Below are 113,588 nucleotides of genomic sequence, written 5' to 3' on the forward strand. Positions count from 1 at the left end.
GTCCTGAGCGACCTCGGCGAGGACGCCATGGACGCCACCTCGAGCAGTTGCAGTTGCTCGAGCTGCTGTAGCTGCAGCACGTCAAGCACCACCAGCACCAGTTGCAGTTGCGGAAGCACCAGTGGATAGCCGAACAGGACCGGCCGAACAGCACAAGGAGGTTTTGCGCACATGACAGTAAAAGACCTGGCGCGCGAGCTCGTGGCGCTCGAAGGCGAGACCTTCGAGATCCACGTCCTGAGCGACCTCGGCGAGGACGCCATGGACGCCACCTCGAGCAGTTGCAGTTGCTCGAGCTGCTGTAGCTGCAGCACGTCAAGCACCACCAGCTCCAGTTGCAGTTGTGGCAGCACGTGCGCCAGCACCAGCGGCTGAGGCTCACGAATCAAGGGAGACACGTGAAAACAACGCTTCTGGCGAACGAGCTCCTCGCTCTGGAGGGGGAGACGTTCGAAATCAGGGACATGGCGGAGGTCGCGGAGGACCTGGGCGCATGGTGCAGCAGCAGTTGCTGCAGTTGCAGCACGTCCAGCACCTGCGCCACCAGCAGCTCGAGCTGTGGCAGCACATGTGCCTGCAGCACCTCGGCTTCGTCGTCGTCCAGCTGATCCTGACCTCCGGTCAGCCGTGACCCGGTGAGGGCCGCGCGTTGGCCCCGCGCCATGCGATGAGCGATCGAAACAAGGGTCTGTGGGTCGATGGACCCGAAGGGCCATCGACCTGCGGCCACCATCAGTACACGTGGAGATGCGGTATGACTGTCGAATCGGTCAGCGATACTCCCCTCGAGGACAGTTGCCTGGAGATCGAACGAATTCTGAGGGCTCGGTCGCCGGCCGACATCCGAGTCCGCCCCTTGGGCGTACGAGACGCGCTCGGCGACGATCTCGGCGAGCCTAAAGCGGCGCAGGCAGAGCTCCCGATCCATCTGGCCGGACGCTGGGCGCTGGTGGGACCGCGCACCGCGGCGAGTGGGCAGCCGTGCGGCCGCTGCCTCGGGCGACGCTGGCAGGCGCTGCGGCCTAATGAAGAGCGCCACATCCTCGAACGCAGGCACGGCCCGATGCGGATGATCGGGCCCCTTCCCTACCTCACGGACTTCGCCGTGGACGTGCTCACCGAGCTGTGCGAGCAGGCCACGAACGACGTCACGCCGATCCGGCCGGGCAGGGGAAAGGTCTATCAGCTCGCGCTCGACACCCTAGAGATCCGGACATACACCCTCATAGCGGATCCAACCTGCCCCGTCTGCTGTACTCCCCGCGCCGACACCGCACCGGGCGCCGTCCCCACACTGGCCACCCAGCCGAAGCCGTCACCCGGCGCGTACCGCCTTCGCTCGCCACTAAACTACGACATCGATATCGACGCCTACGCGAACCCGGTGTGCGGTGCGTTGGGCTTCGGTGCCTTCCCCGCCTACGAGAGCTCTACGACGGCGCCGGTCACCGGCGCGCTGCGCATGCGTGGCCCCTTCGACTTTCATGAGTTCTTCTGGAGCGGTCACGCCAATCGCTTCGACGCGAGCGGTGTACTGGGTGTCATGGAGGGGCTGGAGAGATACGCAGGGCTGTGGCCGCGCGACCTCCGAGATCAGGAGATCGGGACGTATGCCGACTTCAAGGACATGGCGCTGGACCCGCGGGCGTGCGGACTGTACTCCGACGAGTATTACGCCACCTCGACCGTTCATGTGCCTTTCCGTGAAGATGCGATGCTGCGCTGGATCTGGGGTTACTCACTACGCGACGAACGCCCCATCCTGGTGGCCGAGCAGCAGGCCTACTACGGCAGAGGGATCCTCGGGGGCGAGCGCGACTTCGTCATGGAGTGCTCCAACGGCTGCGCGGGCGGCGGCAGCGTGGAGGAGGCGACCCTGCACGGCATGCTGGAGCTGATCGAGCGCGACGCTTTCCTGCTGTGCTGGTACGGCAAGCAGCCCCTGCCCGAGATAGACCCGTACACCTGCGCCGACCCGGAAATAAAGATCATGGTCGATCGCCTGGCGGCGGACGGGTACGAGATGCGTTTCTTCGACAATCGCATCGACCTCCCGATCCCCGTGGTCACAGGAGTGGCCGTGAAGAAGGACGGCGGTCTCGGCACGCTGTGCTACGCGGCGGGAGCCGGTTTGGACCCCGAGGACGCGGTCCGGGCGGCTCTGTGCGAGATCGCGTCGTACGTGCCGGGCTTCGATGAGCGTGTGGAGGACAAACTGGCGGAGGCCAAGGCACTGTCCGCCGACTACCACATGGTCAAGGAGTTGCGTCACCACGCGCTTCTGCACGGCCTGCCGGAGATGGTCCGGCACTCGGACTTCCTGCTCGCTGGCGAGCGGACGAAGCAGTCCATGGACACCGTCTACGGAGACTGGCAGCGCGCCCGTCCGCGCAACCGCGACCTGCTCCAGGACCTCGTCTTCGTCAAGGACATCCTGGTGGACAACGGCTTCGACGTGATCATCGTCGACCAGACCAGCCCCGAGCAACGGGCCGAGAGCCTGCACACGATCTGCGTGATCGCGCCCGGACTGCTGCCCATCGACTTCGGCTGGACCCGCCAGCGGGCGCTGCACCTGCCCAGGACCCGCACCGCCCTGCGGCGTGCCGGCCTGCGGCCACGCGTTCTGGACCGGGCTGACCTGCATGCGGTCCCGCATCCCTTCCCCTGACAGGCCGGCGAGAGGACATCAGAGCGATGAGCGCGGTGGCGCAGGAGTACGTGGAGGCCGTGCTGCGACGCGGCCGCGAGCCCATGGAACCGATCGGCTTCTCACCGGACTGGGAGGACCGGCCGGCCCGCCACAAGTTCTACCCGGGGGTGTGGCGCCTGCCGCTGCCCGAGGAAGGCACGCCGCGAACGGGCATGATGGGCGACCTGCTCGTAGCCGACAGCGGCGAGCAGGGCCTGTTCGACCTCTCGGGATTGTCCACGATGTTGCAACATTCGTACGGGCTGCTCGCCAGGCGCATGCGGCCAAACGGCAACGACGACAGCCACCTGCTGCCCTGGCACGGCTACGCGTCGTGGGGGCGCGGCACCGCCTCGGGCGGCGGACTCTACCCTGTGGAGATCTACCTGGCGGCCGGGTCCAGCGGGCAGATCCAGCCGGGCATCTACCACTACTCGCCGCCGCATCACGCCCTCGACCGCCTGCTCGCAGGGGACATGACGGCCCGGATCAGAGCCGCCGCGCAGCACCATGCTCCGGCCAGGGACGCCGACCAGTTCCTGCTGCTGTCGGTGCAGTTCTGGAAGAACTCCTTCAAGTACAGCTCCTTCTGCTACCACGTGGTCACCATGGACATCGGCACGGTCCTGGGCACGTGGGACCTGTGGTGCCGCTCGCGCGGAATGAGGCTGGAGCCGGCGTTCTGGTTCGACGAAGTCGCGCTGAACGACCTGCTCGGTCTCGACACCATAGGCGAGAGCGTCTTCGCGGTCGTACCGCTGCGTTGGGAGACCGACGGTGCTGGCCCTATCACCACCGGCCTGCTGCCTGGCGGGGTAGGCAAGGCAGAGCGCGAACGCTCCCGCGAGGTCGTGCGGTTCCCGCAGATCGAGGCGGTCCACGCGGCCATCGTGGCGGAAGGCGCCCGGCCGCCGGACTTCTCGCGGCTGACGGGGGACAGAAGGGCCGGTGATGCCTGCCTGCCGCTGCCGACGGCGCCCGCGGAACTGCGGAAGATGCGAGTGAGCGATGCCCTCAGGGCACGCCGGTCAAGCTTCGGATGCTTCAGCGGCAGCCCGCCACTGGACCTGGAGAACCTGGGAGGCGTGCTGTCGCTGACCGCCACGACTCGGCTGATCTCCGAGCTGCCGCATCCCCTCACGAGGCTGGCGCTGTTCGTCAACCACGTCGAAGGGCTGGAGCAGGGCGCCTACGACTACGACCGGAACACGCACACGCTCACCGCCGTGGAGCACGGTCCGGTCGGCCGGTTCCTGCAGTGGAACTACTTCCTGCGCAACTACAACCTGGAGCAGGCCGCTGCCGTCATCGCCGTGCTGGCGAGTCCCCGCGAGGTCATGAGCACGCTCGGCGACCGTGCCTACCGGCTGGTCAACGCTGAGGTGGGGGCGATCACCCAGTCCGTTTACGTCGCCTGCGCCGCGGCGGGGCTCGGCTGCGGAGCGGTTCTCGGCTTCGACAACGTGTCCGTGCGGGAGCGCCTGCGGTCTGCCGAGGGCGAGTGGCCGCTCATCCTCGTCATGCTCGGCCACGAGCGCGCGCAGGCTCCGGATATCGACTACCGCCTGACCATCTGAGCTGGGAGCCGTTGAGCATGTCCACAGACGTAGAATCGCGGCGGCACACAACCACCTGGGTCTCTCCGCCCTTCTTCATGCTCCGTTTCGCGGGGCTGGAGGTCGAGGCCGCGCTCGCACTGCGTAGCAGCCATGCCGTGGCCTGGGCGGAGGAGGTCATCGAGCGGGACCGCCGGCTGCAGCTGGGCAAGGATGCCCTGGCCGATGCGCTGGGCCTGGCCGTCGGCTACGTGGCCGACAACGCCGTCCGGAGGGCGCTCCTGGAACTCCGCAGGGACGTGTTCAACCTCCGCCTACCCCGCGTCGGCCTCGCTGGGACGGCGGCGTCCGTGCTCTCCGCGGAAACCGCCATGGAGCTGGCGGAGTGGCTGGAACTGCGCCGGGCCCAGGAGGAGTTGCTGCCGGTCGGAGAGGAGATCCTGGAGGCCGATCTGGCGGCGGGCCGGGCCCATCTGCGTACGCTGGCGGCGCGGCCCGAGCTCCGGCACGGCATCCTGCTGTCGTCTCCGTCACTCGACACGTACATGGATTCCTACCTCAGCAGGTCCGGCACGCCGGGCAAGCGGGCCAGGAAGGTGGAGCGGTCGCTGCTCGAGTACGTCTATCGGGCCGCGTGCAAGACCAGCCCGTTCAGCACCCTGACCGCCGTGGCGCTCGGACGGTTCCAGGCGTCGGCGACCGGGTTGCTCCAGTTGGACAGGCCCCCGGCCGGGCAGGCCGGCCACACCCGGCTCAACCTCGCCGTGCTGGCACGGGTCGCAGAAGCCGTCTCGGCCGACACCGGCGCGCTCGCTGACCTGCCGGTCCGCCTCACCACCGGGTGGAGCACGGAGCGGGACCGGGTCAGGTACGTGCGCCGTGAGCAGACCCTGGGCGACAACGACGCGCCGGTCACGCTGGACGCCCTGCACGAGAGCCTGTTCTACCTGCCCGACCACGGCATGCTCGCCGACGTACTCGAGTCCCTGAGCCCGGATGCGAGCCTGCGCCTCGGCGAGCTGGCCGACCGGCTGACGGGAGCCGGCAGGCCCAGGGAGGATGTCGAGGCATACCTGACGCGTCTTATGCGGCTCGGCCTGCTGGTGGCACCGGTACTCCACCTGGATATCCACGAGCCGGATCCGGTCGGCGGGTTCGCGGCGCGCCTGCGCACGGTTGACCGTCCCTGGGCCAACGAACTGGCCGGCCGGATCGAAAAGGTCGCCGACGCGACCAGCTGCTACCGCTCCGCGACGCTGGCCGAGCGGCGGGCGCTGCTCTCCTCGATCCGCTCGACGATGGCGGACGGCGATCATCGGATCACCGCTCCCAGAACGCTGCTGTACGAGGACGTCACCCTGGGCGGCACGCAGGCAGAGGCCGATCCCGCAGCGTGGGAGGCGATGCTCGCGCCGGACCTGCAGGGGCTGTCACGCATCCTGCCGGTCTTCGACATGGTGTTGCCCCAACGCCTCATGACCAGGGGTTTCTTCCTTGCGCGACACGGCAGGGGCGGCCGATGCGACGACGTGGTGCAGTTTGTGCACGACTTCCACCGAGACTTCTACGACCAGCACCTGCGCACCTCGATGCGCTGGCGCGAGTTCGACGAGGACAACGAATACCTCGGCCGGCCGAATCCGCTGTACCTCGCCGAGATCGACGCGCTCGACGACGCGCGTAGAGAGGTCATCCGGCAGATGCGCGCCCGCCTCCAAGAGCTGCCGCAGGGGATGACGGAACTGGTTCTTGACGACGACTTCATCGACGCCGTGTCGGACCGGCTGCCGTCCGCGACCGAGCCGCTGGATCCACGGTGCTTCTTCATGCAACTCGGCAGAGGGCCGGGCGGCGGGCACATCGCCGTGCTCAATCGCGTCTACGGCGGGCTGACCCTGCAGTTCTCCCGGTTCGGCCACTGTTTCGACGAAGACCTGCTGGTAGGGCTGCGCGACCACCTGGCCGCGATCTGCCCGGAAGACGCCCTCTTCGCCGAGCTCAAGGGCGGCTACGAGAGCACGAACCTGAACCTGCACGGACGCGTGACACCGTACGAGCTCGTTTGCCCGGGCGACGTCAGCTTCCGCCCGCAGGCCGAACAGGTGCCGCTCGAGGACCTGTTCATCGAGGACGGGGCGGACGGCCGGCTGCGGCTGCGATCCGGCAGGCTCGGCCGGGAGGTCATCCCGGTCTACCTCGGCTTCCTGATGCCGCTGGCTCTGCCGGAGATCCAGCGGCTGCTGCTCAACTTCTCCTACAGCACCCTGGCCAGGATCGACCTGTGGAGCGGAACCGACCAGCCGCTGGAAGACGACGCGATCGGTGGGCATCCCCGTGTCCGTTACGGCAGTCTCGTCATCCAGCGGCGACTGTGGAAGGCCCATCCCAGCCGGCTGCCGCGACCGCTTCCCGGGCAGAGCCGATCCGCCCACTTCCTGGCCTGGAGGCGATGGCGCCGGGAGCACGATCTTCCTTGCCGGGTCTTCGTCACTCCCGACACATCATCCGGGCAGGAGGACGACCAGCCGATCGCGGGTCCCGCCAAACCTCAGTTCATCGACTTCGACAGCCACTTCTCCCTGATGCTGCTGGACGATCTGGTCAAGTCCGCCGACCGGCGTCTGGTCTTCGTGGAAATGCTGCCCGATGTGGGTGACCTCTGGTTGCGGCCGGACGGCCGCGAGTACGTCAGCGAACTGACCGTAGAGATCGACGGCGTACGAGGGAGGACGTCGTGACCGAGACCCTCGACGGGGCCGCCTGGCTCCCCATGCACATCTTCTACGCCAGCAACCCCAACCCCCTGCTCACCGAGTGCCTGGCGCCCCTGACCAAGGATCTGCGGGAGCGGCGACTCATCCAACGTTACTTCTTCATCCGCTATTGGCAGGAGGGCACCCACGTCCGCCTGCGCATGCTGCCGTCCACCCCGGCCGTCGCCACAGAGGTGCGCGCCGTCGCCGAATCGGCCGTCGATGCCTTCTTCGGCCGGCGTCCGGCTCTCTTCCGCCTCGATGCCGGGGAGATGGCCGCCTATCACAAGGACATGTTCATCACCGAGTACGGCGAGCGGCAGTGGGAGGAGCAGTACGGCGAGACGGGCATGCCAATCCGGGAGAACAACAGTTACGCGTACATCCCTTATCAGCCCGAATACGACAGGTACGGCGGCCCGGATGGTGTGCGGCTGGCGGAGTGGCATTTCGAGCGCTCCAGCGATCTGGTCCTGGAACTGCTGGCCGCGGCCAACGTACACGTACGGAGCGTGATGTTCGGGCTGTCGGCGCAGATCGGCCTCATCCTGTGCCACGCCTTCAGACCGACCCCGCCGGCCCTGGTCAGGTTCCTGCACTACTACCAGGAGTACTGGACCGCCACCTACCCGAATCCGCTCGGCGACCAGACGTCGAACTGGGAGAAGGCCTACGACAAGACGGCCGCCACGCTCGTCCCCAGGGTGGCCGAGATCCTGGACGCCCTGCAGCCGGGCCGGCGCAACCAGATGGCCACCTTCCTGCAGGACTGGGCCGACCACGGAGTCGAATTGCGCGAGCGGGTCACCGAGCTGAGTCATGAAGGACGGCTTGTCTTCCAGAGCCGCGGGAACAGCGAGGTCAGGGAGCCCATCACGGAACCGGACCTGGCGATGGGCATTCTGCTCAGCGGTTATCTCCACATGACCAACAACCGGCTCGGCGTGAGTGTTCACGAGGAGGCATACCTCGCCCATCTCCTGGGCCGGGCGGTCCGCGAGGTCACGGGGACAGGACCGGTCTCGTGACCACTGCACCGGCCGTGGCGCCGAGGCTCCGGCCGGACGTGACGGTCGGGCCGCCGCTCCTGCAGGGGCCCCGAGTGGTGCACTTCGTCAAGGACCGTCGCACCGGCTGGTATTTCTCCATGGGGGCCAAGGAGGTGTTCGTGCTGTCCAGACTGGACGGGCAGCACACCTTCGAGGATATCGAGGCCGCCTACGCCGAACGGTTCAAGCGCCGGCTCGGCCCCGACCACTGGACGCACCTCCTCGCTCTGCTCACAGCCCGGCGGCTCCTGGCAGGCACGGATGACGAGCAAGCCATGCGGGAACTGGCCACCCGGGCGCGGGCCGAGTCCCGAGGCAACAACTCACTGCTCCGCGCCCGCCTGCCCCTGTTCGACCCCGACCGCCTGCTCTCCCGGATCGAGCCATCGCTGCGCTGGTGCTTTCGGCCGTGGGTGGTCATTCCCTCGCTGATCGCGGTAGTGGCCCTGGAGGCGTGGCTCGCCTTCCACCTGCCCGTCCTGTACGCGGAAGCAACGCGCGTCTGGACCAACCCGGCCGCGGCGGCGACCGTGGCCGTCCTTGGCTGGGCCATGCTCGCCCTGCACGAGCTGGCCCACGGCCTCACCTGTAAACACTACGGAGGGCAGGTGCCGGAGATCGGCCTGCTCTGGCGCTTTCCCCTGCTGGCTCCATACTGCAAGGCCGACGACGCGGTGCTCTTCCACCGGAGCAGGCACGGGGTGTACACCGCCTTCGCGGGAGTGTTCGCGAGCCTGGTCGTCCTCCTGCCGTTCTGGGCCCTGTACGGCCTGCCGGTCGGAACGCAGGCGCGGGAGGCAGTCGCCGGGGTGCTGCTGTTCGGCAGTATGTCGGCGCTGGTCAACCTGGTGCCGTTCCTCCAGCTCGACGGGTACTACATGCTCACGCACGCGCTCGGTGTGGTGAACCTGCGGGCGGAGAGCGCACGCTATCTGCGCCGGCTGGCCCGGCGGCTGCTTCCCGGCGGCTCAGGCGAGGCATACCCGCGGCGGGCACGGCTCATCTACCTGACATACGGGCTGGTCTCCGCAACCTTCGGTCTCTGTCTGGCGACCCTGCTGATCACCATGTGGTTCACCACGCTGAGCGAGCGATTCGGGCCGCCGGCTGCCGCGATCATTCTCACCGGGGAAGCTGTCGTCCTGTTGCTGGCTGTGAGATATTTCGCCCGACGGCGCAAACGTTCAGCCGAGGGGACCGCGTAATGGCCGCCGAACCGACGAAACCAATCGCCGAACCCACTGTGAGCAGGCTGGACGAGCCGGTGAGGCTCGCCGCCACCGGACTGGGCCCGGGAGCCGAGGCGGTTCTGCGGGTACATACCACAGACGGCGAATGCCGGGCTTGGGAGTCATGGGCGCGTTTCCGGGCCGACGCCCAAGGCGGCGTGGACGCGACGGTCATGGCGCCGTTGGAGGGTACGTACGAAGGGGTCGACCCGGCCGGTCTGTTGTGGTCGATGCGGCCGGTCGAGCCGCCCCAGGAGGCGTTCTTCGCCCGCCGCAAGCCCATCCCGCTGCGCATGTCGCTCGTCGTGGAGAGCGACGGGACCGAACCGGCCGAGACGCAGTTCGAGCGCACCTTCACCGACCCGGACGTGGAAGAGCGGACCGTCTCTTACCACAGCGGCTTATCGGGCACGGTGTACTCGCGGCGCGGCGCGGCGCCGGGAGTGATCGTGGTCGGTGGTTCCGACGGCGGACAGCAGGATCATGCCGCGGCGTTGCTGGCGGCACGCGGGTATACGGTGCTCTCACTGGGCTACTTCGGAGTCGAGGATCGGCCCGCCCACCTGCACCGGATCGACCTCGGCTACTTCCTCAAAGCGATCACTTGGCTCATCGAGCAGCCAGACGTGACCGGGGAGCGCGTGGCGGTCGTCGGGCTGTCCCGCGGTGGAGAACTCGCACTCCAGCTCGGCTCCATGGACGAGCGAGTGGCCGCGGTCGTGGCAGGAGCGCCGAGCAGCGTACGACAGTGCGGCCTCACCACCAACTACACCGACTACACGCAACCGGCCTGGCAGCTGGACGGAGAGGCGTTGCCGTTCGTGCCCGGCAAGATGACCGCGAGCTCCTTCTTCGGATTCATGCGCGGGTGGCTGCTGCGCAGGCCCATCGCGCAGCGCCCGATCTTCGAGCGGGCGCTGCGCGACAGCGCCGTCATGGACAGCGCCGCCATCGAGGTGGAGCGGATCGCGGGGCCGGTGCTACTGCTGTCAGGAACCGACGACCGGCTCTGGCCCTCCGAGCGGTACGGCGAGCTGGTCATGGACCGCCTGGCCCGGCACGACCACCCCTACACCTCGAAGCACCGCGTCTACCCGGGCGCCGGCCACTTCGTCGCCTTCCCCTACGCCCTGCCCTCCCTCCCGCCGTCGCTCCGGCTCTCTCCAGCCGCGAGGATGGTCCTCGACTTCGGCGGCGCACCCGCTCCCGGCGCCGCCGCGGCCGAGCAGAGCTGGCAGGAGATCAACGCTTTCCTGGCCGCGGCTCTGTGAGCGGCCAGCTACCGCGATGCGCCAGGAGATGCCTGTAGCGGCTCAAGGCGGAGGGCAGGAAGTCGCACTCCTTGGCGATGATGTCCAGCTCATCCCCCGGCAGGTCCGTACGGGTACCGGCCAGCAGCATGCGTGCCTCTTCTCCGCTCATGCCCGCAAGCCTGAGACGGCGCGCGCCCGGCAGATCGTGCAGGCTGACGCGGCTAGTGACCAGGACGAGGGCGGAATCTCCCGGAGGGAGGAGCTTTACCACCTGACCGGCGCTCGCACAGTCGTCGAGGAGGATGAGCAGCCGCTTTCCGCGTCCGGCCGTCCGCCAGGCCGAGAGCGGATCGGCTGCGGTTCCGTGCCCGCAGACCCGCAGCAGGTGAGCGGCGGCACGGAACGTGGCGGTTTCCACCGGGACACCCGCGCCGGCGCGCAGGTCCACGAAGTGCTGCCCGTCGGGGTAGTGCTCGCGTGACCGATGGGCGGCATAGATGGCGAGTGTGGTCTTGCCGGCGCCCGTGGGGCCGTGGATGACAGTGACACCCTCCGGCGATCGAGCCAGCCAGTCGAGCTCCACCGAGCGGCCGACGAACCGGGAGATCCGGCGGGGAAGGGTGCACGGGGTCGCCGCCTCTCGTCTCGGACGGGTGAGGAGCGGGTCGGACTGGAGTATCCGGTGGTGCAGCTCGCGCAGGTGCCTGCTCGGCTCGATGCCGGCTCCTTGCTGTTTCAGTTCGTAACGTGTCCGCTGGAACGCGGCCAGTGCGTCACCCCTGCGGCCGCACCTATACAGGGCCACCATCAGCAGTCCGGCAATGCGTTCATGGAGCGGGTAGGACGCCGCGAGCCCGGTCAGGTCCGCGACGACCGCCGCGTGCCGTCCGCAGTCGAGTTCGGCTGTCAGGCAGTCCACCAGCACCTCCGTACGGTACTCCCGCAGGCGCACCTGCTGGAGGGCGATGAAGGGCCCGGGCAGGCCGCTCAACGGGTCGCCGCGCCACAGCGACAGCGCCTGCCGCAGGGTGGCGACGGCCCTTCGCTCGTCTCCAGCCGCATACTCACGGCGGCCGGTCGCCGTCAAGCGGTCGAACTCGGTGAGGTCGAGCGCGTTCTCACCGACCGACAGTTGGTAGGCGCCGGGCACCGACTGAATCAGGGCTGTTCCGGCTTCGCCGGTCATGGCGGTCAGCGCCTTACGCAGTCGGTGCACATAACAGGCGATCACGCGATGGCCCCCTTCCGGAGGTTGCTCGCCCCATACGCATGAGAGCAGGCGTGCGATGCTCACCGCCTGATTGAGATGGAGAAGAAGGATCGCCAGGACGGCCTGCTGCCGTCTGGCGCCCAAAGGAACGGCGCGCTCACCAAGGTATGCCCCGAGCGGCCCGAGCACGGAATATTGAAGCCCGCTCATGCCTGCTCCGCTTCCCGAAAACATCCTGAGGATCATGGCCATCTCAGTCAATAGAGGCATGAACGTCCGTACCAGAGAGATGGAATGCCGCAAGGTGGCACCTTCGCGCCCTATATTTGCGCTACATTGCCAACCGGAACCCCTACATTCCCGCGCCGACCGGCGACCATATCCAACGGTCGGCGGCGACTCAACGCCAATCCATTATTGATTCATATTCCATGTCGGCAACCTAGGATCGGGTCATCCAATAGGCCCGTGCCGACTCCCGCAGGAGAGGTTTCCATGCGTGTCGCAATCGTGGACCCGCTCCCCGCCTATCGGGCGGGGGTCGCATCGTCGCTGCGTAACGCGGGTTACCTGCCGGAAGAGGTCGCAGGCGATCCGGCGGCCTGGGCCCAGCGCGACGACATCCACGGCGCCCTGGTCACGGTGGAGGGACCGTCGGAGGTGGGGCTGGTCCGCGAGGTGCGCGACGCCAACGATGCTTTGATCATCGTGGCGCTGTCGTCACAGCTCGTTTCCGCCCACCTGAACGAGCTCCTCGACCTGGGCTGCCACGCCGTGGTCGACCGCGGCGCTCATCCGGATCTGGCCTCCATCGCCCTGACGGCCGCCGTGCACGGCCATATGGTGGTGCCGTCGCACGTCCCGGTGGCGTTGGCGCGCTGTGTCGTGGAAAAGATGAAGATGGACCTGAGCTCGCAGCATGTGGAGTGGCTCGCCGCGCTGGCGGCGGGTCACACGATCAGCGACCTGGCCCGCCAGGCGGGTTATTCACCCCGGGCGATGCACCGCAAGCTGCAGACGGTCTATCGCGCCCTGGGCACGCGTGATCGCGTTTCGGCGCTGATGGCGGCAGCCCGGCTCGGCGTCATCTGACGGGCGGGCCGATCCCCGGATGGATGGGTCAGATGATCCCGGACCTCGCCGCCAGGGCAATGGCCTCGAACCGGCCGCTGACGCCGAGGGTTCGGTAGAGCTGGCCGAGCAGCCGGTGCATTTCCCTGATGGAATAGCCGGAAGCTTGCGCGATGTCCGAGATCCGCGCCCCTCTCCCGAGCGCTTCGAGCCACGCCACATGTTGCTCGGACAGGTCGATGTCGGATGCCTTGAGCAGCTTCTCGGCAATGGACTCGAAAATCGCCATGGGTACGACGGCGTGCGAGGCCATGGTGAGCTCCACCGTCCGGACGATGACCTGGGGGCGGGTCATCCGGTCCACGACGGAGTGCACTCCCATGCCCCAGAAATGGCGTAGCCCGCTCAACCTCGGGTGGGTCACCAGAACGGTGATCCACAGCTCCGGATCGCTCTTCACCAGACGTTGCAGCAGCTCTTCGTCGCACGGAGGATCCATGGTGATGACGACGGCCGAGCGATCGTGCCGCTCTGTCCAGCGGGGCGGGTCGGTGGGACACTCGGCGGAGAAACCAGCCTCGGCGAAGGCACTCACAAGGCCGACCGCGTAAGCCGGGAGTGGGTCGATGATCGCGACCGGGAATAGATGGGGATCATGGTGATCGCTGATCATAGAGACCTTCCATCCTGGGTGATAGTTTCGCAAGCCCCAGTCGAACATCGACCATCCAGCGCCGACCCTACAGAATTTCTCGGAGGGTCGCCAGTCGTGACCGCACCGAGCGGGACTCCGGGGCAGAAAGCATTTTCCCGGCCATTCCTAAAGTGGCAGGATCCCGGCCGCAGAAACGCCTTCATGTGGAAATGAAATTTCAGCTCAGCGAACCCAACGCCCGTCACGGCGCAGGCGTACCCTGTGGGTGCCGAATATCGTGTCGCCTCATGCGACCTGGGCGTATTCATGGAGGAGACCGCCGAGCCGGTCCCGCCGGGAGACCTCGATGTCGGCGTCGACCGGATCGGGCAGCGCCCGCAGCGGACTGGCCTGCTGCAAGGCCCGGTGCGGACGATGCCCATTGAAGTGGGTCTCGTACTCGGCGAGAACCTTGCACAGGTGGCGTTCGTTCATGATGAGGATCCGGTCGAGTAACTCGCGGCGTACGCTGCCCACCCACCGCTCCATGACCGCGTTCATCCGAGGAGCCTGAGGTGCTGTGAGCACCACGCGGATGCCCTCGGTCGTGAACACCTCATCGAACAGAGCGGTGAACTTACTGTCCCGGTCTCTGATCAGAAATCGGAAGTCGCCGATCCGATCCCCCAGGTCGAGTATCAGGTTGCGGGCTTGCTGGGCGACCCAGCCAGCGGTCGGCCGCGCCGTGACCCCCAGCACGTGCACGCGACGGGTAGCGTGCTCGACCACGGCGAAACAGTACAGACGCGCGAGCATGACCGTCTCCACACTAAAGAAGTCACAAGCAAGAATCCCGGACGCCTGGGCCTTGAGGAACTGAGCCCAGGTCGAATCACCGCGCCGGGGAGCTGGATCAAGGCCGGCCCTCTTCAAGATCGCCCACACCGTGGCCGGGGACACCTTCCGGCCCAGGCCGGCGATCTGACCGGCGATGCGCCGATATCCCCAGCCCGGGTTCTCGGCGGCCAGGCGCAGCACCAGGGCACGAAGGGTGGGTCGGATCGGTGGCCGTCCCGGCCCGTGCCTGGGGTAGGTCCAGCGTCGCTTCACCAGGGCGGCGTGCCAGCGCAGGAGCGTGCGCGGTGTGACGAACAGGTGACATCGGCGTCGTCGGGACAGAAGTCGCGCGAGGGCGGAGAGAATCGCCCGGTCCGCCCACGACGGCCGGGGCACGGCCACCTGGCGGCGGAGAACAGCCAGTTGATGCCGCAACACCAGGATCTCTGCGTCCTTGGACGCCTGTGATCGGGCGAGCAGCGCGATCCAGCCGAATACCCGCAGGACGACCAAGTACAGCAGCCGCAGAGCCATCCTGCGATCCTGCCAGAGCCGAGCCATCGAACACAGCAAAACCCCAGGTCAAACCCTGTGAACCCATATTCGGCACCCACAGGCTGTACTGCGTCGCCGTGGTCGAGCATGCCACCCGGCGGGTCCACGTGCTGGGGGTCACGGCGAACCCAACCGTCGGCTGGGTCGCCCAGCAAGCCCGCAACCTGATGCTCGACCCGAGCGATCGGATCCGGATCCACAGGTCGGAGCTCGCGCAGGCCGCGCGAAGGCCTATATGACCTGAATGAATGTAATTATCGGCAGCCGCATAGCTCGCAGTTAGTTCATGGTGTCCGGAATAAGCCCATCTTGTGGCCGAACCATTGGCAATTGAAAGCCGTGAATACGAAGACGCGCCAGGACTGTCTGCATCCCTTCTCGAAGATATGGGTATACCTCGCGCCAAGCGACGTAATCTCCAAATGCCTTCAGTGACTCCGCATCGTCTGGAACGGCTACTTCGGGGCTGGCTGACCTTGGAACGTATGTGATGACCATGGAAATTGCGAACGTTGCAACGTCCACATCGTCATCGTCTTGTATCGTTCCCGAAAGGTCGAATTTGTAGGAAAGTGATTGTTCCGTTGGTGCCGCAGCAGCGCTTACCCCAAGTTGCAGTTGTGATCCGCTTCCAGGCTTGAGTCGTTCGGCTGAAAATGCGACCGGAGCAATGTCTTGGATGTCAACCAGATCCGTCATTTTGTCTAGCTGACGAAGTACGCTCTGGTTGATCTCGGTGGTGCTCATGTCGTGGTCCATTTCATGCCTCCGAGATGCATATAGCGCTCGGCTGACGGTACGGGTGGAGGTAGCGGATGTACCTCGGCTTCAAGTCGAATCGAATCAGTTGTGCCGATTGGAGTACTTGTCCAGGAAATCAAGACATGCGATTGGTGACCCTCGCCTGTAAGGAATATTCCGGAAGACGTAGCTTGGGGTCGGCGGATTCGCCAGTCCCCGCTGACATACTTTATTGGTCGTTGCTCAAGCGCGGCGCGGCGGGGCTCTCCAGAACGCACCAATCGTATATCGGCTTCGAAGCCCATTGCGTGCAAGTAGTCAGCTAAAGTGTTGATGCGGACGTTCCCGTCTCCGCGGAACACCTGATTGGCTGCGGATCTGCGAACACCTACGGCCTGAGCAACATCGCTCTGAGACATGCCGCAAATTTGAAGGGCCTGATGGAGAGCACCGAGAACCTCATGGCGCAGTCGAGCGGCTGCTAGCGCACGGGCACCTCGAACGGTTGCTGCGAATCGCTCGTAGAGGCTCTTCATGAGGCTGTATCTTCCCTCCTGATCCATAAAGCTTCATTAATATACTTGCGAGGAGTCATCCAAGTTCTCTTGATGAAACCACTTGTAAGGCGGATAGCGTTAGTTGGTGACTTTGGCACGTCGAAGAAGGGGAGTCGAACATCCCCAGCTTTGATCTCGCGAAGACCTTGCTCAAGATCGTTCAACTCGCGCGGCACTGCTAGGGTTCCAGTCATCGCGTACCGCTCGAATCGTACGAGGACATCTGCAAGGCGGTCGGCATCTCTGCGACTGCGAGAGGACTCCAAGCCAGAGATGAACGCATCAGCCCTGCACTCTCCGGAAGCGGTCCTTGCGGCTTCGATCATCTTGGCCGGCCCCCACTCATAGTAGATGCGTCCACAGTCCGGGCATGGTGTCCTATGTACAGTCAAAACTGTACCTCCTGCGATGGCGTGTGTCTCTAGCGGTTTGGCAGAGCGCCCGCAGTCTTCTGTCGACTACTGCGGGAACGCTTGTAATACCGGCGCTATCGGCACTTTCGTTACAACCCGCTCAGCTGCTGTAACTTTTCGCTTGCGTAACAGGTGGCACAGAGCAGGACGGTGGCAAAACGGGTCGTGGCCTTCGTGTTTTGCCAGGTCAAGCCACATATTGGCTTATGGAACACACTCCCGAATTATGTCTGAGCGATAGATGTTGCGAACGAGTTCTGCGCGCTGACCGGCAGAGGAAGTCTCATGAGGGCAATCACCCCCACGCGGGCGGAGGATCGTGTGTCACTTGCTCGTAGAGACGCTGATGTGCGCAGGTCATAGGACGTATGGACGCCTCGGTCAGGATGCTCCGCAGGTCGCAGCAATGCGCATGTGGGTAGCAATTAATCGGGGCAGAGAATTAGGGATCTGTGCTGTCCGGAACGCTTATATGCGGCCTGAGCTGGAGCTTCTTCGCCTGCTAATGCAGGTCGATGATTCGCTCTGGATCCGTGATCGGACGGGGACGGTGCGGATCGGTGCCTGTCCAGTGCCAAAACTCGTCCATGGCATCTGATCTGGCCTTCTATCCTCGGCACTCATGTTTCGCCTGCTGTATCTGATGATGGTCCGGTTGTTCGGCTGGTTGACGCTGTTCGCGCGGGGCAGCACCTCCAAGGACGTGGAGATCTTGGTGCTGCGGCATGAGGTCGCCGTTCTGCGTCGTCAGGTCTCCCGCCGCGACCGAACTGGGCCGATCGGGCGCTGCTGGCCGCACTGGCGCGACTGCTGCCCACGCGGCTTCGCCGCCATCGGATCGTGACACCGGGCACCTTGTTGTCCTGGCACCGCCGACTGGTCAGCCAACGCTGGACTTACCCAAACGCGACCGGACGTCCACCGATACCGGACGAGCTGCGTGATCTGGTGATCCGGCTGGCCAGGGAGAATCCCCGATGGGGGCACCGGCGGATCCAGGGTGAACTGCTCGGCCTCGGCCATCAGATCGGCGAAGGCACCATCCGCCGCATCCCCACCGCGGCCGGCCTCGGCCCAGCGCCACGCCAGACCTCACCTACCTGGCGACAATTCCTCACCTCACAAACCGCCGGCATCCTGGCCTGCGACTTCCTGCACATCGACACCGTCTTCCTCAAACGCCTATACGTCTTCTTCGTCATGGAGATCGAGACACGCCGCGTGCACGTGCTCGGCGTCACCTCCAACCCGACCGGCGCATGGACCACCCAGCAAGCCCGGAATCTGCTGATGAACCTGGGAGAACGCGCCGGCGCCTTCAGATTTCTCATCCGGGACCGTGACCGCAAGTTCTCCCGCTTCTTCGATGAGGTGTTCGCCGCCGCTGGCGTGCGGGTCATCAAGACGCCCGTCCGGTCACCACGGGCGAACGCGTTCGCCGAACGGTTCGTGGGAACGCTACGCCGTGAGTGCCTCGACCACCTACTCATCCATGGCGAGCGGCACCTGCGCAAGGTCCTGACCGAGTACGAACGCCATTTCCACCATCATCGCCCGCATCAGGGCCGTTCCCTCCACCCGCCCTTGCACAACCCCAGCGAAGTGATCGACATGACCTCCCGGATCCACCGCCGAAGGACCGTCACGGGACTGATCAGCGAGTACCGCAGAGCAGCCTGATCACTCTACGAACGCCCAGGTCAGCAACAGTATCCGCGTTTTGGCACCGCACAGGGCAAACTCATCTCGCTGAGGAGCTGAACAGTCGGATTAAGTATCCGGCCCCGCATTCGCCGCCTGCTCGCGGCGAGGCGGGGCCGCTGCTCTTGCCGCAGCAGTCGGAGCTGGCGAATGGATCATGGTGTGTGCGGGATTGGTGCGCGCGAGCGCGTATGGAGCACGCGTACGCTAGAGGAAAATTCTAGAACGCATTCGATCCCGCATAACCGCAGGTCAGACCATGATCAAAGCGCGCCCTGCAGGATTCGAACCTGCGACCGTCGGATTAGAAGTCCGGTGCTCTATCCAGCTGAGCTAAGGGCGCTCCCGCCTTATTGTGCATGATCCGGCGACATGTCACGCACAAGTTTTCCCCGTGTCAGTCTGTCAACCCGATCACACCCCACATGAACACTGTCCCCAGCACGGTGACGGACAATGTCTGTCCGGTGGCCCGTCTCGGCGTGTGGGCCTCAGGGAGGATATCGGAGGTGGCCAGGTAGAGGAGGAAACCGGCGAAAAGGCCCAGGTAGGCGGCTAGGGCGTTGTTTGGGATGGTCAGGAGGGTTGTGGCCGTGGCGCCGGCTATGGGGGCCAGGGCGTCCAGGGTGAGGAGGGTCAGGGCGCGGGGGCGGGCGTTGCCGTACAGGCTGGTGAGTGTGTACGTGTTGAAGCCGTCGGTGAAGTCGTGAGCGATTACGCCTATCGCGACTGCTACGGCCAGGGAGGTGTTCGTCTGGTAGGCGGCGCCTATCGCGGCTCCGTCCAGGAAGCTGTGGGCTACGAGGGCTGAGCCTGCTGTGAGGCCGACGCCGGCTCTGGTGTGGTGGTGGGTGGCGTAGTCGGCCTCGTGCGTGTCGTGGATGGCCATGGAGCGCTCCACGATGTGGATGATGAGGAAGGCCAGGGCCAGGGTGAGCATGGGCAGGGGTACGCCGTGTATCTCGGGCGCGTCGAGGGCCAGGGCCTCCGGGAGGAGGTCGAAGGCGACCAGGCCGAGCATGACGCCGGCCGCGAAGCCCAGGACGAGGTGGCGGCGTGCGCCCACGCGGTCGGCGACCAGTCCGCCGAGCAGCGTCATGAGGAACGCCGCCAGCGACAGCAGGATCGGCATGAGGCCCTAAGTTAGCGGGCCGGACCTCGTGGAGCCGGAGTTGGAAAAGGCCAGGCGGGGGTGGGGCAAATGGGTCTAAGCTGTCTTGGCATGGTCGCGACGCTCCTGCATGAGATTCCCCTGCAGGGCGGGGATGTGACAGACGGGGTGGTGCGTGTCGGGGACACCGTGCGCAGACCGGCCAGTACGTCGACGCCCGCCGTGCACGCCCTGCTCAGGCACCTGGAAGAGGTGGGGTTCGACGGGGCGCCCCGGGTGGTGGGCATGGATGAGCTTGGGCGCGAGATTCTGACCTTTGTTCCGGGTACGACCGGGCTTCGGGTTGAGAGCGTGACTGATGAGGCTTTGGTGGCCCTTGCGGGGTTGTTGCGCCGGTTTCATGATGCGACCGCCGGGTTTCCGCTCACGGAGGAGAGGTGGGTGTGGGGAGGCGGATCGAATGACGACAGGGCTCCGGAAGTGATTGGGCATTGTGATTTAACGCCGGAGAATGTGATATTTGCGCCCGCTCAAGATCCTCACCCCGCTCAAGGTCCTCATCCCGCTCAAGGTCCTCACCCCGCTCAAGATCCTCACCCCGCTCAAGGACTTCATCCCGCTCAGGGACTTCCCTTTCAAAGGTGGCCTTCTCAAGGGCAGAGGCTTCAGGGGCAGGGGGCTTGCCGTGGTGGGGCGCTGCCGTACGCGATGATTGATTTTGATCTGGCGCGGCCGACCACACGGCTCTTCGATGTCGTCACCACGCTCCGCCACTGGGCCCCCATCGCCGACCCCGTCGATCGCGCCCCGCTGCTCCGCAACGTGAGCGTCGGCGCGCGGTTGCGTCTGTTCTGCGATGCCTATGGAGTGCCGTCGCGCGATCGCCGGCGCCTCCTCGAAGTGGCCAGGGTCCGCTTTCACCGCTCCTACGCCGTCATGCGCACCCGTGCCGCGGCAGGCGGTAACTGGGCGAAGATGTGGGCTGGTGGGGCCGGGGAGCGTATCCGGCGGGCGACTGCCTGGCTGGATGTGCACGAAGATGAGCTTCATGCCCATTTGGTATGACCCTCTGGGGCTCGCTCTTGGCGTGGCCCTCGATCGGCTTCTGGCCGACCCGCGCAGTTCCGCCCATCCGGTCGCGTTGTTCGGGCGTGCCGCGGCGGGGCTGGAGAAGTCCCTGTACGCGGATGACCGGCGGAACGGCGTGCTGCACGTCGCCGTGTGCGTCGGCGGTGTGACGGCCCTTGGAGTGCTGGCCGTGCGGGTGACCGGCTCGAACGGTGTCCTGCGTACGGCCACGACGGCCCTGGTCACCTGGGCCGTGCTCGGCGGCACCACGCTGGCCAGGGAGGGCGCCTACATGGCCGAGGCCCTTGAGGACGACGATCTCGAACGCGCCAGGGCCCGCCTCCCCCACCTGTGCGGCCGGGACCCGCGCCACCTGCAGGCTCCCGAGCTGGCGCGGGCCACGGTGGAGTCGCTGGCCGAGAACACCTCGGACGCCGTCGTGGCCCCGCTGTTCTGGGGGGCGGTGGCGGGGGTGCCGGGGATGCTGGCGTACCGGGCGATCAACACGCTGGACGCCATGATCGGGCACCGCTCCCCCCGCTACGAGCGCTTCGGCTGGGCCGCCGCCCGGCTCGACGACGTGGCCAATTTCGTGCCTGCGCGGCTGTGCGGGGTGCTCACGGTCCTGACGGGGCCGGATCCGGGGCGGGCGCGGGCCATGCTGAGGCGGGACGGGCACCGGCATCCCAGCCCGAACGCCGGACGGTGCGAGGCGGCGTTCGCCGGCGCGCTCGGCGTCACGCTCGGCGGCAAGAACGTTTACGAGGGCCGGGTCGAGGAGCGGCCCACGATGGGCGAGGGGCCGGGGCCGGAGGTCAAGGACATCCGGCGGGCCGTGCAACTGACGCAGGCCGTGAGTCTGGCCTGCGCAGGGGTGGCAGTGATTACGGCTTGGGCGCTGCGCCGCTACTGCCGCCGCAGGTGAGCCAGGCCAGGGCCAAGGGGCAAGGGGCGGGCCGTGGTCACGGCATGAGCGTTGTGACGACCACGCCGCCGCAGGTGAACCAGGCCAGGGCCAAGGGGCAAGGGGCGGGCCGTGGTCACGGCATGAGCGTTGTGACGACGACGACGCCGCAGGTGAACCAGGCCAGGGTCTAGGGGCGAACCGTGGTCACGGCTTGGGCGCTGCGCCGCTACTACCGCCGCAGGTGAGCCAGACCGGCCCCGGAGGGGTTGCGGTGATCGCGGCTCAGGTGCCAGCGCCGGGGCAGCCGTGGTGGTGGTCCGGGTGGGGCGCCGAATCGGCCCTGGTCATTAGCGCGGGCTCGGCGTCACCGTCACATGTGGGCCGGGCCGGCGGCAGGGTGGCCCTGTTCGCGGTAGTGGTGCCGCGAACAGGGCCGCGGCGCCGGCCGCCAGCTACATCTGGCGGTTGAGGTTGAGTGCGAGCCAGATCACGAAGATCGCGAGAAGGGTGACGCCGATCATCGACTTCGCGGCGTTGTGAGCGACTTCCTTCCTGGCCAGGACCTGCCTGGCGCTCTGCTTCCACACCTGCCGCATAATGATCATGGACTGGAAGCGGCGGCCGAGGGCGAACACGGCGAGCCCGATCAGGATGAATAAGATGACGCGACCATCTGCAGGTTCCACGGAGCTTCCCCCTCGTGGTCCTTGAGAGTTAATTAACGCCCCCGAAACTTTCGAGAACTCAGGATACTCGGACGACAGCGATTTGTGACTGAATTTACGGTTCCAGGTCCACCACGATCGGCGCATGATCGGACGGGCCCTTCCCCTTGCGGGCCTCCCGATCCACGTACGCCGCCCGCACCCGCCCGGCCACCTCCTCGCTCGCGTACACCAGGTCGATCCGCATGCCCTTGTTCTGGTGGAACATCCCGGCCCGATAGTCCCAGTACGTGAACGGATGCGGCCCCTTCATCGGTGTCGGCACCACGTCGAACAGCCCGAGCGCCCGCAGGTCGGCCAGCGCCTGCCGTTCGGCGGGGGTGACGTGGGTCGCGCCGACGAACAGGGCCGGATCCCACACGTCGGCGTCCGTGGGCGCCACGTTGTAGTCGCCGCTGGCCACCACCGGCCCGGCCGCCACCTCGGCGGCGAGGGCCTGCCTGAGCGCGGCGAACCAGTCGAGCTTGTAGGCGTAGTGGGGGGAGTCCAGTGTGCGGCCGTTGGGCGCGTACAGGGACCAGACCCGCACCCCGCCACAGGTGGCACCGATGGCGCGCGCTTCGGGGAGGGCAGCGCCAGAGGCTGACTCTCCACCGACGGCGCGCGCTTCGGACTGAGCCGTGCCAACGCCCGCCTCTCCCCCGACGGCGCGCGCTTCCGGCGGAGCCGTGCCGAAGCCCGCCTCTCCCCCGACGGCGGGCGCTTCCGGCTGAGCCGTGCTGAAGCCCGGTTCTCCCGGGAAACCGAGTGTCACGTCCTCCAGCCCGACCCTGGACAGCAGCGCCACGCCGTTCCAGCGGCCGTCGCCGTGGGCGGCCGTGAGGTAGCCCAGCTCGCCCACCTCCGCCACGGGGAACGCCCCAGCGGCGCATTTGGTCTCCTGCAGGCACACGACGTCAGGCGAGGTGTCAGCCAGCCATTCGAGCAGGCGGGGCAGCCGTGCCTTGACCGAGTTCACGTTCCAGGTAGCCAGGCGCATCTTCCCAGACTGCCACCGGAGCGGCCGTTTCCGGGACAGGCCCCCCGACCGGAACATCACAAACAGGAACACGGCAACAGGACCACGGCGACAGGACCATCGACACGGCAAAGGGCCGGGCGGCCCAAGTCCACAGGAGGCCGCCCGGCCCGTTCAGGCAGCCGTGGTCAGCGGCTGGTCCACAGGGGCTTGTTGTCGCTGGAGTAGATGATGACCCGGCCGTCGTCGCTGACGGCGAGCCACGCGCCGGGGTTGCCGGCGGTCTTGGTGCTCCACAACGCCTTGTCGTTGCGGTCGACCACGACCCAGTTGCCCTCCTTCTGCATGATGGAGCGAGCCCCGGGGTGCCCGGCCGTCGGCGTGGTGAAGAGGCTGCGCCGGCCGTCGTACAGGACCGCGTTGCCCTCCTCCTGCTGGATCAGCGTGTAGCGCCCGTTGGCCGACTTGATCGTCTGGCCGGGCCGCAGCACGTCACCGGAGGAGAGCTTGCCGATGGCCTCCTTGGTGGACCACAGCGCCCTGTTGTCCTTGGAGTAGATCACCAGGTTGCCGCTGGAGTTGGGCAGGAGCAGGTACGCACCGGGGTTGCCGGAGGTGGGCGTGGACCACAGCGGCTTGTTGCCGAGCCCGTAGATGACCAGGTTGCCCTCCTTCTGCATGGTCGTCCTGGCGCCGGGGTTGCCGGAGGTGGGCGAGGTCCACAGGGCCTTGGTGCCGTCGTAGAACACCAGGTTCCCCTGCGCCTGCTGAACGAGCTTGAACCGGCCGCCGCCCGAGGTCAGCGACTGTCCGGGCAGCAGCCACTCGCCGGGGGTGAGTTTGTTGTCAGCGGCGGTGGCGGACACGGCGACGGCGGCGTTGCCCGGCTGCGCCATGGCGAGGGCGACCGGCCCCGCGAGGAGCGAGCCCGCCAGGGCGGCGATCGCGGCCTTCTTCGTGATCAACGTATGTCTCTTCCTGTATGGGCGAAGATCGTGAGCCAAGACCATGACAGAGCTCGTTGGCGTTCCGTTGGCACCCGAGCGCGGGCGGGTTTCGCCAACACCGGCGCGGGAAGGACTTTTAGCCGCGTTTTAGTGCCGGGGAGCATCCTGTGACAGGTGGATCACTTGGAGTTTCGCCTGCTCGGGTCCATTGACGCCTGTGTAGGGGGACGCCGCCTGGAACTCGGGCCGCGTAAGCGTCGTTACGTACTGGCCGCGCTGCTGCTGGACCTGAACCGTCCGGTCCCGGTGGAGCGGCTGATCGACGCCGTGTGGGAAGGCGACCCCCCTGACAGTGCGCGGATGACCGTGCAGGGACACGTGTACAGGCTGCGCCGCTCCCTGGTGGGCGCGCAGGTGGAGACCGATGCGTCCGGCTATGTGCTGCGGGCGGATCCCGACTGGGTGGACGCTCAGCGCTTCCGGCGGCTGCTCTGCCAGGCCGGCAAGGTGGGTGACGAGGCCGGCGCCGATCTGCTGGAGGAGGCGCTGATGTTGTGGCGCGGGCCCGCGCTGGGGGAGTCGGGCGGTGGCAAGTCGCTGGCCGTGGCGGCGGTGGAGCTGGAGGAGGCGCGGCTGACGGCCGTGGAGGAGCTGGCGCGCCGCCGGCTGCGGCTGGGCCAGCCGGAGCGGGCCGTCGCGCCGCTGCGCGCGATCGTGACGGGCGCGCCGCATCAGGAACGGCTGGTGTCGCTGCTCATGACGGCCTTCTACCGGGTGGGACGGCAGGCCGAGGCCCTGGAGCTGTACGAGCGCACCCGCCGCCTGCTGGCCGACCAGCTCGGCGTGGATCCGGGGCGCGAACTGCGGACCACGTTCGAATCACTGCTCACCGCCCGGGTCTGACACCGGCCAAAATCAAAACAGAGCCGCCCGGGTCTCACACCGCCCGAACAGAGCCGCCCGGGTCTCACACCGCCAGAACAGAGCCGCCCGGGTCTCACACCGGCCAAAGCCAAACAGAGCCGCCCGGTCTGGATCAAAGGTCCAGTACGGCCCGCGCCGCCGCCTCGTCCAGCCGGTGTCCGAACTGCCGATGCAGCTCCAAGGCCCTGCGCGCGTCGTCGATCCGGTCCGGGCAAGCCCTGGCCAGCACGGTAAGTGCCTGGCCTTCGAGCTGCCGCATGCCGTACCGGACGGCCGCGTCCAGGGCCTGGCGGGCGTGGGCGGCGGCCTCTTCCGGCCGTCCGCCCTCCATGAGCACCGCGGCCAGCCACACGCGGGCCCGGGTGTCAAGGTAGGGGTAGGCCTTGCCGTGGTAGGCGGCCAGCACCTCCTCCAGCAGCCGGACCCGCTCGTCGGGGCCGAGCGAGACGTCCACGCGGGCGAGCGCGGCGCCGGCCCTGTCGTACCCGCTGCTCGGTCCCCGGTCATCGCCGGCCGCCCGTACGGCCCGGCGGGCGAGTTCGGCGGCCCGCCCGGCGTCGCCCTTGAGGTGCCAGGCCACGGCCGTGCAGGCCAGCGTGTAGGCGAGCTGGGAGCCGCCGGACCCCGCCGCCGCCAGCCCTCGGTCGAACGCCTCCATGGCGGCGCCGACGTCGCCCAGCGACAGCTGGATCTCGCCGAGGACGGCGTGGGCCCTGGCCTGCCCGCCGGGCGGCTCGGCCAGCGCCCGCCGGACGCTGATCGAGCGGAGCTGCCGTTCCAGCGCGTCGCGGGAGCGCCCGGCCCACAGCAGGATCGTCGCGTAGTTCTCCAGCGCCATGGCCAGCTTCGTCGTCGGCTCGTACGCCTCCCACAACCGGATGAGGCGCTCGTGGTTCGCCAGGCTCTCCTGGAGGTTGCCGAGGCTGGCGGTGGCCATGACCAGGTTGCTCAGTGCCAGCAGCGTGCCGGTCTTCCAGCCGATCTCGTCATAGAGGCGGGCCGCGACGCGGGAGTGGCGGACGGCGGGGCGCGGCTCGTTCATCATGAACCTGGCGTTGGCCAGCGTGTGGCGCATGGCGGCCTGACCGGCGCGGTCGCCGATCTGCTCGGCCTCGGCCAGGGCGCGGTCCGCCAGCGCGATGATCACATCGGGCAGGAAGCCGTCGTACATGAACGCCCGCAGGGTCTCCACCAGCCGCCAGAGCAGCCGGCCGGAGGCGTGGTCGATCACGGCGAGGTAGTTGAGCTCCTCGGCATGGAACCAGGCGGTCGCGGCCTCGGCTCCGGCGAACTCCTCGGCGTCGTCGGGAGGGTCGTCGGGGGTCAGCGGGAGCAGCTCGACGGAGGGCGCGTGCAGCCGTGCCACGGCCCGCAGGGTGTGCAGATAGTACGCGTGCAGCCGCCCCGGATCGTCGTCCCCCTCCGTGCAGTGCTCGCGGGCATACAGGGCGACCAGGTCGTGCAGCCGGTAGCGGCCGGGGGCGTGCTCCTCGATCAGGTGGGCCGAGGCGAGCCCGGCCAGCAGGCGTCTGGTCGTGCCCGGGTCGGCGCCGGCCAGGCGGGAGGCGGAGTCGGCGGTGAAGTCGCAGCCGGGCACCAGGCCCAGGCGCCGGAACAGCACCTGGGCCTGCGCGGGCAGCGCCACGTACGAGCTGGCGAAGGCCGTGGCCACGGTCGCCTGCGCGTCGCCCTCGACTGCCAGCGTGCTCCAGCGGTCGGCGTGCAGTTCCTTGATGTACTCGCGCAGTCCGGCCCGGCCGACGAGGTTCGCGCCGGCGATGGCCAGGGCCAGCGGCAGGTGGCCGCACAACTCGGCCAGCTCGGCGGCGGCCTCCGGGTCGGCCTCGATGGGCTCCCTGCCCACCAGGTCGGCCAGCAGGTCGCCGGACTCGCCGGGGCTGAGCGTGCCCAGGCGCACGCCCTGCGCCCCCTGCAGGGCGAGCCCGCGCAGCGCGTCGCGGCTGGTGACGATCACCGCGCAGGAGGAGGTGCCGGGCAGCAAGGGGCGTACCTGCTCGGCGGAGGCCGCGTTGTCCAGCACGAGCAGCACCCGCCGGGTGGCCAGCGTGGAACGGTACAGGTCGAGCTGCTCGGCGGCGCTGCCGGGCGCGGGCACGCCGAGCGCGCCGAGCAGGCGCGGCACCACCCGCTCCGGCGGCACCGGCTCGCCCTGGCCGTATCCGCCCAGGTCGACGTGGAGCTGGCCGTCGGGGTAGTCGGCGGCGAGCCGATAGGCGACGTGCACGGCCAGCGCGGACTTGCCGATGCCGGCCGCCCCCGCCACCACGGCGACGCGCCCGTCGCGCAGCAGGCGCCGCAGCCGCTCGGCCTCCGCCTGCCTGCCGACGAACCTGGCCACGTCCCTGGGGAGCTGGCGCGGCACCAGGGGCCGATGTCCCTGGACGATGCGCTGGTGCAGGTCGCGCAGGCGGGGGCCGGGATCGACGCCCAGCTCCCTGCTCAGCAGCCGCTGCACGTCGTGGAAGATCTTCAGCGCCTCGGCCGGCCGGCCGTCGTGCCATAGCGCCGTCATGGCCAGCGCGTGCGGGGTCTCCCTGAGCGGCTCCTCGTGCCTGACGCCCTGCAGCAGCGTGGGCACCTCGCGGTGGCGGCCCAGCTCGATGAGGGCGGTGGCGTGTTCCTCCAGCAGGTCCCACAACTCGCGCAGCAGCGGCATGCGGACGCGCTGGCGTACCCAGTCGGTGCCGATGCCCTGCAGCGGCTGGCCGCGCCACTGCTCCAGGGCCTGTTCCCAGGCGGCCACGGCCGGCTCGGGGCGGCTCGCCGCGCGCCCGTCGGCGGCCAGGCGGCGGAAGCGTACGAGGTCCACGTCGTCCGGGGGCACGGCCAGCGAGTAGCCGGCGGTCGTGCTGGCGATGCGCTCGCCGAACGTCTTACGCAGCTGGGAGACCTTGAGCTGGACGATGGTCTTCGCGGTCTTGGGCGGGTCGTCCTCCCAAAGGGCGTCGATGAGCCGCTCCACCGGCACGTACGTCCCGTGGTAGGCCGCGAGCAGCCCCAGCACGCACTGCTGCTGCGCCCCCTCGACCGGGACCGGGGCGCCGCCTTCGCACACCTCGACCGGGCCGAGCACGCGGATGTCCATCGCGTGCGAGCATAACCGGTCAAACAGCCTGCATCAGCGCACGGTCACCCACGCTCATCGTGCCGTACGCTCCACGCCCACCGTGATCTCGTTGCCCAGGCGGCGGTCCAGGAGCAGTTCCAGGTCGTCGCCGCTCCAGAACCGGCCGGGGTCGTACCAGTTGGGGCGCCGGCCGGGGGCCAGCAGGCCCATCTCCTCGTAGGTGACGGCCACGACCTCGGCGCAGTAAGCGCTCTCCAGCGTCTGGTCCTTGCGCATCCTGCGCGGGATGCGGCCCTTGGCCCAGCGCGCGGCCATCCTGGCGGTGGAGGGGAACGGGGTGCCGTCGAGCCTGGCCACCGTGCGCAGGGCGGCGTCCTCCATCTCCGGCGTGGCCTCGGGTTCGAGCTGGCGCAACCAGGGGCGCTGGCCGTACTTGTCGGCCCAGACGGTCACCGCGGCGCGCAGGTCGTGCAGTTGCACGCCGCGCTGGTGGGTGCCCGACCACAGGTCGAGCAGCGATCTGCCCAGTTCGGCGTGCCACATCATGGGCGGCAGGTCCTCGATCACGATCGCCATGCCGACGTGGTTGACCGGGCTGTTGGTCATGGTCTGGATGGCGCGGTCGGCCCGGGAACGCCCGCGGAAGATCCACAGGTCGCCGGTCCTCGTCACCTTGACGGCTTCGTCGAGAGTCAGCACAGGGCTAGCCTAGGCAACATGCGCTGGTGGAAGATGCTTGGTCTGGCGGGAATCATGGGTGTCGCGGCCACGGGGGTGGTGATCGCGCGCGCCGAACGCCGCCGCCGCGCCTACACCCCCGAGGAGATCAGGACGCGGCTGCGGGAAAGAGTGAACGATCAGCCCGAGGGCCTCAAGTCGTAGACGAAGACCACGTCGGGATAGGCGGGGTTGTCCACGTAGCCCTGGATGCCGCCGACGAAGGCGCGCCGTGACCTGACCGTCCAGGGCAGCGCGGCCGCCGCCCGCTGGTCGAGGACCCTGGTCGTGGCCTGCTCGTACGCGCGCTGCGCCGACGGCTTGTCGGTCACCGTCAGCTCCGGGATCGTGCCGATCAGCGCGTCGAGGGTCTGGTCGTTCAGGTAGGACAGGTTCATCACCGGCGGGGTCGCGCTGTGGAAGACGCGGCCGAACCAGGAGTAGCCGTCGGCGTAGTCGGGCCACCAGTACATGACGTAGATGTCCTGGCCGCGCTTCTTGCCCTGCTCCCACTGCGCGTTCCAGTGCATGCCCTCGGCTTCGAGGGTGATGTTGAGCTGCCGCAGCGTCGCCCTCAGCCGCTTGACGAGCACCTGCTCGTCGGCCTCGCCCGCGCCGTAGGTGAGCCGCAGCCGCAGCGGCCGGCCGCCCGGCCCGTATCCGGCCTGCTGCAGCAGGCGGGTGGCGGTGGCCAGGTCCTGCTTCGGTACGCGGTCGGGCACGTGGCCGAGCAGCCCCTCGGGGATGACGCCGCTGGCCGGCATCACCGAGCCCTTGAGCGCCCTGACCAGGCCCCGGTAGTCGAGGGCCTTCTGCACAGCCTTGCGTACCCGGATGTCCTTCATGGGGCCTTCGGCCGTGTTGAACAACATCATCGCCGTGGTGAACGAGGGCCGGTCGGAGGTGCGCAGGCCCGGCGCGGCCGAGGCCTGGGCGTACAGTCGCGGGTCGAGCCGGTCGACGAAGCTCGCCTCGCCGTTCTGCAACATCCGGTACGCCCGTTCGGCGCTGGGCACGGCCTTGTAGTCGATCGTGTTGTAGTGCGGGCGCCGCCACCCGCCCCAGTACCCGTCGTACGCCTTGAGCTGGAGCTCATCCTCCTTGCCCTTGTTCCACCTGGCCACCGTGTACGGCCCGGAGCCGGCGTCCTTGCCCTGCCGGAACCACGCGTTCAGGTCGGGCGCGGCCTTGGTGTCGTAGATGTAGGCCGCGTACCCGGCGGAGGCCACCAGGTCCAGCGGGACGGGGTACTTCAGCGAGAACGTCACCGTGAGCGGCCCCTCGACCCTGATGGAGGCGACCGCGTCCCAGATGTAGGAGGCGCCGGTCTTGGCCTTCATGGTGCGCTCGATGGACGCCTTGACCGCCTCGCCGTCCAGCGGCCTGCCGGTGTGGAAGGTCACGCCGGAGCGCAGGCTGAAGGTCCAGGTCCGGCCGTCGGCCGACGAGCGCCAGGAGGTGGCCAGGCGCGGGGCCGACTTCTTGGTGATGGGGTTCCAGTAGGTGAGCGTCTCGTAGACGTTCTGGAAGGCGATGATCTCGTTGGAGTAGGAGCGGCTGGGGTCCCACTCGGTGACGATGTCGGTGTTCTTGACGTAGACGAACGGCGACTCCCCCACCGGCGCCCGCTGCGGCTCCGGCGGCGTCGCGCAGCCCGCGAGGAGGACCATCGCGGCAGCCGCCACTACGACTCGACGGCGCAACGCAGCTCCCTCTGTGACCGACGTGATTCCCGGGAAACCTACTCCACGATCAACACTAGAGGGACTCGTGTGTCCAAAAGTCCCGAAAAATTGGGCATTCTGGTGATCGGATTGCTATTCTCGGGGCTTGTCCCGTCCGGGGTTGCCAGCTTGGGACCGACCGGAGTGAGGTGCCATGGGTCGCAGCCGAACGATCCGCATGAAGATCATCGGACTCCTACTGGTGCCGCTGACCTCCATGGTGGTGTTGTGGGGAGTCATCACCGCCGTCACCGCGAGTGAGAGCTTGGAGCTGCGTCAGTACAAGACAGTCTGGACGAACCTTCGTCTTCCCGCGTACAAACTGATCAGCGAGATCCAGCGCGAGCGCCTCATCTCGGCCCAGCGCCTGCGCAACGTCGCGGACGAGTCCGCGGTCGCCACGCAGCGCACCCGCACCGACGCCGCCCGGGACTCGTTCCAGCAGCTCTCCACACACTCCAAGGACAGATCGGAAGAGATCAGCACGCAGGTGGACGCGGTGTACACACAAATCGACAGGCTCGATTCGGTCCGAGGTGAGATCGACGCGGGTCTGTCCGACCGTCTGCACACCGTGGAGTCGTACGACGCGATCATCGACACCCTGTTCGGCCTGCACCGGCGGGTCGCGCTGATCGACGACATCCCGATCTACGAGCAGTCGCGCGTGGTCATCGAGATGAGCTACGCCAGGGAACTGCTGAGCAGGGAGCAGGCCATCGGCCTCGGCTCGGTGACGGACTCCGAGCGCAGGTCGTTCACCCAGATCGTGGGCAACAGGCGCTTCCTCATCGACCAGAACCTGGCCGAGCTCGACGCGGAGCTGCGCGACCCCCAGGTCGCCCTCATCTCCTCCCCCGCCTACCAGCGGATGCGGATGATGGAGGACCAGATCATCGCGGGCGTCGCGCCGCAGGGCTGGCTCAGCACCACCGAGGCGCTGAACAAGTCGTTCAACGAGGCCCAGATGCGGGCCAGCACGGTGCTGAACGAGCGTGCCGAGCCGGTGGCCGACCAGGTGTTGTCGCGGGCGTTCCTGCTGGCGGGCACGGCGCTGGCGCTGGTGATCGTGTCGATCGGGTTCTCGCTGCGGATGGGCAACCGGCTCTCCAAGGAGCTTGGCGCGCTGCGACTGGCCGCGCTGGAGGTCTCCCAGGAACGGCTGCCGCACGTGGTCGCCAAGCTGCGCAGGGGCGAGAAGGTCGAGATGCCGGAGTTGTCGGTGGCCAGCACTACGGTCGAGATCGACGACGTGGGCCAGGCGTTCTCCACCGTGCAGCAGACGGCGGTGGAGGCCGCGGTCGGGCAGGCGCAGCTCAGCGAGGGCGTCGGCCATGTCTTCCGCAACCTGGCCAGGCGCAGCCAGACCCTGCTGCACCGCCAGCGCATCCAGCTCGCGGACATGCAGCACCGGGCGACCGACCCCGCGGCGCTGGAGGACCTGTTCAAGCTCGACCACCTCACGACGCGCATGCGCCGCCACGCCGAGGGCCTGATCATCCTGTCGGGCGCCACGCCGGGGCGGGGCTGGAGCCGTCCGGTGCCGCTGCTCGACGTGGCCCGCGGCGCGTCGGCCGAGGTGGAGGACTACCAGCGGGTCGTCGTCGAGCCGATGTCCGGCCAGCGCCTGGCAGGGCCCGTGGTCGGTGACGTGATCCACCTCATCGCCGAACTGATCGAGAACGCCACCGTCTACTCCCCCGCGCACACCTCGGTCATCGTGCGCGGCGAGGCGGCGGCCCGGGGCTTCGCCTTCGAGGTCGAGGACCGCGGGTTCGGGATGGAAGAAGAGGAGCTGGCCGACTACAACGAGCGGCTGGCCAGCCCGCCGGAGTTCGACCTGGCCGACAGCGACCGGCTCGGCCTGTTCGTCGTCTCCCGCCTGGCCGCCAGGCACGACATCCGCGTGACGTTGCGCGGTTCACCATATGGAGGGACCACCGCGATCGTGTTGATCCCGGAAGAGCACGTGGCCGAGCCGGAGCCCGAGGCCCAGAAGACGGCTCCCAAGAACGATTCCGCGTCCGCGCGTCCCATGCGGGTGGTGCGAAGTGACTGAAGAGCGCTGGCTGGATGAGGACGCCGGTCCGATCGTCCCCGCCTATCTGCTCACCCGGGGCCGTACGGTGCCCGCGAGCGAGGCCATCGACCTCATCGCGGTCATCATCACCGCCGGCGGCCTCGCGCCACCTCGCGGTCTCGACCCCGAGCACCTGATCATCATGCAGAAGTGCACCCAGCCCACCCGGCTGGTGGACGTGGCGGCCGAGCTGAACCTGCCCATCGGCGTGGTCCGGGTGCTGGTCGGCGACCTGCACGCGCAACAACTCGTGCAGGTCGAACTGCCGCCGCCCGCCCCGGACGCCAAGGTGCTGCTAGAGGTGATCAGTGGGCTGAAGGCGCTGTGACCCGGTTGAGGTATCCGTACCCGGCCGCGAACAGCGCCGCCACGACGCCCGCCACGGCGGCTGCCCCGAAGACCACCGGGTAGCCGCCGCCCGCGGCCAGGATGGCGGCGATCGCGGCGCCCGCCACACTGCCGCCCAGGATGCGCACCAGGGCGTTCACGCCCGCCGCCACGGCCGTCTTGTCGGCGGCCACGTGCTCGACGGCCATGGTGCCCAGCGCCGCGTAGCCGACGCCGAGCCCGATCCCCATCGCAGAGGACGCCACGTACAGGTGTACGGGGGCGTCGTTCGCGATCACCAGCCACAACGCGGACAGCCCGGTGATCAGCGACCCGGCCGCCACCATGGACGAGGCCGGAAGCCTGCGCATGATCCGGCCCGCGAACAACGAGATCACCAGCATGAACAGGGTGCTGGGCAGCAGGTAGATCCCGACCTGGAGGGTGGAGGCGCCGAATCCGCCGGCCGCCTCCGGCGCCTGGGCGAAGCCGGACATGCCGGTCAGCAGGGTGAAGAAGGAGAAGCCGAGCAGCAGCGAGGAGACCGTCGCGCCGATCGTGCCCCTGTGCACCAGCATCGCCATCTCCACCAGCGGCTCGGCCACCCTGCGCTCGACCAGCACCCAGACGGCCGCGAGCACGGCGGCGGCGGCGAAGAGGCCGAGCACGCCCGGCGAGGTCCAGCCCCACGAGCCGCCCTCGCTGACCGCCAGCAGGAGCGCGATCACCCACGCGGCCAGTAGCGCGGCCCCCAGGAGGTCGGGGCGGCCCTTGACCGGCGGGGCGGCGTCACGTACCAGGAAGGCGACCACGACCAGGGCCGCCAGCGCGATCACGGCCATGATCCAGAAGGCCAGGTGCCAGTCGCCGGAGGCGAGCCCGGCCAGGATCATGCCGCCGCCGCTGCCGAAGCCCATCGTCGCGCTCAGCACCCCGATGCCGGTCGCGAGCTGGTTGCGGGGCACACTGTCGCGTACGACCCCGATCGACAGCGGCACCAGCGCGGACACGAAGCCTTGCAGCACCCGGGCCACGATCAGCCAGGTCAGCGAGGTCGCCAGCGCGGCGATGACCGAGCCGATCACCAGCAGGACCAGGGCGCCGAGGATCATGCGGCGCCTGCCGTACATGTCGCCGAAGCGCGACAGCAGCGGCGTGGCCACCGCGCCCACCAGCAGGCTCAGGGTGAGTGTCCAGCTCACGGCGCTCAACGAGGTGTTCAGCTCCCGTTGCAGCACGGGCAGCAGCGGGACCACGGCGGTGTTCTGCAGCGCGGCGATGGAGGCCGCGAAGGACAACGAGATCACCGCGGGCCAGGGGTTCCCCCGCGAGGTCCGGCGCGGCGCGGGAGCGACGACTGTCGCCATTTCGGCTCTCCTTTAGATAACTTGGGTAAGTAACCGAGAACCGATAATACATACCTAAGTTAGGTAAGCAAGCGGATGGACGAGAATCTGCACCGGACGGTGGCCGCCTATCGCAGGATGGCGACCTCGCTCAACCGTGCCAAGACGCATGAACGGCTGACCGAGGCCGCGGGTGTCCGGCTGGACCGGCCGGACGTCCAGATCCTCGTCGATCTGCTGGACGCGGGCGAACCCCGCAGGGTCGGCGTGATCGCCGCGAGCCTGCAGGTGGAGAGCCCGCACGTGACCCGGCACGTGGCCGCGCTGGAGCAGCGCGGCCTGGTCGAGCGGGTACGCGACCCCGACGACGGCCGGGCCTGGCGCATCGCGCTCACCGAGATGGGGGCCGAGGCGGCCGCCAAGTGCCGCAAGGCCACCTCCGAGTGGTTCGAGGCCGCCATGGCCGGCTGGCAGGAGGCGGACAGGGCGGACCTGGCCAGGCTGCTGGGCAAGCTGTCGGACGACCTGTGCGCACACCTCAAGGCTCAGGCGGACAGTACGTCCTCCGCGCGGTGACAGGCCACCTGGCGGCCCCGCAGGTCCCGTAGTTCGGGGGCGCGCTCGCAGTCCGGCACCGCCAGCGGGCAGCGCAGCCGGAACGGGCAGCCGGTCGCGGCGGGCACGGCCTCGGTCCTGACGCCCGCCTCCGGCGGCGGGCCGCCGAGCCTGGGCACGGCGTCCCGCAGCGCCCCGGTGTAGGGGTGGGCCGGGTTCGCCAGGAGTTCGGAGGTCGGGCCCGACTCGACGACGCGGCCGGCGAAGAGCACGTACGAGGTACGGCAGAGCCGTTCCACCACGGCCAGGTTGTGCGTGATGAGCAGGCGCTCGGCCGTCAGCGACTCCAGCAGGTCCAGGATCCTGGCCTGGACGGTGACGTCGAGCGCGCTGGTGGGCTCGTCCAGGATGAGCAGGCGCGGGCCGACGGCCAGGGCACGGGCGATCACCACGCGCTGGCGCTGGCCGCCCGAGAGCTGGTGGGGGCGGCGGGCCGCCAGTTCGGGGTCGAGGCCGACCTGTTCCAGCAGGTCGGGCACGCGGGAGCGGGCCGCGCGCGGCAGCGCCTCGGCGATGGAGCCGCCGATGCGCATCCTGGGGTCGAGGGCCTCGGCCTGGAAGACGGGCTGGACGTCCTTCCGGAACTTCCGCAGGTCCGCTTTTTTCAGGGTTTGATCGCCGTAGAGGATATTTCCGGACATGGGGCTCAGGAGGCCCAGGAACGCGCGTGCCAGCGTCGTCTTGCCCGAGCCGCTCTCCCCGATCAGGCCCACGCCGCCCCCGGTGATGTCGAGGCTCACGTCGTGCACGACGGCGTGGCGGCCGTACCCGAGTGTCACCCGATCGGCCCTGAGCAGGGTCATGGCAGGGCCTCCAGCAGCTCGCGGGTGTAGGGATGGGACGGCTCGGCCAGCACCTCGGCGGCGCGCCCCGACTCCACCACCGCGCCGTCCTTCATGACCAGCACCCGGTCGGCGATCGTGGAGACCAGGGCCAGGTCGTGGGAGACCAGCAGGAGCGCCAGGTCCCGCTCGGCGCGCAGGCCGCGCAGCACGCCGGCCACCTCGGCCTGTACGGTCACGTCCAGCGCGCTGGTGGGCTCGTCGGCCAGGATCACCTCCGCGCCGAGCGCGATGGCCAGCGCGATGGCGAAGCGCTGGGCCTGGCCGCCGGAGACCTCGTGGGGGTAGCGGCGCAGGATCCCGGGGTCGAGCAGGACCGCCTCCAGGGCCTTGGCCTGATCCACCTTTTCGCGGCCGTGCAGCTTCAGTGCTCGGCTCATCAGGGTGCCCAGGCGGGTGGCGGGGGCGAGCGCGGCCTGCGGGGACTGCATCACCAGGGCCGCCCGCGCGCCCCTGATCTCGCGCAGGGCGCGCGGGGAGGCCGTGAGCACGTCCACGCCGCACACCCGTACATGTCCCGAAATTTCGGCATCTGGGGTGAGGCCGAGGAGCGTGAGCAGCGTCGTGGACTTGCCCGAACCGCTCTCCCCCACGATCGCCACGCACTCCCCCGCGCCGACGTCGAGTTGCGGCACGTCAGCCACCAGCCGCCCGCCGTAGCGCACCTGGAGATCGCGTACCTCGATCATTTGACCGCCCTTCGCGGGTCCAGCGCGTTGCGCAGCCCCTCACCCAGCACGTTGAACGCGAACGCCGTCAGCAGGATCGCCAGGCCGGGGAAGGTGACCACCCACCAGTTTGTGGTGAAAAGCGTCTGTCCCTGCTGGACCATCAGCCCCCACTCCGCCGTCGGCTCCTGCGCGCCCAGCCCCAGGTACGACAGCGCCGCCGAGGTCAGGATCACCCCGCCCGCGTCCAGCGAGAGCTGCACCAGGACGGGGGTGAGCGAGTTGGGCAGCACGTGCCGCAGGATGATCAGCGGGGCCGGCACGCCGAGGCAGCGGGCGGCGTCCACGTACGGGCGGGTGGCGATCGAGGCGGCGACGGAGGCGGACAGCCGCGCGTACCAGGGCCACCAGGTCACCGCGATGGCCAGGATCACGGTGTTCACGCTCGGCTGCAACACGACCGCCAGGGCCAGGGACAGCAGCAGCGCGGGGAAGGCCAGGAACACGTCCGTGATCCGCATGATCAGGTCTCTGAGCAGGCCGCCCGCGTAGCCGGCGACCACGCCGAGCGCGACCCCGAACACCGCCGAGACGCCCAGCACGGCCCCGGCGATGAGCAGCGAGGTGCGCCCGCCGTACAGGATCCTCGTGAGCACGTCCCTGCCGACCTGGTCGGTGCCGAACCAGTGGGCGGCGTCGGGCGGCTGCAGGCGCTCCAGCGGGCGCGGCTCGTCCAGCGGGTACGGCGCCAGCCAGGGGGCCAGCAGCGCCGCCAGCACGATGAGCACGATCAGCAGGGCGCCGAACGCGGCGAACCGGTCCGGGATCCTGGGCAGCGTGCGGCGCAGCGGTTGCACGTCCGTCATCGGGACCTCGTCCTCGGATCGACGACGCCCTGGAGGAGATCGACGACCAGGTTCGCCAGCACGTACACCAGCGCGACCAGCAGCGTGACGCCCGCGATGGCCGGGGTGTCCAGCGAGCGGATCGACTCGGCGGCGTAGCGGCCCAGGCCCGGCCAGTTGAAGACGGCCTCGACGAGGAAGCCGTTGACGATCGCGTACGCGAAGACCAGCGCGATCAGCGACAACACCGGGTTGAGCGCGGGGCGCAGGGCGAACTTCGTCAGGATGGAGGTCTCGCCGAACCCCAGCGCGCGTTCCATCCTGGCGTGGTCCTGGCCGGACTCCTCGATGAGGGCGGCCCTGGTCATCTGGGCGATCACGCCCGTGGGGTAGGCGGCCACGACCAGGGCGGGCAGCACCAGGTGTCGCAGGGTGCTGGTGAAGATGGGCCAGTTTCCGGTGATGAGGGCGTCGACGATGGTGATGTTCGTCCAGAGGGTGAGCGGGCTGGTGGTGTCGAGGGCGGAGTCGTACTCGCCGGCGACCGGGAACCAGCCGAGGTTGCTGGCGAAGATCGTCTGGAGCGCCAGGGCCAGCCAGAAGACGGGTACGGAGACGGCCAGCATGCCGCCGAGCCGTACCCCAAAGTCCGGAAATTTCGTCTTATGGCGGGCGGCGAGCACGCCGAGCGGGATGCCGGCGGCGACCGCGATGACCAGCGCCGCGCCGACCAGCTCCAGCGAGGCAGGGAAGGCGAGGTAGAGGTCGTCGCGCACCGGCTGCCTGGTGCGCAGGCTGATCCCCCAGTCGCCGGTGACCAGGTCGCGCACATAGTTCCAGAGCTGCACGGGCAGCGGGTCGTCCAGCCCGAACCTGGCCCTGGCCGCGGCGAGCTGCTCGGGCGTGGCCCTCGGCCCGGCGAAGGCCACCGCCGGATCGCCGGGCACCAGCCGCATGATCGCGAACGTGAGCACGACCACGCCGGCCACGACCAGGAGTGCCTGGCCGAGCCGGCGGGCCAGATAGCGCGGCATGGTCAGCTTGCGCGCGAGAGGTCGTGGACGAAGACGACGTTCGGATAGGCGGGGTTCTCCACGAAGCCCTGGACGTCGGCCGACAGGACCCGCTGGTAGCTCTGCACGTACGGCACGGCCACCGCCGCCTGCTCCTGCACGATCTGCTGCTGCAGCTTCTGGAACTCCCGGTCGGCGGCGAGCTGGTCGGTGGCCGTCAGCTCGGGCAGCTTCTCGATGGCCGCGTCGATCTCGTCGTCGTCCAGGTAGGACAGGTTCATCTGCGGCTTGTCAGAGCTCTTGAAGACGTTGTTGAACCACGAGTAGGCGTCCGGATAGTCCGGGTACCAGTACATGACGAAGATGTCCTGGCCCTGCTTCTTGCCCAGGTCCCACTGCGCGTTCCAGTTCATGGCCTTGGCGTCCAGCGTGATGTTGAGGTTCTTCAGCGTCGAGCTGAGCAGGGTGACCAGTAGTTTCTGGTCCTCGTCGCCGGCGCCGTAGGTCATGCTGAGCTTGAGCTCCTCGTGGTCGGGGCCGTAGCCGGCCTCGGCGAGCAGCGCGGCCGCCTTGGTCAGGTCCTGCTTGGGCTCCATGCCGGCGACGTGGCCGAGCAGGCCCTTCGGCACCAGGCCGCTGGCCTTCTCCCCCGCGCCCTCCAGCGCCGCCGCGAGGCCGTCGTAGTCGATCGCGTGTTGCAGCGCCTGCCGTACCCTGACGTCCTTGGTCGGGCCCTCGGCCGTGTTGAACAACACCAGCAGGTTCTGGAACGACGGCGACTTCGTGGTCTGCACGCTCTGCGTTTCCGCGGCCTGCTTGAACAACTGCGGGTTCAGCCGCCGGACGAAGTTGACCTCGCCCTGCTGCAGCAACTGCCAGGCAGTGGTGATCTCGGGCGTGACGCGGAAGCTCACCTTCTTGTACTGCTCCGGCTTCCAGCCGCCCCAGTAGCCCTCGTACGCCTTCAGCGTGAGCTCGTTCTCCTTGCCCTTCTGCCAGGTGTCGATCGTGTACGGGCCGGTGCCGGCGCTCTTCTTGCCGTCCGGGTCCACGGCGTCCACGTCGTAGATCCAGGCGGCGTAGCCGGAGGAGGTGGCCAGGTCGAGCGGGGCGGCGTACTTGAGGGTGAACTTGAGCGTGCTCGCGTCCACGGCCTCGATCTTGTCGACCGGGTCCCAGATGTAGGCCGCGCCGCCCTTCTTCTCGATCGTCCGCTCGATGGCCTTCTTGGCGGCCTCGGCGTCCAGGGCGGCGCCGGAGTGGAACTTCACGCCCTGCCGCAGCTTGAACGTCCACTCCTTGCCTTCACCGGCGGACTTCCACTCGGTGGCCAGCAGCGGCACGACCTCCCCGTTCTTGGAGTCGTACCTGGTCAGGCCCTCGTAGATGTTCGCCATGGCGACGATCTCGTTGGAGTAGGAGGTGGCCGGGTCCCAGTCGGTGACCACATCGTGGTTGGGCGCGTAGACGAACGTGGCGTCGTTGGCCTGCGCGCCGGGGCTGCCGCTGCCCTGCTGGGGCTGTGGCGTCCCGCCGGCGCCGCGCACCTGGCCGCCCGCGCACGCGGATGCGGTCAGGGCCAGGACACCGGCTAGCCCGGCGACGAGCAGACGCTTGTGCCAGCGCATGGTGGGGGGATCCTTTCGAAGTGTGTCACCGGGCGAGGGGTCCGGCGGCTTTGACGTGCACCCGCACGGCGGGCTCGGAGAGATAGCTGAGCGGCACCTCTAGGAGATCCACGATCTCGACTCCGGAGGGGTCGGCGCCCGCCGCCACGGCCCGTGCCCGTGCCTCCTCCTTGGCGCTCTCGATCGCCGCCGACCTGCCGTCTCCCGCTGGCAAGATCGTATCCACTCTGCCGCTCGCGAGTGCGATGGCCGCCCCTACGGCGTTGGCGACCTCGGCGTGTTCCGGGCGGATCACCTGGCTTGCTCCGGGGATGTGGTCGGGCAGCAGGAACGCGCCGCCCCCCACCGCCACCAGGGGTCGGTCGGTTCTGCCGAGTGACATCCGGTCCACCGCGTCGGTGATCATCTCGTCGGCTCGGGTAACCGCGCTTTCCAGAATGTCTGCGATTTCTTTCGACATGTCGGGAGTGTCGCTTTCGGGGGCTTCGAGCGCGCTGTTCGAGGCTTCTCTGGTGCTGCCGGGGGCTTCTCGGATGCTTCCGGGGCCTTCTCTGGTGCTGTCGGGGCCTTCTCTGGTGCTGTCGGGGACTTCGAGCGCCAGGATGGACTCCTTGAGGCGCTCACGCCACCCCTCGGCCTCGGCCGTGGGCGGGACCCGGCCCGCCGCCACGGCCGCGTCCGTCATCGTGGCCGTCGCCCCGCCGAACACCAGCGCTTCCCGCCCGATCCGGTAGCCGACCGAGTCGGGCCCGACGCCCGTGCCACGCACCAAGGTGCCGCCGCCCAGCGCGATGGCCAGGATGTCGGGCATGCGGAAGTTGGTCAGCACCCCGCCGATCTCGACCGCCGCCGCCGACTCCCTGGGGAAGCCGCCGGCCAGCACGCCGAGGTCCGTGGACGTGCCGCCCACGTCCACCACGATCGCGTCCGCCACGCCCGACAGGTACGCCGCGCCGCGCAACGAGTTCGCCGGTCCCGAGCCGATCGTGGAGACCGGCAGGCGCGCGGCCTGCTCCAGCGTCATGAGCGTGCCGTCGTTCTGCGCCAGGTACGGGCGCGCCCCGAGTCCCCGTTCGGCCAGCGCCGTCACCAGGGCCTCTGTCACGTGGGCGGCGACGCCGTACAGGGCGGCGTTCAGCACGGTCGCGTTCTCGCGTTCCAGCAGGCCGAGTGAGCCGATCTCGTGGCTGAGCGACACCGGCAGGCCGTACTCGGTCCGTACGAGCTCCTCGACCCGCCGCTCGTGCCCGCCGTCCGCAGGGCTGAACACGCTGGTGACGGCCACGGCGTCGGCCGTCACCCCCCGCATGAAGCGGCGGACGGCGTCCAGGTCGAGCGGGCTGATCTCGCGGCCGTCCACGTAGTGGCCGCCGGGCACGATGGCCTCGCCCGCCGAGACGGCCTCGCGCAGGTCGTCCGGCCAGTCGGAGAGCGGCGGCACGGAGGTGGTGGCGGGCGCGCCGAGCCGCAGCACGGCCACGCGGCCGAGACCGCGCCGCTCCAGGATCGCGTTGGTGGCGTGCGTGGTGCCCAGCATGACCCGCGTGACCTCGCCCGTTCCCGCCGGCAACTGGGCGAGCACGGCGTCCAGCGCGGCCCGCAGGCCGTCGGTGACCCCGGGCGTGGTCGGGCGCTTGGCCTTGGCGATCACCCGGCCGTCCGCGTCGAGCACGACCGCGTCGGTGTTCGTGCCGCCGACGTCGATCCCGATGGTCAGGTCAGCCATGCGCCGTCAGCTCCTCGACGGGTACGTAGTCCAGGTCGTATCCGAACGCCCGTGGCCCGGCCGTCTCCAGGCCCTTCTGGGTGCGCCAGAGCGGGTCGCATGGCCAGGCGAGCACCGTGACACGCTGGCCGTAGCGCAGGCCCTCGGTCTGTACGGCGGCGGCGGTCTCGGTGTCCACGACGGTGATGAGGTCGGGCACCATCGCGCGTGCCCGGCCGTCCTCGATCGCGACCAGGTTCTCGTTCTGCAGTTCCAGGGTCAGGCGGCGGCCCTTGTCCGCGCCGGTGCCCTCGATCGTGGCGGTACCGCGTACGAACCCGCCTGTGGTGCGCCGCTCCACATCGGTCAGCTTGCCGGTGATCAGCCTGGCGGCGCCCAGAGTCTTCCGGAGCGCGCCCAGCGGATCGGCCGCGCTCCGCGTGGCCCGGCCGATCTCCAGGGCGCGCGTGACCGTGCCCTCGATGACCGCGCCCCTGGCCCGTTTGGCGGTCAGTACATAGTCGGACATGATCGCGTGTGAACCGGCGGCCACACAGACGGCCCGCGCGATGCGCTCGGACCAGAGGCCGTCAACGGGGCGGATGGTGACCACGTTGCCCGCGACGTCGGACATGACCACGAGGTCGGCCGGGATCCCGGCCACGTACATCGAGATCATCTGGACCTCGGGAAAGGCCCGTCCCATACCGTCGGCGTCGAGCAGCGGCAGCCCGAGCTGGGCGGCCCAGGCGACCGGCGCCACCCCGTTGGCGCCCCCGATCTCGGAGGACATGATCGCGCTCGGCGGCCGGCCGAAGATGCGCTCGACCTCCTCGGCGACGCGTCTGGGCTCGTCCTCGCCGTGGATCATCTCGTGGCTGACGGTCGGCGCCCCGATGCCCGACAGCGGCATGATCAGCGCGTCGCCCGGCAGGTCGCCCAGCGCGACCAGGGGCACGGGACCGTGCTCCCTGACGGCCCTGACCGCGGCCAGCGATCCGGTACGCACATCGCCCCCGCCACCTGTGCCCAGCACGGCGCACCCTCGGGCAAGGGCCGGAATATCGTTAACGTCAATACTCATATGGCGCCACAACCAAGCACATACCGGCCCAATACGCCAGTCTCACACTCTGGCAGCGGCGATCTCGGATGTGATCGAGATGGCTTCAGACCCGACCGAGAGCGTCAGATCTGGTCGAGGCGGGCCTCAAGTGCGATCGAGGCGGGCCTCAGCTCTGGCCTAGGTGGGGCTTCCGCTCCGGCCAAGGTAAGCGTCAGATCTGGTCGAGGTGGGCGATGTTGGCCAGGTCGGCGGAGTCGACGCTCGGCCGGCCCTCCAGCCAGGCGTCCAGGATCTCCTCCAGCACCACGTCCGAAGTGAGGCGGAGGCTGAGGGCCAGCACGTTGGCGTCGTTCCACCTGCGGGCGCCGTCGGCGGTGTAGGCGTCCACGCACAGCGCCGCCCGCACGCCGGGCACCTTGTTCGCCGCGATCGACGCGCCCGTCCCGGTCCAGCAGCAGACGACACCCTGGTCGGCCCGCCCCTCACCCACGTCTTTGGCGGCCAGTTCGCAGGCCCACGCCCAGTCGTCGCGCTCGTCCTCGTTCAGCGCGCCGTGAGTCACGACCTCGTGGCCCCGCCTGCGCAACTCCGACACGACCCGCTCGGCCACCCCGTCCTTGCTGTCGGCGGCCACCGAAATCCGCATGCGCCCTCCCGGTTGCTCACCCCACATCTACCACCACCGCCGCCGCCCCACCCGCCCGGGAGCCACGCTGACAGCGGACATGCCACCCGGACCCCGGCCTCCAGCGGACTTCGCCACCCCGGACCCCGGCCTCCAGCGAACGTCGCCACCCCGAATCCCGCTTCCAGATGACATTCCCACCCCGGAACCGGGCCCGCAGCGGACATTCCACCGACATTCCACTCCCGAGCCGGACATTCAGAACCGTCCCATCGGAGTCAGCGAAATCGTCGGTCCCGCCCTTTAGGGTGCTGGACATGACCGACGTGCTGCTCCGTGGCGGGCTCCCGTGGGGTCTTGGCGCGCCCGCCGACATCCTGGTCCGCGACGGCCGCATCGCCCGGGTCATCCCACGCGGCCGACCACCCGGCCCGGCCGCTCCGGCCGCCGAGACACCCAGGACACCCGAGGCATTCGGGGCACCTGGGGCCATGGTCTTCGACGTCGAGGGGCAGCTCATCCTGCCCGGCCTCGTCGAGGCGCACTGCCACCTGGACAAGACCCTCTACGGCGGGCCATGGGTGCCCCACTCGGCCGACGACACGCTCGCCGACCGCATCGCGACCGACCTCGGCCGGCGCGCGGAGCTGGGCGTCCCGAGCGTGGCCAGGATCGGCGCGCTGCTCCGGCAGATGAGCGAGGCGGGCACCACCCACGTCCGTACCCACACCGACATCGACCCCGCGGCGGGACTGCGCGGCGTGGAGGCGGTGCGCGAGGCCGCCGCCGGCTGCCACGTGGACGTGCGCCAGGTCGCCTTCCCCCAGCACGGCCTGCTCACCAACCCGGGCACGGCCGAACTGCTGGAGGAGGCGCTCAAGAGCGGGGTGGAGGCGGTGGGCGGGCTCGACCCCGCGGGCATCGACCGCGACCCGGTGCGCCACCTCGACCTGATCTTCGGCCTGGCGGGCCGCTACGGCACCCATCTGGACCTCCACCTGCACGACGGCGGTTCGCTGGGCGGCTGGGAGCTGGAGCTGATCATCGAAAGGACGAAGGCGCTCGGGCTCGGCGGCAAGGTGGCGGTCAGCCACGCCTACGCGCTGGGCCAGCTCGACGAGGCATACCAGGACCGGCTCGTACAGGGCCTGGCCGAGGCGGATGTCGCGGTGGTGACCGCGGCCGTCTACAACTTCCCCGTACCCCCGATCAAGAAGCTGAGGGCCGCGGGCGTCACGGTCGCCGTCGGGCACGACGGCATCCGCGACCTCTGGGGCCCCTACGGCAGCGGCGACATGCTGGAGCGGGCGATGCACGTCGCCTACCGCAGCACGTTCCGCAGGGATGACGACATCGAGCTGGCGCTGGAGGCGGCCACCGTGGGCGGCGCGCGGGCGCTCGGGCTCGACGACTACGGCCTGGCTCCGGGCGACCGGGCAGACCTGGTCGTGGTGCCCGCCGGGAGTCCGGCGGAGGCTGTGGTCGTTCACCCTGGGCGCACTCTGGTCATGAAAGACGGCGTCGTCCTGCACAATTGACCGGCGGGACCATCGAAAGGCAGGCAAGTGCTCTCTATTCACCAGCGGATCGCGGCAGAGCTCGACGTACGCGACGGGCAGGTGCAGGCGGCCGTCGATCTGCTCGACGGCGGCGCGACCGTGCCGTTCATCGCGCGATACCGCAAGGAGGTCACCGGCGCCCTCGACGACGCGCAACTGCGCACGCTGGAGGAGCGGCTGCGCTATCTGCGCGAGCTGGAGGAGCGCAGGGCGGCGATCCTGGAATCCATCGAGTCCCAGGGCAAGCTCGACGACGAGCTGCGCGAGCAGATCATGGCGGCCGAGACCAAGGCCAGGCTCGAAGACATCTACCTGCCCTACAAGCCCAAGCGGCGCACCAAGGCGCAGATCGCCCGTGAGCTGGGTTTGGAGCCGCTGGCCGACCAGCTGCTCGCCGACCCCACGCTCGACCCGGCGGCGACGGCCGAGGGCTTCGTCACCGAGGGCGTGGCCGACTCGGGCGCGGCGCTCGAAGGGGCCAGGGCGATCCTGATCGAGCGTTTCGCCGAGGACGCCGACCTCATCGGCGGCCTGCGCGAGCAGTTCTGGAGCCGCGGGCAGCTGGTGTCGAAGGTGCGCGAGGGCAAGGAGGAGGCGGGGGCCAAGTTCTCCGACTACTTCGAGTTCGGCGAGCCGTTCACGAAGCTGCCCTCGCACCGGATCCTGGCCATGTTCAGGGGCGAGAAGGAGGAGATCCTCTCCGTCACCCTGGAGCCCGACGAGAGCCCCGACTACGAGATGCGCGTCGCCTCCCGGTTCGGCGTCTCCGACCAGGGCCGCCCGGCCGACAAGTGGCTCGGCGAGACCGTGCGCTGGGCCTGGCGCACCCGCATCCTCGTACACCTGGGCATCGACCTGCGCATGCGGCTGTGGCAGGCCGCCGAGGACGAGGCGGTGCGGGTGTTCGCGGCCAACCTGCGCGACCTGCTGCTCGCCGCCCCCGCCGGCGCCCGTCCCACGATGGGTCTCGACCCCGGTCTGCGTACGGGCGTGAAGGTCGCCGTGGTGGACACCACGGGCAAGGTCGTCGAGACCGCCACCATCTACCCGCACGAGCCCAAGCGGCAGTGGGACCAGTCGCTCGCGGTGCTGGGCGCGCTCGCGCAGAAGCACGGGGTCGAGCTGATCGCCATCGGCAACGGCACGGCCTCGCGCGAGACCGACAAGCTGGCCGGCGAGCTGGTCCAGCACATGCCGGGGCTCACCAAGATCGTGGTCTCGGAGGCTGGCGCCTCGGTCTACTCGGCCTCCGCCTACGCCTCGGCAGAGCTGCCCGAGCTCGACGTCTCGCTGCGCGGCGCGGTCTCCATCGCCCGGCGGCTGCAGGACCCGCTGGCCGAGCTGGTCAAGATCGACCCGAAGTCGATCGGCGTCGGCCAGTACCAGCACGACCTGGCCGAGTCCAAGCTCTCCCGCTCGCTCGACGCGATCGTGGAAGACTGCGTCAACGCCGTCGGGGTGGACGTCAACACGGCCTCTGCGCCGCTGCTCACCCGCGTGTCGGGCATCGGCTCCACGCTGGCCGAGAGCATCGTCAGGCACCGTGACGACAACGGCGCCTTCCGTACGCGCGCCGCGCTGAAGAGCGTGCCCCGGCTCGGGCCCAAGGCGTTCGAGCAGTGCGCCGGGTTCCTGCGGATCGCGGGCGGCGACGACCCGCTCGACATGTCGAGCGTGCACCCGGAGGCCTACCCGGTGGTGCGGCGCATCCTCACCTCCGCGGGCTCCGACCTCAAGACGCTGATCGGCAACACGGCGGCGCTGCGCTCGCTCAAGCCGCAGGAGTTCACCGACGACACCTTCGGCCTGCCGACCGTCACCGACATCCTGCGCGAGCTGGAGAAGCCCGGCCGCGACCCGCGCCCCGCCTTCAAGACCGCGGCCTTCAAGGAAGGCGTGGAGAAGATCTCCGACCTGACGGCCGGCATGATCCTGGAGGGCGTGGTCACCAACGTGGCCGGCTTCGGCGCGTTCGTCGACGTCGGCGTGCACCAGGACGGGCTCGTGCACGTCTCGGCCATGTCGCGCAACTACGTCGAGGACCCGCGTGACGTGGTCAAGCCCGGCGACATCGTCCGCGTCAAGGTCCTCAACGTCGACATCCCCCGCAAGCGCATCTCCCTGACCCTGCGCCTGGACGACGAGACCACGGCGGACCAGGGCGGCGACGCCCCCCGGAGGGGCACCGGCCGCCAGGGCCGCCCCGACGGCAACCGGGGCGACGGCGGTCGCGACGGTGCCGGTCGTGACGGCTCTGGTGGTGGCCGCGGCGATGGTGGCCGTGGCCAGGGCGCCCGCGGTGACGGCGGCCGACGCGAAGGCGGCCGGGGCGACGGAAACCGGGGCGACGGCCAGCGCGGCAACGGCGGCCGGGGCGACGGTGGCGGTCGTGGTGACGGTCAGCGCGGCAGCGGCGGAGGTCAGCGCGGTCGTGGTGACGGCCAGCGAGATGGTCAGCGCGGCGGACAGCGCCGCCAGGACCGTCCCGCTCCGACGGGCGCCATGGCAGAGGCCCTCAGGAAGGCGGGCCTGGGCGACGACAACCGCTAACCGCTTTTCCGCACATCATCACCTCTGAGCTGCGACGACGCGGCACACGAGGAAACGGGCCGGCACTGGTCCACACGAGAGGCGCCGGGCAGCCAGTTCAAGGCTTGCCCGGCGCCCACTCGGGACACCACCAAGCCGAGCCGTCCTGCCGACGACCCACGCACGGCGCGCCTTGTTCATCTCCGCGGCCTGTCACGGCCGCCCGCCGGAATCACCGGCTGACGGGGTATGCCTCCAGCTTGAGCAGCCAGTTCTGGAAGCCGAAGTTGCTTCCCGCGGCCAGCTTGAAGATGACCTGGAGACTGGAGTCACGCACAAGGGCGGCGTCGAAGGGGAAGTGCATGGTGCGGATGGTGGTGACGCTTCCCCATTCCTCAGCGCTCATGGCGGTGGCATAGCGATGATTGTCGCTCTGCGGGTGAGGTTGCTGCCCACCGAAGGTGATGTCGAGCAACCCCGCGGCGTTGCCGCCGCTCACCGGTCGACTGATCAGAACCTCGGCGGTGAAGGTGGCCACGATCAGGCCGCCTTGCAGCGAGTAGCCGGGGCCGAGATGCCAATCGAGCTTCGCCCCGGGAAGCTCCTGCCACTTGTCTATGACGCTGGATTCATGGCGTTCCGAACTCCATGCCACCCCGGCCTGCGTTGGGAGCACGTTGCCGAAAGCGAACGCCTGGCCGACATCAGGCATGATGTGTAGCCCTTCTGCTGGTCCGACTGGGGACGATGCTGGCCGGTGTGCTTCACCTCCCGCATCGGCCAGGCGATGGCGTCGTTGTTCGCTGACCAGAGCTTCATCCTCGGCAGGTGAACGGGCCAGATCCGGGCTCTGACCAATACCGGACAATTCCGCGCGGTCCGGAGTCAACCGGCTCGTTGACGAGAGGCCGGGGTGCGTGGAACGGCCCACGCCCTGGCGATCGATCCTTCCGTACGCTCTGCCGGTGCGCCCTGGCGATACGGTTCAAGGGTGAGCAAGACTGCGTTCGACACGGCGATCACTCAGGCCCGCGACCTGCTCAGATGGCGCTCTCCGCTGCGTACGGAGCTCTGGGCGGCCCGGCTCGGCGCCGATCTGGAGGCGTCCGGGCAGATCAAGGCGTTCTTGAGGTGGGCGGAAGAGGATGGCGGTCAGGAGGCGCGCCTCGCCTTGGCGGCCCTCGCGGCGGTCAATCGTCCCACCGGTGCGCGGGCTGAACAGGCCGACGAACGCAGGGGCTCCGACGACACGGACTGGGACGGCTTTCCGGCAAACGACGTGCTGGCAGACGACGCGGCTCATGCATATGCGATGGCCGGGGACGGAGTGGTTGAGAGCCTGCCCGGGTGGGTGCGGCGGATGGGCCAGGTCAGGTGCGACGGGGCCTGGGCCGGTAAGGGCGATCCTTATGGCGAGCAGGTTCTGGCGGCGCTCTCCTTCCGTTATGAGAACGGGAAGGAACCTCACGTCCTGGTCGTCGGCATTGATCAGCCGAGCGGCGGCCTGGCCGTGGACGCGCTCGTCGAGGAGGCGAAGTTCCTCGATGGGCTGGATCTTCGGCCGGACGATCCCGTGACGGTCGCGCATCGCATCCTGGACGCCGTTGAGCTGACCGACCGGGTGATGGGCGCGCAGGTGGCCGACACGCTGCCCGCCGTGCGGGCGTTCGCGATCACCCGCGCCCGCTCCACGTCCGGTCAGGAGCCTGCCGACGCCCGCTCCGTGTCCGGTCAAGAGCCCGCCGGTGCTTCCCACACCGGGCCCGCAAGCATTTCGTTGGCCGAGGTCGGCGAGTTGCCCGATCTTCCCGGGGCGAAGGAGGCGTTCGGGAAGCTGGCAGAGTTCGTGGGTGACCGGCCACTGTGGTGGAGCCCGGCCAGGGTCTCGCAGTTCCTGACCCAGTGGCTGCCGAGGGAGGCGATCCTCTCGGACGAGGCGATCGCGGCCATGCCCGAGGTCGCCCGCGCCTGGACCCGCCACCAGGGCGCTCACCCAGTCGTGCTCCGCCAGATCGACGCGGACGCCCCTGGTCTCCCGCTGCTCATGGCCGACGACTCCCTTGCCTCACTCAACAAACGCCTGGCCCGCAACCGTTAGAAGGCGTACCGGATTCGGCAGTAAGGGAGGCGATCGGCGATCAGGTCGGTCAGAGCCGCCACGTAGCGGCCCTTGCGGCCGTTGCGGTAGCGGACGTTCCAGCCGCCCGTCTCCGATCGCTTGGCCTGCTGCAGCTCCGGCCGCCACAACACCTCTTCCGCCTTCGGATGCCACCCCAGGTTGACCTCGTGCAGCCGGTCGTTGTGGGTCAGGAAGATCACCTCGGCGGCGAGTTGCCGGCGCGCCTCGGGGCTCAGGGCGTCGTCGAGGTGGCCGAGCAGTTCGGCCCAGTCCTCAAGCCACCCATCGCGTACGACCACAGGGCTGAAGTTGACGTGCACCTCGTACCCGGCGGCCACGAAGTCGTTGATGGCCTCCAGCCTGGCTGCGATCGGCGAGGTGCGGATGTCGAGGAGTTTGGAGTCGGCCACCGGCATGAGGCTGAAGCGCACCCGGGTGCGGCCCTTGGGCTCCCAGGCGAGCAGGTCGCGGTTGACGTACTTGGTGGCGAAGCTGGCCTTGGCGTTGGGCAACCGGCCGAACAACTCCACCAGGTCCCGCACGTTGTCCGACACGGTGGCGTCGAGCGAGCAGTCGGAGTTCTCCCCGATGTCGTAGACCCAGGCGTGCGGGTCGATCTGGTCGGGCTCCGGCTTCACGCCCTGCCGGCCCGCGTGGCGCTCGACGTACCCGAGGATCTTGTCGATGTTGGCGAAGACCGTGATCGGGTTGCCGTAGCCCTTGCGGCGCGGCACGTAGCAGTAGGCGCAGGCCATCGCGCAGCCATTGGCCGTGGAGGGCGCGATGAAGTCGGCCGAGCGGCCGTTGGGCCGGGCGGTCAGCGACTTCTTGACCCCGAGCACGAGGGCCTCGGTCTTGATGCGCACCCAGCGGGCCACGTTGGCCTCGTCGCCGTACAGCTCGGAGATGCGATGGTGGCTCTCGACCTCGACGAGCTCAGCTCCGGGGAAGCGGGCCAGGATCTCCCGGCCGCGCGGCAACTCGGCGGCGGCGGGCTCCACGTAGATGCGGCGGATGTCCAGCAGAGGATTACTGATCGTGGTTGCCATGTCACTGTCCAGGCTACCCGGGCTGGTCAAGTGGGCAGGCGTACGCCGTTCTGGAGGCCAGCTGCCAGGTCCGTACGGCCGCGCCGCAGCGGCGGCAGCGCTCGCGCTTGTAGACCCAGCGTTCGTCGGGCGCGGCCGGGTCGCTGACCACCTGCCCGGCGTCGCGCCCCAAGGCCATGTACGTGCCCGCCGCCTCCCACAACCGCCCGGCCACCGAGGCGTCCACGTCACGGGCCCCGGGATGCAGGCCGACCAGGAACAGCAGCTCGGCACGCCAGGCGTTGCCGATGCCCGCCCACACCTTCTGGTCGAGCACGGCGGCGCCCACGGCCCCGCGAAAGGCCGTCAGCCGCCGTACCGCATCATGGGCGGAGGCGTCGGAGCGCAGCGGGTCGGGACCCAGTGAGGCGCGCAGCGCGGCGACGTCCGGCGCGGAGAGCCCCTCGCACCGGATGGGGGCGATGAGGTCGTAGGCCGCCTCGTCCGTGGCCAGCCGCAGCCGGGTCCCGCCCCGGGGCGGCGTGTCCGGGTCGTCGTGGCGCAGGAAGATCCCCCGCATGCCCAGGTGCACGTGGACGGCGGGAGCGTCGTCGAAGTGGTAGAGCAGGTGTTTGCCCACCGCCTCGACCGAGCGCAGCAGCCGTCCGTCGTAGGGCCGGGCGTCGAAACGCCCCTGCGGGCCGGCGGCGCGCAGGACGTGACCGGCCAGGGCGGCGTGCTGCTCGCGGGCGTGGCGGTGAATCAAATGACCTTCTGGCACACATGAGGGCCTACCCCGCGCCAAGGGCCGCCGCGCCGAAGGACGGCAGGCCGGGCTACCCCGTGAGCTGGGCCGCCGCGCTGGAGAGCAGCATGTCCAGGGCGGTCGGGTACGCGCTGTCGTTCATCCTGGCCACCAGCAGCGGCGCGGTGGCGGCGATGTTGGGATGGGTGCCGGCCGGCAGCCGGGCGTAGGTCTCGCGCCACACCTCCTCATCGGCCTCCCGCGCCGCCTTCGGCAGGGCCAGCGTGGCGGCGTCGAGGATGGCGAAGGCCAGGCTCTGATCGATGAAGGCGTGGTAGATCCGTACCGCGTCCACGTCGGCGAACCCGGCCCCGCGCAACACGCCGAGGATCGTCTCGTCGCCCGCCACCTCGTTCGGCCGGCCGGTGACCCGGCTGGCGGTCAGCACGGCGGCCTGCGGGTGCGCCAGGTAGGCGTGGTGGATGCGCAGGCCGAGCTCGCGCAGGTCGGCCCGCCAGTCGCCGGTGGGCAGGAAGGAGGCCATCGCGTGGCCGAACAACTCGTCGGCGATGGCCAGGATCAGGTCGTCCATGCCGCTGAAGTAGCGGTAGACGGTGCTGGCGTCGGCACCCAGCGCGAGGCCGAGACGGCGGGCGGACAACCCGGCGGCCCCGTGCTCGTGCAACATGCGCAGCGCGGTCTCGACGATCAGCGCGTGCGTCAGCACCTGCCCCCGCTTGGTCGGACGCCGCCGCCGGCGCGCCGACTCCGGCACCACGCGCTTGGCCACCGCCGCACTCCTTATGCCAACGCCATTGACGTTGACCAGCATACGGACGTTGGATGGCCGAAAGCCGCCAAAGGGGATTGATCGTCATGCGAGTTCTTCTTGTGGGAGCAGGCGGCGTGGGAACCGCCATCACCCGCATCGCCGCCCGCCGCCCGTTCCTCGACCACATGGTGGTCGCCGACTGCGACCTGCCCCGCGCCGAGTCGGCCGTCGCCACCCTGGACGACCGGTTCACCCCGGCCATGATCGACGCCGCCGACAGCGGGGCGGTCACCGGCCTGCTGGCCGAGCACCGCTGTGACGTGCTGCTCAACGCCACCGACCCGCGTTTCGTGCTGCCGCTGTTCAACGCCGCCCTGGAGGCCGGCGTCGACTATCTCGACATGGCCATGTCGATGTCCAGGCCACACCCGGAGCGCCCGTACGAGGAGGTCGGGGTCAAACTGGGCGACGAGCAGTTCGCCGAGGACGGGACGTGGGCCGCGCGGGGCAGGCTGGCGCTGGTCGGCATGGGCGTCGAGCCCGGCCTGGCCGACGTCTTCGCCCGTTATGCCGCCGACGAGCTCTTCGACGAGATCGAGGAGATCGGCATCAGGGACGGCGGCAACCTCACCGTGGACGGCTACGACTTCGCGCCCTCCTTCTCCATCTGGACCACGATCGAGGAGTGCCTCAACCCGCCGCTCATCTACGAGAGGGAGCGCGGCTGGTACACCACCGAGCCGTTCAGCGAGCCGGAGGTCTTCGACTTCCCCGACGGGATCGGCCCCGTGGAGTGCGTGAACGTCGAGCACGAGGAGGTCGTGCTGGTGCCCAGGTGGATCAGGGCGCGGCGGGTGACGTTCAAGTACGGCCTGGGCGAGGAGTTCATCGGCACCCTCAAGACCCTGCACGCGCTCGGCGTGGACCGCACCGAACCGGTCTCGGTCAGGACCGACCGGGGCACCGCCCGCGTCTCCCCGCGCGACGTGGTCGCCGCCGTGCTGCCCGACCCGGCCGGGCTGGGTGACCGCATGCACGGCAAGACCTGCGCCGGCACGTGGGTGAAGGGCGTCAAGGACGGGCGGGCGCGCGAGGTGTACCTCTACCACGTGGTGGACAACCAGTGGTCGATGCGTGAGTACGGCTCCCAGGCCGTCGTCTGGCAGACCGCCGTCAACCCGGTGATCGCCCTGGAACTGCTGGCCGGCGGGGTGTGGAAGGGCACGGGCGTGCTTGGGCCCGAGGCGTTCGAGCCGCGGCCGTTCCTGGACCTGCTGGTCGAGTACGGCTCGCCGTGGGGCCTGCGCGACCAGTGAGGGGGCCGGGGAGCACCTGCCGGACCGGGCACAGGATCATTGAGGTGCCGAAACCCGTACATCGGAGGTATTTCCTTGAGCATCGCCGACGATCCCGACCGCGCACCGGCCCGGAGCCACCTGTACGCCATGGGCATGTCGGAGGAGGAGATGCGCCGCCCCGTGGTCGGCATAGCCTCCACCTGGACCGGCACCATGCCCTGCAACCTGAACCACCGCGAGCTGGCCGCCCAGGTCGCCGAGGGGGTACGGGCCGCGGGCGGACTGCCGATGGAGTTCAACACCATCGCGGTCTCCGACAACCTCACCATGCACACGCCCGGCATGCGCACCTCGCTGGTCAGCCGGGAGGTGATCGCCGACTCCATCGAGCTCATGGGCCGCGCGCACGAGTTCGACGCGCTGGTGGCGATCGTGGGCTGCGACAAGACCGTGCCGGCCGGGATCATGGCGCTGGCCAGGCTGGACGTGCCGTCGGTGGTCCTGTACAGCGGCAGCATGATGCCGGGCCGCTGGCGCGGGCGGGACGTGACGATCCAGGACATGTGGGAGGCGCTCGGCGAGCGCGCGGTCGGCCGGATGGACCAGGACGATCTGGACGACCTGGCCAGGCACGCCTGCCCCGGCGCCGGCACCTGCGCCGCCCAGTACACCGCCAACACCATGGGCGCCGTCGCCGAATTCCTCGGCCTGGCGCCGTTCGGCATCGGCGACATCCCGGCCGTGGCGCAGGAGAAGAACGCCGCGGCCCGGCGGATCGGCGAGATCGCGATGGAGGCGCTGGCCCGCGACGCCCGCCCCTCGCGCGTGCTCACCGAGGACGCCCTGCACAACGCGATCGTGTCGGTGGCGGCCATGGGCGGCTCGACCAACGCCGTGCTGCACCTGCTGGCCATCGCCCGCGAGGCCGGGCTGCCGCTGGAGATCGACCGGATCGGCGAGGTCTGCCGCCAGGTCCCGATCATCACGGGGCTCAAGCCGAGCGGCGGCGACGCCACGGCGCTGGACCTGTGGCGGGCCGGCGGCACCTCGCTGGTGGTGCGCCGCCTGCTGGAGGCGGGGCTGCTGCGGGAGAACGCCACGCTGGTGGACGGACGTTCGCTGGCCGAGGTGGCCGGGCAGGCGCGGGAGACGCCGGACCAGCAGGTCGTGGCGAGCGCGGAGCGGCCGTTCAAGCGGCGCGGCGCGCTGGCCATCCTGCGCGGCTCGCTCGCGCCCGGCGGCTGCGTGCTGAAGCTGGGCGGCAAGGACGACTTCCGCCACGAGGGCCCCGCCAGGGTGTTCGACTCCGAGAACGACTGCTACGTGGCCATCCAGGAGGGCCGGATCGTGGCCGGGGACGTCATCGTGGTCCGGTACGAGGGCCCGGCGGGCGGTCCCGGCATGCGCGAGATGCTCTCGATCACCGGCCCCCTGGTCGGCCGGGGGCTCGGCAACTCCGTGGCGCTGGTCACCGACGGCCGGTTCAGCGGGGTCTCGCACGGGCTGGTGATCGGGCACGTGGCGCCGGAGGCGTACCACGGCGGGCCGATCGCGCTGGTCCGCGACGGCGACACGGTGGTGATCGACAGCGCGGCCGGCACCCTCGACCTGCTGGTGCCCGAGGAGGAGCTGGCCGGGCGGCTGGCCGCGTGGCGGCGGCCGGAGCTTCCGGTCGAGCGCGGGGTGCTGGCCAAGTACCGGGCCACGGTCGGCTCCGCCTCCGACGGCGCGATCACCGTCTGAGGGCTCGGGATCGAGTTGTCGGCGTGGGCGGCTATGCTGCGCATTGACCTTTGCCGCGCCCGCAACAGAAGGAGACCTACGCGATGTACAAGGAGTTCGCCGTCGAGGCCGTGATGTGGATCGTCCCGGTCGTGGTGCTGATCGGAGTGGCGCTCCTCGTCACCGCGTGAGCCCCCGGGGGCCGAGCCGTCACCGGCCGGCCCCTGTCACGTACGTCTTCGCCCCCGTGGCGGACGGCCGGCCTGGTCCCTCTGACACAAGACCGCCCGGCCTCGCTGCGCGCGTCCCCATGACCGGCCGTCCTGGAGACCATGCAACAGGGCGCCGGGTTTCCGCGGCGTTTCCTCCGGATCAGGATGCCCAGGCCAGGAGCGGCCCTCCTTTCCTGAGCCGGCGCAGCGCCTGCCGCTCCAGTTGCCTGATGCGCTCCCTGGTGAGCCCGAGGTGCGCCGCGATCTCGGTGTAGGTCTGGACCTCCTCGCCGGTCAACCCGTACCGCAGCCTGATCACGAACGCCTCCCGCGGCGGCAGCATGGTGACCACCTGACGCACCTCGGCGCTCATCGCGCGGCGCTCGGTGAACTCCTGCACCTGCAGTCCGTCGTCATCGGCGATCATGTCGCCCATCTTGCCCTCGCCGTGCTCCCCGACCGGCACGTCCAAACTGACCATGTCCTGCCCGAGCCGGCGCAACGCCGCGACCTGCCCGAGCGACCGCTCGGCCATCTCGCCCAGCTCGGCGTCCGACGGCGCCCTGCCCAGCTCGGCGGCGAGCTGCCGCTCGACCCTGATCAGCCGCGACAGCTCCTCCGCGACATGGATCGGCAGCCGGACGGTACGGCTCTTGTCGTGGATCCCGCGCTCGATGGACTGGCGGATCCACCACATCCCATAGGTGGAGAACTTGTATCCGCGCCTGTAGTCGAACTTCTCCACCGCCCTGATCAGTCCGAGGTTGCCCTCCTGGATGATGTCCAGCAGCGGCAGCCCCCGGAAGGAGTAGCGCCTGGCGGCGGAGACGACGAGCCGGAGGTTGGACCTGATCAGCAGGTCCTTGGCGCGCTTGCCATCGAGCGCGACGAGTTGAAGTTCTGGCGTGCCCTCACCACGCTCGATCAGATGGCCTGCGTACAGGCCTGCCTCGATCCGCCGGGCTAAGTCCACTTCGTCCCCGGCGGAGAGCAAGGGGGTCTTTCCGATCTGTTCCAGGTACGTGCCGAGCAGATCGGGCTCTTCGGCCGACATGCACGGGGACTACCCGGTAAACGGCGGCGAACTCCCCGCTTCGTTGAGTTCTGCGATGGCGAGCTCGGCCGTGCTGCGGATGTCGAAGAACTTGTCCAGCGCGGTGATCGCGAAAAGGTGCTTGCATCGGCCGTTGAGCCCCGACAGCAGCAGCCGCCCGCCGGAGGCGGTCACGGCCTTGTGCAGGTAGACGAGCACCGACAGGCCGGAGGAGTCGCACACGGCCACGGCCTGCATGTCGATGACGAGCATCGGGGGCTGAGTCAGGTCCAGGGCCTTGGTTACGCGGTCGCGGACCTCAGCCGCGGAGCCGAAATCGAAGTCCCCCGTCAGCCGCGCGATGACGCAGGGTCCCTGGAGCCCGAGGCTTATCGACAAGGCCTGCTCCGAAGTCACCCAGCTCCACCTACCCGCGTTGCTCTCCCGATCCACCCCACTTTACGAGAAGTAGCGCTTCGGGTTGAACACCAGCATCTGCTCAATCTGGTCATCGGTCACACCCGAGTCCAGCAGTGCGGCCAAGACGTCGTCGTGAATGTGATCGTAGCGCCAGTTCGGCGCGAGCGTACGGCGGGTCTCATCCCAGTCGCCGCCGAAATAGTCCATAAAGCAGGCGGCGTCGTGGCTGAGCACCATGCGATCGGCATATCCGCGCTGGCAGAGGGCCGCAATCGTGGCCACGCGCTGGGCGGTCGAGTTGTAGGCGTCGAGACCGAATCGATCCATGCCGAGTATCGCGCCGGTGTCGGCCAGCCGCATGAGGTAGTCGAGGTCGTTACTGTCTCCCGCGTGCCCGATGACCACCTTCGCGAGATCGGCCCCCTCCTTGGCGAACAGGTCCAGCGCCATCAGTCCGCTCTGCGTGAACGCGTTCGTGTGCACGGTGATCGGCGCGCCCGTACGCACATGCGCCTGCGCGACGGATCGGCAGATGCGCTCGACGCCGGGCGTGAGGCCCTTGGCCTCCACCGCGCACTTGAGGAAGGCCGCCTTCACCCCGGTGTCGGCGATGCCCACAGTGAGATCGCGCACAAAATCGTCGATCATCGGGTCGGGGCCGTCGAGGATCAGCCCCGGGCCGCGGAAGTTGTAGGTGTGCGGCATCTCCTCGAAGGCGTAGATGCCGGTGGCGGCGATGATGTTCAGGCCGGGCACCTGCTCGGCGATCCGCTGGATGCGGGGGATGTAACGGCCCAGCCCCCACACCGTCGGGTCGGCGATCGTCCGCACGCCCTTCGCCGCGGCCGCGTTCAGCTTGACCACCGCGTCCGCCACCCGGTGCTCCTCGTCCCACCACGCGCCCCTGCCGTAGTTGTCCAGGTGCTCGGTGGCGACCACGAAGATGTGCTCGTGCATCAGCGTCTGCCCGAGGTCTCCGACGTCCACAGGGCCGCGAATGGTCTCGACTGTGGGCATGCCCGCCTCCATACCGGCTGGTCGGTTTGGCCGCCAACCTAGGCTCTCCCACGACCCCCGTCAACAGGCACACCGCACCCACCCTGCCCGCCCAGCCCCTCCACCCACTGCCCAGCCCCTCCACCCACTGCCCAGCGCCTCCACCCACAGCCCAGCGCCTTTACTGACAGCCAGGCAGCGGGCTGGGCCCACGGCTCCCCGGCCTGAGCAATTCGCTCAGCGCCGGACGACCCGCCGCGGAAACAACGGCTCGGGCCTGGGCAGCCGGTCGCCGGACACCGCCGCCGCCACCCGCGCCGCCGCCGTCGGCAGAAACGGCTCCAGTTGTACGGCCAGCGTCCGGCACGCGTGCACCAGCGTGCCCAGCGACGCCTCCTGCTCGCGCCGTGCCTGCTGCCAGGGCCGGGTGCGCTCGACGTGCTTGTTGGCGTCCTCGACGATCGTCCACACCGCCTGCGCCGCCCGCCGGAAGTCGTACTCCGCCAGCGCCTCGTGCACCGCCCGCGACACCTCGGCCGGCGGCTCCCCCGGCGGTGGCACGTGGCCGTCCAGAAAGCGATGGACCATGGTCACGACCCGGTTGACCAGGTTCCCCAGGCCGTTGGCGAGGTCCTCGTCTGCCCTGGCGACCAGCCGGGCCTCGGTGAAGTCGGCGTCGCCCACACGAGGCACCTCCCGCAGCAGCCACCACCGCACGGCATCGACCCCGTACGCGTCCACCAGCGCCACCGGATCGGCGGTGTTCCCGGACGACTTGCTGATCTTGCGACCATCGGCCGTCAGGTAGTCGTGCACGAAGATCGCCGTAGGCAGCGGCAGCCCGGCGGACAACAACATCGCCGGCCAGTACACCGCATGAAACCGGATCACCCCCTTCCCCATGAGATGCACCTTGGCCGACTCCCGAACCCACCAGCGCTCATAGTCGCCACCGCCAAAGCCATCACCACCGGAGCCATCACCACCGGAGCCATCACCACCGAAGCCCACACCGCCGAAGCCGTCACCACCAGAGGTGCCGCCCGAAAGGCCGCCTGCACCGACGCCGACGCCGACGCCGCCGTCGCCGTCGAGCGCGGTGATGTAGTTGGCCAGCGCGTCCCACCAGACGTAGACCACCTGCCCGGGATCGCCGGGCACCGGAATCCCCCACCCCCGCGCCCGGGTGGCGGAGCGGGAGACGCTGATGTCGTCGAGTCCCGCCTCGATGAACGCCAGCACCTCGTTGCGCCGCACGGCGGGCTCAATTCTGAGCCGCCCGCCCCTGATCAGGTCGGCCAGCGTGTCCTGGTAGTGGGAGAGCCGGAAGAACCAGTTCCGCTCCGACACCCGCTGCAGCGGCGCCTCATGCCCGTCGGGACAGGGCCCCTGCGGATAGAACTGCTCGCAGCCCACGCAGTAGAGCCCTTCGTAGTGCCGCTGGTAGAGGTCGGGCGCGATGGCCCGCCAGATCCGCTCCACCCCGGCGCGGTGCCCCGGATGGGCGCTGGTCCTGATGAAGGAGTCGAACGACAGATCCAGCGTCCCGCGCAGCCCCTCGAACGCGGCCGCGTTCCTGTCCACCAGTTCCCGCACCGGCACGCCCTCCGCCTCGGCGGCCAGCACATTCTTCAGCGAGTTGTCGTCGGTGCCCGTCTGGAACCGCACAGGCTCACCCCTGCGCCGATGGTGCCTGGCCAGCACGTCGGCCTGGACGAGCTCCAGGGCGAAACCGAGGTGGGGCCTGGCGTTGACGTAGGGGATGGTCGTCGTGATGTACATCGGTGCCTCCCGAGGGGCCCCTGACACGACGAGAGGCCCCGGCTAGCAGGGCCTCAGCATGAACGTGCCGGCGAACCCCCTAGGGGGCCATCATCACCAGGAACGTCGTCATGCACCCATGCTACGCCCGACCGCCGCACCAGATCATCGCAATTTTCCGGCACGTCACCAATCCGCCCGCCTTGGGCGTTTGCCCGCACGTCATTGATCCGGCCACCTTGGGCGTTTACCCGCGTATCACCGATCCGCGCATATGCAGCGCTTGCCCACACGTCACCGATCCGCGCATCTTGGGCGTCTGCCCACACATCGCCGATGCACGCGTCTCGGCGTCTGCCCGCACGTCAGCGACCGGCGCGCCTTCGGCATTTGCCCGCGTGTCACCGATCCGCGCGTCTTCGGCGTACCGCGTAAATGGTCAGGCCGATCGCGAACACCGCCAGACCGGCCACCACCGACGTCACCGGCAGCGTTGCGGCCAGGACCACGCACAGTGCCAGCCCGGTCACCGGGACGGCGCGCGGCGGTGCACCCTCGTCGCGGTGGAGTCTGAGTGCGGCGGCGTTGGCGATGGCGTAGTAGGCCAGCACGCCGAAGGAGGAGAACCCGATCGCCTCCCGCAGGTCCGCCACGAGCAGCAGCACGATCACCGCGCCGCCGACCGCCAGCTCGGCCCGCCTGGGCGTCTGCCGTACCGGGTCCACGGCGGCCAGCGCGCCCGGCAGGTCGCGCTCGCGAGCCATGGCCAGCACCGTGCGCGAGACGCCGAGCAGCAGCGCCAGCAGCGCGCCCAGCGTCGCCACCGCCGCCCCGGCCACCACCACGGGCGCCAGCCACCCGAACCCCGCCTCCCTGACCAGCTCGGACAGTGGCGCCGGCCGGGTGGCCAGTAACACGGGCCCCAGCGTGCGCAGGGCGGCCACCGCGACCAGCAGGTACACCACCAGCGTGATGCCCAGCGCGATGCGGATGGCCCTGGGGATGGTGCGGGCGGGGTCGCGCACCTCCTCGCCGAGGGTGGCGATCCTGGCGTAACCGGCGAAGGCGAAGAACAGCAGCCCACCGGCCTGCAGAATGCCCCAGATGTCCGGGGCGTACGGATCGTAGGGCAGGGGCGAGTAGCTGAACCAGCCGAACGTGACGCTGTCGTCGCCGACCAGGCCCGCCACGATCACGGCGAGGAGCACGGCCAGCACGAAGACCACGATGATCCGGGCCACGCCGGCTGAGCGCTGGACGCCGAACAGGTTGAGCAGGGTCAGCGCGGCCACCGCGCCGACGGCCAGTGGACGTTCGAGGCCCGGCAGGACGTAGGCGCCGAACGTGAGCGCCATGGCCGCGCAGGAGGCCGTCTTGCCGACCGTGAAGCCCCAGCCCGCCAGGTAGCCCCAGAGCGGGCCGAGCCTGCGCCTGCCGTACACGTAGGCGCCGCCCGACTCCGGGTGCACGGCCGCCAGGCGGGCCGAGGAGGTGGCGTTGCAGTAGGCGACGGCAGCGGCCAGCGCGAGGGAGACGAGCAGCCAGTCGCCCGCGACCGCGGCGGCGGGCGCGAACACGGCGAACACCCCCGCGCCGATCATCGCACTCAGCCCGACGACCACCGCGTCGGTGGTGCCGAGCCGCCGCGCCAGCCCTTCGGGCAACGCCCCCGCCTCCCCTCCAGCCTCAGGAGGCTCCCACTCTGCCCGACCCCACCGACAATCCGCACCAACGCCCAGATGAACCTCTCCCGTCGCTCAAAGGCCCGGGCGCCTCGTCCCCGTGGGCGGGTGGGTCAGGTGCTCTTTGGGCCCGGGACCACCAGCACCGGGCGGTGGGCGTGGTGCAGGACTCGGTCCGATGTGCTGCCGAGCAGGAGCGAGCGCACCCCGCCCAGCCCCCGGGTGCCGGTCACGATGAGCTGGACGTCCAGTTCGTCGGCCACGTCCACGATCGTCGACCAGACGGCCACGGAGTCCACGTCGCAGCGCGGGGTCGCGTCCAGTCCCGCCTGGCGGGCCAGTTCCGCCCCGCGCTGGGCCAGTTCGCTCATCGCCTGCCCGATCGCCTCGTCCTCGACGCCGGACTGGTCGAGCGCCACCATGAGCCCGGCCGAGGTCCTGGCCGAGGTCATCGCCAGCCGCTCCCACACCGTCAGCACGACCGCGTGCTCGCCACGGAAGGTCCTGCCCGCGAACTCGATGGCGGCCTTGGAATCGTCGGACCCGTCATAAGCGATCAGAATCGTCATGTCCACCACTCCCATAGCAAGAGATCGAGGACTCTCCCCTTACCAGAGCAGCGGATTTCACTCCTGAAAGCGGTCATTCCATGATCGGGGAAGTGGTCAGGCCAGGACCGGGAAGTGGTCAGGCCAGGACTGGGGTAGTGGTCAGGCCAGGGCCGGGGCCACGCCGCGCCGCACGGAGTGCGCCAGCATCGACATGCCGGCCAGGGCCAGCACCGCCAGTTCGGTGACGACCACGACCCGCTGGGTCAGCCCCGCGGGGATGTCCTCGTTGCTCATCGGGATGCCGAACATGCGCACCACGTACGGGATCACGACCAGCAGCAACGCGCCCAGGGCGACCGTGCTGAGCACCCGCACCGCCTTGGCGTACCGGATGTTCGCCTTGGCCAGCAGCAGCCCCGCCACCGGCATCATCACGAAAGCCGCGAAGGCGGCGTAGCGGTGGATGCCGCCGGACAGCGACAGCGGGACGCCGGGCCGGTCGGTCGGGAAGGCGCCGATCAGGAACATGCTCGCCCCCCACGCCAGCAGCAGCAGGACGATCCAGCGGCTCATCCCGGCCCGGCGCATCGCCTCGGCGATCAGCGCGGAACCCACGGCGAACAAGGTCAGCGAGGCGGGCAGCAGCCAGCCGGCCGCCTGCCAGGCGTACTCGCTGATGACAGCGTGCCACGGGTCGAGGTCGGATCCCGCGTGCAGCGTGAGCATCGCACCGCTTCCGGCGCCGATGGCCGTGAACCCACTGACAAGCAATCCCTTCATGCCTCTAAGCTCGGGCAATACGGCCTTTGCGCACATCGGAGAAAAACCCGAACCGGCCCTGAAGGATCCCCTAATACCTTGGTCTGATCTTCCCTGAGGGATGACCGATGACCTGCGGGTACGTGACCCTTGGTAGGGCCAGCCCTCTCAGGGTGGGTGTAGGGAACTCCACCCCCATTTGACTTAGAGCGCACTCCAAGGGCGACCCTGGACATATGACGATCCAGGAGGCCGCGCAGCGGTCCGGCCTGAGCGCTCACACGCTGCGCTACTACGAGCGTATCGGGCTCATCCACTCGGTCGGCCGCAACAGCAGCGGGCATCGCGAGTACGCCGAGCAGGACCTCCAGTGGCTGGAGTTCCTCACCAGGCTGCGCATGACCGGCATGCCGATCGCCGAGATGTGCCGGTACGCGGAGTTGCGGCGCATGGGCGAGCACACCGCCGACGAGCGCAGGGAACTGCTGGAGCGGCACCGGGAACATGTCCGGTCCAGGATCGCCCAGCTCAGCCAGGACCTGGCGGTGCTGGATTACAAGATCGAAAGTTACAGGGAGCAGGGATGCAGTCCCAGAACGCTGCTATGAACCGGCGCACGCTCGGCGGCAAGGACGGCCTGGAGGTCTCCGCGCTCGGCCTCGGCTGCATGGGCATGTCGGAGTTCTACGGCCAGGGCGACGAGAAAGAGTCCATAACCGTCATTCACCGCGCTCTAGACCTTGGCATGAATTTTCTGGACACAGCCGACATGTACGGCAGCGGCGCCAACGAGGAGCTGGTCGGCCGGGCACTCAAGGGCAGGCGTGAGGAGGCGGTGCTGGCCACCAAGTTCGGCATCAGGCGCGACGGCGGCACCCGCACGGTCGAGAACAGCCCGGAGTACATCAGGGCCGCCTGCGACGCCTCGCTCAAGCGCCTCGGCGTCGACCACATCGACCTGTACTACATGCACCGCCGCAACCCCGACGTCCCCGTCGAGGAGTCGGTCGGGGCCATGGCCGAGCTGGTACGGCAGGGCAAGGTACGCCACCTCGGCCTGTCGGAGGTGAGCGCGGACACGCTGCGCAAGGCGGCCTCGGTGCATGCGATCGCGGCCCTGCAGAGCGAGTACTCGCTGTTCACCAGGGACCTGGAGGCGGAGATCCTGCCCGCGGCCAGGGAGCTGGAGGTGGGGCTGGTGGCGTACTCGCCGATCAGCCGCGGCCTGCTCTCGGCCGCGCTGCCCGACGCCGACGAGCTGGCCGCCGACGACTTCCGCCGGCACATGCCGCGCAGCAGCGGCGAGAACGCCGTGCACAACAGGGCTCTGGCGGAGCAGGTCAGGAAGATCGCCGATGAGGCCGGGATGACGGCCGCCCAGATGTCCCTGGCCTGGCTGCTGGCCCAGGGCGAGGACATCGTGCCGATCCCGGGCACCAAGCGGCTGAAGTACCTGGAGGAGAACGCCGCCGCCGCGAGCCTCACGCTGACGCCCGGCCAGCTGGAGGCGCTGGTGCAGGCCGTACCGGCGGACGCGGTGCGGGGCCCCCGCTATCCCAGCATGCGCGAAATCGGGAATTAGCGCAGCTCGAAGTAGACGCGGATCGCGGTCGCGCCGTCGCGGGTGTGGACGCGTACGAGATCGCTGAGGAGGTTGACGATGAGCAGGCCGCGCGAGCCCGCCTCACGCGGATCGACCGGCCTGCGCCCCACCAGCGGATCGGTGATGTGCCCCGCGTCGCTCACCTCGCACACCAGCCGGTCGCCCTCGGTCCACACCCGCAGCGTGCCGGAGCCGCCGCCGTGGTCGAGGCTGTTGGCCCCGAGCTCGGCCACCGCCAGCCGGATGTCGTCGATCCGGTCGCCGTCGAACCCCAGGGCCGTGGCCTGCTTGGCGGCCATGCCGCGCACGGCCGACAGGTTGGAACGGTCGAAGAGCAGCGAGGAGAACGCGACCGGCTCGTCGAGCGGCCGGTTGTGCCCGTCCACGACCCCGTGGGGCGCGTAGTCGGCGCTGGGCCACTCCCCCGTCGCGTCGCGCAGCACGGGATGGGTGCGGGCCGCCTCGGCGGTCAGCCTCACGACGTCGTACGGGCACAGGATCGTCACCCTGCGGCCGGTGAACGCCAGGTTGATCAGCGCCTCGTGCTGGGCGCAGGCCGGATATTCCGTCGCGGTGCGCCCCGCCCAGATCGGCTCACCGATGATCCGCACGTGCCGGTCGGGGTGCCGGTCGGCGAAGTCACGTAGCACACCGGGAATGATCCGGCCAGGATTGCGCCCGGCCTCCTGCATGTCGAGCAGGAGCACCCGGCCGGCGGCCGTGCCCAGGGCGGCTTCGATCAGCGCGAGATTCGCGGCCGGCACGGCGATCGCGACGGGGTCGCCGGCGGCCAGGCCTTCGCGGACGAAAGCCGTGGTGGCAGCCACGTATTCCCCGTCGCCCCGGTAGAAGAGCGCCGGATGCACGAACGGTTCGGTCCACATCAGACTTCACGCTACCCAACGTTGATGAGTTCATAGCAATCTGTTGGGTACCTACTACGGTGTGAAGAGAGTCCAGCTCGTGCGCCGCCCCCGTCCGGCCAGCCGCCTGTCTCCCGTCGACCTACGCACCCCTTCTGGCAGACGTCTCCCGTTCTGACCGCCCTGAACTTATGCTCGGTACATGTCGGAATTGCAGATGAGGGTCTCCGACGAGGACCGGGAGCGCACCGCACAGCAGTTGCAGCTCGCGTTCTCCGAGGGCCGCCTGACCCAGATTGAGCTCGAAGACCGCCTTGAGCTGGCGCTGAGCGCGAAGACCTACGGAGATCTGCTGGGCCTGATCACCGATCTACCGGCCCAGCAGCAGTCGCAGGTCAGCGACCTGGTGGAGCTGGAGACGAAGAGCGGCGGGCTCAAGCGCTCCGGCGACTGGGCGGTGCCACGCCGCCTGCGGGTCTCCTCCAAGTACGGCAGCGTCGAGCTGGACCTGTCCGAGGCCGTGATCACCCATCCGGAGGTGGAGATCGACCTGGACCTCACCTACGGTTCCGCGAAGATCATCCTGCCGGACGGCGCGGTGGCCAACGTGGACGACTTCCGCAGCGACTGGGGGAACGCCTCGACCTCCAACGTGCCGAGCCGGCCCCGCCCGGGGGTGCTGCACGTGGTGATCACGGGCAGGGCCAAATACGGCGGCCTGACCGTACGCTATGCGCGCAAGCGCTGGTTCACCCACTGATGGAACAGGGAGATGTGGTGCTCGCTCGGCACGAGCACCCCACCCTCGCGGTACGCGCGTGACGACATGCCCGGCTGCGTCCGCTCACAGGCGTCGAAGTCCTGCACGTTGACCCGGTGGAACAGCTCGACCGACAGCGAAACGTCGGCGCCCGAGGCGATCACGTCGGGGTGGTAGAGCCAGTCGCACTCCACCACGGTCCTGTCGGCGGCCAGCGGGAACATGCGGTGCAGGATCACGTGGTCCGGCACCAGGTTGACGAACACCTGGGGCTTGATGGTGATCGCGTAGTAGCGGCGGTCCTGCTCCTGCGACACGTCGGGCAGCCTGCCGAACCCGGCGCTGCCGTCCACGGTGAAGCCCTCGGCCCGCGCGGCGAACTCGGCGCCGTGCCCGACGTAGTACTGCGCCGCGAAGCCGCCGGCGAACTCGGGCAGCACCGCGGTCAGCTCGGGGTGGATGGTGGCGCAGTGGTAGCACTCCATGAAGTTCTCGACGATGAGCTTCCAGTTCGCCTTGACGTCGTAGACGACGCGGCGGCCGAGTGCCAGCTCCTCCACGTGGTAACGGTCGATGGCGGCCGGGTCGCCGAGGCGTTCGGTGGCCGCGTACGTCACGTGCTCCTCGAACGAGGGCGGCTCGGCGGCCAGGCACACCCACGCGTAGCCGAGCCATTCGCGCAGGTGAACGGGGACCAGGCCGTACTCGACGCGGTCGATGTCGGGCATCTTGGCCAGGTTGGGCGCGGCGGCCAGCCGGCCGTCGAGGTCGTAGGACCAGGCGTGGTAGGCGCACCGGATCGTCCTCTTGACCTCGCCCGCCTCCTCCAGGCATAAGCGGGCGCCGCGGTGCCTGCAGACGTTGAGGAAGGCGCGTAAGCAGTCGTCGCGCCCGCGTACCACGATCACGTTCTCGCGTCCGACCTGCACGGTCCTGAACGCGCCCGGCTTGGGCAGGTCCCCCGCCCTGACCGCGCAGAACCAGAGGTTCTCGAAGATCTGGGCCTGTTCCGCCGCGAACACCTCAGGGTCGGTGTAAGCCCGACCGGAAAGGGTGGAGATCAAGCTCGACGTCGTAGTCAAATCGGCACCCCTTGTTGCGTATTACGCACCGAGTTGCTCTATATGCGACATCGTGGGGCGGCCTCAGGGGGCTGTCAAGAGGTTGTTGCGTAGCCGCGCGGCATCGAGATTCACACCCTCGTCGCGAGCTTGGGCTCCCGGATCTTTCCGGGCCGGAACAAGAGGAGATCGTGCAGGTCCCGCCGCATGGCTTTACGCCCGCTTGATACGTGTGGTGTTAGTGGGGTGCAAGCGACGGTCAAGCGGGCCCCCATAATGTTCCTTTCGTTCGCTAAACCTACGAAGGGCATGAAATGACTCCCCCTCGTCGTCGCCTCGCCGTTGCGGCCGCGACGCTGACTCTCGCCGTCCTCACCACCGCCTGTGGCGCGGTCGGCCAGGCCGTTGATTGCTCTACAGCCACCACGGAGATCACCAAGATCACCAACGAGTTCAGCACCTCGCTCTCCAGCGCCAGCACCGACGTCAAGGCGATCGAGACCGCGAGCCAGGAGACGGCCGGCAAGCTCAAGACCCTCGCGGGCAAGTACGACGGAGACCTCGCGAGCGCCATCAACGACATGGCGACCCTCTTCGAGGGCATCAAGGCCGACGACCCGTCCGGTGCTCAGACCGCTATGACGAAGCTTCCCGAGATCCAGGCCAAGGCCGTCGCGGCCTGCGGCTGACCGGCCCGCGGCCGTCGCACCCTCCTGTGGGGGACAGTAGGGAGGCGGCGGTCGCGGCATATGCGAGACGGGATTCGTCCTAGTCTTGCTGTCCGTGACGGATGAGAAGGTGACGGCGCCAGCGGGGGCGAGCGCCACATCGCCGGCTCCCCGTCGAAGGACACCGGGCCACCGCGTGCGAGTGGGCGCCATCGCGCTGCTCGCCGCGGTGGCCTACGCCATTCTCGGCCTGGTCAGGCTGGGGACCTACCAGGCCACCTCGTTCGACCTGGTGATCGTGGACCAGGCCGTGCGCGGCTACGCCGGCTTCGGCCCTCCCCACGTGCCCGTTTTGGGCGTCTTCCACGGGCGGGGCATGGACTACCTCCAGCTCGCCGACCACTTCTCGCCCATCTACGCGCTGCTGGCGCCGCTGTACTGGATCCACGACGGTCCCGCGACGCTGATCGTCGCGCAGGCGCTGCTGTTCGCCGCGGCGATCCCGTTCCTGTGGCGGTTCACCGGGCGCGTGCTGGGAGTCGTGCCCGCCTACCTCGTCTCCATGGCGTACGCGCTGTCGTGGCCGATCGCGCAGGCGGCGGCGTTCGACGCGCACGAGGTCATGTTCGTCCCGCTGCTCACCGCCATCGCCATCGAGCGTTACTACGCCAGGCGCCTCCTGCCCGCGGGCCTCGCGCTGTTCGCGCTCCTGCTGGTCAAGGAGGACATGGGGCTGATGGTGATCGGGGCCGGGCTGTTCCTGCTCGTGCTCGGCGACCGGCTGCGCGGGGTGCTGACCATGGTGTACGGCCTGGCGGGCGTGGTGCTCGTACGCGGCCTGCTGATCCCCGCACTCGGCGGCGAGGCGAAGGACTTCTGGGCCTACGGGCACCTCGGCCCCGACGCGCCCTCGGCGATCCTGGCCATGCTGCGCGACCCGATCGCCGCCGTGCTGCTGCCGTTCGGCGCGGAGGCCAAGATCGACACGCTGTTCCTGCTGGCCTGGCCCACGCTGCTGCTGTGCCTGCTCTCGCCGCTGTCGCTGATGGCGCTGCCGCACGTGCTGGTACGCATGCTGGCCGACCGCGAGCAGTGGTGGCAGGCCGACTTCCACTACAGCGCGTTCACCGTGGTGATCCTCTTCTGCGCGGGCGTGGACGGGCTGGCCAGGCTGCTGCGCCGGCTCAGGCGCAGGGACGACGCCGCGCTCAAGCTGACCTGGTCGGTCGCGGTGCTCGCGGTCGCGATCACGCTGGTGCCCAGGTTCGCGCTGGACCGGCTGTCCCAGCCCGATTTCTACCGGCAGGACAGGGCCGCCGCCGCGGCCGAGGCCGTCGCCCGGGTGCCCGCCGGGGTGACCGTCGAGGCCGCCAACTCGCTCGGGCCCGCGCTCACCTCGAAGGCCACCGTTCTGCTGTGGCAGCGCGAGTCGCGCGGCGCGCCGTGGGTGGTGGCCGACACCTCACGCTGGGAGTTCCCGTTCGGGTCCGCCGAGGAGCAGGTCGCCAGGGTGACGGAGCTGCGGGGGCAGGGCTACGCCCAGGTCTTCTCCCGCGACGGCTACGTGGTCCTGCACCGCCCCTGAGAGACGCCCTACGTGGTCCTGCACCGCCCCTGAGAGACGCCCTACGTGGTCCTGCACCGCCCCTGAGAGACGCCCTATGTGGTCCTGCACCGCCCCTGAAGACGGATGGCCTGCTCGTACGCCCCCTCGAACCCCTCAAGGACGGTGGGCCACGAACCGGCGGCCGGCAGTGTGGCGCGGTTGTGCGCGGCGATCGACTCGCGCAACCCGGCGTCCACGCACAGGCGCGCCACCGCCCTGGCCAGGTCGCCGAGCGTGCGCCCGAGCAGCCCCTCGGTGCCGTCCTTGACGAAGTCGGCGACCCCGCTCTGCGCCCTGGCCACCACCGGCAGCCCGGCCGCCCGCGCCTCAAGCGCCGCGATGCCGAACGACTCGCGCGGCGCGGGCGCCACGAACACGTCGGCCGAGGCCAGCACCTTGGCGATCTCCTCGCGCGTGTGACGGCCGGGCAGGGAGACCCAGCCGGCCATGCCGTTCCGGTGCAGGAAGCGTTCCATCTGGCCCCGAGCGGGCCCGTCGCCGACGATCGTGGCCCGTACGGGGATCCCGGCGGGCACGCGGGCACGGGCCGCCTGGAGCAGCTTCAGCAGGCGCACGGGGTGCTTGCGCGGGGCCAGCCTGCCCACCGCCACGATGTGCACCTCATCGCGCCGCGGACGGACCCGCTCCCGCGGCGGCGGGGCCCAGCCCGACAGGTCGAGGCCGTTGGAGACCACCCGCACCGGCACGCCGGGCCCGGCCACGGCCCTGATCGGGGCCGCGGCGGCGTTGCTGACCGTGGTGGCCACCAGCCGCCACCGCTGCCAGCCGAACGCCAGCCGCAACAGCCGGTACATCCCCCGGGTGAGCGGATCCCACATGCTGTGCACGGTCACCACGCACGGGACCCCCGCGCGGAAGGCGGCCCGCACGCCCATCCAGGCGAACGGCGAAACCGCCCCGGCGTGAACGTGCACGACGTCGGGCCGCACCGAGGTGATCCCGCGTGTGAGATGCCCCACCCCGAACGGGTGCACAGGCAGGTCGAACGGCATCTTCGCGACGATCCTGTGCACCCCGGGCAGCGGCTCTCCCCTGGTCGCCGTGGCCACGGACACCTCGTGGCCGGCCTCTCGCTGCGTCCGGACGAGGTCGGCGACCTGAACCTCGATCCCTCCGAGTCGCGGCAGGTAACAGTCACTCACGTGAAAGATCCGCACGCCTCCCACACTAATCTGGGCTTGTGCCTCCACGTACCGCTGTCTTCTTCCACGCCCACCCCGACGACGAGGCCCTGCTGACGGCCGGCACCATGGCGATGCTCGCGGCCGAGGGGCACCGCGTGGTGCTCGTGGTGGCCACCGCGGGCGAGCGCGGCCTGGCCGAGATGGCGCCGGGCGAGGCGCTGGGCGAGACCCGGCTCAAGGAGTTGTACGAGTCGGCCGCGCTGCTCGGCTGCGCCCGCGTCGAGTGCCTCGGCTATGGCGACTCGGGGCTGAGCCCCAAGGGCGGCATCGCCGACGAGCGGCCCGACAACGCCTTCATCGACGCCGACAGCGAGGAGGCGGCCCAGGCGCTGGCCGCGATCCTGCTGGAGGAGAAGGCCGACCTGCTGGCGATCTACGATCCGGCGGGCGGTTACGGTCATCCCGATCACGTACAGGTGCACCGGGTGGGCAAACGGGCGGCGAAGATCGCCGGAACGGAGATCGTCCTGGAGGCGACGGTCAACCGTGATCCGCTGGTGCGGCTGCTGAAGGTGGCGGGCAGGTTCTACAAGTTCCCACCGGAGTTCGACGTACGGACGTTCGAGAGCGCGTACTCGCCGGGCGACGCGATCACCCACCGGGTCAATGTCCGGAAATATACGAAACAGAAGCGGGCCTCCATGGCCGCGCACGTCTCCCAGGCCAGCGGCGGCGACAGCGACCGCACGCTCGCCGTCATGCTGAAGGTCCCCAGCCCCATCTACCGCTTCGTCTTCGGCACCGAGTGGTACGTCCGCCGCGACCTGCCGCCCGGCGCCCGTCTCACCCATCCCTTCGACCGGTGGCCCAACTAAATCCCCGAACACCCGGCAGACTGGACCCCGATGAAGAACAAGTGGCTCCAGATCACCCTTTCCGTGCTGTCGCTCGGACTGGCCGTGCTGCTCGTGGTCTACCTGCCGCAACTCGTGCAGGCGCTCACCGGCAAACCGGTCTCCTGGCGCGAGATCGGCGCGATCTTCGGCTCGCTCGGCGCGGGCGAGATCGCCGCCATGACCGCGTTGTGGCTGCTGAGCCTGCTGGCGTACACGTTCGTGCTGACCAGCTCCCTGCCCGGCCTGAACAACCTGCAGGGCCTGACGCTCAACGCGGCGGGCAGCGCGGTCAGCAACCTGCTGCCGTTCGGCGGCGCCGTGGGCGTGGCGCTGTCATGGGCGATGACCAAGGGCTGGGGCTTCACCAACCGGGCCTTCGTGGTCATGACGCTGGTCAGCGGCATCTGGAACACCTTGTTCAGATTCATCCTGCCCGCCGTCGGGATCATCGCGCTGCTCATGGCCGGGCAGGCGCCCAACACGACCGTGGCCAACGCGGGCTGGACCGGCGCGATCTCGATCCTCGTGCTCTGCGTGGTCGTGGCCGTCGCGCTCTACTGGGACCGCGCGGCCGGCTGGCTCGGCAAGGGCATCGACGCGGTCGCCAAGGTGCTGCGGCTGAAGTTTCACGCCTCCGAGGCCTTCCACCGGCTGCGCGCGGACACGGCCGGCGTGGTGCGGACCCGGTGGGCCGGGCTGTCGCTCGGCATGGTGTTCTTCCTCGGCTTCCAGTGGGCGATCATGGCGGTCTGCCTCCAGGCCACCGGCGCCTGGCCGGGGCTGGCCCAGTCGATCGCCGTCTTCGCCCTGTCACGCGTGCTCACCAGCGCCCTCATCACGCCCAGCGGGGCGGGGATCATGGAGGGCGGAGTGGTGGTCCTGCTCACCACCGCGTTCGGCGTGGCCGCCGCGCCCGCGACCGCCGCCGCACTGCTTTTCGGCTTCTGGACTTACACTATCGAGATCCCGTTCGGCGGCCTGGCTCTGGGCGCATGGGCGCTTCTGCGCAGGCGCAACGGCCGGAACGCCGCCGCGGAGCCCCCGTCCGCGATTTCGAAGGCCGCCCAGTGACAATCCCAAACCCATCGCGTGCTAATCAACCACGGGCCTTGTGCGTGATTCGTAGGCCCGCATAGCGTGGCGGCTGACATGGTGGCGTTCCGAGTTCTGGGGCCAGTCGAGGCGTACGAACACGACGACGAACTCGACCTCGGCGGGTTGCGGCAGCGGGCCGTGCTCGCCCGGCTTCTCGTGGCCAGAGGTCAGGTCGTGCCCGTTGACACGCTTCTCTACGACCTGTGGGACGACGACGCGGCGAAAGGCGCGCAGTCGGGTCTGCAGGTCTACATCTCGCGCCTGCGCAGGGTGCTGGAGCCCGGCCGCCCGCGCGGCGGGCCCAACCGGCTGCTGGTGACGGTCGCGAGCGGTTACGCCCTGCGCGTGGCCTCCGACCAGGTGGACGCGCTCAGGTTCGAGCAGCTCGTACGCGCCGCCGGCGAGCATCTGGAGGAGAGCGACCCGCAGTCCGCCCGTGGCCGCCTGGAGAAGGCGCTGGGGTTGTGGCGCGGCACGCCCTACTCCGACTTCGCCGACCAGCCGTGGGCCGAGGCCGAGGTCAACCGGCTGACCGAGCTGCGCCTGGTCGCCCGCGAGCGGCACGCCGACACGGGACTGCGGCTCGGCCTGCACGCCGAGACCGTGCCCGACCTGGAGGCGCTGACCACCGAGCATCCGCTGCGCGAGGAGGGCTGGCGGCTGCTGGCGCTCGGCCTCTACCGCTGCGGCCGCCAGGGCGACGCGCTGGCCGCGCTGCGCAGGGCCAGGAACATCCTGGCCGACGAGCTGGGCATCGACCCCGGGCCGGCGTTGCGCAAGCTGGAGTCCGACATCCTGGCCCAGTCGCCCGAGCTGGAGCTGGCCGCTCCCCCGCGTGCCCAGCGGCCGGCCGCTCCCGCGTCCGACACCTGGCCGCCGCGGCCCGCCGCGCCGGTCGAGCCGCCGCCGCTGGAGCCCGAGCCGTTCGTCGGCCGCGACACCGAGCTGGCCAGGCTGACCACGGCCGCCTCGCGTACCGGCCGCTTCCAGGTCGCGATCGTGACCGGGGTGGCCGGCGCGGGCAAGACCACGCTGCTGCGCCAGCTGGAGAGCAGGCTGGGCGCCGACGGCTGGACCACCACCTCCGGCGCCTGCCCCGACTCGCAGGCCACCCCGCCCGGCTGGGCCTGGGTGGAGATCCTGCGCACGCTCATCGGCATGACGGGCGCGGGCGAGTACGCGCAACTGCTCGCGCCACTGATCGACGACGCCGCGCCCGACCCCGACGAGGACGAGGCGTCGGGCGGGTTCCGGCTGCACCGCGCGGTCGGCGGCTATCTGGCCGGGGTGGCGCGGCGCGGTCCCGTGCTGCTGACCCTGGAGGACCTGCACTGGGCCGACGACCAGACGCTCGCCCTGCTGCGCGCGCTGCCGAGCCTGCTGGCCACCAGCCGAGTGCTGCTCGTGGTGACCTGCAGGGAGAGCGAGCTCGACGACCGCCAGTCCGACGTGCTGGCCGCGCTGGCCAGGCTGAGCCCGGTGCGGGTGGGGTTGTCGGGGCTGGACCCGAAGGCGGTGGCCGAGCTGGTCAAGGCCACCTGCGTACGCGAGATCGACGAGGACGCGGTCGAGTCGATCGTCGAGCGCACCGGCGGCAACCCGTTCTTCGTCCGCGAGACCGTGCGCCTGCTCGACGCCGAGGGCGCGGCCCACCGCGCCAGCGCCACCGAGGTGCTCTCGCGGGTGCCGTCGGGCGTGCGCGACGTGTTGCGGCGGCGCATCTCCCAGTTGCCCGCGGGGGCGCAGCAGATCCTGCTGCAGGCCGCGGTGATCGGCCGCGACGTCGACCTCGACGTGCTGGTCGCGGTGGCGGTGGACGAGGAGTCGGTGATCGAGGCCGTCGAGGCGGCGCTGCTGGCCGGGCTGGTCACCGAGCCGGGCCCCGGGCTGCTGCGCTTCGACCACGACCTGGTGCGCGACACCATCTACTCCGACGCCTCCCGGCTGCGCCGCACCAGGCTGCACGCGGCCGTGGCGGCGGTCATCGAGCAGCGCACGCCGTCCGACGTGGCCGCGCTGGCCCACCACTACTCCCTGGCCGACGCCGCGGGCAAGGCGGTGCACTACGCGGGGCTGGCGGCCGAGCAGGCCGAGCGGCGCTTCGCCCACCGCGAGGCGGCCACGCTGTGGGAGCAGGCCATCGCCGCGTTCGACCGCTCGCGCGGCGACGACCAGAGCGGCGAGCAGCGGCCCGAGCGCGCCAAGGAGCGGCTGCGGCTGATGTTGCGCCAGATCAGGGCGCTGGCGTTGTGTGGCGACATGACGGCGGCCCGTGGGCTGCGCCGCCAGGCCATGGACGCCGCGCTGCCGCTGGGCGACCTGGAGATCACCGCGAAGGTGGCGGCGTCGCTGGCCGTGCCGCACAAGGGCATGGCGCGCGACTTCACCCGCACGGCGTGGGAGATCGTGGACGTCACCGAGAAGGCGCTCATGGAGCTGCCCGAGGGCGAGCAGCGGCTGCGGGCGAGCCTGCTGACCACGCTGGCCCTGGAGCTGGAGGGCTCCTCCTCGCCGGAGCGGGGGCGGCAGGCGTCGCTGGAGGCGCTGGAGCTGGCCAGGCAGAGCGGCGACCCCGCGCTGATCGCGGCGGCGCTGAGCGGGCGGCTGCGGCAGTCCTACGACATCCCCGCCGTGGACACCCGCGAGGGCATCGGCAGGGAGCTGCTGGAGGTCGCTCAGCGCTCTGGGCAGATGGCCACGCAGGCGCTGGCCCACCTCGTGCTGCTGGAGTGCTCGGCGGCCAGGGGCGAGTTCACCGCGGCCGACCAGCACGCGGCGTCGGCCGACACCCTGGCCAAGCAGTACGACCTGTCGGCGCCCGCCGCGGTGGTCGTCTGGTATTCCGGCCAGCGGCTCATGATCGCCGGCGACTACGAGGGCGCCGAGCGCGCCTATCGTGAGGCGGCCAGGGTGTCCGCGCGGGCGGGCATGCTGGAGGGCCGCCAGGATCTGCCGCGGATCGCGACGTTCTGCCTGCACCTGGTGGCCGGCCGGGCGGCGGAGATGGTGGACATGCTGGCCGAGGCCCACCTGCGCGGCGCCAAGTGGACGCTCGACGCCTACGCGCTGGCCCTTGCCTCGGCCGGGCATCTCAACGACGCCAAGGCCGTGGCCGCGACCAGGCCGCCGGTGCGCCCCGACTTCCTGTACGAGCTGGCGATGACCTGGCGGGCGCTGGCCGGGATGTTGCTCGACGACCGCGATCGGATGGTCGACTGCTACGACAAGCTCAAGCCGTTCGCCGACCGGGTGGCGGGCGCGGGCACCGGCGTGGTGGCGCTGTGGCCGGTGGCGCTGACGCTCGGCGACCTGGCCATCCGCCTCGGGCAGCCGGACGCGGCGCGCGAGCACTACGAGAAGGCGCTGGAGGTGGCCGAGCGGGTGGGCGTGCCGCGCTGGGTGGAGGCGGCGCGGCAGTCGGTCAGCAGCTCACCTGGAAACGGTCGCTCCTGATGGTCTTGGCGCCCTCGACGGTCAGCTCCACGCGGTACCAGCCGGGGTTGCCCGAGATGTGGGGGCGCCACTCGACGGTCTGCTCGGGGGCGGCGAAGCCGGCGGAGTCGGACAGGTACGGCCGCCACGCCTTGGCGGCCGGGCTCCAGCGGGCGAGCTTCCAGTCGTAGGAGAGCGGCTGGTCGGGGTCGGGGTTGACCACCAGGCTGCGGGCCGCGTACGACTTGGCGCAGCCCGCGCCGCCCGTCAGGACGCTCATGGTGATCTCGCCGGTCCTGGCGGGGACGGTGTGGCCGCCGGCTGGGGCGGTGACGGGCAGCTCGCGGGCCGCCAGGGTGACGGTCCGGGCGGGCCCGGTCGCGGTGCCGGCGTTACTGTAGGCGGTGAGGCCGACGTACGCGCTGGTGAACGCGAGGGCCGCCACGAACAGCTTGGCGGCGTTGGCGGTTCCACTGGCCAGGACGGCTGCGCTTCTCGTCGGCATCTTCAACACCCCTTTTGGCTCACCCATAGAGTGAGACTGGGTGGTTGAGTGCCGGTTGTCGGCTGGTTGCACCATTTGCAGGGAGGCTTGCAAGCGGGTGTAGCACTAACTTGCACCTTGAACTAAGGTAAGCCTGGCCTAAAGATATGTGAGGGGTGGTGGCATGCGGCCTGCGGTGATCGCCGTCCCCGCTCCGACCGATCCGTTCCTTCTCGGGCTGCCGTACTGGCTGGTCGGCGCCTTCCTGATCCTGGCCCTGTTCGGGGCGTTCCAGGTGTACTACTGGGTCGGCCGCAAGCTGGGCGAGAAGTTGTACGACTCGCGCATCGGCGTCAAGGTGGGCCGCGAGCGGATCGAGAAGGTCGAGCGGGTCGTCGAACGCTGGGGCGCGCTGGCCGTCTACGGCTGCTTCTGGGTGCCCATGCTGCGCCACACGCTGCCCTGGGTGGCGGGCGCGCTGCGGGTCTCCTATCCCTGGTACGTCGTCGCCAGCGCGCTGGGCTGCCTGACCTGGGCGCCGCTGTGGTGGTTCGGCGGCATGGCGGCGCTGTGGGGCTGGCTGCAACTGGCCCAGCGCTCGCCCATCACGGCGGCGGCGGTGGCCGTGCTCTTCGTCGCGCTGGTGGTCTGGCTGTTCATCCGGCGCAGGCAGAAGCGCCGGCGCGCCACCGACGACCACAAGGCGATGGCCTCCTAGACAGGGCTTTCCAGACCCGCGGCGGTTCAGGGCCGCTACGCCTGCGGCGGCTCAGACCTCCTGATCTTCCGGGGCGCTCTGATCGTCGATGGTGGCCTCCGGAGCGTTCCTGCGCACGGTCTCGATGCCGTTCACGCAGGCCACCTTGTTCGGATAGCCCTCGCCCACCGCGAGCGTCTGCCCGTTGTTCGCAACGAGCGCAAACCGGTAGCCGCCCCGCCCGTCCTCACTGATCACAAACCTTCCTGCCATGGCCGCCGCCCCCTGCCATATCGGATCTATCAATGATTTACCCCCATCTGACTAGGGCCCATGGCCGAGTTGTGCAAACGAAGCCTTGATCTCCTGTCACGATGTGGGCATGCGAATTGGTCGTTTGATGGGCTGTGTCGTGGTCGCCCTGGTCGCGGGGTTCTCCTCCCCCGCCATGGCCGCCGCGAAGGAGCCGACCGTCAGTGCCAAGGTGGCATACCTCATCGATTCCACCGGAACGGTCCACCTCGGCAAGAGGGAGACGAAGCGGGTGCCGGTGGCCAGCCTGGTCAAGATCATGACGGCGTACGTCGTGCTCAAGGAGGCCCGGCTGAGCGACACGATCACGATCACCGCGGCCGACGTCAAGTACGCCGCCCGCGGGGGCGCCGCCACGGCCGGGCTCAGGAAGGGCGAGCGCTTCACGGTCAGGGACCTGCTCTACGCCCTCATGCTGCCCTCGGGCGCCGACGCGGCCAACGCCCTGGCCAGGCACTACGGCCCCGGCAAGACGGCCTTCGTGGCGAAGATGAACCGCACCGCCCGTTCCCTCGGCCTCGCCGACACCCGCTACACCAACGCCGACGGCATGCCCACTCCGGCGGGCGGCGGCCACTCCACGGCTTCCGACCAGGCCAAGCTGGCGCAGCAGGCCCTGCGGAGCGACGTCTTCACGACCGTGGTGGGGAGCACTTCGTACAAGGTGGCCAAGACCGCCGTGCACGGCAGGCACACCTGGCGCAACACCAACAAGCTGCTCACGCGGGCGGACGGGGTGCTGGGGGTGAAGACCGGCTACACGAACGCGGCCGGGCACTGCCTGCTGTTCGCGGGCGAGCGGGACGGCGTGCAGATCGTCGGCGTGCTGCTGGACGACGAGAACGAGCGCCGCTTCTCCACCGCCGAGAGGCTGCTGGACTACGCGGCCGAGCAGGTCGCCCTGACCTGGCCACCCACCCCATGAACAGCCACCTCACCTGACCGCCTGTCGCCGCGACCAGCCTGACCGCCGGCCCCGGCCCGCCACCTTCGGCCTCACCGCCCGCCTTTGGCTTGGCCGCCTGTGCCGCGTTCAGCCGAAGGTCATGCGGCCGCTGCCCGGGAGGGTGGCCATGCCCCGGGTCGCGCAACCCAGGATGGCGCCGGGCGGCGTGATGCCGCCCTCGACGCGCCTCCCCTTCAGCCATCCCGCCGTGACGGTCCCGGTGAGCAGCGTGTCCGCGGGCTGCTGGGCCACGAGCCGGTCGGCCTTGACGCGCATCTTCGAGGTGCCGACGGGACGGCCGGCCGCGTCGAACCACGTGATCACGGCGTGCCCGCGCACCTGGCGGGCGCTGGCGCAGGACGTCTGCGCCGAAGCCTTGACACTCACCCACCCGGAACGCAGCAACCCCGCCGTGCCGCCGGGCGAGGCGCACCCGGTGAGCTCCAGGTGGCCACGCGCCTCGACCCGCCTGGGCGCCAGGCCGACCTTGGGCGTGAAGACCAGCGGCCGACCGGCCGGGGTGGCGACGGAACAGCTCAGCGCGACCGTGTGAGGCTGCACCGGCCCCAGGGGCCCCCATACGGTGGCGACCGCCATGACCCAGGCCACGTTCATGCAACCCCTCCGCGCCTACCCGCAGTTCTGTAATCGATCGCTCACATTCTGCATCATCAGGCGGCCCTGCAGGCGGGATCCAGCCGGTCGGCGGTCCATCTGAGCGAGTGCGCCAGCCGGTGACGGACCCTTCCCGCCGGCCGGCCCGCCTCGTACGCCCGGCGCGGCGCCCCCGGCAGCGCCTCCTCCAGGGACCCCCGGTACCCCATCGCGGTCTGATGGGCGAGCACTTGCATGGCATCCATACGAACCCTCCTTAATCAATTAAGAGCTTAATCAATTAAGAACGGTGGTACAAGGCTTTTCGATACGGTTGAGCCATGGCCAAGGTCACGCTCCAGACGATCGCCGACCGCCTCGGCGTGTCCCGGGCCACCGTGTCCTACGCCTTCTCCCGCCCCGACCAGCTCAGCGACGGGCTCAGGCAGCGGATACTCGAGGTGGCCGACGAACTCGGCTACGCCGGGCCCAATCCCACCGCGCGTTCGCTCAGGCTCGGCCGGGCGGGCGCGCTCGGCCTGCTGTTCAGCGAGACGCTGGCGTACGCGTTCGCGGACCCGTACGCGATCGGCTTCTTCCAGGGGCTGGCCACCGCGGCCGAGGACGCGGGCGTGGGCCTGCTCATCCTGCCGCTACCGCACGGCGACCAGCGCAGTGACACGGTCAGGGACGCGGTGGTGGACGCCTTCTGCGTGATGTCGCTGCCGGACGGGCATCCGGCGCTGGCGGAGGTGCTGGCCAGGAAGCTGCCCGTCGTGGTGGTGGACGAGCCGTACGTGCCGGGACATCCCTTTCTCGGCATCGACGAGCCCGCGGCGGGCGCGGCGGCGGCGCGGCACGTGCTGGAGCTCGGGCACCGGCGCCTGGGGGTCGCCATGGTCGGGCTGCACGAGGACGGCCACACCGGCTGGGCCGATCAGGAGCGGCAGCGGGGCGCGGCGTTCGAGGCCATGCGGGCGCGGCGCGGCGGCTACCAGACGGCCTGCGAGCAGGCCGGTCTCGACTGGTCCTCGGTGCCGTTCTACGAGGTGGCGCGCAACTCACGCGAGGCGGGACGGCGGGCGGGGCACGCGCTGCTCGGCCGGGAGCCGCGGCCGACCGCGATACTCACCAACACCGACGTGCTGGCGCTCGGCATCCTTGACGCCGCCGCCGACCTGGGGCTGGAGGTGCCCGGACAACTGTCGGTGGTGGGGTTCTCCGACAGCGCGGCCGAGGAGGCGGGGCTCACCACGATCCGGCAGGCCAAGCGGGAGATCGGGGAGACCGCGGGCCGGCTGCTGCTGTCGGGTGGCGCGGCCACGCCGGAGCGGCGGCTGTTCCCGTACGAGCTGATCGTCCGCTCCTCCACCGCCCCGCCACCCCGCTGACCGGGCCGGCGGCGAGCCCGCGGGGGCCACTTTCAGGGGAATCCCCGCGAAATCGGACCCCTTGTTCGTTTCGGTGGGTACGGTGATGCTCTGACCACCTCGACCAAGGACACCTGATGGCGGAATTCTTCGAGGTCCGCACGACGATCGAGGGCCATGAGAAGGCGGCCTCGCTCGCGCACGGCATCCTCCTGGCCGGCCTGGCCACGTCGATCGACATCGCCGAAGTCCCGCACCCGGCTCCCCACTGCGACGGGACCGCCTGGCAGCTCACGCTCATCACGACGGAGCGGCAGGTATCCGAACTGGAGCGGCACATCAGACAGACCGACGCGACCATGCCCATCGACAAGGAGCCGGTCATGCAGGGCTTCGACAGCTACCCCGAGTGGCTCGCGGACGACCAGGCCTGACCAGGACCGGCCAACTCAGGACCCGGGCCGACCAGATCAGGACCCGGCCCGGCCAGATCAGAACCCCGGCCGTAGATCAGAACCCGGGCCGGCCGGATCAGGACCCGCGCCGGAAGGTCTGCGCACCCGCCCGCTGCACCGCCGCCCTGGCGAGGCCGAACACCGCCCCCTGCACGGCCGCGGCCACCAGCACCTCGGCCCAGCCCCGCTCCAGATCCTCGGGGTCCGGCGCCTCGTCCTGATCCGCGACCACCTTCCACACCTGCTTGAACAGCGCGGCCGCCAGAGCACCACTCAGCAGGCTCACCCCGAGCGAGGTGGCCTTCTCCATGGGTTGCATGCCATCTCCTTACACTGACGTGGTGTCTGCCAGTGCCCCGCACCACGCACTTAAACCCCGGATCGCCCTCACCCCCCGAACGCGGCGTGGCCACGACGTCGGGGAAGCCGGCACCCACGCGCCTGCGGTCCCCTCGGTCAATAATGAGCAAGCCCCGGAACTGCCGGAAACCCCGTGTCTGTCGGGGATGACGGGCATGATGGTCAGCTATGCCAGCGCGTCGCTCGCCCAACACCCGGCCGTCATGTGACGAACTTCCGGATGATGCCGTTCTGACCCAATTCGGCAACACACTCAACCCCGGGTTCTGCATCTTCCCCTTCCGAAGTCAGCTTCGGATCGGCGAGAAAGGTCTGTCCCTCACCATCGGTGAGCGAAGCGTCAAAGAGATGGTTGACCTGATGTATCGCGGCCGACGGAGCGCGAGCATGCACGACGGGGTCCGATACACGACGGCCGGCAAACTGCGAGCAGCGGGCTTCCTGATTTGTCCCGGATGGGGGCAAAAGAAACCCCGACCATGTGTCTGTCTGCCTGGACGGAGATACTGATTGGACCGACGATGAGAGTGCGCGCTTAGTGAGTGCTTTGGCCAACCGGTTTGGGGGGAGGACGGCGATGCCTGAGCTGGCACATCTCCAGTTCGGCGCGAAGCCCTGGGAGCCCTCCGAGACCTCCAGGGTCATCGCGGTGTACGACAAGCACGACCGGCCGACATGTGGGCTTATCGAGCAGCAGGGGCACAAGTTCCTCTTCGACTGCATCGAGGGCCACGCTTGGGACATCAACGTCTGGGCTTATATCGAGGTCACCGAAGATCAAATCGCAGAGCTGACGGCAGCCGAAGGGGCAGAGTTCGCCACGACCGTCGACCGGTTCCTCAAGGGCAAGCCGCTGGTAGCGGCCCTCGCCGTGGGCGACCAGTTGGAGATGGCTCACGTCTTGGGACCCGAGGAAACAGGGTCGAACATATACACGAGCATCATGGAAGCAGTGCTCGCGAAGATCGAGCGCGGCACGAACGCGGCCGAAAAGCTGCGCAAAGTCCAGCTTGTCGGCTGATTCCACCCGCCAACACGAAAGGGCCCTCGCCCGGTGCCGAACCGGGCGGGGGCTCTTTCGTCATGCGTGCGACCCGGCTTGGACCTGCGCCGTCAACCACGACCTCGTGACAAGTCCGTCGTGCGCATCAGGCCGTGGCAGGCGATCGCCGCGGCGGCCACGACGTTGAGTGAGTCCACGCCGGCGGACATGGCCTCGGCGCTCATCGGGATGCACACCCGCTGGTCGGCCTCCGTCAGCCAGTGGGAGGACAGGCCGTCGCCCTCAGAGCCGAGCAGCAGCGCCACCCGGTCGCCCGCCTCGACGGTGTCGATGGGGGTGGCGTTCTGGTCGGGGGTCAGGGCGAGGCTGTGGAAGCCGTGCTCCCGCAGCTGCGCCAGGCCCTGGAACCAGTCGTCGAAGCGGGCGTACGGGATGGAGAAGACCGCGCCCATGGAGACCTTGACCGACCGCCGGTAGAGGGGGTCGGCGCAGCGGGGGGACAGGATGATGCCGTCGACGCCGAGTGCGGCGGCGGAGCGGAAGATCGCGCCGACGTTGGAGTGGTCCACGAGGTCTTCCAGGACCAGCAGGCGCCGGGCGCCGTCCCGGTGAACACCGTCCTTCATGAGGGTCTGCGCGGATGGCAGTGGCAGGCGTTCCATCGAGGCCAGTGCGCCCCGGTGGACCGGGAAGCCCGCGATGCCGGAGATGATCTCGTCGCTCACCACGTAGACCGTCGCGCCCGCGAGCACGTCCTCCAGCGCGGTCAGCCAGCGCCGGGTGGTCAGGACCGAGCGGATCGGGTAGCCGGCGCCGATGGCCCGCCTGATCACCTTCTCCCCCTCGGCCAGGAACAGGCCGCGCTCGGCCTCCAGGCTCTTGCGCAGTTCGACGTCCCGCAGCCGGGTGTAGTCGGAAAGGCGCGGGTCGTCCACGTCGGTTACGTACTCAAGCACGACCCGATACTGCCACGCGCCGCCTGACCTGCCAGACCACCGCGTAGCAGAGCAGGACCACGGCCAGGCCGATCACCGTGCCCGCGCCCATCTTGGTGATCACGGCGGCGATGCCGAACTTGGGGTTCGGCTCGCTGATGAAGGGATAGAACAGGGCGCCGAACACCAGGCCGGCGCAGGAGGCCGCCACGACGGTCCTGCGGGTGCGGGCGGAGACGCGCAGCCGCTCGGGTACGGGCGCCGGCTCCATCCCGGACAACCCCCGCCACGCCCACCACACCACCACGGCCAGCCCGACAGCGGAGGAGACGTACTGCAGGAGGCGGAAGAGCTTGATCACCCCGAAGACCGAGATCGACAACCAGGCGCCCCACTCCGCCGGCCCCGTGGAGTGCGTGAAGGAGTCCCACAGGACGTGCGTGGCGGCGCCGAGCACCCCGCCCACGATCATCGGCACCAGGCGCAGCCGGTCGGGCGCGAGGAGGGCGGCGCGGCCCGCGAGCGAGGGCGGCAGCAGGGCGATCAGCGGATCGCGCAGGACGAGGTGGAAGAGCGGCAGCAGGATCAGCACCGCGAGCGGGTCGATCGTGACGACGCCCAGCCAGGAGTGCCAGTCAGTGTAGTCAGGCAGGAACGGCACGGCCGTCAGGAAAACCGGAATATCCGGCACCATGGCGCCCAGCGCCAGCGCCCACGGGTCGACGAATCTGCGAATCCGGTGCGAAGCCGCGATCATCGGAATAACCGCGGCGATATGGCTGGGCGTGAACGGCACGCTATCTCCCCCTTTGTAACGTCCCCTGGCGATCATTATGCGACCGAAGCTTGACCCGACTTTGCCGCCGCACTCTAAGATCACGGACAGTAGCGGGTACCGTACATATCGCTGTCGACGGCCGGATAGCCGGGAGTTCGGGGGTTCATGGTGCCTGATCAGCGGATTCATGAGCATCCGGCCGCGTCGGCAGCATGGTTGCGCGACGCCCGCGCCGCGCGTTCGCTCTCCGTGGCCACGCTGGCCTGGCTGGGCGTGGAAAGCACGCTCGGCCTGGCCGCGGGGCTGGCCGCGCACTCGGTCGCGCTCATCGGCTGGGGGCTGGCGGCGCTCGTGGAGGCGGCGGCCAGCCTGATCGTGGTGTGGCGCTTCACCGGCGCCCGGACCCTGTCACCCAGTGCCGAGATCACCGCGCGGCGGGCGGTCGCGCTGAGCTTCTGGTTGCTGGCCCCCTACCTCGTCATCCACGTCGCGCACGATCTCGACCACGGGCATCGGGCCGTGCCGAGCGTGCTGGGGATCGTGGTGACGTCGTTCAGCCTGGTCAGCATGCCGGTGCTGGGCCTGGTCAAGCGGCGGCTCGGGGCGCGGCTGGCCTCGGCGGCCACCTCGGGCGAAGGCACGCAGAACCTCATCTGCGCGATCATGGCGGCGGGCGTGCTGGCCGGTCTGTGGCTCAACACCCTGGGGTGGTGGTGGGTGGATCCGGCCGTCGCGGTGGCGCTCGCGGCAGTGGCCGTACGCGAGGGAAAGCGGGCCTGGCATGGTGACAATTGTTGCCATTGACCGCAACACTGGGTAATCGTCGCATCAAAAGGGCTGTTTTGCCACACAGACCGCACCGAGTATCGTTCCCGGAGTATTGCGGAGTATCTCCCTCTAGGGTCTCCGGAAATCCTCAAGAACACCAAAGAGGGCATCGTGGGACGACACCGCACAGACGATCTCGACGGCGGATACCGGGCCAACGAACCTTTACCGCGCCGCCGGGCCAGGAACAGTCGTGGCCGGGTGCTCGTACCGCTGGCCGGCGCCGTCGCCCTGGCCGTGCTCCTCGGTGTCGCCGCGTTCGTGGTCTTCAACCGTGACCATGACTGCTCCGGTGGCAAGCTGCCGCTGCGCGTGGTGGCCACCCCCGACATCCAGCCGGCGCTGAACAGGATCGCCGGCAACTACAACAAGGCCATGCACTCGATCGACAACAAGTGCGTCGAGGTGACGGTGGCCAAGGAGGCCGCCGCCAGGACCGCGAACGCGCTGGCGGCGGGCAAGGCCAGTGCCGACTTCTGGGTGGCCGACTCCAGCCTGCTCATGGAGAGCATGCGCGCGGGTCAGGCGGGCCAGACGCTGCCGCAGGTGGGCGGCTCGATCGCGACCTCGCCCGTGGTGCTGGCGGCGGCCAAGTCTTCGGCCTCGAAGCTGGGCGACGCGCTCCAGCCGAGCTGGTCCGCGATGGTCTCGGCGGCGAACGTGGCCAACGTGGACGGCCCCGGCAGGAAGGTGCGGGTGCTCGCCCTCGACCCGCAGAAGAACTCCGCGGGCCTGGCGGCGCTGCTGGCCGCGGCCGGCACGGCCAGGGAGGCGGGCCAGGACAAGGAGCTGGTGGGCGCGCTCAAGGAGCTGTCGGGCCAGCTCGCGACCGACTCCACGGCGCTGCTGGCCAGCCTCACGGTCAAGTCGGGCAGCAGGGTGCCGGTGGGCGTCACCTCCGAGCAGGCCATCTACGCCCACAACACCAAGAAGCCCGAGTCGCCGGTGGTCGCCCTCTATCCCAAAGAGGGCACGCTCAGCCTGGACTACCCCGTCACGGTCCTGACCAAGGACCCGCAGACGCTGAAGGCCGTCGCGGACTTCCAGCAGGACCTGACCAGCGAGTCGGCCACGAAGACGCTGCGTGACGCCGGCTTCCGCGGCACGGACGGCAAGGCCGGCGACGCGCTGTCGGAGGACAAGGGCTTCACCCCCGAGACGCCCGCCGCGCTGGACCCGCCCGACGGCGCGACCGTGACGCGGATGGTACAGACCTGGACCAGGCTGAACCTGGGCACCCGCCTGCTCACCCTGCTCGACGTCTCCGGCACGATGGCGCTGCCCGTGCCCGGCACGGGCATGACCCGCATGCAGGCCATCAACAAGATCGCCACCGAGGGCCTCGCGCTCTTCCCGCCCGGCTCCGACATGGGCCTGTGGTCGTTCTCCACGCACCTGGACGGCGAGGGCAAGGACTGGCGGGAGCTCGTCTCCGTCGGGCCGCTCAGCGAGTCGATCGACGGCGCGCTGCGCAAGGAGGTGCTGGTCAAGACGTTCGCCCAGCTCCAGGCCAAGTCCACGGGCGACACCGGGCTGAACGACACGGTCAAGGCGGCCTACACCGAGCTGACCAAGACCTTCCAGGACGACAAGGTCAACACCCTGCTGATCCTCACCGATGGCGCGGGCAACGACGATCCCGACGGCGGGATGTCCAACGCCGAGCTGCTGCGGTTCCTGAAGAAGACCTACAACCCGAAGCGGCCGCTCACCATCCTGCTCATCGCGTTCGGGCCCGACGCCAAGAAGGGCAAGCAGCAGATGGAGGCCATGGCCAAGGCCACCGGCGGCGAGGCGTACATCGCCGAGAACATCCTTCAGGTCCGCGACTTCTTCCTGCAGGGCATGGAACGCCGCCTCTGCACACCCAACTGCGACGGCTGATATCCACCCAACCCCCATGCCGATTGGGCATGGGGGGCGAACCTGGACAATCGAGGACGCGTCCTCTCCGCGTGGGGCCTTTCGAGTGCCGTCAACCTGCGGGGAGGTAATCCGTGCCTGGATGGCCGACCGTCGATCGCGCCGCCGACCGGGAGCTGGCCGAGGCTCTGCGACGGGCGGACAGCGCCGCCCCCGCCGCGCTCTGCGACTCCTACGTCGAGCGGCTGCACGACTACGCCTACTCGTTGTCCCGCGCGTCCGACCTGGCCGCCGACGCCGTGCACGACGCGCTGGTCACCGCGCGGGGGTGCGCGGCCAGGCTCAGGGACCCGGCCCGGTTACGACCCTGGCTGTACGCGCTGACCAGGTTCCAGGTACGCGCCAGGCTGGCCCGCCGATCCGCCCACTCCGACGAGGCCCACGCCCCAGCGCGCACCCTGCCGCTGCCCGAGCTGGGCGACCACGACGACGTGGAGCTGGCCGCCCTGGTCAGGGACGTGCTGGGCGAGCTGAGCGGCAGCCGGCGCGAGGTGCTGGAGCTGTCGCTGCGCCACGGCCTGACCCCGTCGGAGGTCGGCGCGGTGCTCGGGCTGACCTCCCGGCAGTCGGCCACCAGGCTGAGACTGGCCCGCGACCACCTGGAGAACGCCGCCGCGGCCGTCATCCTGGCCAGGACCGGCCGGGCGCACTGCCCCGGCCTGTCGGCCCTGCTGGACTCCTGGGAAGGGCCGCTGACCCCGCCGCTGCGGCAGCGGCTGTCGGGGCACATCGGCGGCTGCGAGGTGTGCACGGAAGGCAGGCACCGGCGGGTCTCGGCCAGGCGGCTGCTGGACATGGTGCCGATCGCGTACCCGCCCGGCTCGTTGCGCCGCCGGGTGATCGACACGTGTCTCCGGCCCGACCTGGACCAGACCCGCGTGATGATCACCGACCGGGGTGACGACCTCGACCGGTCGGGGTTCCCCGTCCCGGTCGATCAGCATCGGCGCCGGTCGCGGCGGCTGGCGCCGCTCTTACTGGCGGGCGCGTGCCTGATGGCGGCGACGGGCGCGATGGTGGTGATCAACGATGTCGGCGCCTCCGACACCACCACGCTGCGGCCGGTCCCGTCCGCCCAGCGAACGCAGGAGCCGGACCCCATCATCGAAGAGGAGGAGCCGGAGCCGTCCAGGACGCCGAGCCCGAGCCGCACCCCTTCGGCCACGGGCACGCCGGCCGCGCCGCCGGCCGCCGCCCCCCGCAGGAGCCGCAGGCCCGCCGCCGTGCCCGCGCCCACCCGCCGCAGGCCCGTGACCGGCGCCCGGCTGCGGGTCACGTGCCCGCGGGCCGTCATGGACGTGGCGCAGATCGGGCTGAGCGCGCGCAACGCCGCGGTCTCCTGGACGGCGTCGGCCTCGGAGGGGCTGGAGGTCCACCCGGCGAGCGGGTCGATCAGGGCCGGCGGCGCCAGGACCGTCCAGGTGATGGTTCTCGATCCGGACGTCCCCGGCAGCGGCCGGGTCGCTCTCACCTCCAACGGCGGCGCGGCGACCTGCTCGCTGTCCTGGCCGGGAGACGACCTTCCCGAGCCGCCGACCGACGGCCCGGCACCGAGCGAGGAGCCCTCCGGGTCGCCCACCACCGGCGTGGGTCCCTCCATCGGCACGCCGCCGGAGGAGTGGTCGGGCAAAGCGAACGCCAACGCACAGTAGATCCATAAAATATGGCGACATACGGGTATAAATCTCCCCCTGAGTCGAAGATCCACGGTGACATAGGGCATCCTGGTGTGCTTGGGGACCGAATCGGGGCCGGCGACCACTTGACCGTGTGTTGAAGCTCACACAAGAACTTCCGCTTGCTGGTAAACCGGAGGGCGTCGCCAAGCGTCGGCATTGACGTGTCCAGGCGCGGATTGGTCCCATGAACTGCGATCAAACGCGCTTTCAACCAGTAGGAGCAGGAGAAGACAGGAGATGCTCAAGCAGCACCGCAGAGCGATCGCCGCCTGGCTGGTGGGGCTCGCCTGCATCGCCGGGGCGGTCGTCGCGTTGTTCGATATCGACACACCGCTGCGCCCGTTCCTGATCTTCCTGTTCCTTCTGGTGGTTCCAGGGGCGGCAGTGGTGGGACTGTTGCGCGATCGTGACCCCCTTGCCGCACTATCAGTAGGAGCCGCCGCAAGTCTCGTACTGAACGTGCTCCTGGCCGAGGCCATGTTGCTGTTCAACGCGTGGTCGCCCAGAGCAGGTGTCGCGACGGTCGCCGTGCTCGGAGGGTTCATGTACGTGCTGCGACTGCTGTACCGGGGGAAGAACATGCAGACCGAACAGGGGGCCAGGGCAAGGTGAACATCCAGGTAGTTCGGCCGAGAGACCTCGGGGACTCGGAGCGCGCCCGATGGCGGGAGTTGCAGAAGGCCGACCCGAGTCTGGACAACCCGTTCCTGTCGGTCGAGTTCGCCGTGGCGATGGACCGTTTGCGCGACTACGTGAGGGTGGCGGTCATATCGGATGGAAGCGGCATAGCGGGATTCTTCCCGTACGAGCGGCACAGCTTCGGCATCGGCAAACCACTCGGCGGCTTCCTCACCACATGTCACGGTCTGATCTCGGTTCCTGATCTGAAGCTCGACGCGAAGGCTCTGCTGCGTGCCTGCAAGCTCAGCGTCTTCGACTTCGATCACCTCGTGGCGGGGCAGCCGACGTTCGCCCAGTACGAGGCCGACGTCCGGCCCGCGCCCGTGATGGATTTCACCGCCGGCTTCGAGGCGTGGGTCGAGCAGGTCAAGGCCAACTCGCCCAAGAACCTCAAGACCGTGCGCTACAAGGAGCGCAAGCTCGGCAGGGAACACGGCGACCTGCGCCTGGAGTGGTCCTCGCCGGACCCCGAGGTGCTGCGCACGCTGCTCGCCTGGAAGTCCGACCAGTACCAGAGAACTGGCCGGGTGGACAGGTTCGCGCAGCCGTGGATCGTCGAATTGACGGACATGATGCATGCCGAGAACTCATCGGACTTCGCGGGCGTCCTGACCATGCTTTATGCCGGGGACGTGCCGGTGGCGGGGCATTTCGGGCTCCGTACGGCGACCACGCTTGTAGGGTGGTTCCCCGCCTACGACACCGAGTACGCCCGCTATTCGCCGGGTATCGTCCACCATCTCCAGATGGCCGAGGCCGCGGCGAACGCGGGTCTGCACATGGTGGACATGGGCAAGGGCGGCAAGGAGTACAAGGACTGGCTCAAGAGCGGATCCCTGTACGTCGCCGAGGGTCGCGTCTCGCGTCCGTCGGCGTCGGCGGCCGTTCACTGGATGGGCCGAACTCCTTTCAACAAAGCCCGAACAATTGTGATGGATCGACCGTCTCTCTATAAGGCGGCCGACCGTGTCCTGAAGGGCTTCGGTCGGGTGCGCACCTCGATGCAACGTCAGGAGTCACCCAACTCAGTCACTCAGGAACCAACAGGAGCGCGCTGAGCGTTCACCACATACCCCCCGGCATGCACAACACCCTCACTTTTCACACAGGACCCTTCAATGCACGCTTCACCGGCTTCGCCATTCCCGCAGCACCCGGGAACGGCATCCGTCCGGTCCGCAGCGCGGGGTCCCGGAAGGATTTCCCTCGCCATGAGTCCCGAGATCACCAAGCACAACGGCAAGGTTCACTCCGCGCCCCTCCGCTCGATGCCGCCGCCCTCGAGCTTCACCCCGGTGACCCCGCACCTGGCCATCTCACCGACGGTCAGCGTGGTCGTGCCGGCGATGAACGAGGCGGAGAACCTGCCGCACGTCTTTGCCACCATCCCGCAGTGGGTTGACGAGATCGTGCTCGTCGACGGCAACTCCGTCGATGACACGGTGGCCGTGGCCAGGAGGCTGCGACCGAACGTCAAGGTGGTGACGCAGACGGGCAAGGGCAAGGGTGACGCCCTGTCCGCCGGCTTCGCCGCCTGCACGAGTGACATCATCGTGATGATCGACGCCGACGGCTCGACCGACGGCCACGAGATCATCAACTTTGTGGGCGCACTGGTGACCGGTGCCGACTTCGTCAAGGGCTCGCGTTACGCCGCCGGGGGCGGAAGCGACGACCTGACGATCAACAGGCGTCTTGGCAACAAGGTCCTGACCGGCATCGTGAACGTGATGTACCGCACCCAGTACACCGACCTGTGCTATGGCTACAACGCCTTCTGGGCGCGCCACCTTGATGTGCTCGACCTCGACTGCGACGGCTTCGAGGTGGAGACGCTGATGAACGTGCGCGCGGCCAAGGCGGGGTTGAAGGTGCACGAGGTGCCCAGCCACGAGCGCAACCGCATCCACGGCGAAAGCAACCTGCACGTCGTACGGGACGGCTTCCGCGTGCTCAAGACCATCCTGAAGGAGTGGCGTCGCCAGCCCACTCCGCCTCAGCCTGAGCCCGCCGCCACTCCCGCCGCTGACCGAGGCGTCGCGTAAGAAGGAACTTAGTGAACACGTCTGTTGTCATCTGCGTCTACACCGACGAACGGTGGGAGGACATCAGGCAGGCAGTCGAGTCGGTCGAGAACCAGACACGCCCGGCACACGAGCTGATCCTGGTGGTCGACTACAACCCCGACCTGCATCTCAAGCTCAAGCGCGAGTATCCACAGGCCATCGTGGTGGAGAACACGCACGAGCAGGGGTTGTCCGGCGGCAAGAACACCGGCGTGGCCACGGCCAACGGTGAGATCGTCGCCTTTCTCGACGACGACGCGGTCGCCGATCCCGGGTGGCTGGAGGCTTTGGAGGAGGGCTTCCAGGAATCCGGTGTCGTCGGCGTGGGCGGCCGGACCGACCCCCTGTGGGCGTCGGGCCGGCGGCCGAAGTGGTTCCCGTACGAGTTCGACTGGACGGTCGGCTGCTCCTACCGCGGCATGCCCGCGGTACGCGCGCCGATCCGTAACGTCATGGGCGGCAACGCCGCCTTCCTGCGGGACGTCGTGTCCGAGGTGGGGGGATTCCACAGCGGCATCGGGCGCAGCGTGCAGGGCCGCAAGTCGCGTCCGCTGGGATGCGAGGAGACCGAGTTCTGCATCAGGCTGAGCCAGCGCAAGCCCGGCTCGGTCATGTTGTTCGAGCCGGGCGCGGTGATCGGGCACAAGGTGTCGAGACAGCGCGAGCGGTTCGCCTACTTCAGATCCAGGTGCTACGCGGAGGGCCTGTCGAAGGCCCTGGTCACGCGGGAGGTCGGCACCCAGGACGGGCTGTCCAGCGAGCGCGCGCACGCGATGAAGACGCTGCCGCTGGGCGCGCTGCGCGGGCTCGGCGAGGCCGTCCGGGGCGACCTGGGCGGTCTCGGCAGGGCCGGCGCGATCGTGGTCGGGCTGGCCTGGACGACCTGGGGTTACGTCGTGGGTTCCGTACGGCTGAAGGCGGCACGGTCATGATCCGCGTACCGATCCTGATGTACCACTCGGTCACCGACCGGCCGACCGAGGAGACCAAGCCGCACGCGGTACGGCCCTCGGACCTGGAGGAGCAGCTCGCCTACCTGTCGGAGAGCGGTTTCACGCCGCTCACCCTCGGCGACCTGGTGGCCAGGTTCAACAAGAACAACGGGCTGTCACTGCCGGACAAGCCGATCGTGGTGACCTTCGACGACGGCTACGCCGACTTCCACAGCCACGCCCTGCCGCTGCTCGAACGGCACAACTTCCCGGCCACGGTCTTCCTGACCAGCGGCTGGGTCTCCGACGCGGGCAAGGACGCCGCGGGCCGGCCCCTGGACGACATGTTGTCGTGGAGCCAGGCCCGCGAGGCCGCGCAGACCGGCATCGAGATCGGCGGCCACAGCCACAGCCATCCCCAGCTCGACCAGCTCCGCACCGAGGACATGCGGCAGGAGCTGCGCAGGAACAAGGGCCTGCTGGAGGAGAAGATCGGCACGCCGGTCGCCACCATGGCCTACCCGTACGGGTACTCCAGCGCCCGCGTACGCCGTGAGGTGCGCAAGGCCGGCTATTTCGCCGCCTGCGCCGTGAGCAACACGATCGCCGCCGACCGGCACGACATGCTCGCCATCCCCCGGTTGACGGTCGGCAAGAACACGACCATCAACATGTTCAAGCGCGCCGTAGAAGGCAACGCCGTCCCTCTCATCTACATGCGCGAGCGCATCCTCACCAAGGGGTACGCGGTCGTGCGGCGGACGAGGTACGGGTTGCAGCGGGTGCGCGGAAATGTCTAACCTCTGGGCCAAAGTCCTGCGTGACCTGCGTAACCCTCTGTTCCTTCAGGGTTACGCGCTCATGGCGAACACCGTCATCACCGGCGTGCTCGGCATGGGCTACTGGCTGCTGGCCGCGCACTTCTACTCCCCCGAGGAGTTCGGCCGCGGGCAGGCCGTGATCACGGCGATGCGGCTGTTCGCGTCGCTGACCGCGCTGAGCTTCGTCGGCGCGCTGGCCCGCTACCTGCCGATCGGTGGCCGCCGCACGCCCGAGCTCATCCTGCGCGGCTACGGCCTGGCCGCCGCCACGGGCGGGGTCGCGGCGCTCGGCTTCCTGCTGACGCTGCCGCTATGGGGCAAGACCTACTCGGTGCTGGCCGGATTCGGTCCCGGGCTGTTCTTCCTGTTCTCCGTGCTGGTGTGGGCCGTGTTCACGCTGCAGGACGTGGTGCTGACCGGGCTGCGCCGGGCCACGTTCGTACCGCTGAACAACCTGATCTTCGGCCTGGTCAAGATGGGCATGCTGGTGGCGGTGGCGGGGGCGCTGCCGTCGGGCGGCATCTTCGTCTCGTGGGTGATCCCGACCGCGCTGGCGCTCATTCCGATCAACTGGCTGATCTTCGGCGTGATCGTGCCCCGGCACGTCAGGCAGGCCGACCCCACCCAGGAGCCGCCTCGTCTGCGCGAAATTGGAAGGTTCCTTTCTGGGGACTTCCCGGGGACGCTGTCGATGCTGGCGATCGTCTACCTGGTGCCCGTGGTGGTCGCCACGCAGGTGGGCGAGGCCACGTTCGGGCGGTTCTCGATGGCGCACACGCTGGCCAGCATGATCGAACTGCTGGCCATGAACATGGCGGTGTCGCTGACCGTCGAGGGCTCCTTCGACCGCAACGCGCTGGCCATGAACTGCCGCCGGGCGCTGCGCAGAGCCTTCATGATCGTCGTACCGATCGTCACGGTGGCGATACTCGGGGCGCCGCTGATCCTGCGCATCTTCGGCGACGCCTTCGCGGAGGAGGGCACCACACTGCTGCGCCTGATGGCGCTGGCGGTGCTGCCCCGGGTGCTGATCGAGGTGTACCTGAGCGCGCTGCGGGCGACGAGCCAGGCGCGGCTGCTGGCGCTGGTCCAGATCGGGCTCGCGGTGGCGGTGCTGGCGTCGACTCTGACGCTCTTCCCGATCTTCGGGGTGAACGCCGTGGGGTACGGAGTGCTCTTCAGCCAGCTGCTCGTCGCACTTTTGATCTTTGGAAATCTACGTAAAATTCTCAAAATCGGCCAAACTGGTCGGTCGGTTGTCACCCAGGGGTCGTCCGGGGCCGCATGATGGTCAACGTGAGGCAACGGGACGGCGATGGCAGGCCAACGGGGAACACCGGCTCCTCGGGTGTGCATGGGGACAAGGAGGAGTCAAACGTGCCCTTCGATCCGGAAGCTACGGGGGTCATCCCCAAGCTGACGTTCAACTCTCCGCCTTCGGGCGAGGAGTCGTCGAAGCCGGCCGAGGACTCTCCGAAGAGCGCTGCCGGGCCGGACGCCAAACCGTCCGACCCGGAGAGGACCTCTGCCATCCGGCTGCCCGTGTCCGGGCAGCCGCCGGCGGCCGACGAGGCTGCCCAGGCATCGCCCGGCACGGCTCCCGCCAAATCCGGGCCCCGCACCCAGTCACCCAGCGGCCCCCAGGCCCAACCGCCCAGCGGGCCTCAGGCGCAGCCGGCCAGCGGACCGCAGACCCCGCCGCCCGGCGGACCCAAGTCTCAGCCGGGACCGCGAGCCCAGCCGCCCAGTGGGCCCCAGCCCGCGCCCGGCACGAGCCCCGGCCCCGCGTCCGGCACCGGCGCCAAGTCCGGCGCGTCCGGTCGCGTGGACCCCTACGGTCGCGGACCGGCCGCCACCGGACCCGCCGCCGGCACGCAGCCCATGGGCACGCAGCCCACCGCCGCACCTGACACCGGTGGCCCCGGCACAGCGGGCCCCTCCACGGGCGGCCGGTCCGCAGGCGGCCCGTCCACGGGCGGTCCCTCTACGAGCGGGCCCTCCGCAGGCGGGCCGTCCTCGGGTGGGCCGTCGGCTGGGACTCCGGGGCCTGGAGGGCGGCCGGTGGCTGGGTCTCAGGCGCTGGCGAACCTCGTACAGCCGCCGCCCAACCAGCCCGCGGCGCCTTCAGGGCCGCCGGGGCAGGGGCCCGTCGGGTTGCAGGGGGCGCCGCCGCACGTCGCGCCCGAGCAGGGCGGGCCACGGCAGGCCGTGCACCAGCAGGCGCCGCCCACGCAGGCGCCGCCGCGTGGCGCGCCGGGCAGGGCGCCCGCCGGGCCCCGCACGATGCGGGACAGGGCCCGCGCGCTCATCGCCAGCGCACCGAAGTGGCTGCCGCTGCTGCTGGTCCTAGAGGGCCTGGCCATGTACATCCTCGCCCTCAAGGTCCCCCCGGGCCCGTTCTGGGGTGTGGACCCGGCCGACATCGACGGCCTGGGGCTGATCTCGGCGCTGCCGCCCACGGCGTTCATCGCCATCGTGATCATGATCGTGTCGTTCTTCATCACGGTCACCCAGAGCACCGACCGCAAGTTCCTGCTGCTGTTCCAGATCGCCGCGATCACCTTCGCGCTGCACGGCGCGGGCGCGCTGGTGGCGGAGGAGCCGCGTTTCCCGACCGCGTACATCCATGCCGGTTTCGTGGACTTCATCGGCAGGACCGGCGAGACGGCGATCAACATCGACGCCCGCATGGGCTGGCCGGGCTTCTTCGCGCTGTTCGCGTTCGTGACGAAGGCCGCCGGCATCACCGACATGACGACGATCCTGCAGTGGACGCCGCTCCTGTCGAACCTGCTCTACCTGCTGCCGTTCGTGCTGATCCTGCGCCAGGTCGTGGCCACCACGCGGGCGCGGTGGTTCGCGGCGCTGCTGTTCGTGCTGGTGCAGTGGATCGGCCAGGACTACTTCTCGCCCCAGGGCTTCACCTTCGCCCTGTATCTGGCGTTCGTGGCGATCCTGTTGCGCTGGTTCGGGCGGGTGGAGCCGCGCACCAAGCCCGTGCCGACCAAGGGCCTGCGCAAGCTGATCGGCAGGCTGGACGCGATGACGCCCGGCGAGCTGGCCAACACCGGCACGTTCAGGGCCGACAAGCTGCTCATGCTGATGATGCTGGTGCTGCTGTTCGCGGCGTCGGTGGCCTCGCACCAGATCACGCCGTTCATGATGCTCGGCGTGCTGACGGCGTTCCTGATCTTCAAGCGGACCACGCTGACCTGGGGGCTGCCGTTCTTCCTCGGGCTGATCGTGCTGGCCTGGATCAGCTACATGACGGTGGGCTTCTGGGCCAGCCAGATCGACACGATCTTCGGCGGCCTGGGCAACATCCTGGCCAACCTGCGCAGCAACACCGGCGACCGCATCGAGGGCAGCGACCCCGCGCACGCGCTGGTGCTGCAGGGCCGCCTGGGCATCCTCGCGGTGATCCTGGGCTGCGCGGCGGCGGGGATCTTCCGCCGGCTGCGGCGCGGGGTGTTCGACCGCTCGGCGCTGATCCTGCTGTGCGTGCCGGTGCTGGCGCTGGGGCTGCAGAGCTACGGCGGCGAGATCGGGCTGCGGATCTACATGTTCGCGCTGCCCGGCGCCTGCCTGCTGGCCGCGTACGCGTTCTTCCCGAACCTGCCGTCCGACAGCGCGGACGTGCGCGAGGAGACCGTGCCGCTGCGCAAGCGGAACGTGCGCTTCAACCCCGAGCTGACCAAGAAGATCTCGCTGGTGCTCGCGGCGTGCTTCGCGGTCATGTTCGCCTTCACGTTCCTGCTGGCCAGGTACGGCAACGAGAAGTTCGAGCGGGTCTCCACCGGTGAGGTGGCAGCCCTGCACTACGTCTACGAGCACGACAAGCCCAGCGCGCGGGTGGTCTACCTGGTGCCGAAGGTGGGCGAGGAGGTCACTCCGACGCTGCCGTGGGGCGAGCAGGACATCGAGCGGGTGAGCTTCAACACGCAGGCGCTCGTGCACAAGGACCCCTCGAAGATCGCCGATGTCGTGAACACCATGAAGGGGCAGTCGCGTAACTCGTACCTGATCGTGAGCCGTGGCCAGGTGAGTTATCTGCAGCTCAACCAGGGCTTCCCGGCGGACTGGGGCGAGAAGTTCCGTGCCGCGCTGGACAAGGCGCCCCAGCTGAAGCGGGTCTACTCCAACGACGACGCGGCGCTCTACACCTGGAAGACGTTCGTCAGAGGCACCGAGATCCCGGAACCGAACGAGTACAAGGGACGCGGCGACCCCACCTCCCCGTGGACGCCGGTGGGACTGGGCGCGCTGGGTGTGACATGGGCCGCACTTTTCGGCTACGAAATCATCCGGCTGAACGGTCCGAACCGGGCTCCGAGGGCGCGCAAACGCCTGATGTGGCTGGCGATCCCGGCGTTCGTGGTGGCACTAGCGGTGATCATCGAGCGGTTTATCCATATCGCGCAAAATAACTGAATTCACAGGAAACTCACAGCTTGTGCGGGATGATGTCCTCCGATGAGGACACAGGAGACACATCCCGCCAGGCCGGACACACGCCTCGCTCCCGCGAGGATCGCCTCCGTGGATGCCCTGCGAGGTTTCTCGCTGCTCGGCATCCTCGTCGTCAACATCGCCTTCCTGGCCTCCGGTTACCGGATGGCCGGGATGGCGGAGCCGGCGTTCGACTCGCCCCTGGACTGGGGCGTGCGGTGGGTCGTGACCCTGTTCGCGGAGAACAAGTTCTACCTGCTGTTCTCGTTCCTGTTCGGCTACAGCTTCACGCTGATGGTCGAGTCCGCCAGGCGGCAGGGGCGGCCGTTCGTGCCGATGTTCCTGCGCCGCCTGGCGGGGCTGCTGCTGCTCGGGCTGGCGCACGCCGTGCTGCTGTTCCCCGGGGACATCCTGACCACGTACGCGGCCGTCGGGGTGGCCCTGCTGATCTTCCGGGCGATCCGGCCGAAGACGGCGGTAATGCTGGCCGTGGCGCTGACGCTGCTGCTGGCGCTGGGGTTCGTGCTGCTCGCGGTGCTGGCCATGGCCGGGCTGGACACCTCGCACACGGTGGCGGACGGCTCGGCGGAGGCCGCCGCGTCGAACTCGGCACTCGGCGGGGACATCTTCCAGATCGTCTCCGAGCACCTCAGGAAGTTGTCCCTGATCATCGTGCTGCGGGTGCTCTTCCAGGGGCCGGCCGTGCTGGCCGCGTGCCTGATCGGGCTGGCGGTCGGCAAGCTGGGCGCCATGCGCGACCTGACCTCGTACACGGTGGTGCTGCGCAGGTTGCAGCAGGTCGGGTTCACGGCCGGGCCGGCGGGCGCGCTGGTCTACACGATGTCGGCGTGGAACGGCGTACCGCACAAGTTCTGGGGCGAGGCGGTGGACCTGGTGACGGCTCCGCTGCTGGCGGCGGCGTACGCGGCCACGTTCCTGCGGGTGCTGCCGCACCTGCCACGGCTGGGGCGGGCGCTGGCGGCGCCCGGCCGGATGGCGCTGTCCAACTACCTGGCGCAGTCGCTGATCTGCGCGCTGATCTTCACCGGGTACGGGCTGGCCCTCGTGGACCGGGTCAGCCCGCCGCTGGAGGTGCTGATCGCGCTCGGCATCTTCGCCTTCCAGGTGTTCTACAGCCGGTGGTGGCTCAGGAGGCATCGGTACGGGCCGGTGGAGTGGTTGCTGCGCTTCCTGACGTACTGGCGCAAACCCGCCCGGCGCGGCGGACGGCACACGGCCTCCGCCTAAATGACGTGACCCTGGCGTGACCGGCGGGAACAATGGGCTGGCATGCGCCACTGGCCCGTTTTCGACCTCCGCCTGACCACGCCCCGCCTCGAACTGCGGATCCCCTCCTACGACGACCTCGACGAGCTGGCCGAACGCGCCCTGGAAGGGGTGCACGAGCCCGAGCGGACGCCGTTCGGCGTGCCGTGGACCGACGCGCCCGCCGCCGAGCTGCCGGGCAACGTCGTGCGCTACCACCTCGGGGTCATCGCGGGCTGGCGGGCCGAGGAGTGGTGCTGCAACTTCGCCGTCGTCCACGAGGGCCGGGTGATCGGCATCCAGGACGTCAAGGGAGTCGACTTCGCGATCACCCGCGAGGTGCACACGGGCTCCTGGCTGGGCCGCGCCCACCAGGGCAGGGGGCTGGGCACGGAGATGCGCGCCGCCGTGCTGCACCTGGCCTTCGCGGGGCTGGGGGCGCTGACGGCGGTCTCCAGCGCGTTCCTGGACAACCCGGCCTCGCTGGGCGTCTCGCGCAAGCTCGGCTACCGGCAGAACGGGTTGTCGGTCCACTCGATCCGCGGGCAGCGGGCGCAGCAGCAACAGCTCCGGCTCGACGCGGCGGACTTCACCGCTCCCGTGCCGGTCGAGATCCACGGCCTGAAACCGTGTCTGCCGCACTTCGGGCTGGGCTGAGGGTGATCGGTCGCCTACGGGCCGCTGATGGGCTCACGGGCGTCCACAGGCCCTTGGAGGACGGCCTCGGGTGACCGGCGTAGTACTTCAGAGCTACGTCGCGGATCCACTCCCGGGCGTGACGCCGACGACGGGGTGTGATCCATAAGTTCGGCGCATGCTCTCCCTCCTGCGCCGAAGTCTGCTCGCGGGGCTCGTCTCCGCGTCGGTGGCCGTGCCGCTGTCGGGCTCCGAGGTCCCGGCCCCCGCGCCGGTCCCGCCGCCCGAGGGCCTGACCGAGGCTCGGTACGCCGCCGTCCGCCGGGACATACTCGCGGCCGGGCGGATGGCCGCCGGGCACGGCCAGACGGGCAGGGCCGGCGCGCTGCTGGCGATGGCGGACCCGGCGCGGCGGTTCCTGTCCTTCGACGGCCGTGACGGGGGCCGCAGCGCGGAGGTCTTCGGCGACCTGGCCACGGCCGGGCGGGTGGCCGTGCTGGTGCCCGGCGCCGACACCGGCTTCGAGCGCTACCGGCGGCTCCGCGCCGACGCGCTCGCCCTGCGGCACGAGCTGGGCGAGCGGGTGGCCGTCGTCGCCTGGCTCGGCTACAAGACGCCCCGCACGTTCGAGGCCGCCGTCCTGACCACGGCCCGCGCCGACGGGGCCGTCCCCGGCCTCCAGGCGCTCGTACGCGAGCTTGGGCCCGCCAGGGTGTCCCTCCTGTGCCACTCCTACGGGGCCGTCGTCTGCGGGCGGGCCGCGCCGGGGCTGGGCGGCGTGGCCGGCATCGTCCTGTACGGCGGCGCGGGCACCGGCACGACAGGACCGCTGCGTACGTCCGCCCCGGTCTGGGCCGCCCGTGGCAGTGGCGACTGGATCGCGGCCGTCCCGCACGTGCGGTTCCGGCTCCCCTTCGGCGATCTGGGCCTGGGCCAGGACCCGGTCTCCCCCGGGTCGGGCGCCAGGGTCTTCGCGGCGGGCGACGGCGGGCACAGCGACTACCTGCGACCGGGCTCGCTGTCACTGCGCAACATCGCGGCGATCGTGTCGGGGGCGACGCCCGTGAGCGCGCCGGTGCCGACGCCCGAGAGGGCGGCGGTGTCGGCGCCCGAGGGCGTGCCGGCAGCGGGGTCGCCGCCCTCAGCACGGCGAACATCGGCGCCCGAGGGGGCGGCGCGGCGTGCGTGAGCTGCTCGGACGGATCGACGCGGCCACCCCTCGGACGCGTGACCGGGGCGTGGACGGGCTGCGGGCGCTGGCCATCCTCGGCGTGGTGCTCGGCCACTGGCTGGTGACGGGCCTGGTGGTGGACAGCGGCACGGTGCGCGGCGCCAGCCCGTTGCGGGAGCTCCCCCAGCTCGCCCCGGCGTCCTGGCTGTTCCAGACGCTGGCGGTGTTCTTCCTGGTGGGCGGGATGGTGGCGGCCCGTGCCCCGGGCTCATCGGGGTACTGGGCGTGGCTCGGCGGGCGGATGGCGCGGTTGTTCCGGCCCGTCGCCGTTGTGCTGCTTGTGTGGGCGGTGATCGCGGTGGCGACGCTGGGCGGCGGGGTCGGGGTGGAGAGCGTGCGGACGCTGGGCGGGCTGGTGTGGTCGCCGCTGTGGTTCCTGCTGGTCTTCGCCGTGCTGACGGCGGCGACCCCGCTGGTCGTCAGGCTGCGTCCGGTCTGGCCGGTGGCCGCCGTGGCGCTGGTGGACCTCCTGCGGTACGGCCTGGGCGGGCCCGCCTGGCTCGGCTGGGTGAACGTCCTGGCCGGTTGGCTGGTGCCGTACTGCCTGGGCGTCGCCTGGGGCCGAGCCCGCCGGACGCCCGCCCCGCGTACTGGATGGGCGTTGCTGGTCGGTGGCGGGGCCGCCACCGCCGGGCTGGTGCTCTGGGGTGGTTATCCGGTGGCCATGGTGGGGGTGCCGGGTGCCGCGATCTCCAACCTCGACCCGCCCACGCTCGCCGCCGTCACCTTCGGACTGGCCCAGTGCGGGGCGGCCGTGCTGCTGCTCGGCCCGTTGCGCCGGGTGCTGCGGCGGCCCCTGGCCTGGGCCGCCACGGCCCTGGTCAACCTGCTGGCGATCACGATCTTCCTCTGGCACCAGACCGCCATGATCGCCGTCACCGCCCTCGGCCTGCTCAGCGGCCAGGCCCTGCACGGCCTGCACACCGCGCCGGACACGGCCGGCTGGGTGATGGCCCGGCTGGCCTGGCTGCCGGTGTTCGGGCTGGCGCTGGCGGCGTGTTGCGCGGCCTTCGGCGGCCATGAGCGACGCCGGGTCAGGCGGCCACGAGCGGCGGGCGAAGAGCACCCGCCGCCGGATCAAGCACCCCTGCCGGGTCAAGCACAGCCGCCGGATCAAGCACCCCTGCCGGATCAAGCAACGCCGCCGGATCAAGCACCTCCGCCGGCGCCCCCGCGTCCGGACCACTTGATCTCGTAGGGCTTCAGTGCGACCTCGCGCCCGTCAACGGTGGCCGAGACGTCCTGGTCCGAGGTGTTCACCATGACGACCTGGCTCGCCTGCCCGATCGCCTTCACCTTCGGGTCGGAAGTCCGCACCTCCTGCACCTCGACCCCGGTGGGGAACCACTTGGTGAAGCCGCTGAGCAACCCGGCCATCGGCAGTTCCTCACCGACCTTGGGGGCCCAGAGGCAGCCGTTGCACTCGCCCGGCTCCTTGAGCTGCGGGTTCCAGTAGAGGGCGGTGGTGACCCCGCTCTTGGCGAACTCCATGAGCGCGGTCGCCTGCACGGCGGTGCGCTTGTCCTCGCTCCACCCGGCGTTCTCCGGCTCGACGTACCATTCCGCCCACCACACCGGCAGGTCGCCGCTCTCCTTGCGCAACCAGTTGGTGATCGCGGCGAACTTGGCCTGGGCGGTGAAATCGTTGGGAACGTTCCCCTTGTCCTTGGTCATCGACGCCCCGTCCACGACGATGAAGTCGGCGCCCTTCTTGTTCTCGATCCAGTGCTGGACGGCCTCCAGCGTGCGCGGGTCGATCGTGCCCCACGGGCCGCTCAGCTCCGAGGGCGCGCCGCGCGTGTAGCTGTCGATCGGAATGTACGGCCCGCCGACCTGAATGTCCTTGTTGACCTTCTTCAGTGCCGTATAGACCTTGTTGTACATCTCGGTGTAGCCCTTGGCGTCCCACTGGTTGGTGTCCGGGTTCCAGAAGCCCTTGAACTCGTTCCACACCATGTAGTGCTTGACCGTCGGGTACTGCTTGGCCACCCGCGTGGCCAGCTTGGCGAAGTCGTCGAAGTGCTCCCGCTCGGGGGCGACCGTGTGGTTCTTGTTCCAGTCCGTACGCCCGGCCCGCCCGCCCTTCATCCAGTCGGGCGCGCAGCAGAGCGTGATGACCGGCACCCCGCGCGACGACGTCATCAGCGTCAGCCGCCGGTCCAGGTCACGGAAGTTGTACTCGCCGGGGCTGGGCTCCGGGTTGCCCACGCCCCAGCCCATGATGTGCTGGTTCTGCAGCATGGGGACGCGGCCGAGCATGCCCCTGGCCTTCTCGATGACGTCCTGGGGTTCGTTGTCGGCGCTGAACTGGGTGTGGGTGATGCCCCATCGCGGCCAGTTGTCCAGCGCGGGCGGCTGGCTGAGCTGCGGCGCGGGCTCGCTGGGCACCTTGGTGGCCACGTCGCTGCCGCTGAAACCGCTGCGCTGCTCGGCCCTCATCGCGGCGTACACCATGATGCCCACCACCAGTACGACCGCGAGAACACCTGCTCCAAGTGCGATCGGCCATGGCGATCGTCGGCGCGCGTGTCGGCCGTCGGTCGGAATCACTGAACGCTCCTCTATCCTCGCGAGACGTTAGGGGGGATCACGAACCTACAAGGTTCGCGACGTACAAAGGGCCGGGCAGCCCGCCCGGCCCTATTTACGCTAATCGTCCCGCTTGCAAGCCGCTTGCCGTCAATCTTCGCTCGGCGGCCTCTGACCTCCGGCAGGGCCGGGAACCCCTGCGTACCGGTACGGCACCGGCTGCCGGCCCGGTTGCACGATGAGGAGCGTGCCCGGAGTCTCCGAGTAGAAGGCGGACTCCACGGCGGCGGCCACGTCCTCGGCCGTGAGCAGCGGGAAGCCCGCGTTGACGAACATCTCCCGCGCCTGGGCGACAAGGGGCGTGTCGGTGAAGCCGGGGCAGACCGCGCCGATGCGCACGTTCTGCGCGGCCAGTGGTTCGGCCAGCGCCCTGACCAGGCCCACGACGGCGTGCTTGGTCATCGTGTAGATGGGGTCGCCGGCGTATCCGACGAGCCCGGCCAGCGACGAGGTGACCACGATCGCGCCGCCGCCGGATCGTACGAGCAGCGGCATGCCGGCGCGTACGCCGAAGACGACGCCGTCCATGTTGACCCCGACCACCTGGCGGTAGCGGGTCAGGTCGAAGTCGGCCAGGTTCACTCCCCCGCCGATGCCGGCGTTGAGGTGCATCAGGTCGAGCCGGCCGTACCGCCGCTCGGCCAGCGCGACCGCCTCCAGCGAAGCCTCCTCGGTGCTGACGTCGGCGGCCAGCCACGCCCCGTCCACCTCCTTGGCCAGCCGCTCGACGCCCTCCGCGTCGAGGTCGACGAGGACGCATTTCACGCCACCCGCCGACAGGCGCCGTGCCACGGCGGCCCCGATGCCGCTCGCCGCTCCGGTGATCAGTGCAACAGTGCTCATGGCGCTCCTTGCAGGGGGGTATGGGGGCATTCAGGGCTGGTCGAGCATGCGGTGTGCGCGGGCGATCAGGCTGGGGACGGCCGCGCCGATTCCGTCGAATCCCTCCCCAACGGTCTTGCCTTGGCGGAAGCGGGCGTGGATCCCCTCCAGGATGACCGCCAGCTTGAAGTTTCCGAAAGCCACATAGAAGCCAAGGTCTGAAATATCGCGACCTGACGTCTTGCTGTAGTGGGCGGCGAACTCGCGCACGTTCATGAATCCGGGCGCCGCCGTCACGTCCCCGGACACCGGGAGCTCCTGCCCCTCCTCGCGATCACGCCAGTACGTCAGCGTGAGCCCCAGGTCGGCCAGCGGATCCCCGAGCGTGGACATCTCCCAGTCCACCACGGCCACGATCTCCTGGTCGCCGGGCCGCAGCAGCGTGTTGTCCAGCCGGTAGTCCCCGTGCACCAGCGTGCCCGCCACCTCGGCGGGCAGCCGTTCACGTAGCCGCGCCACCAGCCGGTCGTACTCCGGCAGGTCGGCCGTCTTCGAGCGCTCCCACTGCTGGCACCACCGGTCGAGCTGCCTGGCCAGGTAACCCTCCGGCCGCCCGAAGTCGCCCAGGCCCACCTCGCGGTAGTCCACCGAGTGGATGGCGGCCAGGATCTCGGCCAGCCGCTCCGACAACCGCCGCGTGTGCTCGGGAGCCGGATCGCCGAGTTGCTCCAGGTTCCGTACGGCGACGCCCTCGACGTACCCCATGAGGTAGAACGGCGCGCCGATCACGTCCTCGTCGCCGCAGAAGGCGATCGGCTCGGGCACCGGCACGGGCGTGGGCGCCAGCGCCGAGATGACCCGCCACTCGCGCCGCATGTCGTGGGCGGTGGGCAGCACGTGGCCCAGCGGCGGCCGGCGCAGCACCAGGCGGCCCTCCCCGGCCTCGACCAGGTAGGTCAGGTTCGACCTGCCGCCTGAGATCAGCGAGACGGACGAGGGCTCGCCGGCGTCGGGCACGTTCCTGCCCATCCAGGCGGCCAGACGGGGGTGATCGATGCCAGGTACGGTCATGAACACACACTAGAACGTCACTCGGTCCTGAAGACAGGCTGGGAGTTACGTAACGTTCCGGACCTGCGGCGATGTCACCCCGCGAGATCCAATAACCTGGCGGTACACCCCTGCCCGCCATGCTGGTCGATCTCTGCGTGCCGACGGTTGGAGACAATGCGCATCACTCTCGTCACACCCCGTGAGCTGGGCGAATCGGAGATCAGCCGGTGGCGCGCCCTCCAGGAGGCCGACCAGGCCTTCGACAATCCCTTTTTGTCGCCCGAATTCACCCTGACGGTGGGCGAACTCAGAGATGTCGTACGCGTGGCCGTCCTCTACGACGGCCCGGACATCGTGGGATTCTTTCCCTTCGAGCGATACCCAATGGGCATAGGAAAACCGGTGGCCTCCGGGCTGACGGACGCGCAGGGGCTGGTTCACGCCAAGGGCCTGGACATCGACCCGCTGCGGCTGCTCAAGGACTGCGGGCTGGCGGTGTACGAGTTCGACCATCTGGTCTCCGGCCAGCCGCTGCTGAAGGGCCGTCACGAGAGACACCCCTCCCCCATCATCGACCTACGCCAGGGTTGGGAACGTTACACAGAGACATTGAGGCATAACTCTGGCAAGACGTACAAATCCACCCTGGCCAAGTCGCGCAAGCTCCAGCGCGACTCGGGTTCGATCCGCCACGACTACGCGACCACCGGCCTCGCGCCCCTGCGCACGCTGCTGAGCTGGAAGACCGACCAGTACCGCAGGACCGGCCGCACCGACAGGTTCGCGCACAAGTGGATCGTGGAGCTGGTCGAGCGGCTGCTGGCCACCCAGTCCGACAGCTTCGCCGGGGTGCTGGACATGGTCTACGCCGGTGACCGGCCGATGGCCGGGCATTTCGGGCTGCGCACGCGTACGACGCTGGCCGGCTGGTTCCCCGCCTACGACACCTCCTTCGCCAAGTACTCCCCCGGCCTCATCCACCACCTGGCGATGGCCGAGCGCGCCGCCGAGTCCGGCATCGAGATCATCGACATGGGGCGGGGCCAGAAGGAGTACAAGGACAAGCTCAAGACCGCCGAACTGGAGGTCGCCGAGGGTCGCGTGGCCAGGATCGGCCCGGCGGCGGGCCTGCACTGGGTGATGCGGGTGCCGGTACGCAAGACTCGCGCCACGGTTATGGCCAGTCCGTTGTTGCTCAAAACGGCCGACAAGACCTTGAAAACCTACGGAAGACTGCGTACCGTCCTACAACGGTGAAGTACATCGCAGAGCGCACGGGCCGTCACTGCCTGTCGCTGCCGTCCAATCGGCTGGGCCTCTATCTGGCCTTACGCCATTGGTGCCTGCCCGGCCAGCGCCTGCTGATGTCGCCCATCTCCGCCGACGAGATCCTCTTCCTCGTGCTGGCGGCCGGCCTGCGCCCGGTGATCGCGCCGCTGTCGCCGCGCGACGGCAACATCGACGTCTCCCGGGTGGACCTCGACGCGGTGGACGCCGTACTGACGACCAACCTGTACGGCCTGCCCGACGACGCCCCCGCCTTCGCGGGCAAGATCCTGATCGAGGACGTGGCGCACGCGCTGGAGAGCGACCTCGGCGGGCGCCCGCTGGGGACGTTCGGCCAGGCCGGGGTCTTCAGCCTGTCCAAACATCCGGGGGCGGGCTCGGGCGGCGTGCTGGCCGTCGAGCGCGAGTCCGATCTCCGGGCGCTGGCCTACGCCCGCGACGCCCTGCTGACGCGCGGCTCCATGCTTGCCGACCTGTGGAGCGTGGTCACCCCCATGGCCCGCCGGACGGCGCTCGGGCTCAACCGGGTACGCCCCGCCCTCGTCCTGTCCCGCCTGCTCGGCCTGCAGGAGGAGCGCCAGGGCTTCCGCATCGCGCTGCGCGAGCGGGAGTTGCGGCGCGCGCTCAAGCGGGTGCCCGCGCTGCCGCCCCTGGATCCCTGGGTCCGTGCCGACCTGCACGACTACCGCGCCCGGCGGGGCCCAGTGGTCCGCTGGTACCAGGCCAGGCGGCTGGCCGAGGTGCCGCGCGAGCGGGCGCGCAGGGTCGCGGGCGTGCGGCTGCTGGCCGGGTTGCCCACGGTCGCGCCCGCCGTGCGCGACGACCTCGACCGGCCGCTGTTCCGGGTGCCGCTGCTGGTGCGCGACAGGGACGCGGCCGTCGCCGAGTTGGAGCGGCACGGGGTGTCCACCGGCTACCTGTACGACCCGCCGTACGACGACTACGCCCCGGCCTTCACCGAGCGCTCCCCCCATCCCGGGCCCGCGCGCTGGTGGGCCCGGCACGTGCTGCCGGTGGATCCGATGTACGCCGAACGTTCCCTGCCGGTCCTGCACCGCCTGGAGCGCCCGGCCGACAGCCCTTGACCCCGGAGCTCCCGGCCGACAGCCCTTAGGAGCGGCATTCGCGGATGAGGCCGGCCAGGACGCGGCAGCCGCGCCGGACGTCGGCGAGCGAGGCGGAGCCGTACCCGATCACCAGGCCGTGCAGGCGCGGGCCGCCGTGGTGGTGGCGATGGGTGGAGTCGAGCAGGACGCCGCGCTCGGCGGCGCGCCCGACCACGCCCGGCACCACGGCCTCGGGCAGCTCGGCCAGCACGTGCAACCCGGCCGTGTCACCGTGCAGGCGGCAGACGGGGCCGAGGAGCTCGACGATGGCGGCGCGGCGGCGCGCGTACTCCAGGCGCATCCTGCGCAGGTGCCGGTCGAGGTCGCCGCACTCCAGCATGGTGGCCACGGCCTGCTGCACGGGCCCGCTGGTACGGTCGGCCACCTCGTCGCGCAGCCCGGCGATCCTGGCCAGCAGCTCGGGCGCGCCGACCAGCCAGCCCACGCCCACGTCGGGGGCCAGGATCTTGGACAGCGTGCCGAGCAGCACCACCCGGGAGGGGTCGAGGCCGTAGAGCGCGGGCAGCGGGGCCACGTCGTAGCGGAACTCCGCGTCGTAGTCGTCCTCGACGATCGTCGCGCCCGTGCTCCGCGCCCAGGCCAGCAGCCGCTCCCTGCGCGGGATCGGCAACCGTCCGCCGAGCGGGAACTGGTGGGCCGGCGTGGTGTAGAGCAGGCGCAGGTCGCCGGGGAGCCCGTCCACGATCACGCCGTCCTCGTCCACCGGGCAGGGCACCACCTCCGCGCCCCGCGCCGCGAAGACGTTGCGGGCCACGCGGTATCCCGGGTCCTCCACGCCCGCCCTGTCGCCGGGCGCGAGCAGGGCCAGCGCGCACAGGTCGATCCCGTTGCCGGTGCCCCTGGTGACCAGGACGTTCTCCGGGCCGACGGCCATGCCCCTGGCGCGGCGGAGATGCTCGGCGAGCTGCTCGCGCAGGCGCGGCAGCCCGTACGGGTCGGGCGAGTCGCCGGGCTCCAGGTCGGCGGCCCTGCGCCAGGCCCGCTTCCAGGCGGCCCTGTCGTAGTCGCGCACCCAGGGCCTGCCGGAGGTGAGGTCCACGGAGTCGGCCGGGGGCGGCGGCGGTGCGGGCACGTACGTGCTCCTGCCCGGCGGCCTGGGCGCCTGCTCCATGTCGGCCACGAACGTGCCGGAGCCGTGCCGCCCGTCCAGCCAGCCCTCCGCGTAGAGCTGCTGGTACGCCTCCGTCACCACGGTCCTGCTCACCGCGAGCTGGGCGGCCAGGGCCCGCGTGGAGGGCAGCCGCTCCCCGGGGGCCAGCGTGCCGTCCAGCATGGCGCGGCGCAGCCAGCCGGCGAGTTGCGCGGTGAGCGGGTCGGCCGAGTCTCGTGATAGGGATACCGGCAGGTCAACGTGGGTGCGCACGAAAGTGGTCTCTGTGAAGGGCTCGATAGTGGCCCTACAGGATAGGTCCACTTCGCCAGTACGGTCGAATCATGCTCTCCACCACACCGCGTACGACGCTGGGCCGCTCCAAGGAGCGCGGCAGCACCGACAGGAACGATCTGCACGAGGTGCTCGACAACGGCCTGATCTGCCACCTGGGCGTGGTCGTGAACGGCTGTCCCATGGTCGTGCCCACCGGTTACGGACGCATCGGCGAGACCCTCTACCTGCACGGCTCCACCGGCGCCCGGTCGTTGCGCGCGGGCGAGGACACGGAGGTCTGCGTCACGGTCACGCACCTGGACGGCATCGTGCTGGCCAGGTCGGTCTTCCACCACTCGGTCAACTACCGCTCGGCGATCATCTACGGCCGAGCCCGCCTGGTGACGGACCGGGACGAGCGCCTGGCGGGGCTGCGGGCCCTGACCGAGCAGCTCGCGCCCGGCCAGTGGGACTACGCCCGGCAGCCCTCGCGCAAGGAGCTGGCCGCCACGTCCGTGCTGGCGCTCTCGCTGGAGGAGGCGTCGGTCAAGATCCGGCGCGGGGGGCCCAAGGACGACGACGAGGATTACGAGATGCCGGTGTGGGCCGGGGTGCTTCCCCTGGTCACGACGTGGGGCGAACCCGAGCCCGATTCGGTGCTCCCAGAAGGTATCGAAACACCGGTTCACATCCTCCGTCGGGAGTAGTTCCATAAATCCGGAACCACCTGGCAAACCAGTCTCCTTGATCGCACGTCTCATCAGGTGGACCGGCTCCTGATGGGAGAGGGCAGATGGAGTGGAGCGCTCCCGGTTATACGGAAATAAGGCAGCTCGGGGCGGGTGCGAGCGGGCGCGTCGCACTCGCGGTGCACGACGAGACCGGACTCAAAGTCGCGATCAAATACCTGTCCGAGGAGTTGTTACGCGACCCCTCCTCGCTGGCCAGGTTCCAGTCGGAGGCGCGGCTGCTGACCACGCTGCGCGATCCGAACATCGCCACGATCTGGGAGTACGTCCAGGACGTGAGCGGCGCGGCCATCGTGATGGAGCTGGTCAACGGCGTCTCGCTGCGCGCGCTGCTGCGTGAGAACGGGGCCACCGAGCCCGAGGCGGCGCTGGTCGTGCTGAAGGGCTCGTTGCTCGGCCTGGCCAGGGCGCACGCCCTGGGGCTGGTGCACCGGGACTACAAGCCGGAGAACGTGATCGTACGGGACGACGGGATCAGCAAGCTCGTCGACTTCGGCATCGCGGTACGGCAGGGCACCGCCGCCCGCCCCGAGGGCACGCCCGCCTACATGGCGCCCGAGTTGTGGGAGGGGCGGCCGACCTCGCCCGCGACCGACGTGTACGCGGCCACGGCCGTCTTCTTCGAATGCCTGACCGGGCATCGGCCCTACCGTTCCACCGAGCCGAGCGTCCTGGGCTACCAGCACGTGCACGCGCCCGTGCCGTTCCTGGACGCGCCGGAGCCGCTGCGCGAGCTGGTGCGGCGCGGGCTGCACAAGGACGCGGAGCGGCGGCCGGCCGGGGCTCTGGAGTTCGTCGCGGAGCTGGAGGCCACGGCCAGGGCGGCGTACGGGGAGGACTGGGAGGAGCGGGGCAGGCGGCGGCTGGCCGCGCTCATCCTGCTGTTCGGCCTGCTGCTGCCGACGCCGCCGGCGGCGACCCCCGAGGCGGGCACGTCGCTGGCCAGGACCGTCTTCCGCGACGTGGGCGGCGGCATGCGGCGCGCCCGCCACGGCGTGCGGCGGGCTCTGAGCACGAACGCCCGGCGCCTGGCGCTGGGCGGCGCGGTGAGCGCGGCGGCGGCCGTGGCGGTGGTGGTCGTGCTGGCCGGCAGGCAGCCGCCCGAGCAGCCGGTCGGCGCGGCGGCGGTAGTGCCGCCGAGTTCGATCGCCACGGCGCCGGTCGCCGGTCCCGCGACCACCGAGGAGACTGAGTTACCCGTCTCGGAGGACGAACCGGACACGGACACCGCGCCGGACCCGGACTCGGAGGCGGGGCCCGAGATCCCGCAGGTCGTGCCGCAACCACCGCCGGAGGCGGACCCGCAGGGGAACGACGACCCCCAGGACAATGACGGCCCTCAGGGTAACGACGATCCGCAGGACAACGACGGCCCTCAGGGTAACGACGACCCGCAGGAGGGTGACGACCCGGCGGAAGGCGACGACCCGCAGGACGAGGAGCCCGCACCGGCCACCAGCACCGCGACCACCCGGCCGCCCGGCACTCCGCCGACGCGGCCGGACCCGGAGGAGCCGCCGGCCACCTCCGTGCTCGGGGTGAGCGTGGGCAGCATCTCGATCAACGACGACGGGGTCGCCAGCAGCACGATCACCCTGCGTACCAGCGGCATCGGCGCCGTCACCGCCACCGCGGCCTGGAGCGCCACCGGCGAGGACGGCAGGACCCAGCGCGTGAGCCTGAGCGGCGCCCGCTCCTACACCCGCACGCTGAGCTGGTCCATGGGCGAGCGCCCGTGCGGCAGGACGGTCACGCTGACCGTCACCACCTCCCCGGCGGCCACCGGCGGCGCGAGGTCCGCCTCGCTGGCCGTGCCGGCCTGCCCGACCAGGGTGAACTCGCTGAACGTCAGCCTCTCCATGCCGGCCGCGCCCGCCAGGACCGCCAGCGCCGGGCTGCGGCTGGCCGCCAGCGGCACCGGGGACATCCCGGTCCAGGTGCGGTTCGCGGTCAACGGCGACACGGTCGCCACCCGTACCGCGACCCTGTCGGGACGCACCTCCTACTCGCGGGCCTTCACCCACGCCTTCAGGTCCCGCCCCTGCGGCTCGACGCTGTCGGTGCACGTGACCGCGGGCGGCAGGACCGACTCCGCGCGTACGTCCGTGCCCTGCCCGCCGCGCGTGTTGCGGGTGTCGATCGGCGCGGTCGGCACGCAGGGCGGGCTCAGCGCGCCGGTCAGCGTGCGGACGGGCAGCACCCAGGCGGTGGAGCTGACCGTCAGGCTCTCGGCGGGCGAGGCGGGGACCACGCGGACGGTCACCCTGTCCGGCAGCACCTCCTACAGCAGGACCTTCTCGCTGGAGACGAAGCTGCCCTGTGGCACGAAGTGGTCCGTGACGGCCTCCACCTCTCCGGCGGCGGCCGGCGGCAGCGCCTCACGCAGCGGCTCGACGCGCGCGTGCCCGACCGATCCGCCCAAGGAGACGGACCCTCCCAAGGAGACCGACCCTCCCAAGGAGACCGACCCTCCCAAGGAGCCGACCAGGGAGCCGAGCAAGGAGCCGCCCAGGGAGACCGAGCCCTCCGCTCCATCTGACACTATTGAGTGACATTTTCCGACATGTCTGCGTATTGGTAGCGAAGAAGCGGTTACTTCTGGTTAAGCTACCGTCCTGTTTAGTGAGGGCGGGCCTGTTGAGTGAGGGCGGGGGCCCAAGCAACTCCAGAGGAGACCGTTTATGTACGGTGATGGGCCGTGGGGGGTCCCCGGCTACACCGAGGTCCGCCAACTGGGCTCGGGCGCGGCCGGCCGGGTGGTCCTGGCCATGCGTCAGTACGACGGCGCCGAGGTGGCCATCAAGTATCTCAGTGACGAGCTGAGAGCCGACGTCGGGTTCGTGGCCAGGTTCCGGCATGAGGCCCGGCTGCTGGCCACGCTGCAGAGCGCGTACCACGCCCGGTTGTTCGACTACGTCGAGACCGGGCAGGGCGCGGCCGTCATCATGGAGCTGGTCAACGGCGTGCCGTTGCGCCAGCTCCTGCACGCCGAGGGGCCCACGGGCCCCGAGGCGGCGCTGGTCGTGCTCAAGGGCTCGCTGCTCGGCCTGGCCTCGGCGCACGCGATCGGCGTCGTGCACCGCGACTTCAAGCCCGAGAACGTCATGGTGCGCGGCGACGGCACCAGCAAGCTGGTGGACTTCGGCATCGCGGTCCGGGTCGGGGATGACGCCGCCGTCGCCGGCACGCCGCCGTACATGGCGCCCGAGCAGTGGGCGGGCGCGCCGGCCGGTCCCGCGACCGACGTCTACGCGGCGGCGGTCGTGTTCTTCGAGTGCCTGGCGGGCATGCGCCCCTATCGCGCCCCCAACCTCGCGGCGCTGGCCCGGCAGCACCAGAGCATGCCCCCGCCGGTCGAAGAGGTGCCCGAGCAGCTGCGCGGCCTGGTCGAGCGCGGCCTGGCCAAGGACCCGGGCGCGCGCCCGCCGTCGGCGCAGGCGTTCCTGACCGAGCTGGAGGCGGTCGCGGCCCAGGAGTACGGCCCCGAGTGGGAGCAGCGCGGTCGCCACCGCCTGGCCGCGCTGGCGGGCAAGTTCGTGGTGCTCGCGCCGCCACCGCCCGACGAGCCGGCCGAGGCGCAGACCGTGGTCACCGAGACCGGCCTGCGCCCGCCCGGCCGCGCCGTGCGGCTCGGCACCAAGGTCACCGCCGCTGCCGTCGGCGTCCTCGCGCTGGTCGCCGCGGTGGTGGTCATCCTCAGCTCGGGCGCCACGCAGCAGGTGCTGCAGGCGGAGACCACCGAGGTCACGCCCACGCCCCCCACGACCTCCGCCGCGCCCGTACCGGAGGAGACGATCGAGGAGCCGCTGCCCACCCTGGAGGAGGAGCCCACTCAGGAGCCCACCCCGACGGAGACGACCACCTCCGCGCCGCCTCCCGCCGCGCCGACGACCGCGCGTCCGACCAGGAGGGCCACACCCACCCCGACACGCGCGCCGCTTCGGACCAGGCAGCCGGTCCCGACCAGGACCGCCACGCCGACGGAGTCCGAAGACGACGATTCGGGGCTGGGCGGCGACACGGACGATCCGATCGGGCAGGAGCCCGACGCGCCGCCCTCGTCTCCGACCGAGGTCCCGACGCGTACGGAAGTCCCCACCGATCCGCCCACCGAGCCGTCCAACCCCCCGTCCACCGGGTCCTCCCCGACCGGGGGCGGAGAGACGGGGCCGACCGTACCGCCCCAGGACCCCCCGGGGAGCGGGACGCCGTCGCACTGATCGCCCTCTAACTGGTGACGACAGGCGCTCCACCGGTCACACTTGTGGTGAAGCGCCGAATGGCGGGGCGCCACAGAAGGAAGCGCTAACCACGCCGGGGGGCAACGGCGATGACCAACCCTTCACCAGACATCGCCGGGTTCCGGCTCACCGAGCACACCTGGATGACCGAACTCGGCAACTGGATCGATGCCATCTCGCCGGATGGCCGCAGGGCGGGCGCGCTGCTGTTCGATCCCGGGCTCATCGGCCTGCCCGGCGTGCGCGAGCGTGTCGTCCAGGCCGTCATGACCGACCAGCGGCTGGTGCTGGCCGGGCTGACCGGCCTGATCCCGGTGGCGGACGTGGTCGCGGCCGGTGAGCAGGTGTGGCTGCTCACCGCGCAGGCGGTCAGCCCCACGCTGGCGGGCGTGCTCGGCGGCGGGCCCATCGAT

At 69.8% G+C, this 113,588-nt stretch carries 104 protein-coding genes, 1 tRNA gene and 1 pseudogene (1 of these 106 cut by a window edge); 58 read left to right on the forward strand and 48 right to left on the reverse strand.

Annotation, left to right across the window (positions count from 1 at the left end; translation table 11 throughout):
• Positions 1-389: hypothetical protein (locus AB0I81_RS17720; RefSeq protein WP_360657495.1), on the reverse strand; the 389-nt coding region annotated here is incomplete at its 3' end.
• Between the two features lie 104 nt (positions 390-493).
• Between AB0I81_RS17720 and AB0I81_RS17725 the strand changes: the two genes are divergently transcribed.
• From AB0I81_RS17725 to AB0I81_RS17755, 7 genes are all read left to right on the forward strand, one after another.
• Positions 494-631, forward strand: a complete 138-nt coding sequence (locus AB0I81_RS17725; protein ID WP_360658630.1) for a hypothetical protein — start codon at positions 494-496, stop codon at positions 629-631.
• Positions 632-856: 225 nt separating this feature from the next.
• A complete protein-coding gene (locus AB0I81_RS17730) occupies positions 857-2,671 on the forward strand; it encodes a TOMM precursor leader peptide-binding protein (protein WP_360657498.1) in 1,815 nt (604 codons plus the stop codon).
• Between the two features lie 26 nt (positions 2,672-2,697).
• Entirely contained in the window at positions 2,698-4,269 is a 1,572-nt protein-coding gene (locus tag AB0I81_RS17735) for a SagB family peptide dehydrogenase (protein WP_360657501.1), read from the forward strand.
• 77 nt (positions 4,270-4,346) lie between these two features.
• Positions 4,347-6,986 (forward strand): lantibiotic dehydratase, encoded by a 2,640-nt coding sequence (locus AB0I81_RS17740; RefSeq protein ID WP_360657504.1) that lies wholly within the window; start codon positions 4,347-4,349, stop codon positions 6,984-6,986.
• Positions 6,983-8,029 carry a lantibiotic dehydratase C-terminal domain-containing protein gene (locus AB0I81_RS17745; protein WP_360657507.1) on the forward strand — a complete coding sequence of 349 codons (1,047 nt, stop codon included), beginning with the start codon at positions 6,983-6,985 and terminating at the stop codon, positions 8,027-8,029. The genes AB0I81_RS17740 and AB0I81_RS17745 overlap by 4 nt, the downstream gene beginning before the upstream one ends.
• Entirely contained in the window at positions 8,026-9,255 is a 1,230-nt protein-coding gene (locus AB0I81_RS17750) for a M50 family metallopeptidase (protein ID WP_360657510.1), read from the forward strand. Before AB0I81_RS17745 ends, AB0I81_RS17750 begins: the two co-directional genes overlap by 4 nt.
• Entirely contained in the window at positions 9,255-10,550 is a 1,296-nt protein-coding gene (locus AB0I81_RS17755) for an acyl-CoA thioester hydrolase/BAAT C-terminal domain-containing protein (RefSeq protein ID WP_360657513.1), read from the forward strand. Before AB0I81_RS17750 ends, AB0I81_RS17755 begins: the two co-directional genes overlap by 1 nt.
• On the opposite strand, the gene AB0I81_RS17760 is transcribed toward AB0I81_RS17755, so the two are convergent.
• Positions 10,522-11,994, reverse strand: a complete 1,473-nt coding sequence (locus tag AB0I81_RS17760) for a BTAD domain-containing putative transcriptional regulator (RefSeq protein ID WP_360657516.1) — start codon at positions 11,992-11,994, stop codon at positions 10,522-10,524. The genes AB0I81_RS17755 and AB0I81_RS17760 overlap by 29 nt on opposite strands.
• A gap of 243 nt (positions 11,995-12,237) precedes the next feature.
• On the opposite strand from AB0I81_RS17760, the gene AB0I81_RS17765 reads away from it, so the two are divergent.
• Positions 12,238-12,834, forward strand: a complete 597-nt coding sequence (locus tag AB0I81_RS17765; RefSeq protein ID WP_360657519.1) for a hypothetical protein — start codon at positions 12,238-12,240, stop codon at positions 12,832-12,834.
• Between the two features lie 28 nt (positions 12,835-12,862).
• Here the strand turns inward: AB0I81_RS17765 and AB0I81_RS17770 are convergent, their stop codons facing one another.
• The 4 genes from AB0I81_RS17770 to AB0I81_RS17785 form a co-directional block, all read right to left on the reverse strand.
• The gene (locus AB0I81_RS17770; protein ID WP_360657522.1) at positions 12,863-13,486 is read right to left on the reverse strand and encodes a hypothetical protein; all 624 of its coding nucleotides are present in this window, start codon (positions 13,484-13,486) and stop codon (positions 12,863-12,865) included.
• Positions 13,487-13,753: 267 nt separating this feature from the next.
• On the reverse strand, positions 13,754-14,818 hold the full coding sequence (locus AB0I81_RS17775; RefSeq protein ID WP_360657525.1) for an integrase core domain-containing protein: 1,065 nt from the start codon (positions 14,816-14,818) through the stop codon (positions 13,754-13,756).
• Positions 14,819-15,118: 300 nt separating this feature from the next.
• Positions 15,119-15,586 carry a hypothetical protein gene (locus AB0I81_RS17780; RefSeq protein ID WP_360657528.1) on the reverse strand — a complete coding sequence of 156 codons (468 nt, stop codon included), beginning with the start codon at positions 15,584-15,586 and terminating at the stop codon, positions 15,119-15,121.
• On the reverse strand, positions 15,583-16,143 hold the full coding sequence (locus AB0I81_RS17785) for a helix-turn-helix transcriptional regulator (protein WP_360657531.1): 561 nt from the start codon (positions 16,141-16,143) through the stop codon (positions 15,583-15,585). The genes AB0I81_RS17780 and AB0I81_RS17785 overlap by 4 nt, the downstream gene beginning before the upstream one ends.
• A 1,029-nt stretch (positions 16,144-17,172) precedes the next feature.
• Between AB0I81_RS17785 and AB0I81_RS17790 the strand changes: the two genes are divergently transcribed.
• Both AB0I81_RS17790 and AB0I81_RS17795 read left to right on the forward strand, forming a co-directional pair.
• Positions 17,173-17,394, forward strand: a complete 222-nt coding sequence (locus AB0I81_RS17790; RefSeq protein ID WP_360657534.1) for a hypothetical protein — start codon at positions 17,173-17,175, stop codon at positions 17,392-17,394.
• A complete protein-coding gene (locus AB0I81_RS17795) occupies positions 17,391-18,230 on the forward strand; it encodes an integrase core domain-containing protein (RefSeq protein ID WP_360657537.1) in 840 nt (279 codons plus the stop codon). The genes AB0I81_RS17790 and AB0I81_RS17795 overlap by 4 nt, the downstream gene beginning before the upstream one ends.
• 290 nt (positions 18,231-18,520) lie before the next feature.
• Here AB0I81_RS17795 and AB0I81_RS17800 read toward each other — a convergent pair.
• Together AB0I81_RS17800 and AB0I81_RS17805 are read right to left on the reverse strand one after the other, a co-directional pair.
• Positions 18,521-18,594: transfer RNA gene (locus AB0I81_RS17800), tRNA-Arg, on the reverse strand.
• 54 nt (positions 18,595-18,648) lie between these two features.
• Positions 18,649-19,383 (reverse strand): ZIP family metal transporter, encoded by a 735-nt coding sequence (locus AB0I81_RS17805; protein WP_360657540.1) that lies wholly within the window; start codon positions 19,381-19,383, stop codon positions 18,649-18,651.
• 90 nt (positions 19,384-19,473) lie between these two features.
• Here AB0I81_RS17805 and AB0I81_RS17810 point away from each other — a divergent pair.
• The 5 genes and pseudogenes from AB0I81_RS17810 to AB0I81_RS17830 form a co-directional block, all read left to right on the forward strand.
• Positions 19,474-19,785, forward strand: a pseudogene (locus AB0I81_RS17810) (phosphotransferase); the annotation flags it as partial.
• A gap of 97 nt (positions 19,786-19,882) precedes the next feature.
• The gene (locus tag AB0I81_RS17815; protein WP_360658631.1) at positions 19,883-20,074 is read left to right on the forward strand and encodes a hypothetical protein; all 192 of its coding nucleotides are present in this window, start codon (positions 19,883-19,885) and stop codon (positions 20,072-20,074) included.
• Entirely contained in the window at positions 20,071-20,427 is a 357-nt protein-coding gene (locus AB0I81_RS17820; RefSeq protein ID WP_360658633.1) for a hypothetical protein, read from the forward strand. The genes AB0I81_RS17815 and AB0I81_RS17820 overlap by 4 nt, the downstream gene beginning before the upstream one ends.
• A complete protein-coding gene (locus AB0I81_RS17825; protein WP_360657543.1) occupies positions 20,411-21,355 on the forward strand; it encodes a cobalamin biosynthesis protein in 945 nt (314 codons plus the stop codon). The genes AB0I81_RS17820 and AB0I81_RS17825 overlap by 17 nt, the downstream gene beginning before the upstream one ends.
• Positions 21,356-21,399: 44 nt before the next feature.
• Positions 21,400-21,528 carry a hypothetical protein gene (locus tag AB0I81_RS17830; protein WP_360657546.1) on the forward strand — a complete coding sequence of 43 codons (129 nt, stop codon included), beginning with the start codon at positions 21,400-21,402 and terminating at the stop codon, positions 21,526-21,528.
• Positions 21,529-21,789: 261 nt separating this feature from the next.
• Here the strand turns inward: AB0I81_RS17830 and AB0I81_RS17835 are convergent, their stop codons facing one another.
• The 3 genes from AB0I81_RS17835 to AB0I81_RS17845 all read right to left on the reverse strand — a co-directional run bounded on the left by AB0I81_RS17835 (position 21,790) and on the right by AB0I81_RS17845 (position 23,985).
• Positions 21,790-22,023, reverse strand: a complete 234-nt coding sequence (locus AB0I81_RS17835) for a hypothetical protein (RefSeq protein WP_360657549.1) — start codon at positions 22,021-22,023, stop codon at positions 21,790-21,792.
• Between the two features lie 94 nt (positions 22,024-22,117).
• Positions 22,118-23,041 (reverse strand): exodeoxyribonuclease III, encoded by a 924-nt coding sequence (locus tag AB0I81_RS17840; RefSeq protein ID WP_360657552.1) that lies wholly within the window; start codon positions 23,039-23,041, stop codon positions 22,118-22,120.
• 167 nt (positions 23,042-23,208) lie between these two features.
• A complete protein-coding gene (locus tag AB0I81_RS17845; RefSeq protein ID WP_360657555.1) occupies positions 23,209-23,985 on the reverse strand; it encodes a hypothetical protein in 777 nt (258 codons plus the stop codon).
• Positions 23,986-24,141: 156 nt separating this feature from the next.
• Here AB0I81_RS17845 and AB0I81_RS17850 point away from each other — a divergent pair, with 156 nt between their 5' ends.
• Positions 24,142-24,870 (forward strand): AfsR/SARP family transcriptional regulator, encoded by a 729-nt coding sequence (locus tag AB0I81_RS17850; protein ID WP_360657558.1) that lies wholly within the window; start codon positions 24,142-24,144, stop codon positions 24,868-24,870.
• A 133-nt stretch (positions 24,871-25,003) separates the two neighbouring features.
• Here the strand turns inward: AB0I81_RS17850 and AB0I81_RS17855 are convergent, their stop codons facing one another.
• Positions 25,004-27,997 (reverse strand): BTAD domain-containing putative transcriptional regulator, encoded by a 2,994-nt coding sequence (locus AB0I81_RS17855; RefSeq protein WP_360657561.1) that lies wholly within the window; start codon positions 27,995-27,997, stop codon positions 25,004-25,006.
• Positions 27,998-28,051: 54 nt separating this feature from the next.
• Positions 28,052-28,675: a hypothetical protein gene (locus AB0I81_RS17860; RefSeq protein ID WP_360658603.1), complete on the reverse strand. Its 624-nt coding sequence runs from the start codon at positions 28,673-28,675 to the stop codon at positions 28,052-28,054.
• A 21-nt stretch (positions 28,676-28,696) separates the two neighbouring features.
• On the opposite strand from AB0I81_RS17860, the gene AB0I81_RS17865 reads away from it, so the two are divergent.
• A complete protein-coding gene (locus AB0I81_RS17865; protein WP_360658635.1) occupies positions 28,697-28,861 on the forward strand; it encodes a hypothetical protein in 165 nt (54 codons plus the stop codon).
• Here AB0I81_RS17865 and AB0I81_RS17870 read toward each other — a convergent pair.
• Positions 28,837-30,399 (reverse strand): ABC transporter substrate-binding protein, encoded by a 1,563-nt coding sequence (locus AB0I81_RS17870; protein ID WP_360657564.1) that lies wholly within the window; start codon positions 30,397-30,399, stop codon positions 28,837-28,839. The two genes, AB0I81_RS17865 and AB0I81_RS17870, sit on opposite strands and share 25 nt — an antisense overlap.
• Positions 30,400-30,598: 199 nt before the next feature.
• Between AB0I81_RS17870 and AB0I81_RS17875 the strand changes: the two genes are divergently transcribed.
• Positions 30,599-32,479 carry a nitrate- and nitrite sensing domain-containing protein gene (locus tag AB0I81_RS17875; RefSeq protein ID WP_360657567.1) on the forward strand — a complete coding sequence of 627 codons (1,881 nt, stop codon included), beginning with the start codon at positions 30,599-30,601 and terminating at the stop codon, positions 32,477-32,479.
• Positions 32,472-32,828, forward strand: coding sequence for a DUF742 domain-containing protein (locus AB0I81_RS17880; RefSeq protein WP_360657570.1), 357 nt, complete (start codon positions 32,472-32,474; stop codon positions 32,826-32,828). Before AB0I81_RS17875 ends, AB0I81_RS17880 begins: the two co-directional genes overlap by 8 nt.
• Here the strand turns inward: AB0I81_RS17880 and AB0I81_RS17885 are convergent.
• Complete coding sequence (locus AB0I81_RS17885) at positions 32,806-34,194, reverse strand: MFS transporter (RefSeq protein WP_360657573.1); 1,389 nt, start codon at positions 34,192-34,194, stop codon at positions 32,806-32,808. The genes AB0I81_RS17880 and AB0I81_RS17885 overlap by 23 nt on opposite strands.
• Positions 34,195-34,269: 75 nt before the next feature.
• Between AB0I81_RS17885 and AB0I81_RS17890 the strand changes: the two genes are divergently transcribed.
• On the forward strand, positions 34,270-34,749 hold the full coding sequence (locus tag AB0I81_RS17890; protein ID WP_360657576.1) for a MarR family transcriptional regulator: 480 nt from the start codon (positions 34,270-34,272) through the stop codon (positions 34,747-34,749).
• Here AB0I81_RS17890 and AB0I81_RS17895 read toward each other — a convergent pair.
• From AB0I81_RS17895 to AB0I81_RS17930, 8 genes are all read right to left on the reverse strand, one after another.
• Positions 34,719-35,591, reverse strand: coding sequence for an ABC transporter ATP-binding protein (locus tag AB0I81_RS17895; RefSeq protein WP_360657579.1), 873 nt, complete (start codon positions 35,589-35,591; stop codon positions 34,719-34,721). The genes AB0I81_RS17890 and AB0I81_RS17895 overlap by 31 nt on opposite strands.
• Positions 35,588-36,319: an ATP-binding cassette domain-containing protein gene (locus tag AB0I81_RS17900; RefSeq protein ID WP_360657582.1), complete on the reverse strand. Its 732-nt coding sequence runs from the start codon at positions 36,317-36,319 to the stop codon at positions 35,588-35,590. Before AB0I81_RS17900 ends, AB0I81_RS17895 begins: the two co-directional genes overlap by 4 nt.
• A complete protein-coding gene (locus AB0I81_RS17905; protein WP_360657585.1) occupies positions 36,316-37,164 on the reverse strand; it encodes an ABC transporter permease in 849 nt (282 codons plus the stop codon). Before AB0I81_RS17905 ends, AB0I81_RS17900 begins: the two co-directional genes overlap by 4 nt.
• On the reverse strand, positions 37,161-38,177 hold the full coding sequence (locus AB0I81_RS17910) for an ABC transporter permease (RefSeq protein WP_360657588.1): 1,017 nt from the start codon (positions 38,175-38,177) through the stop codon (positions 37,161-37,163). The genes AB0I81_RS17905 and AB0I81_RS17910 overlap by 4 nt, the downstream gene beginning before the upstream one ends.
• Before the next feature lie 2 nt (positions 38,178-38,179).
• A complete protein-coding gene (locus AB0I81_RS17915) occupies positions 38,180-39,784 on the reverse strand; it encodes an ABC transporter substrate-binding protein (protein WP_360657591.1) in 1,605 nt (534 codons plus the stop codon).
• A 25-nt stretch (positions 39,785-39,809) separates the two neighbouring features.
• On the reverse strand, positions 39,810-41,510 hold the full coding sequence (locus tag AB0I81_RS17920; protein WP_360657594.1) for a hydantoinase/oxoprolinase family protein: 1,701 nt from the start codon (positions 41,508-41,510) through the stop codon (positions 39,810-39,812).
• A complete protein-coding gene (locus tag AB0I81_RS17925; protein ID WP_360657597.1) occupies positions 41,503-42,573 on the reverse strand; it encodes a DUF917 domain-containing protein in 1,071 nt (356 codons plus the stop codon). Before AB0I81_RS17925 ends, AB0I81_RS17920 begins: the two co-directional genes overlap by 8 nt.
• A 193-nt stretch (positions 42,574-42,766) precedes the next feature.
• The gene (locus tag AB0I81_RS17930) at positions 42,767-43,201 is read right to left on the reverse strand and encodes an RpiB/LacA/LacB family sugar-phosphate isomerase (RefSeq protein WP_360657600.1); all 435 of its coding nucleotides are present in this window, start codon (positions 43,199-43,201) and stop codon (positions 42,767-42,769) included.
• A gap of 296 nt (positions 43,202-43,497) precedes the next feature.
• On the opposite strand from AB0I81_RS17930, the gene AB0I81_RS17935 reads away from it, so the two are divergent.
• On the forward strand, positions 43,498-44,718 hold the full coding sequence (locus AB0I81_RS17935) for an amidohydrolase (RefSeq protein ID WP_360657603.1): 1,221 nt from the start codon (positions 43,498-43,500) through the stop codon (positions 44,716-44,718).
• A gap of 27 nt (positions 44,719-44,745) precedes the next feature.
• Complete coding sequence (locus AB0I81_RS17940; RefSeq protein ID WP_360657606.1) at positions 44,746-47,289, forward strand: Tex family protein; 2,544 nt, start codon at positions 44,746-44,748, stop codon at positions 47,287-47,289.
• Positions 47,290-47,500: 211 nt separating this feature from the next.
• Here AB0I81_RS17940 and AB0I81_RS17945 read toward each other — a convergent pair whose 3' ends face one another.
• Positions 47,501-48,199 carry a hypothetical protein gene (locus AB0I81_RS17945; protein WP_360657608.1) on the reverse strand — a complete coding sequence of 233 codons (699 nt, stop codon included), beginning with the start codon at positions 48,197-48,199 and terminating at the stop codon, positions 47,501-47,503.
• Between the two features lie 60 nt (positions 48,200-48,259).
• On the opposite strand from AB0I81_RS17945, the gene AB0I81_RS17950 reads away from it, so the two are divergent.
• The gene (locus tag AB0I81_RS17950) at positions 48,260-49,366 is read left to right on the forward strand and encodes a hypothetical protein (RefSeq protein WP_360657611.1); all 1,107 of its coding nucleotides are present in this window, start codon (positions 48,260-48,262) and stop codon (positions 49,364-49,366) included.
• Here the strand turns inward: AB0I81_RS17950 and AB0I81_RS17955 are convergent.
• The 3 genes from AB0I81_RS17955 to AB0I81_RS17965 all read right to left on the reverse strand — a co-directional run bounded on the left by AB0I81_RS17955 (position 49,363) and on the right by AB0I81_RS17965 (position 51,950).
• Positions 49,363-50,436, reverse strand: a complete 1,074-nt coding sequence (locus tag AB0I81_RS17955; protein WP_360657614.1) for a spore photoproduct lyase family protein — start codon at positions 50,434-50,436, stop codon at positions 49,363-49,365. The two genes, AB0I81_RS17950 and AB0I81_RS17955, sit on opposite strands and share 4 nt — an antisense overlap.
• Before the next feature lie 13 nt (positions 50,437-50,449).
• Complete coding sequence (locus tag AB0I81_RS17960; protein WP_360657617.1) at positions 50,450-51,181, reverse strand: DNA-formamidopyrimidine glycosylase family protein; 732 nt, start codon at positions 51,179-51,181, stop codon at positions 50,450-50,452.
• 70 nt (positions 51,182-51,251) lie between these two features.
• Positions 51,252-51,950: a TetR/AcrR family transcriptional regulator gene (locus AB0I81_RS17965; RefSeq protein WP_360657620.1), complete on the reverse strand. Its 699-nt coding sequence runs from the start codon at positions 51,948-51,950 to the stop codon at positions 51,252-51,254.
• A gap of 86 nt (positions 51,951-52,036) precedes the next feature.
• Between AB0I81_RS17965 and AB0I81_RS17970 the strand changes: the two genes are divergently transcribed.
• Both AB0I81_RS17970 and ilvD read left to right on the forward strand, forming a co-directional pair.
• Positions 52,037-53,248, forward strand: coding sequence for a saccharopine dehydrogenase C-terminal domain-containing protein (locus AB0I81_RS17970; protein ID WP_360657623.1), 1,212 nt, complete (start codon positions 52,037-52,039; stop codon positions 53,246-53,248).
• 75 nt (positions 53,249-53,323) lie between these two features.
• Positions 53,324-54,973 carry a dihydroxy-acid dehydratase gene (ilvD, locus tag AB0I81_RS17975; RefSeq protein WP_360657626.1) on the forward strand — a complete coding sequence of 550 codons (1,650 nt, stop codon included), beginning with the start codon at positions 53,324-53,326 and terminating at the stop codon, positions 54,971-54,973.
• 351 nt (positions 54,974-55,324) lie between these two features.
• Here the strand turns inward: ilvD and AB0I81_RS17980 are convergent, their stop codons facing one another.
• The 7 genes from AB0I81_RS17980 to AB0I81_RS18010 all read right to left on the reverse strand — a co-directional run bounded on the left by AB0I81_RS17980 (position 55,325) and on the right by AB0I81_RS18010 (position 62,387).
• Positions 55,325-56,218 carry a sigma-70 family RNA polymerase sigma factor gene (locus AB0I81_RS17980; protein WP_360657629.1) on the reverse strand — a complete coding sequence of 298 codons (894 nt, stop codon included), beginning with the start codon at positions 56,216-56,218 and terminating at the stop codon, positions 55,325-55,327.
• A 9-nt stretch (positions 56,219-56,227) separates the two neighbouring features.
• A complete protein-coding gene (locus AB0I81_RS17985; RefSeq protein WP_360657631.1) occupies positions 56,228-56,614 on the reverse strand; it encodes an STAS domain-containing protein in 387 nt (128 codons plus the stop codon).
• Positions 56,615-56,656: 42 nt separating this feature from the next.
• Positions 56,657-57,634, reverse strand: coding sequence for a phosphotriesterase-related protein (locus tag AB0I81_RS17990; RefSeq protein ID WP_360657634.1), 978 nt, complete (start codon positions 57,632-57,634; stop codon positions 56,657-56,659).
• Positions 57,635-57,850: 216 nt separating this feature from the next.
• Entirely contained in the window at positions 57,851-59,395 is a 1,545-nt protein-coding gene (locus AB0I81_RS17995) for a methionine--tRNA ligase (protein ID WP_360657637.1), read from the reverse strand.
• A 380-nt stretch (positions 59,396-59,775) separates the two neighbouring features.
• The gene (locus AB0I81_RS18000) at positions 59,776-61,038 is read right to left on the reverse strand and encodes an APC family permease (protein ID WP_360657640.1); all 1,263 of its coding nucleotides are present in this window, start codon (positions 61,036-61,038) and stop codon (positions 59,776-59,778) included.
• 131 nt (positions 61,039-61,169) lie between these two features.
• Positions 61,170-61,625, reverse strand: a complete 456-nt coding sequence (locus tag AB0I81_RS18005; RefSeq protein WP_360657643.1) for a universal stress protein — start codon at positions 61,623-61,625, stop codon at positions 61,170-61,172.
• A 141-nt stretch (positions 61,626-61,766) separates the two neighbouring features.
• Positions 61,767-62,387 carry a DUF998 domain-containing protein gene (locus AB0I81_RS18010; RefSeq protein ID WP_360657645.1) on the reverse strand — a complete coding sequence of 207 codons (621 nt, stop codon included), beginning with the start codon at positions 62,385-62,387 and terminating at the stop codon, positions 61,767-61,769.
• A 215-nt stretch (positions 62,388-62,602) separates the two neighbouring features.
• On the opposite strand from AB0I81_RS18010, the gene AB0I81_RS18015 reads away from it, so the two are divergent.
• Positions 62,603-62,974: a MerR family transcriptional regulator gene (locus tag AB0I81_RS18015; protein ID WP_360657647.1), complete on the forward strand. Its 372-nt coding sequence runs from the start codon at positions 62,603-62,605 to the stop codon at positions 62,972-62,974.
• A complete protein-coding gene (locus tag AB0I81_RS18020) occupies positions 62,950-63,948 on the forward strand; it encodes an aldo/keto reductase (protein WP_360657650.1) in 999 nt (332 codons plus the stop codon). Before AB0I81_RS18015 ends, AB0I81_RS18020 begins: the two co-directional genes overlap by 25 nt.
• On the opposite strand, the gene AB0I81_RS18025 is transcribed toward AB0I81_RS18020, so the two are convergent.
• Positions 63,945-64,853 (reverse strand): sensor histidine kinase, encoded by a 909-nt coding sequence (locus tag AB0I81_RS18025; RefSeq protein WP_360657653.1) that lies wholly within the window; start codon positions 64,851-64,853, stop codon positions 63,945-63,947. The genes AB0I81_RS18020 and AB0I81_RS18025 overlap by 4 nt on opposite strands.
• A gap of 181 nt (positions 64,854-65,034) precedes the next feature.
• Here AB0I81_RS18025 and AB0I81_RS18030 point away from each other — a divergent pair, with 181 nt between their 5' ends.
• Positions 65,035-65,592, forward strand: coding sequence for a DUF1707 domain-containing protein (locus AB0I81_RS18030; RefSeq protein WP_360657656.1), 558 nt, complete (start codon positions 65,035-65,037; stop codon positions 65,590-65,592).
• On the opposite strand, the gene AB0I81_RS18035 is transcribed toward AB0I81_RS18030, so the two are convergent.
• Positions 65,562-66,656: an aromatic ring-hydroxylating dioxygenase subunit alpha gene (locus AB0I81_RS18035; protein WP_360657658.1), complete on the reverse strand. Its 1,095-nt coding sequence runs from the start codon at positions 66,654-66,656 to the stop codon at positions 65,562-65,564. The two genes, AB0I81_RS18030 and AB0I81_RS18035, sit on opposite strands and share 31 nt — an antisense overlap.
• 311 nt (positions 66,657-66,967) lie before the next feature.
• On the opposite strand from AB0I81_RS18035, the gene AB0I81_RS18040 reads away from it, so the two are divergent.
• On the forward strand, positions 66,968-67,342 hold the full coding sequence (locus AB0I81_RS18040; protein WP_360657661.1) for a hypothetical protein: 375 nt from the start codon (positions 66,968-66,970) through the stop codon (positions 67,340-67,342).
• Positions 67,343-67,517: 175 nt separating this feature from the next.
• Positions 67,518-68,906: a DUF2079 domain-containing protein gene (locus AB0I81_RS18045; protein WP_360657664.1), complete on the forward strand. Its 1,389-nt coding sequence runs from the start codon at positions 67,518-67,520 to the stop codon at positions 68,904-68,906.
• Between the two features lie 74 nt (positions 68,907-68,980).
• Here AB0I81_RS18045 and AB0I81_RS18050 read toward each other — a convergent pair whose 3' ends face one another.
• Positions 68,981-70,090 carry a glycosyltransferase family 4 protein gene (locus tag AB0I81_RS18050; protein WP_360657667.1) on the reverse strand — a complete coding sequence of 370 codons (1,110 nt, stop codon included), beginning with the start codon at positions 70,088-70,090 and terminating at the stop codon, positions 68,981-68,983.
• Between the two features lie 38 nt (positions 70,091-70,128).
• Between AB0I81_RS18050 and AB0I81_RS18055 the strand changes: the two genes are divergently transcribed.
• From AB0I81_RS18055 to AB0I81_RS18065, 3 genes are all read left to right on the forward strand, one after another.
• Positions 70,129-70,947, forward strand: a complete 819-nt coding sequence (locus AB0I81_RS18055; protein WP_360657670.1) for a PIG-L family deacetylase — start codon at positions 70,129-70,131, stop codon at positions 70,945-70,947.
• 30 nt (positions 70,948-70,977) lie between these two features.
• Complete coding sequence (locus AB0I81_RS18060; protein WP_360657673.1) at positions 70,978-72,039, forward strand: lysylphosphatidylglycerol synthase domain-containing protein; 1,062 nt, start codon at positions 70,978-70,980, stop codon at positions 72,037-72,039.
• 78 nt (positions 72,040-72,117) lie between these two features.
• The gene (locus tag AB0I81_RS18065) at positions 72,118-75,516 is read left to right on the forward strand and encodes a BTAD domain-containing putative transcriptional regulator (protein WP_360657675.1); all 3,399 of its coding nucleotides are present in this window, start codon (positions 72,118-72,120) and stop codon (positions 75,514-75,516) included.
• Here the strand turns inward: AB0I81_RS18065 and AB0I81_RS18070 are convergent.
• Positions 75,485-76,000 carry a hypothetical protein gene (locus AB0I81_RS18070; protein ID WP_360657678.1) on the reverse strand — a complete coding sequence of 172 codons (516 nt, stop codon included), beginning with the start codon at positions 75,998-76,000 and terminating at the stop codon, positions 75,485-75,487. The two genes, AB0I81_RS18065 and AB0I81_RS18070, sit on opposite strands and share 32 nt — an antisense overlap.
• Before the next feature lie 163 nt (positions 76,001-76,163).
• On the opposite strand from AB0I81_RS18070, the gene AB0I81_RS18075 reads away from it, so the two are divergent.
• A complete protein-coding gene (locus tag AB0I81_RS18075; protein ID WP_360657681.1) occupies positions 76,164-76,697 on the forward strand; it encodes a VTT domain-containing protein in 534 nt (177 codons plus the stop codon).
• Between the two features lie 51 nt (positions 76,698-76,748).
• Here AB0I81_RS18075 and AB0I81_RS18080 read toward each other — a convergent pair whose 3' ends face one another.
• Positions 76,749-76,949 carry a DUF1508 domain-containing protein gene (locus AB0I81_RS18080; RefSeq protein ID WP_360657684.1) on the reverse strand — a complete coding sequence of 67 codons (201 nt, stop codon included), beginning with the start codon at positions 76,947-76,949 and terminating at the stop codon, positions 76,749-76,751.
• A 109-nt stretch (positions 76,950-77,058) separates the two neighbouring features.
• On the opposite strand from AB0I81_RS18080, the gene AB0I81_RS18085 reads away from it, so the two are divergent.
• Complete coding sequence (locus AB0I81_RS18085; RefSeq protein WP_360657686.1) at positions 77,059-77,913, forward strand: serine hydrolase; 855 nt, start codon at positions 77,059-77,061, stop codon at positions 77,911-77,913.
• A gap of 108 nt (positions 77,914-78,021) precedes the next feature.
• Here AB0I81_RS18085 and AB0I81_RS18090 read toward each other — a convergent pair whose 3' ends face one another.
• Together AB0I81_RS18090 and AB0I81_RS18095 are read right to left on the reverse strand one after the other, a co-directional pair.
• Entirely contained in the window at positions 78,022-78,549 is a 528-nt protein-coding gene (locus AB0I81_RS18090; protein ID WP_360657689.1) for a hypothetical protein, read from the reverse strand.
• Positions 78,550-78,605: 56 nt separating this feature from the next.
• Complete coding sequence (locus tag AB0I81_RS18095) at positions 78,606-78,794, reverse strand: hypothetical protein (RefSeq protein WP_360657692.1); 189 nt, start codon at positions 78,792-78,794, stop codon at positions 78,606-78,608.
• 75 nt (positions 78,795-78,869) lie between these two features.
• Here AB0I81_RS18095 and AB0I81_RS18100 point away from each other — a divergent pair, with 75 nt between their 5' ends.
• A complete protein-coding gene (locus AB0I81_RS18100) occupies positions 78,870-79,919 on the forward strand; it encodes a LacI family DNA-binding transcriptional regulator (RefSeq protein ID WP_360657695.1) in 1,050 nt (349 codons plus the stop codon).
• A 116-nt stretch (positions 79,920-80,035) separates the two neighbouring features.
• On the forward strand, positions 80,036-80,332 hold the full coding sequence (locus AB0I81_RS18105; RefSeq protein WP_360657698.1) for a hypothetical protein: 297 nt from the start codon (positions 80,036-80,038) through the stop codon (positions 80,330-80,332).
• 97 nt (positions 80,333-80,429) lie between these two features.
• On the opposite strand, the gene AB0I81_RS18110 is transcribed toward AB0I81_RS18105, so the two are convergent.
• Complete coding sequence (locus AB0I81_RS18110) at positions 80,430-80,672, reverse strand: DUF4235 domain-containing protein (RefSeq protein WP_360657701.1); 243 nt, start codon at positions 80,670-80,672, stop codon at positions 80,430-80,432.
• 618 nt (positions 80,673-81,290) lie between these two features.
• Here AB0I81_RS18110 and AB0I81_RS18115 point away from each other — a divergent pair.
• The gene (locus AB0I81_RS18115; RefSeq protein ID WP_360657704.1) at positions 81,291-81,734 is read left to right on the forward strand and encodes a hypothetical protein; all 444 of its coding nucleotides are present in this window, start codon (positions 81,291-81,293) and stop codon (positions 81,732-81,734) included.
• 92 nt (positions 81,735-81,826) lie between these two features.
• Here the strand turns inward: AB0I81_RS18115 and AB0I81_RS18120 are convergent, their stop codons facing one another.
• Complete coding sequence (locus AB0I81_RS18120) at positions 81,827-82,672, reverse strand: RNA methyltransferase (RefSeq protein WP_360657707.1); 846 nt, start codon at positions 82,670-82,672, stop codon at positions 81,827-81,829.
• Positions 82,665-83,483 (reverse strand): DUF4184 family protein, encoded by an 819-nt coding sequence (locus AB0I81_RS18125; RefSeq protein WP_360657709.1) that lies wholly within the window; start codon positions 83,481-83,483, stop codon positions 82,665-82,667. Before AB0I81_RS18125 ends, AB0I81_RS18120 begins: the two co-directional genes overlap by 8 nt.
• A 111-nt stretch (positions 83,484-83,594) precedes the next feature.
• Here AB0I81_RS18125 and AB0I81_RS18130 point away from each other — a divergent pair, with 111 nt between their 5' ends.
• The 14 genes from AB0I81_RS18130 to AB0I81_RS18195 all read left to right on the forward strand — a co-directional run bounded on the left by AB0I81_RS18130 (position 83,595) and on the right by AB0I81_RS18195 (position 101,139).
• The gene (locus AB0I81_RS18130; RefSeq protein ID WP_360657712.1) at positions 83,595-84,233 is read left to right on the forward strand and encodes a hypothetical protein; all 639 of its coding nucleotides are present in this window, start codon (positions 83,595-83,597) and stop codon (positions 84,231-84,233) included.
• Positions 84,234-84,458: 225 nt separating this feature from the next.
• Positions 84,459-86,141 (forward strand): substrate-binding domain-containing protein, encoded by a 1,683-nt coding sequence (locus tag AB0I81_RS18135; protein WP_360657715.1) that lies wholly within the window; start codon positions 84,459-84,461, stop codon positions 86,139-86,141.
• Between the two features lie 113 nt (positions 86,142-86,254).
• The gene (locus AB0I81_RS18140) at positions 86,255-87,832 is read left to right on the forward strand and encodes a sigma-70 family RNA polymerase sigma factor (RefSeq protein WP_360657718.1); all 1,578 of its coding nucleotides are present in this window, start codon (positions 86,255-86,257) and stop codon (positions 87,830-87,832) included.
• A gap of 264 nt (positions 87,833-88,096) precedes the next feature.
• Positions 88,097-88,471, forward strand: coding sequence for a hypothetical protein (locus AB0I81_RS18145; protein ID WP_360657721.1), 375 nt, complete (start codon positions 88,097-88,099; stop codon positions 88,469-88,471).
• Between the two features lie 59 nt (positions 88,472-88,530).
• A complete protein-coding gene (locus tag AB0I81_RS18150; protein ID WP_360657724.1) occupies positions 88,531-89,598 on the forward strand; it encodes a GNAT family N-acetyltransferase in 1,068 nt (355 codons plus the stop codon).
• Positions 89,599-89,751: 153 nt separating this feature from the next.
• Entirely contained in the window at positions 89,752-90,585 is an 834-nt protein-coding gene (locus AB0I81_RS18155; protein ID WP_360657727.1) for a glycosyltransferase family 2 protein, read from the forward strand.
• Between the two features lie 11 nt (positions 90,586-90,596).
• A complete protein-coding gene (locus tag AB0I81_RS18160; RefSeq protein WP_360657730.1) occupies positions 90,597-91,538 on the forward strand; it encodes a glycosyltransferase family 2 protein in 942 nt (313 codons plus the stop codon).
• On the forward strand, positions 91,535-92,338 hold the full coding sequence (locus AB0I81_RS18165; protein WP_360657733.1) for a polysaccharide deacetylase family protein: 804 nt from the start codon (positions 91,535-91,537) through the stop codon (positions 92,336-92,338). The genes AB0I81_RS18160 and AB0I81_RS18165 overlap by 4 nt, the downstream gene beginning before the upstream one ends.
• Positions 92,331-93,647, forward strand: a complete 1,317-nt coding sequence (locus AB0I81_RS18170; protein ID WP_360657735.1) for a hypothetical protein — start codon at positions 92,331-92,333, stop codon at positions 93,645-93,647. Before AB0I81_RS18165 ends, AB0I81_RS18170 begins: the two co-directional genes overlap by 8 nt.
• A 773-nt stretch (positions 93,648-94,420) precedes the next feature.
• Positions 94,421-96,790, forward strand: a complete 2,370-nt coding sequence (locus tag AB0I81_RS18175) for a proline-rich domain-containing protein (protein ID WP_360657738.1) — start codon at positions 94,421-94,423, stop codon at positions 96,788-96,790.
• Positions 96,791-96,898: 108 nt separating this feature from the next.
• Positions 96,899-98,056, forward strand: a complete 1,158-nt coding sequence (locus tag AB0I81_RS18180; RefSeq protein ID WP_360657741.1) for a DUF418 domain-containing protein — start codon at positions 96,899-96,901, stop codon at positions 98,054-98,056.
• Positions 98,057-98,098: 42 nt separating this feature from the next.
• Positions 98,099-98,731 carry a GNAT family N-acetyltransferase gene (locus AB0I81_RS18185; RefSeq protein ID WP_360657744.1) on the forward strand — a complete coding sequence of 211 codons (633 nt, stop codon included), beginning with the start codon at positions 98,099-98,101 and terminating at the stop codon, positions 98,729-98,731.
• A gap of 157 nt (positions 98,732-98,888) precedes the next feature.
• Positions 98,889-99,899, forward strand: coding sequence for an alpha/beta hydrolase (locus AB0I81_RS18190; RefSeq protein WP_360657747.1), 1,011 nt, complete (start codon positions 98,889-98,891; stop codon positions 99,897-99,899).
• Positions 99,892-101,139 (forward strand): acyltransferase, encoded by a 1,248-nt coding sequence (locus AB0I81_RS18195; RefSeq protein ID WP_360657750.1) that lies wholly within the window; start codon positions 99,892-99,894, stop codon positions 101,137-101,139. Before AB0I81_RS18190 ends, AB0I81_RS18195 begins: the two co-directional genes overlap by 8 nt.
• Here AB0I81_RS18195 and AB0I81_RS18200 read toward each other — a convergent pair.
• From AB0I81_RS18200 to AB0I81_RS18210, 3 genes are all read right to left on the reverse strand, one after another.
• Positions 101,091-102,491, reverse strand: coding sequence for a xylan 1,4-beta-xylosidase (locus tag AB0I81_RS18200; RefSeq protein ID WP_360657753.1), 1,401 nt, complete (start codon positions 102,489-102,491; stop codon positions 101,091-101,093). The genes AB0I81_RS18195 and AB0I81_RS18200 overlap by 49 nt on opposite strands.
• Positions 102,492-102,620: 129 nt before the next feature.
• Positions 102,621-103,373 (reverse strand): SDR family oxidoreductase, encoded by a 753-nt coding sequence (locus tag AB0I81_RS18205; RefSeq protein WP_360657756.1) that lies wholly within the window; start codon positions 103,371-103,373, stop codon positions 102,621-102,623.
• Between the two features lie 30 nt (positions 103,374-103,403).
• Entirely contained in the window at positions 103,404-104,423 is a 1,020-nt protein-coding gene (locus AB0I81_RS18210) for a phosphotransferase family protein (RefSeq protein WP_360657758.1), read from the reverse strand.
• 156 nt (positions 104,424-104,579) lie between these two features.
• Here AB0I81_RS18210 and AB0I81_RS18215 point away from each other — a divergent pair, with 156 nt between their 5' ends.
• On the forward strand, positions 104,580-105,662 hold the full coding sequence (locus tag AB0I81_RS18215) for a GNAT family N-acetyltransferase (protein ID WP_360657761.1): 1,083 nt from the start codon (positions 104,580-104,582) through the stop codon (positions 105,660-105,662).
• Complete coding sequence (locus tag AB0I81_RS18220; RefSeq protein ID WP_360657763.1) at positions 105,659-106,777, forward strand: DegT/DnrJ/EryC1/StrS family aminotransferase; 1,119 nt, start codon at positions 105,659-105,661, stop codon at positions 106,775-106,777. Before AB0I81_RS18215 ends, AB0I81_RS18220 begins: the two co-directional genes overlap by 4 nt.
• Positions 106,778-106,802: 25 nt before the next feature.
• On the opposite strand, the gene AB0I81_RS18225 is transcribed toward AB0I81_RS18220, so the two are convergent.
• On the reverse strand, positions 106,803-108,182 hold the full coding sequence (locus tag AB0I81_RS18225) for a PLP-dependent aminotransferase family protein (RefSeq protein WP_360657766.1): 1,380 nt from the start codon (positions 108,180-108,182) through the stop codon (positions 106,803-106,805).
• Positions 108,183-108,253: 71 nt separating this feature from the next.
• On the opposite strand from AB0I81_RS18225, the gene AB0I81_RS18230 reads away from it, so the two are divergent.
• From AB0I81_RS18230 to AB0I81_RS18245, 4 genes are all read left to right on the forward strand, one after another.
• Entirely contained in the window at positions 108,254-108,892 is a 639-nt protein-coding gene (locus tag AB0I81_RS18230; protein WP_360657769.1) for a pyridoxamine 5'-phosphate oxidase family protein, read from the forward strand.
• Positions 108,893-108,978: 86 nt separating this feature from the next.
• Entirely contained in the window at positions 108,979-111,486 is a 2,508-nt protein-coding gene (locus AB0I81_RS18235) for a protein kinase (protein ID WP_360657772.1), read from the forward strand.
• Between the two features lie 129 nt (positions 111,487-111,615).
• Entirely contained in the window at positions 111,616-113,154 is a 1,539-nt protein-coding gene (locus AB0I81_RS18240; RefSeq protein WP_360657775.1) for a protein kinase, read from the forward strand.
• A 110-nt stretch (positions 113,155-113,264) separates the two neighbouring features.
• Positions 113,265-113,588, forward strand: the beginning of a protein-coding gene (locus tag AB0I81_RS18245; RefSeq protein WP_360657778.1) for a hypothetical protein. Its footprint extends 1,050 nt past the window's final position; 324 of the gene's 1,374 nt are visible here — the first part of the coding sequence; it begins with the start codon at positions 113,265-113,267; its stop codon lies off the right edge, out of view.

Origin of the sequence: Nonomuraea sp. NPDC050404 (genome assembly GCF_040655495.1) — a bacterium.
Taxonomy (GTDB): Bacteria; Actinomycetota; Actinomycetes; order Streptosporangiales; family Streptosporangiaceae; genus Nonomuraea.

What these genes read in the sequence shown, in the direction of transcription:
- AB0I81_RS18025 (WP_360657653.1), bottom strand. Translation starts at nt 64,853, where the DNA reads ATGTGGACCGAACCGTTCGTGCATCCGGCGCTCTTCTACCGGGGCGAC.
- AB0I81_RS18125 (WP_360657709.1), bottom strand. Translation starts at nt 83,483, where the DNA reads ATGATCGCCAGGGGACGTTACAAAGGGGGAGATAGCGTGCCGTTCACG.
- AB0I81_RS17925 (WP_360657597.1), bottom strand. Translation starts at nt 42,573, where the DNA reads ATGAGTATTGACGTTAACGATATTCCGGCCCTTGCCCGAGGGTGCGCC.
- AB0I81_RS18110 (WP_360657701.1), bottom strand. Translation starts at nt 80,672, where the DNA reads ATGCAACCCATGGAGAAGGCCACCTCGCTCGGGGTGAGCCTGCTGAGT.
- AB0I81_RS17995 (WP_360657637.1), bottom strand. Translation starts at nt 59,395, where the DNA reads ATGTACATCACGACGACCATCCCCTACGTCAACGCCAGGCCCCACCTC.
- AB0I81_RS17930 (WP_360657600.1), bottom strand. Translation starts at nt 43,201, where the DNA reads ATGCGGATTTCGGTGGCCGCCGACAGCAAGGACGGGGTGGCCGAGCGG.
- AB0I81_RS17785 (WP_360657531.1), bottom strand. Translation starts at nt 16,143, where the DNA reads ATGGATCAGGAGGGAAGATACAGCCTCATGAAGAGCCTCTACGAGCGA.
- AB0I81_RS18060 (WP_360657673.1), top strand. Translation starts at nt 70,978, where the DNA reads ATGAAGAACAAGTGGCTCCAGATCACCCTTTCCGTGCTGTCGCTCGGA.
- AB0I81_RS17775 (WP_360657525.1), bottom strand. Translation starts at nt 14,818, where the DNA reads ATGGCTCTGCGGCTGCTGTACTTGGTCGTCCTGCGGGTATTCGGCTGG.
- AB0I81_RS18165 (WP_360657733.1), top strand. Translation starts at nt 91,535, where the DNA reads ATGATCCGCGTACCGATCCTGATGTACCACTCGGTCACCGACCGGCCG.
- AB0I81_RS17875 (WP_360657567.1), top strand. Translation starts at nt 30,599, where the DNA reads ATGAAGATCATCGGACTCCTACTGGTGCCGCTGACCTCCATGGTGGTG.
- AB0I81_RS17830 (WP_360657546.1), top strand. Translation starts at nt 21,400, where the DNA reads ATGAGCGTTGTGACGACCACGCCGCCGCAGGTGAACCAGGCCAGGGCC.
- AB0I81_RS17905 (WP_360657585.1), bottom strand. Translation starts at nt 37,164, where the DNA reads ATGACGGACGTGCAACCGCTGCGCCGCACGCTGCCCAGGATCCCGGAC.
- AB0I81_RS18070 (WP_360657678.1), bottom strand. Translation starts at nt 76,000, where the DNA reads ATGCCGACGAGAAGCGCAGCCGTCCTGGCCAGTGGAACCGCCAACGCC.
- AB0I81_RS18170 (WP_360657735.1), top strand. Translation starts at nt 92,331, where the DNA reads ATGTCTAACCTCTGGGCCAAAGTCCTGCGTGACCTGCGTAACCCTCTG.
- AB0I81_RS18155 (WP_360657727.1), top strand. Translation starts at nt 89,752, where the DNA reads ATGAGTCCCGAGATCACCAAGCACAACGGCAAGGTTCACTCCGCGCCC.
- AB0I81_RS18235 (WP_360657772.1), top strand. Translation starts at nt 108,979, where the DNA reads ATGGAGTGGAGCGCTCCCGGTTATACGGAAATAAGGCAGCTCGGGGCG.
- AB0I81_RS17735 (WP_360657501.1), top strand. Translation starts at nt 2,698, where the DNA reads ATGAGCGCGGTGGCGCAGGAGTACGTGGAGGCCGTGCTGCGACGCGGC.
- AB0I81_RS17740 (WP_360657504.1), top strand. Translation starts at nt 4,347, where the DNA reads ATGCTCCGTTTCGCGGGGCTGGAGGTCGAGGCCGCGCTCGCACTGCGT.
- AB0I81_RS17915 (WP_360657591.1), bottom strand. Translation starts at nt 39,784, where the DNA reads ATGCGCTGGCACAAGCGTCTGCTCGTCGCCGGGCTAGCCGGTGTCCTG.
- AB0I81_RS17990 (WP_360657634.1), bottom strand. Translation starts at nt 57,634, where the DNA reads ATGCCCACAGTCGAGACCATTCGCGGCCCTGTGGACGTCGGAGACCTC.
- AB0I81_RS17980 (WP_360657629.1), bottom strand. Translation starts at nt 56,218, where the DNA reads ATGTCGGCCGAAGAGCCCGATCTGCTCGGCACGTACCTGGAACAGATC.
- AB0I81_RS18130 (WP_360657712.1), top strand. Translation starts at nt 83,595, where the DNA reads ATGGTGCCTGATCAGCGGATTCATGAGCATCCGGCCGCGTCGGCAGCA.
- AB0I81_RS17760 (WP_360657516.1), bottom strand. Translation starts at nt 11,994, where the DNA reads ATGGCCATGATCCTCAGGATGTTTTCGGGAAGCGGAGCAGGCATGAGC.
- AB0I81_RS18085 (WP_360657686.1), top strand. Translation starts at nt 77,059, where the DNA reads ATGCGAATTGGTCGTTTGATGGGCTGTGTCGTGGTCGCCCTGGTCGCG.
- AB0I81_RS17755 (WP_360657513.1), top strand. Translation starts at nt 9,255, where the DNA reads ATGGCCGCCGAACCGACGAAACCAATCGCCGAACCCACTGTGAGCAGG.
- AB0I81_RS17805 (WP_360657540.1), bottom strand. Translation starts at nt 19,383, where the DNA reads ATGCCGATCCTGCTGTCGCTGGCGGCGTTCCTCATGACGCTGCTCGGC.
- AB0I81_RS17970 (WP_360657623.1), top strand. Translation starts at nt 52,037, where the DNA reads ATGCGAGTTCTTCTTGTGGGAGCAGGCGGCGTGGGAACCGCCATCACC.
- AB0I81_RS17820 (WP_360658633.1), top strand. Translation starts at nt 20,071, where the DNA reads ATGATTGATTTTGATCTGGCGCGGCCGACCACACGGCTCTTCGATGTC.
- AB0I81_RS18100 (WP_360657695.1), top strand. Translation starts at nt 78,870, where the DNA reads ATGGCCAAGGTCACGCTCCAGACGATCGCCGACCGCCTCGGCGTGTCC.
- AB0I81_RS17910 (WP_360657588.1), bottom strand. Translation starts at nt 38,177, where the DNA reads ATGCCGCGCTATCTGGCCCGCCGGCTCGGCCAGGCACTCCTGGTCGTG.
- AB0I81_RS18010 (WP_360657645.1), bottom strand. Translation starts at nt 62,387, where the DNA reads ATGAAGGGATTGCTTGTCAGTGGGTTCACGGCCATCGGCGCCGGAAGC.
- AB0I81_RS18005 (WP_360657643.1), bottom strand. Translation starts at nt 61,625, where the DNA reads ATGACGATTCTGATCGCTTATGACGGGTCCGACGATTCCAAGGCCGCC.
- AB0I81_RS18090 (WP_360657689.1), bottom strand. Translation starts at nt 78,549, where the DNA reads ATGAACGTGGCCTGGGTCATGGCGGTCGCCACCGTATGGGGGCCCCTG.
- AB0I81_RS18240 (WP_360657775.1), top strand. Translation starts at nt 111,616, where the DNA reads ATGTACGGTGATGGGCCGTGGGGGGTCCCCGGCTACACCGAGGTCCGC.
- AB0I81_RS18215 (WP_360657761.1), top strand. Translation starts at nt 104,580, where the DNA reads ATGCGCATCACTCTCGTCACACCCCGTGAGCTGGGCGAATCGGAGATC.
- AB0I81_RS17825 (WP_360657543.1), top strand. Translation starts at nt 20,411, where the DNA reads ATGCCCATTTGGTATGACCCTCTGGGGCTCGCTCTTGGCGTGGCCCTC.
- AB0I81_RS18020 (WP_360657650.1), top strand. Translation starts at nt 62,950, where the DNA reads ATGCAGTCCCAGAACGCTGCTATGAACCGGCGCACGCTCGGCGGCAAG.
- AB0I81_RS18075 (WP_360657681.1), top strand. Translation starts at nt 76,164, where the DNA reads ATGCGGCCTGCGGTGATCGCCGTCCCCGCTCCGACCGATCCGTTCCTT.
- AB0I81_RS18095 (WP_360657692.1), bottom strand. Translation starts at nt 78,794, where the DNA reads ATGGATGCCATGCAAGTGCTCGCCCATCAGACCGCGATGGGGTACCGG.
- AB0I81_RS17780 (WP_360657528.1), bottom strand. Translation starts at nt 15,586, where the DNA reads ATGAGCACCACCGAGATCAACCAGAGCGTACTTCGTCAGCTAGACAAA.
- AB0I81_RS17895 (WP_360657579.1), bottom strand. Translation starts at nt 35,591, where the DNA reads ATGACCCTGCTCAGGGCCGATCGGGTGACACTCGGGTACGGCCGCCAC.
- AB0I81_RS18205 (WP_360657756.1), bottom strand. Translation starts at nt 103,373, where the DNA reads ATGAGCACTGTTGCACTGATCACCGGAGCGGCGAGCGGCATCGGGGCC.
- AB0I81_RS17865 (WP_360658635.1), top strand. Translation starts at nt 28,697, where the DNA reads ATGCGCTGGTGGAAGATGCTTGGTCTGGCGGGAATCATGGGTGTCGCG.
- AB0I81_RS17955 (WP_360657614.1), bottom strand. Translation starts at nt 50,436, where the DNA reads ATGGCAACCACGATCAGTAATCCTCTGCTGGACATCCGCCGCATCTAC.
- AB0I81_RS18015 (WP_360657647.1), top strand. Translation starts at nt 62,603, where the DNA reads ATGACGATCCAGGAGGCCGCGCAGCGGTCCGGCCTGAGCGCTCACACG.
- AB0I81_RS18080 (WP_360657684.1), bottom strand. Translation starts at nt 76,949, where the DNA reads ATGGCAGGAAGGTTTGTGATCAGTGAGGACGGGCGGGGCGGCTACCGG.
- AB0I81_RS18230 (WP_360657769.1), top strand. Translation starts at nt 108,254, where the DNA reads ATGCTCTCCACCACACCGCGTACGACGCTGGGCCGCTCCAAGGAGCGC.
- AB0I81_RS18040 (WP_360657661.1), top strand. Translation starts at nt 66,968, where the DNA reads ATGACTCCCCCTCGTCGTCGCCTCGCCGTTGCGGCCGCGACGCTGACT.
- AB0I81_RS17765 (WP_360657519.1), top strand. Translation starts at nt 12,238, where the DNA reads ATGCGTGTCGCAATCGTGGACCCGCTCCCCGCCTATCGGGCGGGGGTC.
- AB0I81_RS17790 (WP_360657534.1), top strand. Translation starts at nt 17,173, where the DNA reads ATGTTTCGCCTGCTGTATCTGATGATGGTCCGGTTGTTCGGCTGGTTG.
- AB0I81_RS18065 (WP_360657675.1), top strand. Translation starts at nt 72,118, where the DNA reads ATGGTGGCGTTCCGAGTTCTGGGGCCAGTCGAGGCGTACGAACACGAC.
- AB0I81_RS17900 (WP_360657582.1), bottom strand. Translation starts at nt 36,319, where the DNA reads ATGATCGAGGTACGCGATCTCCAGGTGCGCTACGGCGGGCGGCTGGTG.
- AB0I81_RS17920 (WP_360657594.1), bottom strand. Translation starts at nt 41,510, where the DNA reads ATGGCTGACCTGACCATCGGGATCGACGTCGGCGGCACGAACACCGAC.
- AB0I81_RS18185 (WP_360657744.1), top strand. Translation starts at nt 98,099, where the DNA reads ATGCGCCACTGGCCCGTTTTCGACCTCCGCCTGACCACGCCCCGCCTC.
- AB0I81_RS17725 (WP_360658630.1), top strand. Translation starts at nt 494, where the DNA reads ATGGTGCAGCAGCAGTTGCTGCAGTTGCAGCACGTCCAGCACCTGCGC.
- AB0I81_RS17770 (WP_360657522.1), bottom strand. Translation starts at nt 13,486, where the DNA reads ATGATCAGCGATCACCATGATCCCCATCTATTCCCGGTCGCGATCATC.
- AB0I81_RS18105 (WP_360657698.1), top strand. Translation starts at nt 80,036, where the DNA reads ATGGCGGAATTCTTCGAGGTCCGCACGACGATCGAGGGCCATGAGAAG.
- AB0I81_RS18145 (WP_360657721.1), top strand. Translation starts at nt 88,097, where the DNA reads ATGCTCAAGCAGCACCGCAGAGCGATCGCCGCCTGGCTGGTGGGGCTC.
- AB0I81_RS17840 (WP_360657552.1), bottom strand. Translation starts at nt 23,041, where the DNA reads ATGCGCCTGGCTACCTGGAACGTGAACTCGGTCAAGGCACGGCTGCCC.
- AB0I81_RS17855 (WP_360657561.1), bottom strand. Translation starts at nt 27,997, where the DNA reads ATGGACATCCGCGTGCTCGGCCCGGTCGAGGTGTGCGAAGGCGGCGCC.
- AB0I81_RS17935 (WP_360657603.1), top strand. Translation starts at nt 43,498, where the DNA reads ATGACCGACGTGCTGCTCCGTGGCGGGCTCCCGTGGGGTCTTGGCGCG.
- AB0I81_RS18030 (WP_360657656.1), top strand. Translation starts at nt 65,035, where the DNA reads ATGTCGGAATTGCAGATGAGGGTCTCCGACGAGGACCGGGAGCGCACC.
- AB0I81_RS18210 (WP_360657758.1), bottom strand. Translation starts at nt 104,423, where the DNA reads ATGACCGTACCTGGCATCGATCACCCCCGTCTGGCCGCCTGGATGGGC.
- AB0I81_RS17890 (WP_360657576.1), top strand. Translation starts at nt 34,270, where the DNA reads ATGGACGAGAATCTGCACCGGACGGTGGCCGCCTATCGCAGGATGGCG.
- AB0I81_RS18115 (WP_360657704.1), top strand. Translation starts at nt 81,291, where the DNA reads ATGCCTGAGCTGGCACATCTCCAGTTCGGCGCGAAGCCCTGGGAGCCC.
- AB0I81_RS17885 (WP_360657573.1), bottom strand. Translation starts at nt 34,194, where the DNA reads ATGGCGACAGTCGTCGCTCCCGCGCCGCGCCGGACCTCGCGGGGGAAC.
- AB0I81_RS18190 (WP_360657747.1), top strand. Translation starts at nt 98,889, where the DNA reads ATGCTCTCCCTCCTGCGCCGAAGTCTGCTCGCGGGGCTCGTCTCCGCG.